This window comes from Pseudomonas sp. TE3911, assembly GCF_054062775.1.
Map to the genome: position 1 here is coordinate 2,179,866 of NZ_JBSSFP010000001.1, position 115,343 is coordinate 2,295,208.

General features: G+C 56.9%; 94 protein-coding genes and 4 pseudogenes (2 of these 98 cut by a window edge). 49 read left to right on the forward strand and 49 right to left on the reverse strand.

The window, feature by feature from the left end; all coding sequences use genetic code 11:
- Window positions 1-489: the 3' portion of an ABC transporter substrate-binding protein gene (locus tag ACVWXD_RS09940; protein WP_457370941.1), read on the forward strand. 1,167 nt of this gene lie to the left of the window's left edge; 489 of the gene's 1,656 nt are visible here — the last part of the coding sequence; its start codon lies off the left edge, out of view; it ends in the stop codon at window positions 487-489.
- Window positions 490-856: 367 nt separating this feature from the next.
- Here the strand turns inward: ACVWXD_RS09940 and ACVWXD_RS09945 are convergent.
- Window positions 857-2,288: pseudogene (locus tag ACVWXD_RS09945) on the reverse strand (IS1182 family transposase).
- 101 nt (window positions 2,289-2,389) lie between these two features.
- Here ACVWXD_RS09945 and ACVWXD_RS09950 point away from each other — a divergent pair.
- Window positions 2,390-2,677, forward strand: coding sequence for a barstar family protein (locus tag ACVWXD_RS09950; protein WP_024075769.1), 288 nt, complete (start codon window positions 2,390-2,392; stop codon window positions 2,675-2,677).
- A gap of 222 nt (window positions 2,678-2,899) precedes the next feature.
- On the opposite strand, the gene ACVWXD_RS09955 is transcribed toward ACVWXD_RS09950, so the two are convergent.
- Window positions 2,900-3,508: a hypothetical protein gene (locus ACVWXD_RS09955; RefSeq protein WP_169954328.1), complete on the reverse strand. Its 609-nt coding sequence runs from the start codon at window positions 3,506-3,508 to the stop codon at window positions 2,900-2,902.
- Between the two features lie 440 nt (window positions 3,509-3,948).
- Between ACVWXD_RS09955 and ACVWXD_RS09960 the strand changes: the two genes are divergently transcribed.
- Window positions 3,949-5,181: a hypothetical protein gene (locus tag ACVWXD_RS09960; protein ID WP_457370942.1), complete on the forward strand. Its 1,233-nt coding sequence runs from the start codon at window positions 3,949-3,951 to the stop codon at window positions 5,179-5,181.
- Between the two features lie 348 nt (window positions 5,182-5,529).
- The gene (locus ACVWXD_RS09965; protein WP_457370943.1) at window positions 5,530-6,324 is read left to right on the forward strand and encodes a hypothetical protein; all 795 of its coding nucleotides are present in this window, start codon (window positions 5,530-5,532) and stop codon (window positions 6,322-6,324) included.
- Between the two features lie 115 nt (window positions 6,325-6,439).
- Here ACVWXD_RS09965 and ACVWXD_RS09970 read toward each other — a convergent pair whose 3' ends face one another.
- Window positions 6,440-7,426 (reverse strand): hypothetical protein, encoded by a 987-nt coding sequence (locus ACVWXD_RS09970; RefSeq protein ID WP_457370944.1) that lies wholly within the window; start codon window positions 7,424-7,426, stop codon window positions 6,440-6,442.
- Between the two features lie 601 nt (window positions 7,427-8,027).
- Between ACVWXD_RS09970 and ACVWXD_RS09975 the strand changes: the two genes are divergently transcribed.
- The 10 genes from ACVWXD_RS09975 to ACVWXD_RS10020 all read left to right on the forward strand — a co-directional run bounded on the left by ACVWXD_RS09975 (window position 8,028) and on the right by ACVWXD_RS10020 (window position 16,947).
- Window positions 8,028-8,366 (forward strand): hypothetical protein, encoded by a 339-nt coding sequence (locus ACVWXD_RS09975; protein WP_457370945.1) that lies wholly within the window; start codon window positions 8,028-8,030, stop codon window positions 8,364-8,366.
- Window positions 8,367-8,850: 484 nt separating this feature from the next.
- Complete coding sequence (locus ACVWXD_RS09980) at window positions 8,851-9,165, forward strand: hypothetical protein (RefSeq protein WP_029293943.1); 315 nt, start codon at window positions 8,851-8,853, stop codon at window positions 9,163-9,165.
- A gap of 513 nt (window positions 9,166-9,678) precedes the next feature.
- Window positions 9,679-10,668 carry an aldo/keto reductase gene (locus ACVWXD_RS09985; protein ID WP_457370946.1) on the forward strand — a complete coding sequence of 330 codons (990 nt, stop codon included), beginning with the start codon at window positions 9,679-9,681 and terminating at the stop codon, window positions 10,666-10,668.
- Complete coding sequence (locus tag ACVWXD_RS09990; protein ID WP_457370947.1) at window positions 10,665-11,255, forward strand: flavodoxin; 591 nt, start codon at window positions 10,665-10,667, stop codon at window positions 11,253-11,255. The genes ACVWXD_RS09985 and ACVWXD_RS09990 overlap by 4 nt, the downstream gene beginning before the upstream one ends.
- A 24-nt stretch (window positions 11,256-11,279) precedes the next feature.
- Window positions 11,280-12,272: an aldo/keto reductase gene (locus tag ACVWXD_RS09995; protein WP_457370948.1), complete on the forward strand. Its 993-nt coding sequence runs from the start codon at window positions 11,280-11,282 to the stop codon at window positions 12,270-12,272.
- A gap of 62 nt (window positions 12,273-12,334) precedes the next feature.
- Window positions 12,335-12,802, forward strand: coding sequence for a (R)-mandelonitrile lyase (locus ACVWXD_RS10000; protein ID WP_457370949.1), 468 nt, complete (start codon window positions 12,335-12,337; stop codon window positions 12,800-12,802).
- A 228-nt stretch (window positions 12,803-13,030) separates the two neighbouring features.
- Window positions 13,031-13,804 (forward strand): carboxymuconolactone decarboxylase family protein, encoded by a 774-nt coding sequence (locus ACVWXD_RS10005; protein ID WP_457370950.1) that lies wholly within the window; start codon window positions 13,031-13,033, stop codon window positions 13,802-13,804.
- 121 nt (window positions 13,805-13,925) lie between these two features.
- Window positions 13,926-14,870, forward strand: coding sequence for an alpha/beta hydrolase (locus ACVWXD_RS10010; RefSeq protein WP_457371582.1), 945 nt, complete (start codon window positions 13,926-13,928; stop codon window positions 14,868-14,870).
- Window positions 14,871-14,919: 49 nt separating this feature from the next.
- On the forward strand, window positions 14,920-15,972 hold the full coding sequence (locus ACVWXD_RS10015) for an alpha/beta hydrolase (protein ID WP_457370951.1): 1,053 nt from the start codon (window positions 14,920-14,922) through the stop codon (window positions 15,970-15,972).
- Window positions 15,973-16,053: 81 nt separating this feature from the next.
- Window positions 16,054-16,947, forward strand: coding sequence for a LysR family transcriptional regulator (locus ACVWXD_RS10020; protein WP_457370952.1), 894 nt, complete (start codon window positions 16,054-16,056; stop codon window positions 16,945-16,947).
- 167 nt (window positions 16,948-17,114) lie between these two features.
- Here the strand turns inward: ACVWXD_RS10020 and ACVWXD_RS10025 are convergent.
- A pseudogene (locus ACVWXD_RS10025) lies at window positions 17,115-17,990 on the reverse strand (DNA-binding protein).
- A gap of 78 nt (window positions 17,991-18,068) precedes the next feature.
- Here ACVWXD_RS10025 and ACVWXD_RS10030 point away from each other — a divergent pair.
- Window positions 18,069-19,265, forward strand: coding sequence for a site-specific integrase (locus ACVWXD_RS10030; protein WP_457370953.1), 1,197 nt, complete (start codon window positions 18,069-18,071; stop codon window positions 19,263-19,265).
- Window positions 19,266-19,534: 269 nt separating this feature from the next.
- On the opposite strand, the gene ACVWXD_RS10035 is transcribed toward ACVWXD_RS10030, so the two are convergent.
- From ACVWXD_RS10035 to ACVWXD_RS10050, 4 genes are read right to left on the reverse strand one after another with little or no spacing between them, the layout of a single operon-like run.
- The gene (locus tag ACVWXD_RS10035) at window positions 19,535-20,032 is read right to left on the reverse strand and encodes a Mov34/MPN/PAD-1 family protein (RefSeq protein ID WP_457370954.1); all 498 of its coding nucleotides are present in this window, start codon (window positions 20,030-20,032) and stop codon (window positions 19,535-19,537) included.
- A complete protein-coding gene (locus ACVWXD_RS10040; protein ID WP_457370955.1) occupies window positions 20,029-21,822 on the reverse strand; it encodes a HesA/MoeB/ThiF family protein in 1,794 nt (597 codons plus the stop codon). The genes ACVWXD_RS10035 and ACVWXD_RS10040 overlap by 4 nt, the downstream gene beginning before the upstream one ends.
- On the reverse strand, window positions 21,819-22,961 hold the full coding sequence (locus ACVWXD_RS10045) for an SMODS domain-containing nucleotidyltransferase (RefSeq protein WP_457370956.1): 1,143 nt from the start codon (window positions 22,959-22,961) through the stop codon (window positions 21,819-21,821). The genes ACVWXD_RS10040 and ACVWXD_RS10045 overlap by 4 nt, the downstream gene beginning before the upstream one ends.
- 4 nt (window positions 22,962-22,965) lie before the next feature.
- Window positions 22,966-24,465: an SAVED domain-containing protein gene (locus ACVWXD_RS10050; protein WP_457370957.1), complete on the reverse strand. Its 1,500-nt coding sequence runs from the start codon at window positions 24,463-24,465 to the stop codon at window positions 22,966-22,968.
- Between the two features lie 408 nt (window positions 24,466-24,873).
- Between ACVWXD_RS10050 and ACVWXD_RS10055 the strand changes: the two genes are divergently transcribed.
- Together ACVWXD_RS10055 and ACVWXD_RS10060 are read left to right on the forward strand one after the other, a co-directional pair.
- The gene (locus tag ACVWXD_RS10055; RefSeq protein WP_421560483.1) at window positions 24,874-25,092 is read left to right on the forward strand and encodes a hypothetical protein; all 219 of its coding nucleotides are present in this window, start codon (window positions 24,874-24,876) and stop codon (window positions 25,090-25,092) included.
- Between the two features lie 107 nt (window positions 25,093-25,199).
- A pseudogene (locus ACVWXD_RS10060) lies at window positions 25,200-25,442 on the forward strand (IS3 family transposase); the annotation flags it as partial.
- Window positions 25,443-25,515: 73 nt separating this feature from the next.
- On the opposite strand, the gene ACVWXD_RS10065 reads toward ACVWXD_RS10060, so the two are convergent.
- The 4 genes from ACVWXD_RS10065 to ACVWXD_RS10080 all read right to left on the reverse strand — a co-directional run bounded on the left by ACVWXD_RS10065 (window position 25,516) and on the right by ACVWXD_RS10080 (window position 30,619).
- Window positions 25,516-26,922, reverse strand: coding sequence for a hypothetical protein (locus tag ACVWXD_RS10065; protein WP_457370958.1), 1,407 nt, complete (start codon window positions 26,920-26,922; stop codon window positions 25,516-25,518).
- Window positions 26,919-27,905: an ATP-binding protein gene (locus ACVWXD_RS10070; protein WP_421560481.1), complete on the reverse strand. Its 987-nt coding sequence runs from the start codon at window positions 27,903-27,905 to the stop codon at window positions 26,919-26,921. Before ACVWXD_RS10070 ends, ACVWXD_RS10065 begins: the two co-directional genes overlap by 4 nt.
- A gap of 4 nt (window positions 27,906-27,909) precedes the next feature.
- Complete coding sequence (locus ACVWXD_RS10075; RefSeq protein WP_457370959.1) at window positions 27,910-29,598, reverse strand: hypothetical protein; 1,689 nt, start codon at window positions 29,596-29,598, stop codon at window positions 27,910-27,912.
- Window positions 29,599-29,944: 346 nt separating this feature from the next.
- The gene (locus ACVWXD_RS10080) at window positions 29,945-30,619 is read right to left on the reverse strand and encodes a hypothetical protein (RefSeq protein ID WP_457370960.1); all 675 of its coding nucleotides are present in this window, start codon (window positions 30,617-30,619) and stop codon (window positions 29,945-29,947) included.
- A 636-nt stretch (window positions 30,620-31,255) separates the two neighbouring features.
- On the opposite strand from ACVWXD_RS10080, the gene ACVWXD_RS10085 reads away from it, so the two are divergent.
- The 8 genes from ACVWXD_RS10085 to ACVWXD_RS10120 all read left to right on the forward strand — a co-directional run bounded on the left by ACVWXD_RS10085 (window position 31,256) and on the right by ACVWXD_RS10120 (window position 38,430).
- On the forward strand, window positions 31,256-32,338 hold the full coding sequence (locus ACVWXD_RS10085) for a hypothetical protein (RefSeq protein WP_457370961.1): 1,083 nt from the start codon (window positions 31,256-31,258) through the stop codon (window positions 32,336-32,338).
- A 1,055-nt stretch (window positions 32,339-33,393) separates the two neighbouring features.
- The gene (locus ACVWXD_RS10090) at window positions 33,394-34,209 is read left to right on the forward strand and encodes a DUF1206 domain-containing protein (RefSeq protein WP_032887308.1); all 816 of its coding nucleotides are present in this window, start codon (window positions 33,394-33,396) and stop codon (window positions 34,207-34,209) included.
- A 108-nt stretch (window positions 34,210-34,317) separates the two neighbouring features.
- Window positions 34,318-34,449, forward strand: a complete 132-nt coding sequence (locus ACVWXD_RS10095) for a DUF2256 domain-containing protein (RefSeq protein ID WP_081797726.1) — start codon at window positions 34,318-34,320, stop codon at window positions 34,447-34,449.
- Window positions 34,450-34,692: 243 nt separating this feature from the next.
- Window positions 34,693-35,157 carry a thiol-disulfide oxidoreductase DCC family protein gene (locus ACVWXD_RS10100; RefSeq protein ID WP_260366878.1) on the forward strand — a complete coding sequence of 155 codons (465 nt, stop codon included), beginning with the start codon at window positions 34,693-34,695 and terminating at the stop codon, window positions 35,155-35,157.
- 154 nt (window positions 35,158-35,311) lie between these two features.
- Window positions 35,312-35,872, forward strand: a complete 561-nt coding sequence (folE, locus tag ACVWXD_RS10105) for a GTP cyclohydrolase I FolE (RefSeq protein ID WP_032887313.1) — start codon at window positions 35,312-35,314, stop codon at window positions 35,870-35,872.
- A 36-nt stretch (window positions 35,873-35,908) separates the two neighbouring features.
- Complete coding sequence (locus ACVWXD_RS10110) at window positions 35,909-36,619, forward strand: SDR family NAD(P)-dependent oxidoreductase (protein ID WP_095184766.1); 711 nt, start codon at window positions 35,909-35,911, stop codon at window positions 36,617-36,619.
- A 469-nt stretch (window positions 36,620-37,088) separates the two neighbouring features.
- Window positions 37,089-37,607 carry an isochorismatase family protein gene (locus ACVWXD_RS10115; protein ID WP_260366880.1) on the forward strand — a complete coding sequence of 173 codons (519 nt, stop codon included), beginning with the start codon at window positions 37,089-37,091 and terminating at the stop codon, window positions 37,605-37,607.
- Window positions 37,608-37,707: 100 nt separating this feature from the next.
- Window positions 37,708-38,430: a hypothetical protein gene (locus ACVWXD_RS10120; RefSeq protein ID WP_457370962.1), complete on the forward strand. Its 723-nt coding sequence runs from the start codon at window positions 37,708-37,710 to the stop codon at window positions 38,428-38,430.
- A gap of 100 nt (window positions 38,431-38,530) precedes the next feature.
- On the opposite strand, the gene ACVWXD_RS10125 is transcribed toward ACVWXD_RS10120, so the two are convergent.
- Window positions 38,531-39,073 (reverse strand): cytochrome b, encoded by a 543-nt coding sequence (locus tag ACVWXD_RS10125; RefSeq protein WP_457370963.1) that lies wholly within the window; start codon window positions 39,071-39,073, stop codon window positions 38,531-38,533.
- A 201-nt stretch (window positions 39,074-39,274) separates the two neighbouring features.
- On the opposite strand from ACVWXD_RS10125, the gene ACVWXD_RS10130 reads away from it, so the two are divergent.
- The 7 genes from ACVWXD_RS10130 to ACVWXD_RS10160 are packed head-to-tail and all read left to right on the forward strand — an operon-like array spanning window position 39,275 to window position 45,569.
- Window positions 39,275-39,952: a thermostable hemolysin gene (locus ACVWXD_RS10130; RefSeq protein ID WP_032887326.1), complete on the forward strand. Its 678-nt coding sequence runs from the start codon at window positions 39,275-39,277 to the stop codon at window positions 39,950-39,952.
- A complete protein-coding gene (locus tag ACVWXD_RS10135; RefSeq protein WP_457370964.1) occupies window positions 39,942-41,423 on the forward strand; it encodes an AMP-binding protein in 1,482 nt (493 codons plus the stop codon). The genes ACVWXD_RS10130 and ACVWXD_RS10135 overlap by 11 nt, the downstream gene beginning before the upstream one ends.
- Window positions 41,420-42,094 carry a TenA family transcriptional regulator gene (locus ACVWXD_RS10140; RefSeq protein WP_260366883.1) on the forward strand — a complete coding sequence of 225 codons (675 nt, stop codon included), beginning with the start codon at window positions 41,420-41,422 and terminating at the stop codon, window positions 42,092-42,094. Before ACVWXD_RS10135 ends, ACVWXD_RS10140 begins: the two co-directional genes overlap by 4 nt.
- Window positions 42,081-42,890, forward strand: a complete 810-nt coding sequence (locus tag ACVWXD_RS10145) for an SDR family oxidoreductase (protein ID WP_032887333.1) — start codon at window positions 42,081-42,083, stop codon at window positions 42,888-42,890. Before ACVWXD_RS10140 ends, ACVWXD_RS10145 begins: the two co-directional genes overlap by 14 nt.
- Window positions 42,887-43,531 carry a tetratricopeptide repeat protein gene (locus ACVWXD_RS10150; RefSeq protein WP_095184773.1) on the forward strand — a complete coding sequence of 215 codons (645 nt, stop codon included), beginning with the start codon at window positions 42,887-42,889 and terminating at the stop codon, window positions 43,529-43,531. The genes ACVWXD_RS10145 and ACVWXD_RS10150 overlap by 4 nt, the downstream gene beginning before the upstream one ends.
- An 11-nt stretch (window positions 43,532-43,542) precedes the next feature.
- Complete coding sequence (locus ACVWXD_RS10155; protein WP_032887337.1) at window positions 43,543-44,205, forward strand: response regulator; 663 nt, start codon at window positions 43,543-43,545, stop codon at window positions 44,203-44,205.
- A complete protein-coding gene (locus ACVWXD_RS10160) occupies window positions 44,202-45,569 on the forward strand; it encodes an ATP-binding protein (protein ID WP_181643443.1) in 1,368 nt (455 codons plus the stop codon). The genes ACVWXD_RS10155 and ACVWXD_RS10160 overlap by 4 nt, the downstream gene beginning before the upstream one ends.
- A gap of 104 nt (window positions 45,570-45,673) precedes the next feature.
- Here ACVWXD_RS10160 and ACVWXD_RS10165 read toward each other — a convergent pair whose 3' ends face one another.
- The 3 genes from ACVWXD_RS10165 to ACVWXD_RS10175 are packed head-to-tail and all read right to left on the reverse strand — an operon-like array spanning window position 45,674 to window position 48,682.
- Complete coding sequence (locus tag ACVWXD_RS10165; protein ID WP_260366885.1) at window positions 45,674-46,312, reverse strand: dTMP kinase; 639 nt, start codon at window positions 46,310-46,312, stop codon at window positions 45,674-45,676.
- A 10-nt stretch (window positions 46,313-46,322) separates the two neighbouring features.
- Window positions 46,323-47,702 (reverse strand): LLM class flavin-dependent oxidoreductase, encoded by a 1,380-nt coding sequence (locus tag ACVWXD_RS10170; RefSeq protein ID WP_122681008.1) that lies wholly within the window; start codon window positions 47,700-47,702, stop codon window positions 46,323-46,325.
- Between the two features lie 23 nt (window positions 47,703-47,725).
- Window positions 47,726-48,682 carry an ABC transporter substrate-binding protein gene (locus tag ACVWXD_RS10175; RefSeq protein WP_457370965.1) on the reverse strand — a complete coding sequence of 319 codons (957 nt, stop codon included), beginning with the start codon at window positions 48,680-48,682 and terminating at the stop codon, window positions 47,726-47,728.
- Window positions 48,683-48,981: 299 nt separating this feature from the next.
- Here ACVWXD_RS10175 and ACVWXD_RS10180 point away from each other — a divergent pair, with 299 nt between their 5' ends.
- On the forward strand, window positions 48,982-49,851 hold the full coding sequence (locus ACVWXD_RS10180) for an isocitrate lyase/PEP mutase family protein (RefSeq protein WP_032887345.1): 870 nt from the start codon (window positions 48,982-48,984) through the stop codon (window positions 49,849-49,851).
- A 10-nt stretch (window positions 49,852-49,861) separates the two neighbouring features.
- Here ACVWXD_RS10180 and ACVWXD_RS10185 read toward each other — a convergent pair whose 3' ends face one another.
- Window positions 49,862-50,965: an aryl-sulfate sulfotransferase gene (locus ACVWXD_RS10185; RefSeq protein WP_122681010.1), complete on the reverse strand. Its 1,104-nt coding sequence runs from the start codon at window positions 50,963-50,965 to the stop codon at window positions 49,862-49,864.
- A gap of 63 nt (window positions 50,966-51,028) precedes the next feature.
- Window positions 51,029-52,003 (reverse strand): ABC transporter substrate-binding protein, encoded by a 975-nt coding sequence (locus ACVWXD_RS10190; protein ID WP_181643438.1) that lies wholly within the window; start codon window positions 52,001-52,003, stop codon window positions 51,029-51,031.
- A 32-nt stretch (window positions 52,004-52,035) separates the two neighbouring features.
- On the opposite strand from ACVWXD_RS10190, the gene ACVWXD_RS10195 reads away from it, so the two are divergent.
- Window positions 52,036-53,145, forward strand: a complete 1,110-nt coding sequence (locus tag ACVWXD_RS10195) for a GlxA family transcriptional regulator (RefSeq protein WP_122765139.1) — start codon at window positions 52,036-52,038, stop codon at window positions 53,143-53,145.
- Between the two features lie 183 nt (window positions 53,146-53,328).
- Here the strand turns inward: ACVWXD_RS10195 and ACVWXD_RS10200 are convergent, their stop codons facing one another.
- Window positions 53,329-54,684 carry a methyl-accepting chemotaxis protein gene (locus ACVWXD_RS10200; protein ID WP_095184780.1) on the reverse strand — a complete coding sequence of 452 codons (1,356 nt, stop codon included), beginning with the start codon at window positions 54,682-54,684 and terminating at the stop codon, window positions 53,329-53,331.
- A gap of 179 nt (window positions 54,685-54,863) precedes the next feature.
- On the opposite strand from ACVWXD_RS10200, the gene ACVWXD_RS10205 reads away from it, so the two are divergent.
- Both ACVWXD_RS10205 and ACVWXD_RS10210 read left to right on the forward strand, forming a co-directional pair.
- Complete coding sequence (locus ACVWXD_RS10205; protein ID WP_032887358.1) at window positions 54,864-55,244, forward strand: RidA family protein; 381 nt, start codon at window positions 54,864-54,866, stop codon at window positions 55,242-55,244.
- 70 nt (window positions 55,245-55,314) lie between these two features.
- Window positions 55,315-57,294 (forward strand): peptidase U32 family protein, encoded by a 1,980-nt coding sequence (locus tag ACVWXD_RS10210; RefSeq protein WP_032887361.1) that lies wholly within the window; start codon window positions 55,315-55,317, stop codon window positions 57,292-57,294.
- Here ACVWXD_RS10210 and ACVWXD_RS10215 read toward each other — a convergent pair.
- Window positions 57,272-58,177, reverse strand: coding sequence for a DMT family transporter (locus ACVWXD_RS10215; protein WP_095184782.1), 906 nt, complete (start codon window positions 58,175-58,177; stop codon window positions 57,272-57,274). The two genes, ACVWXD_RS10210 and ACVWXD_RS10215, sit on opposite strands and share 23 nt — an antisense overlap.
- A gap of 109 nt (window positions 58,178-58,286) precedes the next feature.
- On the opposite strand from ACVWXD_RS10215, the gene ACVWXD_RS10220 reads away from it, so the two are divergent.
- The gene (locus tag ACVWXD_RS10220) at window positions 58,287-58,721 is read left to right on the forward strand and encodes an Lrp/AsnC family transcriptional regulator (protein WP_122753321.1); all 435 of its coding nucleotides are present in this window, start codon (window positions 58,287-58,289) and stop codon (window positions 58,719-58,721) included.
- On the opposite strand, the gene ACVWXD_RS10225 is transcribed toward ACVWXD_RS10220, so the two are convergent.
- From ACVWXD_RS10225 to ACVWXD_RS10250, 6 genes are all read right to left on the reverse strand, one after another.
- The gene (locus ACVWXD_RS10225) at window positions 58,718-62,809 is read right to left on the reverse strand and encodes a hypothetical protein (protein WP_457370966.1); all 4,092 of its coding nucleotides are present in this window, start codon (window positions 62,807-62,809) and stop codon (window positions 58,718-58,720) included. The genes ACVWXD_RS10220 and ACVWXD_RS10225 overlap by 4 nt on opposite strands.
- Before the next feature lie 652 nt (window positions 62,810-63,461).
- Window positions 63,462-64,922 (reverse strand): xylulokinase, encoded by a 1,461-nt coding sequence (gene xylB / locus ACVWXD_RS10230; protein WP_179178987.1) that lies wholly within the window; start codon window positions 64,920-64,922, stop codon window positions 63,462-63,464.
- A gap of 16 nt (window positions 64,923-64,938) precedes the next feature.
- On the reverse strand, window positions 64,939-65,931 hold the full coding sequence (locus ACVWXD_RS10235; RefSeq protein ID WP_457370967.1) for a LacI family DNA-binding transcriptional regulator: 993 nt from the start codon (window positions 65,929-65,931) through the stop codon (window positions 64,939-64,941).
- A gap of 21 nt (window positions 65,932-65,952) precedes the next feature.
- Window positions 65,953-66,885, reverse strand: a complete 933-nt coding sequence (locus ACVWXD_RS10240; RefSeq protein WP_032887376.1) for an ABC transporter substrate-binding protein — start codon at window positions 66,883-66,885, stop codon at window positions 65,953-65,955.
- 34 nt (window positions 66,886-66,919) lie between these two features.
- The gene (locus ACVWXD_RS10245) at window positions 66,920-67,897 is read right to left on the reverse strand and encodes an ABC transporter permease subunit (protein ID WP_032887379.1); all 978 of its coding nucleotides are present in this window, start codon (window positions 67,895-67,897) and stop codon (window positions 66,920-66,922) included.
- Window positions 67,890-69,422, reverse strand: a complete 1,533-nt coding sequence (locus ACVWXD_RS10250; protein ID WP_181643433.1) for a sugar ABC transporter ATP-binding protein — start codon at window positions 69,420-69,422, stop codon at window positions 67,890-67,892. The genes ACVWXD_RS10245 and ACVWXD_RS10250 overlap by 8 nt, the downstream gene beginning before the upstream one ends.
- 248 nt (window positions 69,423-69,670) lie before the next feature.
- Here ACVWXD_RS10250 and ACVWXD_RS10255 point away from each other — a divergent pair, with 248 nt between their 5' ends.
- From ACVWXD_RS10255 to ACVWXD_RS10270, 4 genes are all read left to right on the forward strand, one after another.
- Window positions 69,671-70,279, forward strand: coding sequence for a hypothetical protein (locus ACVWXD_RS10255; protein WP_241150156.1), 609 nt, complete (start codon window positions 69,671-69,673; stop codon window positions 70,277-70,279).
- Window positions 70,280-70,528: 249 nt separating this feature from the next.
- Entirely contained in the window at window positions 70,529-71,887 is a 1,359-nt protein-coding gene (locus ACVWXD_RS10260) for a sensor histidine kinase (protein WP_457370968.1), read from the forward strand.
- Window positions 71,872-72,255, forward strand: a complete 384-nt coding sequence (locus ACVWXD_RS10265; RefSeq protein WP_032887385.1) for a response regulator — start codon at window positions 71,872-71,874, stop codon at window positions 72,253-72,255. The genes ACVWXD_RS10260 and ACVWXD_RS10265 overlap by 16 nt, the downstream gene beginning before the upstream one ends.
- Window positions 72,256-72,264: 9 nt before the next feature.
- Entirely contained in the window at window positions 72,265-73,512 is a 1,248-nt protein-coding gene (locus ACVWXD_RS10270) for an EAL domain-containing response regulator (RefSeq protein WP_032887387.1), read from the forward strand.
- Window positions 73,513-73,517: 5 nt separating this feature from the next.
- On the opposite strand, the gene ACVWXD_RS10275 is transcribed toward ACVWXD_RS10270, so the two are convergent.
- The 3 genes from ACVWXD_RS10275 to ACVWXD_RS10285 all read right to left on the reverse strand — a co-directional run bounded on the left by ACVWXD_RS10275 (window position 73,518) and on the right by ACVWXD_RS10285 (window position 74,490).
- A complete protein-coding gene (locus ACVWXD_RS10275) occupies window positions 73,518-73,652 on the reverse strand; it encodes a hypothetical protein (protein ID WP_260366890.1) in 135 nt (44 codons plus the stop codon).
- 11 nt (window positions 73,653-73,663) lie between these two features.
- Window positions 73,664-73,876, reverse strand: a complete 213-nt coding sequence (locus tag ACVWXD_RS10280) for a hypothetical protein (RefSeq protein WP_095184792.1) — start codon at window positions 73,874-73,876, stop codon at window positions 73,664-73,666.
- A gap of 68 nt (window positions 73,877-73,944) precedes the next feature.
- A complete protein-coding gene (locus ACVWXD_RS10285; RefSeq protein WP_032887390.1) occupies window positions 73,945-74,490 on the reverse strand; it encodes a hypothetical protein in 546 nt (181 codons plus the stop codon).
- 432 nt (window positions 74,491-74,922) lie between these two features.
- On the opposite strand from ACVWXD_RS10285, the gene ACVWXD_RS10290 reads away from it, so the two are divergent.
- Window positions 74,923-76,332: a circularly permuted type 2 ATP-grasp protein gene (locus ACVWXD_RS10290; protein WP_032887392.1), complete on the forward strand. Its 1,410-nt coding sequence runs from the start codon at window positions 74,923-74,925 to the stop codon at window positions 76,330-76,332.
- 3 nt (window positions 76,333-76,335) lie between these two features.
- A complete protein-coding gene (locus ACVWXD_RS10295; RefSeq protein WP_032887395.1) occupies window positions 76,336-77,286 on the forward strand; it encodes an alpha-E domain-containing protein in 951 nt (316 codons plus the stop codon).
- A gap of 386 nt (window positions 77,287-77,672) precedes the next feature.
- On the opposite strand, the gene ACVWXD_RS10300 is transcribed toward ACVWXD_RS10295, so the two are convergent.
- Both ACVWXD_RS10300 and ACVWXD_RS10305 read right to left on the reverse strand, forming a co-directional pair.
- The gene (locus tag ACVWXD_RS10300) at window positions 77,673-78,101 is read right to left on the reverse strand and encodes a hypothetical protein (RefSeq protein WP_181643432.1); all 429 of its coding nucleotides are present in this window, start codon (window positions 78,099-78,101) and stop codon (window positions 77,673-77,675) included.
- A gap of 107 nt (window positions 78,102-78,208) precedes the next feature.
- The gene (locus ACVWXD_RS10305) at window positions 78,209-82,558 is read right to left on the reverse strand and encodes a hypothetical protein (protein ID WP_457370969.1); all 4,350 of its coding nucleotides are present in this window, start codon (window positions 82,556-82,558) and stop codon (window positions 78,209-78,211) included.
- Between the two features lie 300 nt (window positions 82,559-82,858).
- On the opposite strand from ACVWXD_RS10305, the gene ACVWXD_RS10310 reads away from it, so the two are divergent.
- Window positions 82,859-84,412 (forward strand): hypothetical protein, encoded by a 1,554-nt coding sequence (locus ACVWXD_RS10310; protein ID WP_457370970.1) that lies wholly within the window; start codon window positions 82,859-82,861, stop codon window positions 84,410-84,412.
- A gap of 29 nt (window positions 84,413-84,441) precedes the next feature.
- Window positions 84,442-85,072: pseudogene (locus ACVWXD_RS10315) on the forward strand (alpha-E domain-containing protein); the annotation flags it as partial.
- Between the two features lie 267 nt (window positions 85,073-85,339).
- Here ACVWXD_RS10315 and ACVWXD_RS10320 read toward each other — a convergent pair.
- The 3 genes from ACVWXD_RS10320 to ACVWXD_RS10330 form a co-directional block, all read right to left on the reverse strand.
- Window positions 85,340-88,471, reverse strand: a complete 3,132-nt coding sequence (locus ACVWXD_RS10320; protein WP_457370971.1) for an Ig-like domain-containing protein — start codon at window positions 88,469-88,471, stop codon at window positions 85,340-85,342.
- 218 nt (window positions 88,472-88,689) lie between these two features.
- Window positions 88,690-90,945 carry an ATP-dependent DNA helicase gene (locus ACVWXD_RS10325; RefSeq protein ID WP_401379500.1) on the reverse strand — a complete coding sequence of 752 codons (2,256 nt, stop codon included), beginning with the start codon at window positions 90,943-90,945 and terminating at the stop codon, window positions 88,690-88,692.
- Window positions 90,942-92,591: a VRR-NUC domain-containing protein gene (locus ACVWXD_RS10330; RefSeq protein WP_260366893.1), complete on the reverse strand. Its 1,650-nt coding sequence runs from the start codon at window positions 92,589-92,591 to the stop codon at window positions 90,942-90,944. The genes ACVWXD_RS10325 and ACVWXD_RS10330 overlap by 4 nt, the downstream gene beginning before the upstream one ends.
- A 187-nt stretch (window positions 92,592-92,778) precedes the next feature.
- Here ACVWXD_RS10330 and ACVWXD_RS10335 point away from each other — a divergent pair, with 187 nt between their 5' ends.
- Window positions 92,779-93,003: a YgdI/YgdR family lipoprotein gene (locus ACVWXD_RS10335; RefSeq protein WP_122681023.1), complete on the forward strand. Its 225-nt coding sequence runs from the start codon at window positions 92,779-92,781 to the stop codon at window positions 93,001-93,003.
- A 609-nt stretch (window positions 93,004-93,612) separates the two neighbouring features.
- Here the strand turns inward: ACVWXD_RS10335 and ACVWXD_RS10340 are convergent.
- The 8 genes from ACVWXD_RS10340 to ACVWXD_RS10375 form a co-directional block, all read right to left on the reverse strand.
- Window positions 93,613-95,037, reverse strand: a complete 1,425-nt coding sequence (locus tag ACVWXD_RS10340) for a polyurethane esterase (protein ID WP_457370972.1) — start codon at window positions 95,035-95,037, stop codon at window positions 93,613-93,615.
- Window positions 95,038-95,077: 40 nt separating this feature from the next.
- Window positions 95,078-96,415, reverse strand: coding sequence for a TolC family outer membrane protein (locus tag ACVWXD_RS10345; RefSeq protein WP_099602462.1), 1,338 nt, complete (start codon window positions 96,413-96,415; stop codon window positions 95,078-95,080).
- Window positions 96,416-96,417: 2 nt separating this feature from the next.
- The gene (locus tag ACVWXD_RS10350) at window positions 96,418-97,719 is read right to left on the reverse strand and encodes an HlyD family type I secretion periplasmic adaptor subunit (RefSeq protein ID WP_286817745.1); all 1,302 of its coding nucleotides are present in this window, start codon (window positions 97,717-97,719) and stop codon (window positions 96,418-96,420) included.
- Entirely contained in the window at window positions 97,716-99,467 is a 1,752-nt protein-coding gene (locus ACVWXD_RS10355) for a type I secretion system permease/ATPase (RefSeq protein ID WP_181643885.1), read from the reverse strand. Before ACVWXD_RS10355 ends, ACVWXD_RS10350 begins: the two co-directional genes overlap by 4 nt.
- A 101-nt stretch (window positions 99,468-99,568) precedes the next feature.
- A complete protein-coding gene (locus ACVWXD_RS10360) occupies window positions 99,569-99,937 on the reverse strand; it encodes an AprI/Inh family metalloprotease inhibitor (RefSeq protein WP_095184802.1) in 369 nt (122 codons plus the stop codon).
- Window positions 99,938-99,986: 49 nt separating this feature from the next.
- On the reverse strand, window positions 99,987-101,420 hold the full coding sequence (locus ACVWXD_RS10365) for a serralysin family metalloprotease (protein ID WP_032891484.1): 1,434 nt from the start codon (window positions 101,418-101,420) through the stop codon (window positions 99,987-99,989).
- A 367-nt stretch (window positions 101,421-101,787) separates the two neighbouring features.
- A complete protein-coding gene (locus tag ACVWXD_RS10370) occupies window positions 101,788-102,891 on the reverse strand; it encodes a DmpA family aminopeptidase (protein ID WP_179178994.1) in 1,104 nt (367 codons plus the stop codon).
- A 9-nt stretch (window positions 102,892-102,900) separates the two neighbouring features.
- Window positions 102,901-104,265, reverse strand: coding sequence for an APC family permease (locus ACVWXD_RS10375; RefSeq protein ID WP_032891482.1), 1,365 nt, complete (start codon window positions 104,263-104,265; stop codon window positions 102,901-102,903).
- Between the two features lie 198 nt (window positions 104,266-104,463).
- Between ACVWXD_RS10375 and ACVWXD_RS10380 the strand changes: the two genes are divergently transcribed.
- Window positions 104,464-105,249 carry a helix-turn-helix transcriptional regulator gene (locus ACVWXD_RS10380; protein ID WP_122753306.1) on the forward strand — a complete coding sequence of 262 codons (786 nt, stop codon included), beginning with the start codon at window positions 104,464-104,466 and terminating at the stop codon, window positions 105,247-105,249.
- 63 nt (window positions 105,250-105,312) lie between these two features.
- Here the strand turns inward: ACVWXD_RS10380 and ACVWXD_RS10385 are convergent, their stop codons facing one another.
- From ACVWXD_RS10385 to ACVWXD_RS10405, 5 genes are all read right to left on the reverse strand, one after another.
- Window positions 105,313-105,777, reverse strand: coding sequence for a M10 family metallopeptidase C-terminal domain-containing protein (locus ACVWXD_RS10385; protein ID WP_181643887.1), 465 nt, complete (start codon window positions 105,775-105,777; stop codon window positions 105,313-105,315).
- A gap of 222 nt (window positions 105,778-105,999) precedes the next feature.
- The gene (locus ACVWXD_RS10390) at window positions 106,000-107,079 is read right to left on the reverse strand and encodes a polyamine ABC transporter substrate-binding protein (protein WP_181640013.1); all 1,080 of its coding nucleotides are present in this window, start codon (window positions 107,077-107,079) and stop codon (window positions 106,000-106,002) included.
- A gap of 60 nt (window positions 107,080-107,139) precedes the next feature.
- A complete protein-coding gene (locus ACVWXD_RS10395) occupies window positions 107,140-107,481 on the reverse strand; it encodes a cupin domain-containing protein (protein WP_032891477.1) in 342 nt (113 codons plus the stop codon).
- Between the two features lie 27 nt (window positions 107,482-107,508).
- Window positions 107,509-108,915 carry an NAD(P)/FAD-dependent oxidoreductase gene (locus ACVWXD_RS10400; RefSeq protein ID WP_181643888.1) on the reverse strand — a complete coding sequence of 469 codons (1,407 nt, stop codon included), beginning with the start codon at window positions 108,913-108,915 and terminating at the stop codon, window positions 107,509-107,511.
- A 49-nt stretch (window positions 108,916-108,964) separates the two neighbouring features.
- Window positions 108,965-109,774 (reverse strand): helix-turn-helix transcriptional regulator, encoded by an 810-nt coding sequence (locus ACVWXD_RS10405; RefSeq protein WP_099602456.1) that lies wholly within the window; start codon window positions 109,772-109,774, stop codon window positions 108,965-108,967.
- Window positions 109,775-110,030: 256 nt separating this feature from the next.
- Here ACVWXD_RS10405 and ACVWXD_RS10410 point away from each other — a divergent pair, with 256 nt between their 5' ends.
- Window positions 110,031-110,303: a DUF1652 domain-containing protein gene (locus ACVWXD_RS10410; RefSeq protein ID WP_032891472.1), complete on the forward strand. Its 273-nt coding sequence runs from the start codon at window positions 110,031-110,033 to the stop codon at window positions 110,301-110,303.
- Between the two features lie 11 nt (window positions 110,304-110,314).
- On the opposite strand, the gene ACVWXD_RS10415 is transcribed toward ACVWXD_RS10410, so the two are convergent.
- Complete coding sequence (locus tag ACVWXD_RS10415; protein ID WP_457370973.1) at window positions 110,315-112,762, reverse strand: UvrD-helicase domain-containing protein; 2,448 nt, start codon at window positions 112,760-112,762, stop codon at window positions 110,315-110,317.
- A gap of 219 nt (window positions 112,763-112,981) precedes the next feature.
- Between ACVWXD_RS10415 and ACVWXD_RS10420 the strand changes: the two genes are divergently transcribed.
- Window positions 112,982-113,677, forward strand: a complete 696-nt coding sequence (locus tag ACVWXD_RS10420; RefSeq protein ID WP_095184810.1) for a pirin family protein — start codon at window positions 112,982-112,984, stop codon at window positions 113,675-113,677.
- 62 nt (window positions 113,678-113,739) lie between these two features.
- Here the strand turns inward: ACVWXD_RS10420 and pgm are convergent, their stop codons facing one another.
- Window positions 113,740-115,343, reverse strand: the 3' portion of a protein-coding gene (gene pgm, locus ACVWXD_RS10425; RefSeq protein WP_032891469.1) for a phosphoglucomutase (alpha-D-glucose-1,6-bisphosphate-dependent). It continues 40 nt past the right edge of the window; the window shows 1,604 of its 1,644 coding nt (coding positions 41-1,644); its start codon lies beyond the right edge, outside the window; the stop codon is at window positions 113,740-113,742.

Sequence of the window (115,343 nt, forward strand, 5' to 3'; positions counted from 1 at the left end):
CATAAGCTGGCCTTCTATGACAGCCTGACTGGCTTACCCAATCGCAATAGTTTTATTCCCTTTGCTAGTCAGAAGCTGCTGGCCGCAAAGAGCCGTGGAGAACATCTGGCCCTGTGCTATATCGACTTGAATCACTTCAAGCAGATCAATGATCGTTTTGGCCACCAGGCTGGCGATGCCATCCTGATCCACGTAGGCACGGCCATCAAATCCAATGTTCGCGAGTTCGAAATAGCCGCGCGCATGGGCGGTGACGAATTCGTAGTGCTGCTCGACGGCGCGCATCACAGAGGCAATATCAAGCGCATCACCCATGAAATCTGCAAGGCCGTCGACCTGCCCATTCCATGGAAAAACAGCCAGATCAAGGTCAGCGCCAGCCTAGGGCTGGCGTGGTATCCGGAAGATGGCGAAGGTCTGGACGATCTGATTTTCAAGGCCGACACCGCCATGTTCGAAAGCAAAGCCAGTATCGCTGCGCAGGCTTGAAACTGCTTGCGTGGTGCCCCTGCGAAAAGACTTGATAGTTAGAAACCAGTGCGTCACTGCGGTTTGCGTGTGCGTCGTCCTTCGCATGACGTCTCTAGTCAGTGCCGTGACTGACCCGGATTGTAGAAGCTGAATGATCTAGAGCCGCCTACGGTAATCCTCCGTCCGCTTCTGGCCGTTTTATGCCTCTTGCCAGGGGCAGCGATCGGCCCAGAGTGTGTAAAAACGGGCCAGTGCAATGTCGGCACGTAGCCCCGACGGTTTTTGCTATGTAGTCGCTCGGGGTAAGCCCTGCGGGTCGTCACTAGGGTCTTGGAGGCTTCAATAAAGCCCCTACGATGCCAGGTGGGCAACAAAGCCAACCATTTCAGGCTGACAACGCCTTCATTAAGCTGCTGGTGCCAAGGATTTTCATAACGCGCTTCATGTTGTAGGCGAGCACGTTCAAGCTCATTTCTACACTGACGCCTTCCAGCCTTCGCGTCAAAAAATGCGTGGCGCCCATCCACTGTTTGAGCGTCCCGAAGGGATGCTCAACTGTGCGCTTTCGGACTCGCATCATGTCCGGCGCGTTGCTCAGCCGGACCTGCATCTCTTCCAATATCGCCTCATGCTCCCAGCGCCGAACACGGCGTTGCTTGCTCGGTGTGCACTGTGTTTTCAAGGCGCAGCCTTGACACTTTGAACTCCAATAACGATGCAGCTTCATGCCTTTCTCGACGCTGGAGAAACGCCATATCAGCGTTTCTCCAGCTGGACATACATAGTGATTTTTCGCCGCGTCATAGATAAAGGCATCGTTGTTAAAACGCCCATCAGCTTTGGCTCCAGAGGTCATTGGCTTGGGCACATACGCGGTGATATCAGCGTTGTGACAAGCCAGGATTTCCTCACCTTTGAAATAGCCTCGGTCGGCCACCACCGAAAGCGAATCTGATGCCATGGCCTCGCGCGCCTGCTTGGCCATTGAGCTGAGCTGATCACGGTCGGAACCGACATTGGTCACCTCATGAGCAACGATCAAATGGTGCTGAGCATCGACTGCTGTTTGCACGTTGTAGCCAACGATTCCTGTACCACGCGTCATCATTGAACGCGCGTCTGGATCGGTCAGTGAGACCTGTTTATCCGGTGAGTCGTTGAGCCGTATTTCAATCGCCTGAAGCTCCTTCATTTGCACTTTGAGCTTGGCGATTTTCTCTTCCAGCCGCACCGTCTTGGCTTCAGAGGATGTGGGCTCTTGCCGATCCGCAGTATCAAGTGCCGTTAAGTAACGGTTGATGCTCGATTCGATTTCTTCCATGCGCCGCTTCAGTTTGGCACTGGTGAAATTTCGGTCGCGGTTGTTGACGGCTTTAAACTTGCTGCCATCAATGGCAACCAGATTTTTCACCGAATAATCCCAACTGCTGACATAGCACTACGAACTGGCGACAGACGCCTCGGATAGCCTTGCTGTTGTCTTTTCGAAAATTCGCGATGGTCTTGAAATCGGGCATCAAACGCCCTGTCAGCCACATCAACTCCACGTTGCGTTGAGCTTCTCGTTCAAGACGCCGGCTCGATTGAATGCGGTTGAGATAGCCGTAGATGTAGATTTTCAGCAAGATTGCGGGGTGGTAAGCAGGTCGGCCGGTATCGGCTGGAATGACGCCTTCAAAACTTAGATTGACTAGGTCGAGTTCGTCGACGAAAACGTCGACTACTCGCACCGGATTTGTGTTGCTGACGTAGTCGTCAAGGCTTTCGGGAAGCAAAGTGCTTTGTCCGCGATGCTCACCTTGAATAAAGCGCTTCATTACCGACCCCCGAATGGATCACGCCAAAAATGATAGTAAAAGCATTCTGATTCAGCCACTGGCATGCGTTCGCTGGTTAACAGTTTTTTGAGGTAATGACGATGAGCCGATTGCACATGGTAAATATTGACCTGAGTGGGGTGTCAAGCTCTGAGGAACTCCATTGTGTCTTGAAGGATGCGCTCGGTTTTCCTGGGTGGTATGGCTGTAATTGGGATGCTTTCTGGGACGCGATAACGGGTCTAGTGGAAATGCCCGAGCACCTGAAAATTTCAGGGTGGAACATGCTATCCAAGCGCTTACCTGAGGATGCGAGGCTCATGCATGAATGCCTTACCGAAATGAAGGTTGAGTACCCAGCGCTCGCATCAGATGTAGATTTCGGCTAAACGATCCCAAGCTGACATTTCACCAGTTCCACCTAGAAACACAAGCGTCGCGCGGAGGTACTTTCCAAATCATTCAGCGGGATGCCTGTCTCCCCTGACGCCGGCTGAACATCTGTTTTTACACACTCTGGGCCAATAGCTGACACTCCGTTTGTCTACAAATCTAGGAGCGCTTCACTGCGTAGCCGATGAAACGACTAATTTTTAAAAACTGCTAATCTTTCACTTCCGTTGATTAAAAGATCGCTTAAAACTCTGATTGATTGACATACTAAAAATGGCTCGGTCAACTGTGAAATCTAATGTGTCGGATACGGCGATTAGTGACCTTAATTCTTCAGGGAAGTCTTCGATGCTAGCGCATACCGTTGGAATCAAATATCGAAAGTAGTCTCCAATTTCCGCGTCTCCCTCATAACCAATCGGATTATCTTCGCTGGACACGTAATCTTCTAGCGCGTGATAAACATAGAAGCCTTTTATTGATGGAAGTGAATACTCCGTGAGCTCTTGATAAAAGTTCGAACTCTCTAAGACTATGCGTTCCATTTCGTCGCGCGACGAGGGTTTGAGGTGCCTGCGAAACCTATATATATCTAAAAGAGTTCGACCTTCCTTGTTTTTTGGATAACTTTGAAACTCACGCGACTCTTCCCACATAAACTCATTTATACTGTCGAGTTTTTCCTCTAGCTCCGGAATAGCCAACAAGCTCGAAGGGATAGGGCCGAAACAGTTATTCACCATTACAGCTATACGCCCATGTCGATCCATGGCGAACCACGTGAAGATAGTCCCAAAACTTGGCTGCCAATCTTTATCTAACGGCATTACTTCACCTCTGGTAAAACGCGTATATCGCCTGAGATTATTATCGCCAGTGCTGGATTGGCCCTGTTACAGAAACTTTACTGATCCAGGATCCTACCCCCTGAACTATTACCAGCGCTAGATATTTACTGACGGGATGGGGCAGTGGCATAGGCCTCTGGGTCAACTCGACGTCAGTGTCAAAAGGCTCGTGCCTAACGTCCACTTTTTTCCTGCTTTTGCACGGTATGATCAACGTCAGCTTGCGGCCAAAAGCCGCCAGTCGCGACTGACCGCGGCCGGCCATTCGATGCGAACCGCATTTGGCTCTCGTAGGCTATTGTTTTTTTTTGATGCATGCTGACCTAATGGCGAATTGACATAGGGGATATGGAATGCACGAATCGTAAACAACTATTCAAACCCAGCTAGAAGCCGTGATTGCACAGATAAAGACCACAGTGCCTAACGACGAGCCCTTCGGGATCGCACATGGCAACTGGTCGTTCCCTGGACTTACGAGATCGGAATTAATCGAAGAAGCACAATCAATCATTGAGTTGATTGATGACAACGATACTGATGAACTGGGGAGTTCGGAAAGCCGGATTAAGGATTACGCTCGGCGCATAGCGTACTTGCATGCGGCTACCGTTCCGAATATTTGGGGTAGCGCAGCTACTGCCATTCCCACATATATGTTAACGCTTGAGGGACTGCGCAAAGCTCTTGAGCCCGTCTTGAAGGCAGACGAACGCGCCGAGGCGCAAGCAAAAATCCGAAGGCTGACTGTGCAGCTACGGGCTATGGAAGCGCGATTCAAGGGTTTAGAACCGCGCACTACTGACCTAAGTTCAATGGTTGAGAGGATTGAACAGGCCTACACCGCGGCTGATCAGCTTCCAGCCGACTTGGAGCAGTTGTCAGAGGCGAAAAAGACGATTGACGACCTTGCTCAAGCAGCAACAAAAGACCAAGCCCGTATCTTGACGCTTCGAGAGCACGCCGACGAACTTGATGCTCTGCTGAAAATAAGTGCGGAGGAAGCGGAAGCGGTGCTAAAACGCTGCGAGACAGCTTACTCAGCAGCGACAAGCGTTGGATTGGCGGCCGCATTCAGCGAGCGCTCTATCGCCCTATCCAAGTCGATGTGGTTCTGGGTTGCTGGACTTGCCGTGGCTCTTGTGGGAGGGAGCTATTTCGGCTCCAATCAGCTTCACACGCTTTCAGAGCTTTTCCAAATTCCAAATATATCGACATCGGTAGTGACACTGAATTTGCTACTGTCGCTGTTATCGGTTGGCGCTCCTGTTTGGTTTTCATGGTTGGCTACAAAGCAGATAGGACAACGATTCAGGCTTGCTGAAGATTATGCCTTTAAGGCATCCATTTCACGCGCGTATGAGGGTTTCCGTCGAGAAGCTGCTGGGTTTGATAAAGAAATGGAAGCGAAACTACTTTCATCTGCGCTTGCTCGGTTCGATGAGCTTCCTCTCCGCCTCGTAGAACCTGATAGCCATGGAAGTCCTTGGCATGAACTTGCTTCGTCGGACGTTGTTAAACAAGCATTCAAAGCCGTGCCAGGTTTTACTGAGCAAATAAAGGACCTCGCGGGCAAAGCTGTTGATGCTATGACCCCTTCAAAAGCGAAACCAACGTCAACGCCGACACCATTATCAGCACCGACCGAGTAATCGCAACTAGCCTATGCAGCGCTTACACACCGCGTGGGAGGCCTAATCCTACTAGGCTGGGTATGCTGCCACGTGGTTGTAGGCAACCAACTCAAGTTATTTATTCGTGGGATCGATGGTGTGGACATGCCTATACTTTTGGCTTTACTCGTGCGGTAGTGCCTGGTGATCACTGATGTGGGTAAACTGAACGGTGTCCTAGCGAACATTGACGATAATATCGGTGCCGCGCGACCGAGAGTTTCAGATCTGACCTCCGCAAGCGTCGAGCTGCAGCCCGTTCCATCCCGTTGTTTAAACGATGACCTGTAGAGATTAGGGGGTAAGATGGTATCTGGTGAAGTGCAGATGCAAGCGATACCTGATCGCATGCCTAACAAGCAATGTTGGATGCTGTTCAAGGTGGCTAATCTAGATCGACTACAGGCGCTGCAGCGTGGCCTGCTTTACATGAATAGCGTCGACTATTTCGCGAAGCTTGAAGGTGAAGCCGGCGCTGCACTTCGAAGGGACGAGCTTGAAAATGTGTACCTTAAGCTCAGCTCTGGCATGAGGGATGGAGTGGTCAGCGAGCTCGCACTTCAGGTTGAAGGTCACGACGAAATCGTATTGAACCCTGAGACAATAATGACCCTGAATTTACCTCGACCTGAAACCGTCATGGTGTACTGCCTTGCTTCTGTGTCAGCCGGACTTGATGGCCAGATTTGGGGGCTCGACAACGGGATGCTGCAATTCAGTGAACGTTTCCGAGAATTTGGTACCCATGTCCTTCGTATTACGAACCATGCAGAGTTTTCTAAAAGGCTTTCACAAGCCATCGCGACCCACCCTCTTCTTTATAATTCTCCCTTCTTTGAAGGTGGCTACGGCCAGGTGGATTACGTAGATTTCAGCGACTATAGCGGCCCGATAGGATTGTTTCGCAAACCCATTGAGTATGCTTGGCAACGAGAGTACAGACTATGCTTTGGCGCTGAACCTGAGGCTCTAAATGATCGAGGTGCGTTAGAGCTAAATATTGGAGACCTATCGGACATCACTCAGATCACAACGGTAGAGAGTTTCACGTCTAACCCGATGAAAATCATTGAAAGGAGCTACAGGATAGTCGACGGTAAGCCTGTGCAAGTTCCTAGCTAAACTTACGTTTCAGGCCGGCTTCGTGTATATAAAGAGCGTAAATAGGCCACATAAAAAAAGCGGAGCTAATCTAATGGTTCCGCTTTTTTGTCCATGGTTCTGAAAAAGCTGTGGTTCAGAACGGTATATCATCGTCGAAGGTGGCTGTAACTTTCTGTAGAGGCAAAGCGCTCTTTGGTAATGGCAGATTCGTAACAATGAAAAGATTGAGTATGTCGTCTCTGTCCATAAACATGATCTGAGAGCGCTTCGTGGCATCGAGCTTGTTGCCTATCCAGTTTCTTGCCTGTTTTGTTATCTCGCCGCCCGCGACGATGAATGCGTGGTCAACTAAGACTCGTCGGTTCAGTTCCGAATCGAAAATCTCGTGGCCAAGCATCATGTTCACCTGATTGTGAATCTCGGCGACATTCGATGACCCAGGTTTTCCTACGCCCGCTGAATCTAGCTTGCCCTTTTTTGCTTGGATACCGAAGTAGAGGACATGGAGAGTCGGCAGGGTATATTTCATCCACACGTCCTTGCCGTATTCCAACGCCTTGTCTTTGTGACCCGTTACAGTTACGCGATGGAACCCGAGCTGACGGAATAACGGTAGCAGCACCTCCTCGATCAACTCATCTTCAGAGCACTTGTCAAGGTATGTGGTGAGTAGCTCTCGGCGTTCCATCTCCGCTGGTGTCAGCGGGCGATGCGGGTTCGCCATCTGCGCAATGGTGTTAGTGGCATTGTGGCGCAATTGGCAGAGGCCGTGCTCGTCGAAGAACGCTTCCCAACCTTCGCGCACTAGCACAGCGTTAAGCGCGGCAAGCGCTTTGCTCCTGTCCGGATCGCCCTCCTGCGCGTCGCCCTTGTCGAGAGTTGCACGGATGATCCGAATGAAAGCATCAGGTGGAACCGAAGGACTGGCATGCGGGAGAGCCAACACCTCCTCCAGTCTGCTTGCAACCCATGCCCAGCGGGTTGAACCATCGTGGGTGTAATCTAAGTCACAATCTTGAAAGAACTCAGTGATGTAACTGCTTGAACGATACCGAAAGTGCTCAGAGTCGCCACAAACAATGTGGGCGAGTTCTCTGATATTCCTGCTCTTCCATTTCATTTGAGTTCCTTAGATTAGGCGGAGTGAGGCTGAAGCACAGCAGACATAAGACAGTCAGCAGATAATGATCGCCAGATGTGGGTAGATAGCTGCCGCCGACAATATAGGGTCGTCAGCTTTTTCAGTTATCGATTGAGCATAGCTTCCCATCGGCCCCCTCGCTTCGCTGGCACGAAAGGCTTCCAAGCCTGGCCGTTATCGCAATTTCTAAGGCGACACACCATTTAGTGTAGTGCTTCTATCAACCTTCTCCGTGCTGACTCAGACCAGACCCCGTTCAGGATTCTGGACCACCCGCAAACTGGGGACCCGATGCGATTCAGTCGTTTTGTGACTGACCGCTTTTGGCCGATTACTGCCTTTCGAGAGGGGCAGCGATGGGTCGAATGCGTTCGTAGGGGAGCCAACTCAATGATAGGGATTCGAACCCCTTCTAACGAGTCTATAGGCCGCTTCTGCCCTGCAAATACAATGTTTCAGCTCCTTTCCAGTGGCCTCAAACGGTCTATGACGGCCCTGGATTTTCCCTAGTTTTGCCCTAAGCTTTAATCCTTAGGTATATCGTCATGCCTCATAAGGAGCATGACCCGAGGAGGGCTCAATGAGCGAAGAGATAGATGTATTGAAACAGCTGCTTGACAAAGGCCATTTGGATAACGAAGACGCAAAGGTTAGCGGAATAGCCAAGCTTGCCGTGGACAAAGGGTTCGCCCAGTTGAGTGCCCTTCAAAAGGCAGTCATTACGCCCCATCTCCAGAGGGCATGTGAAGGCGTGACGGACCCAGGCGGCTACCATAACGATTGCCAGGTAGTCCTAGAAGGTAAAGAGCTAGCAACAGCGCTGGAACAAGAGGCGTACTACGGGGCCGCTCTCTGCGAAAACTGCATCAACGAGACCGAGCAGTACTCGAACGAGTGGGACCGCATCCAAAAGGAATAAACCGCTCAGTGCAGCACACCCCGATTGTGTAGGGGTATGGAAAGAATTTTGGGAGATAGGCCCGTGGCTGCTGGCTGTAATGCGTGCATGCATTCGGTTACATAAACGTATATTTGGCATTGGATGGCATTGATTGGCGTATGGTTTGCCCCATTTTTGCCCAACGCTCGGCGCTCAATGCTCTACAGAGTCGATCCGTCCGATGATGGATTGGAACTACTAAACCAAAGAGCCTTTAAAAAAAAGGCCTACAGCTAACCCAGCTTTAGCTCGTACCACTTATGTACCAGTGGACTCCTTTCGATCCATACCTCCGCCCTGACTAGCCGCCTTAGGCATCAGGCAGATAACGGTGGCAACGGGCAAAAAACATCTAGCAGGAGTCACTGGACACATATGCCGTCGGTCGTTAGCCTCGACGTCGCCGACATTCCGGTGTCTCACAAAGCCTTCATGCAGCTAAAAGTCAGGAGCTGGCACAACTTTGGCATACGAAATTCACATTGTCAGATCGACGGAAATAGCTCTTGAAGAATGGCGATTACTTTGCGCCAGTGACCCATCATTGAAGCTAGAAAACGAGTTAACTCGCAGGAATCCTGTCACGGGTGAGACCATTGTTTTCAGCGGGAAGAATTCAGCAACTTGGACCTCTCCACTAACACAGCAGCAGTATTTCTTTGACTATCGCAGGGGGATGATTTCCTTCGTCTACAGTGATGCAGCGATCTTAAAGGCCAAGGAAATTGCGAAAGCACTTGCAGCCAGTGTTGAAGGCGATGAAGGCGAGGCATATTGAAAAATATGCTTGATGTCGGATGTGCTCTCGCCTCCTATCAGTGAACTTCACCTGCTAGCTGCTGAGAGGCAGCTATGGGTCGATTGCTGCCAGTCAGGCGCAAAATCACCAGCTTTATCGGTGATGGATTGGACGCAGTACTCCCCAAACCTCCCACAAGCCCTGCATGCAAAGCACTGTGCACCAGCTCCCGTAGCAATCCCTAAGCAATCACCTCTTGATCAGCGCGCCTCTAAGCCCAGAGTTTACGGTCCCGTTAAGCAAGCCAAACGATGCTCAATGTAAGCTTGTACGACAGACTGCTTTCGGCCAAAAGCGGACGATCAAGAGAGTGTCAGATTTTTTGTGTACGGGCGGTGATGGCCTACCGTGAGGCAGGCCTTCATTCGACAGTCGCCACCTAGCCTTTTCTGGAACTGATGAGCAAACCTCATGAAGCCTTGCCGATTTACCCGTCTAGTCCTCAGTCGTTAGCGCGCTTACTGTTCTCCCCACGCCCAACGGGAGATCAACATGCACAAACGCACACTCGGCAACAGTTCACTCGAAGTATCCGCCCTCGGCCTTGGCTGCATGGGTCTGAGCCATGGCTATGGCCCAGCCACGGATACCGAACAAGCCATCGCACTGATCCGCTCAGCCGTTGAACGAGGCGTCACGTTCTTCGATACCGCCGAATTCTACGGCCCCTATATCAATGAGCAAGTAGTCGGCGAGGCGCTGGCGCCAGTTCGCGACCAGGTCGTGATCGCTACAAAATTCGGCTTCGCCGTCGGCGCCGACAATACAAAGCAGACTCTGGACAGCCGTCCCGAACGTATTCGAATAGCCGTCGAGGGTTCGTTGCGCCGACTGAAAACCGATTACATCGATTTGCTCTACCAGCACCGCGTCGACCCGGACGTGCCGATCGAGGACGTCGCCGGTGCGGTGAAAGATCTGATTGGCGAAGGCAAGGTCAAGCACTTCGGTCTTTCGGAGGCCGGAGCGCAAACCATTCGCCGAGCGCATGCAGTGCAACCAGTCACGGCGCTGCAGAGCGAATACTCGCTGTGGTGGCGCGAGCCCGAGCAGGAAATCCTACCCACCCTTTGGGAACTGGGCATCGGCTTCGTGCCGTTCAGCCCATTGGGCAAAGGTTTTCTCACCGGCACAGTGTCGGCCGAGGCCACTTACGGCAGCGATGACTTCCGCAGCATCGTCCCGCGTTTCAGCCAGTCCGCGCTGCAAGCCAATCAGGGACTCGTCGTGTTGATTCGTCAGATCGCCGCGCAGAAACAAGCCACACCGGCGCAGATCGCTTTGGCCTGGCTACTCGCGCAGGCACCGTGGATCGTACCGATTCCGGGGACGACCAAACTGCATCGCCTGGAAGAAAACCTCGGCGGCGCGGACATCACGCTCGACGCCGTCGAACTCAAGGCCATTGATACGGCGCTGGCGCAGATTCGCATCGAAGGCGAGCGTTATCCCGAGGCACTCAAGGCGCGCGTCGGCCGATGAGCCACGATCACGATCCGCTGCGGCGCACCGTTATCGCGGCACTGGCCAGCGCCCCAATGCTGTCGCTCGCCGACACGCAAAGCGCCAGTGAAACACCGCGCTCAGGCTCGCGGATTCTGGTCGCGTACTTCTCGCGCTCGGGCAATACCCGCGTGGTCGCCGGGCTGATCCAGCGTGGACTGGGTGCCGATCTGTTCGAGATTCGCCCGGCCCACGCCTACCCCGAGGACTATCTGCAAACCGTGGAGCAGGCACGCCAGGAGCGCGACACCGGCTTCGAACCCGAGCTGCAAAACAGGGTTCACGCCCTCAGCGACTACGACACGATCTATCTGGGTTTTCCGATCTGGGGCGAAACCGCGCCACCGATCGTGCGCGCATTCCTCAGCGCCCACGACCTGACCGGCAAGACCCTCATCCCCTTCAACACCCATGGTGGATATGGCCTGGGCAACAGCCGCAGTGTGCTGGTCAAGCATGCGCCGAAGGCCAAAGTGCTGGAGGGTTTTGTGATGGAGGGCGAGCAGGAACGCAAAACCATGGAGCGCGTGAACGGCTGGCTGAACGATCACCCTCTCACGCATTAATCGAATTTTGTACGGAGTAACTTCATGAAAATCCGCACGTTGGGCAATGGCCTGGAAGTGTCCGCATTGGGTCTTGGCTGCATGAGCATGACGTCGGCCTACGGGCCGGCAGCCGACCACGCCAGCATGATCAAGCTGATTCGCTCGGCCCACGAGCAAGGCGTCACCTTGTTCGACACCGCCGAAGCGTACGGCCCGTTCGCCAATGAAGAGCTGCTTGGCGAGGCCTTGCAGCCGATCCGCGAGCAGGTCGTCATCGCCACCAAGTTCGGCTTCGATATCGACCTGATCACCGGCGCACGTGGCGGCGGCACCAACAGCCGCCCGGAGCATATACGCGCCGTGGCCGAAGCGTCGTTGAAGCGTCTGCGTACCGATTGCATCGACCTGTTTTATCAGCACCGCGTTGATCCCCAGGTACCCATCGAAGACGTGGCCGGCACCGTCAAGGATCTGATCGCCGAGGGCAAGGTCAAGCATTTCGGCCTTTCTGAAGCGGGTGTGGAAACCATTCGCCGGGCCCACGCGGTGCAACCGGTCACGGCGGTGCAGAGCGAATATTCGCTGTTCTGGCGTGGCCCGGAACTGGAACTGCTAACCGTGCTGGAAGAACTGGGAATCGGCTTCGTACCGTTCAGCCCGCTGGGCGCCGGTTTCCTCACCGGTCAGATCGACGAGCACACGCAGTTCGAAGCGAGCGATTTCCGCAATTTCGTCCCGCGCTTTTCCCCTGAAGCGCGCAGGGCCAATCTGGCGTTGGTCGATGTGGTGAAAGCCGTCGCGCAACGCAAACACGCCACGCCGGCGCAAGTGGCGCTGGCCTGGTTGCTCGCACAGAAACCGTGGATTGTGCCGATCCCGGGCACGACCAAACAGCATCGCCTGGAAGAAAACCTGGGCGCGGTCGAGCTGCAATTGACCGGCGACGATCTGCGCGTGATCAACGAGCAGATGGCGCAGATTCAAGTGCACGGTGAACGTCTGCCGGAGTCGGCACTGAAAATGACCGGACTCTGAGTCTGCCCAACGCGGCGCCATGTGCGGCGTCGCTTTCCCTGTCTGACCGGAGAACCAATCCAATGAACCGATTGATTGCGCCACTCGTTGCTTTTTCACTGATGGCGGCAGAGTCCCAGGCCGCTGGCGAAATCCGAATCACGCCAAACGGCTCGCAGCCCTCGGTCAAGGGCGCGGCGCAAAATTTTACCGGCACGGTGCGCGTTGATGGCCTGTTCAAGGGCGAACCGCCGGCGCGCATCGGCGGCGGCACAGTGACCTTCGATCCGGGCGCACGCACGGCGTGGCATACCCATCCACTGGGCCAAACGCTGATCGTCACCGCTGGTGTCGGCTATGTGCAGCAAGAAGGTGGCCCGCGTCAGGAGATTCGCCCGGGCGACATTGTCTGGATCCCGCCGCACACCCGCCATTGGCATGGTGCCTCCGCCAGCAACGGCATGACCCACATCGCCATCGCGGAAGCCGAGGACGGCAAGACTGTCACTTGGGCAGAACAGGTTTCAGAAGCGCAATACGCTGACCAATGAAGTTACGGAATGTGTCGAGACTTCCCGCCGGCACTTTCGCAAAAAATCGGCTAACGACGTCAAGGCCCCACACCAGCGGGGCCGCGTCAGGATTTCAGCGTTTAGCGCCGAGCTGATTCATGAGTTCTGCTCAGGACTCCATGCGCATTTTCGGGGTTAATCGCCCCAACCATCCTCCGTACGATCCAGCGACACCGCAGTGACCTGCAATGGACGGAGCCTTTCACGATGACCACTGACCCACGCAACCGCACTGCACTCCCCGCACTCATGGCGCTCTGCCTGAGCTTCGGGGCGATGTTCAGCATTACCACTCAAGCAGCCGAGGCATCGCAAACCATGAGCAGCACGCCAGTCAGCGCAGCAACCCTGTCGAGTAAACAACAAACCATTCCACTGATCGCCGCGTTCATGGCGACCAGCGACATGCCCAAGCTCAACGCAGCGCTCAACCAAGGACTCGATGCTGGGCTGAGCATCAGCGAAACCCGGGAAATTCTCGTGCAGCTTTACGCCTACGTCGGTTTCCCGCGCAGCCTCAACGCCTTGAACGAGCTGATGACCGTGGTGCAGGCGCGCAAACAACGCGGCATCGAAGATGCGCCGGGGCGTGAGCCGAGCCGGGCGATTCCCACCGGTGATGAGCTGCTGGCCGCCGGCACCGCGAATCAAACGAAGATCTCGGGCGCTCCGGTCAAAGGCCCGGTGTTCGAGTTCGCGCCGGTGGCCAACCAGTTTCTGCAAACCCACCTGTTCGGCGATATCTTCGAGCGCGACAACCTCGACTGGCAAAGCCGCGAACTGGCGACCGTCGGCGCGCTGGCAGCGACGCCGGGCGTGGAATCGCAATTGCGCTCGCACATGGCGGCGAGCCTGCGCGTCGGGCTCAGCGCGGCACAGTTGCGCGAGGTCACTGAACTGCTGAAAAAACACGACGATGCGCAGACAGCTGAGCGGGCCAACGCCGCGCTGACACAGGCCCTCGCTGCCTCGGGGAAATAACATGAAAACTGCAAAGCATTGGCTGAGCGTCACGTTGTTGAGCCTGTTGGCGGCGTGCGCAAACCAACCCGATGGCCCGTTACTGATTCAGAAGCAAGGCAGCTTCGCCGCCGGCGGAACGATGACCACGGCACCGGGCACCTTCAACCCCCGCCAACCGATGACGCCCAATGGCCAGACTTACCATGGCGACCACGCCTACGCCTTCTACCAGATCCCGGTGGACGCGCGAAAACTGCCCATCGTCATGTGGCACGGTGCGGGTCAGTTTTCCAAGACTTGGGAAACCACCGCCGATGGCCGCGAAGGTTTTCAGAACATTTTTCTGCGTCGCCATTACGGCGTTTATCTGATCGATCAACCACGGCGTGGCGACGCCGGGCGCAGCATGGTCGAGACCACAATCAAACCGGTGCCGGACGAACAACTGTGGTTCAACCAGTTCCGCATCGGCCTGTGGCCCCGCTACTTCAACGGCGTGCAAGTGGCACAGGACGCCCAGACCCGCGAGCAGTTTTTCCGCGCGATGACGCCGAACACCGGACCGTTCGACATGGGCGTGGTCTCTGATGGCGTGTCGGCGCTGTTCGACAAAATCGGCCCGGGGATTTTGTTCACCCATTCGCAAGGTGGCGGGCCGGGCTGGTTGACGGCGATCAAGAACGACAAGGTCAAGGCTATCGTGGCGTTCGAACCGGGCAGCAGCTTCGTGTTTGCCGAAGGTGAAGTGCCGGCGCCGATCCCCAGCGCGTTCGACACCGTGCAAGGCGCAGCGGTGCCGATGCCGCAATTCATGGCGCTGACGCGCATTCCGATTCTGATCCTCTACGGCGACAACATCCCTGAACAGGCCGTCGACCTGCCCGCGCAGGACAGTTGGCGCGCGCGCCTGAAGATGGCCCGCCTGTGGCGTGATGCGGTCAATCGCCACGGCGGCGATGTGCGCCTGATCCATCTGCCGGAGATTCGCATCCACGGCAACACCCACTTCCCCATGTCGGATCTGAACAACGTGCAGATCGCTGACCTGGTGGCGGAATTCCTCAAAGAAAAACAGCTGGACTGACCCGCCCTTCGTTTGAACTGCCGCCCTTTTTATTGCTCAGGAGCTTCACGTGAAAAACACCCTCAAAGCCACGTTCATGTCGGCACTGGTCGGCCTCTCGGGCGACGAAGCCTTGGCCGCCGACTACAAAAAGAACCCGTTCACCCTCGCCTACGACGGCGCGATCAGCAAGAACGAAGCGGGCAAGGTCAACATCCACCCGGTCAGCTACACGCTGAATGGTCTGAACATCGCCGCCAACGTTTACACCCCGGCCAATTACGATGCGAAAAAGACCTACCCGACCGTGGTGGTTGCGCATCCAAATGGTGGCGTGAAAGAGCAAGTCGCCGGTCTGTATGCACAGCGCCTGGCCGAACAGGGCTACATCACCATCACGGCCGATTCGGAGTATCAGGGCGCCAGCGGTGGTCAGCCGCGCAGCATCGATAAACCGGCGTATCGCATCGAAGACATCCACGGCATGGCCGACTTTATCAGTCAGTTTACCGGCGTCGATAACAAGCGTCTGGGCCTGCTCGGCATCTGTGGCGGCGGTGGTTATTCGTTGGCGGCGGCGCAAACCGACAAACGCTTCAAATCGCTGGCGACGGTGAGCATGTTCAACTCGGGTCGGGTTCGCCGCAAGGGCTACAACGACTCGCAGATGGACAGTATTGGGCAACGTCTGCAACAGGCTTCGGCGGCCCGTGCACAGGAAGCGGCCGGTGGCGCGGTGTTGTATTCCGGAGATGCCAACCTGACGGATGAGCAAATCGCCAAGTTGCCGTTCGAACTCTATCGCCAAGGTTACGAGTATTACTGGAAGACCCACGCGCACCCCAACTCGACCTTCAAATACACCACCAGCAGCCTCCTCGACCTGATGCGTTTTGACGCCACCGACCATATCGAGCTGATCAATCAACCGTTGCTGATGATCGCCGGCAGCAAGGCCGACAGCCTGTACATGACTCAGGATGCGTTCCCCAAAGCCACCGGCACCACCGACAAGGAAGTGTTCATCCTTGACGGCGCCACGCATATCGAAACCTATTGGGTGCCGCGTTATGTCGATGCGGCGATCGGCAAACTGACGGATTTTTACGCACGCACCCTGTGATCAGCGCGCCGAGGGTCGCGCATACGTGCGCGACCTGCTTTCATGGAATAATCACGCGCTCCTCATGAGAGGTTCTCATCAATGTCCCGCCCCAATCTCAACGACCTGCAAGCCTTCGTGGTCATCACCCGCGAAGGCAGTTTTACCCGTGCTGCTGCGCAACTGGGCGTTTCGCAGTCAGCGCTGAGCCACACTTTGCGGGCACTGGAAACCCGGCTGGGCGTGCGCTTGCTGACGCGGACTACGCGCAGTGTTTCACCAACGGAGGCGGGCCAACGCCTGTATCAAGCGATGGCGCCGCGCTTTGAAGAAATTGAACTGGAACTGGCGGCAGTCAGCGAGTTTCGCGACACCCCGGCCGGCAATGTGCGGATTCAGGCGTCCGAGCATGCAGCGAACAATATTCTCTGGCCGAAGCTGCTAAAGGTGCTGCCCGACTACCCGGACATCAAGGTCGAAATCACCGTCGATTACGCCCTCGCCGACATCGTCGCGCAGCGCTATAACGCTGGTGTCCGACTGGGCGATCAGGTGGCCAAGGACATGATCGCCGTGCCGATCGGACCATCGCTACGCATCGCCGTTGTCGGCTCACCGCAGTATTTCCAGCATCGGCCTTACCCGATGGAACCGGGAGATTTGGCGGAGCACAACTGCATCAACTTGCGCCTGCCGACTCACGGCAGCCTGATGCAATGGGATTTCGAAAAGGATGGCCACGAACTCAAGGCCCGCGTCGAAGGCCAATGGACATTCAACAGCAGCGTGCCAATTTTGCGTGCGGCCGTAGCGGGATGTGGCTTGGGTTTCCTGCCGGAGGACATGGTGGCCAAGGAGCTTGCCGACGGTAGCCTTGTACGGGTGTTGGAAGATTGGTGTCAACCCTTTGCAGGTTACCATCTCTACTACCCCAATCGCCGTGAACATTCGTCAGCGTTTGGCGTTGTAGTTGAGGCGCTACTCTACAAGAGCTGAGTCATCGACTTTCAAGGCGTCTGAATTTTCCCCGCCCCCTCAAACCGTGAATGAGCAGATGATTTTGATCGACTGCGTCGGGCGCGACCGGCTGCAATGGGTGGCTTACTGTTGATTATGAATGGCAGCTATTGGCTGTTACCTGCCATCTGTGAACAGAAGCGCTTTTAGACTTTGGCGTCGGTTGACGCCAAGTTTTTTCGGGCTCTTGGCTTACCCTTTGTATCAGGCACCTTGCGTATCAGAATCAACTGCTGCTCCAGCGTTTCTGACCGCGCCAACTGAGCCGCGGTGCGCTGCTGAGCTTGGCTGAGCTCGCTCTGGGACGACTCCAGCTTTCGTTGCAACTCATCGTTGTTTCGGCTGGCTGCCTTTAACTGGATTACCGCGGTTTTGACCTCCTCCCAGGCGCGATCAATCTCGCGTTAGGTCCGATCCTCAACTGAACGCAGATAGGTTTCCTGAGCGGTTCGATCCTTTTCATGTTTCTGTCGCAACGCCTGAAGATCCTGCTGAAGCGCGTGGTTTTGCTGTTGGATATCATGCCCATCACGCAACAGTACATTACGCTGCCGCTGCAATTCCTCAGCCTGTTTCGTGCGCTCTTCAAGAAGCAGCTCCAGATCCGCTAAGCGAGTCTCGCTAACTTGCTGTGCCGTCTGCGCGGCCATCGTATGTTGCCGAGCGAGCGCGGCGTCTTGACGCACCTGATCCTCGACGGAGGCGACGCGCTCGCGTTCGGCAGCCATGACCTGACGTTGTTCGGACAGTGCCTGCTCAGCAACGCTTTTTGCCAGATGGAGCGCCTGTTGCCACACGGCAACAAAGGCCTGTGACACTTCACCGGGTAATGTCGGCAAGCGATTCTCACCGCTCAGCCGTTCGGCCAGGCGTGCCCACCATTGATCGAGTAGTCCGCCAACCCGGGCCGGGCTCCCGCGCCCCAGATGCAGGCGTACGCGTTCGACCGTCGGCCGCTCACCGCGCGCCAACACCGCGTCCGCGGCCGCAAACACATCATTTTCCGGCACGCCTACCGCCATGGTTCACCTCGGGCTATATTAGGTCTGATAATAGAATGTTATCCGACCTTATCTTTCAAAATATGGATTTAAAATACGTTGAACGTACTAAATATTACGAACGAGATTTCGCAGGTCGACGAAACGCCGTTGGACCTGCATTTTCTGACGCTCAACGCACAGGAAGCAGCTGCAGCTTTCATTGCCGCCGGCACGGCGGATAACACTGTGCGTAGCTATCGCAGCGCCCTCGCCTATTGGTCGGCGTGGTTACAACTGCGCTACGGACACGCGCTAAGCGATGCGCCATTGCCCGCCGCAGTGGCGGTCCAGTTTGTGGTTGATCACCTCGCCCGTCCGACGGACGACGGCAGATGGGTGCATTTATTGCCAGCATCCATTGATGCTGCGCTTATCCGCGCAAAGGTCAAAGCCAAGCCGGGTGTGCTGGCCTACAACACCGTCAGTCATCGACTTTCGGTACTGGGCAAATGGCATCGACTGAATAGCTGGGATAGCCCCACCGATGCACCGGCGCTCAAGAGCTTGCTACGCGAGGCACGCAAGGCGCAGTCACGTCAGGGGCTATCGGTGCGTAAGAAGACCGCCATCGTACTTGAGCCTCTACACGCACTGCTGGCCACCTGCACCGATGGTCTTCGCGGTCAGCGAGACCGAGCCCTCCTCCTGCTGGCTTGGAGCGGCGGTGGCCGACGGCGTTCCGAGGTGGTGAATTTACAAATTAGCGATGTACGCCAGCTGGATACCGACACCTGGCTATATGCACTGGGTGTGACCAAAACCGATACCGGCGGGATTCGTCGGGAAAAACCACTCCGCGGACCTGCGGCCGAGGCGCTAACGGATTGGCTAAAGGCTGCGCCCGCAGAGTCAGGGCCCTTGTTTCGGCGCATGCATAAAGGTGATAAGGTCGGAGCAAGAGGTTTGTCGGCCGACCAGGTAGCGCGGATTGTTAAGCGTCGTGCAGTGCTGGCGGGCTTGAATGGGGATTGGGCGGCACACAGCTTGCGTTCAGGGTTTGTGACCGAGGCCGGCCGTCAGGGAGTGCCTCTGGGTGAAGTGATGGCGATGACTGAACATCGAAGTGTGAGTAGCGTAATGGGCTACTTCCAAGCCGGTGCACTACTCGAAAGTCGAGCCACGACCTTACTCAAATCGTCACCAATTGATGATCACGGGACCCCGGAGGGCCTACACGTTGGTGCAAACGAGGATACCGAAAATTCTATGTTATCCGGAGTGCGTATGGGCTCTCCTTCCGTGCAACCTAGCTAGTCACAAACTTCCGTGCTCCGTTGGCTGCGGACTTTCATCCCTCGTATTCTAAATGTGGACGGATGCAACCGCTCCGCCCTTCTCATCTTATTAAAATCTAGACCTACCAGCGACTGTTTTTGGCCATTTTATTGCCTGGCGCCGCCGACCACTATGGGTCGTTCTCTGCCGGTCATGGTCACGATTTGTGTAAATCAAATCCGATGCAAATGACCGGTCAGGTCTAATGCCAAGTGGGTGGGGAAGCCTGCGCAATCACTCACCTACGTTTAAGGATGCGTTGGATTTAATCTGACGCTTGGATCCTTACTCGGGAAAACGGTGACACTTAGCGTGACTTTTTCTGGTGGCTGCCCTCCTAGAATGATTAGGATCGGCTCACGGCATGAGTAATTTGAATTGGCAGCAATGGATCGCATAGCACGTATGTCGGGGCCACTCGGTTCCGGTGAACCTCCCGGATGGAAGTGCCATTCACCTACGTAATGAAATCCTTCTTTCCAACGGGAGGCGAGTATCTCTTTCAGTCCAACAGCTCCGCGTTGGAAGGTTGTAGTGCTGAAAATCGAGTCCTTAGGACACGATGTAATCTCTGTGATTAGAGCGAGAGATTGGTCACTCGTGTACCGACCGATCAAGATGCCGCCTGTTTCGTTTGTACCTGCCTTGATGCAGTCATTTACCATAGTGCTCCAGGCCGCGAGCTCAAGGTTCACAGCGTACTGAGTATCAGGACATGTGAAGTAGAGCGGAGTGGACGTCTTCATTTTCTGCGCTCGACTGTACCATCTGACATCTGTTGAAAATATTCGTAGCGTCGTCCCGGATTCAGAATCGCCCTACGTATGAATTTGGTACCAATCGCCCCCCAAAGATGCACATCGTCGGCGGTCGCTGGAAAGACGGCATGCCAGCATCCAATGCCTTCAATCTGTGCATCTGCCTCGTTGAGCGCCGGGCTTGGCGAGTCGGCGAATTGAGCTTTGGCATCTACGGCCGGAAAGCTCGTTTCGGAAGCCGCATAGGCAAACAGCCCCTCCGCTCGCCAAGTCATGGCCAGGCTCACAAACAGCTTTTCACTCTGCCAATTGAACAAAGCAAGTGCATCCAATACTTCGTCGTCTCCCGTGCAGTCAATGATCACGTCATAGCTTTTGACCGCTTGCTTGAGTTGTTCGTTTCGCGGAGGAAATACGGTATCGAACGGTCTCACTTTAGCGTCTGGCATACATTGATTTAGGTGATCTGCCAAGGCGGTGGCTTTCTTGTGGCCTACACTTGGCATGGAGAGCGTATGGCGGCTGAGATTGCCCATCATCAGCCAGTCGAAATCCAAAATGCCCATTTCGCAAACGCCCATGCGAAGGAGGTTTTCTGCAACTGCGCTCCCGAGTGAGCCTGCCCCAATCAGCAGAATCCGGCGCTTGCAGATTTCGTTCTCCGCAGCGCCTCGCGTTCGTAGTTGGTCCGGTGCCCAGTTGGCTGTTCGAAGCCAAGCCAAGGGCTGCATGGATGTTGCAATCTCGGCGTCCCACTGGCGGTGGTTGCGCTCGCATGCCCTAAAACCATTTCTCAACGTCGTTTTGCTGGCGAGATCGGGGCAGTTAACAGAGAGCCAATGTAATCGGGATGGAGCAACTCCGAATCGCTCGGCGATCGGGAACCCCAGGAGCAGAATCCGGGGTGGATCTGTACGAGGGCTCTTTCTAGCGGCCGCACCAATTTCAACAAGTATCTGTTTCAGATTGACTTGGTCCGCTGCCAGTCGCTGGCTCAGCTCCGACCAGGTCGAAGGCACTTGCCAGGGATGTAGGATCGGAATCTCAGGCAGGACGATCCATACGGCATCCGATACACGTCCTTTGGTTCGCATTGAGGATGACCATTCCAAGGACCTGATGATTTCACCATCGCTTTGGTCGAAACTCTTTATGAACCGTGTGTTGCTGGTTCCTTGAAGGCGAGCAGTGCTTGCATAGCCCCAAGTCGCTTGACGACTTAACCAATGTGGCAGCTCGGCAGCGAGTTCACGAAATGCCAATAGAGGAAATAGCGATTGTTTAGGCAGGACTGGCAGCTCAAGTGGGTCTCCTGCTACGAGGAGTGCGTCAGTAGCCGCCGCGTCAATCCAGACTAGTAATCGCTGCAGCAACCAGAGTAAGCGTTCAGCTAAGTCTCGGGGTTCGTCCGACCAGTTGCTACGATTGAAAACGTCAACGGGCTTTTCTAGACACGGTTTTCCGAGTCTCCAAGCACGTGCGGGGGCTACTTCACCGTTGCAATCCTGATGTGGAAAAGTAGCGCTGATGCCATGGGTAGCGTCAGGATAAACGTGTGCAACCTCCCCATTCAAAGTTGCCCAGACCACTAGGTGCCAAACCGACTCGAGAGGCATAAAGTCGGTCTCAGGTACCGAAAGACATGCAGTGAACCTGAGCGACCATTCTTCTTCTGAATGCTGAACCCAACTGCTGTCAGTGTAGGTGCGTGCATCGTTGTTGATGGCATCGACAACGGACAGCAAAACTTGGGGCGTCACCGATTGAAGAGCCGTCAAGCGAATCGCTCAGTTTTTTCAGGCTTGGCAGGCTGAGTTGGGGCCGTGAATCCGCCACTCGATCTGTCACCACCCTGAGGCCCAGGCAACGGGAATTTGCTTCCCAGCAGATTCCGCCAGAGTTGTCCGCTCTCCTTAGCGTCTGTGCTATCCAATGCTTCCCGTGCAACCTTGGCTGCTTCACACACCGCCTTATAGAAAGCCTTGAAATCCTCAACCGGCAGACGTGCTAGAACGTTATGTTCGGGGACGCCATGGTCCGCAAGCGTAGGTACTACGTTGAGTAGGTCATAGGTGTACCAGGTATCTCTGAAACGCTCCAATGCTTGGACCAAGCCTGTTGCCATGGAGCTGGTTCCTTCGGCCAGGACATGCCCGATCATGTGCTCCAGTGGGTAGCCCTTCGGGTACTTAGGAAGCCTGTCTGCGTTATCCTGACGCCACCACTTGACCGTTCGAACCAAATTTACGTAGTGACCGTTACACGCTCGATTTTTTGCAGCTGTCCATTGAATCTGAGCCAGGGGGTGAGTGCGCCCCCATTCTCCGGCATCACGGTCAGGAAGAAACAGCGGATGGGGCTTCCATTCGTCAATTGGGGCGTCTTGAAGTGGTGCTGCATTCCCGAGCAATCCGCTTGGCGGTGCCCAACTGCGGTTCAATCGCCAACTACCCTCTTCTTCAAGCGAGTTGGTAGTCAGTACCGCTTGTGAACGATACAGCTGCTCCATAAGACGGTGGCCGGAGCCATCAATTGGGAGGGCTGTTATTACTAGGTCTAGATCCACATACGAAAGCTCGATTCCGAAAGAGCGTCCTTGCGGTCGCCATTTGCCCTTGTAGTAACGTTCCAAGAACGGCTCGAAAAGGTCCATGGCCTCTTTCGGCGTGAGGCGGTTGTAGTCGAGGTTAGTCACAACGACGATGTCGACGTCCGGCCGTTTCTCACCCAAAGGACGGATGGCGGTCGACCTGCGGACGCTGCCCTGTAGAAAGGTGGCAACTACGATATCCTTGAGATCCACATCGGCCTCGAGGCGGCTCCGCAAGGTCTTCGATCCTACCTTCCAATCTTCCTGCTGTGAGGCCGTTGGCCGGATGCTGGTGAGAAACTCCGCAAACTGAGGTTTGAGTTCCATGTCCTTAGACCTTGAAGGTGGGGTGATAGGAGCCGTCGATGCGTCGGTTGAAATCAAATTCGTAGAAGATGCAGAAACCCATGGATTCAGCATGTTGACCCACGAAAAAATTTACAGCATTCGGGGCCGCGCTGAAGACATGCACATTGGCTCCAAACGGAATTCGGGCTTTCGCCACTGCATTGGCCACGTCATCCGCAAGGCGGGCAGCATGGGCTCCACCAGCCACAGAGCCTTGGCCGGCGCCGCCCGGGGGGGTAATGTTTAAAATCCTTCCGATGCTTGTTTGCTTGGTAATCACATAATCCCGCACATCATCCATGGCATCTCTTGAAAAGCTCAATACGAGCGCGATGTCTGGGCCATCATGCAGTTGTTCAACAGTCACATTGGCTGTGCCCTTGTCTTTTCCATCATCTGCTCGCCAAACGGTCGTCCCTGAGCGCCCCTTTTGGACAAGCTCAACGTTCAGACCTGACTTCAACCCGAGGCATCGGCCTGCCAGAAATGCGATAGAGGTATGAACATCCAAGAATAGTCGAATGCGTCGGTCAGACTGCTTTACTCGCGCTAAGAAGGACTCGACTAATGGCTGGACAGCCGAGGTCCAGTCTGCCCCGGGCTTAAGGTGGCGACCGTCGAAGTGCTGCAGAAGCGAGAGAGTATTTTCCGGGAGAGCATCTATTCGGTCCGTTGGCCCATCGGTGAATGAGCGCAGGGCCACGTTGAGGAAGTCTTCAGGTGGATCGGCGCGTAGCCAGCCTTCAACTTTACAAAGCGTGTCGAATTGCTCACGGGTAAACTGGTAAAGACCTTTGCTCTTTAGTGCACGAGCCGCAGCATCGAAGCGAAACTCTGAGGTGTCATAGCAACCGATCAGACCAACGACGCGGAAGCGAAGGTTTACCTCCTGCCGTAACTGTTCCAAAGAGCGCTGCGCTGTAGCGATGTGGAGGCCCATCAATATTTTCTTTAACTCGTCGTCCGACGAGAGCTTGAGATGTTCGCGCCATAGCTTTCGTACTTTGCCCATTCTGCTGCGGTCGGTTTTACCCTCCCAGAGTTTATCCAGTCGTAGGGAGTGGTCTACAGCCGAAATAATCTCACTCAGAGGATCGTCGTCTTTGACGCTATCAATCGTGACGAGGTGGAATGCCGAACGATCAGGAGCGTTCTCTTTGGCTTGCTTCAATCGTTCTAATAGGGATACGGATTCGGCGCCGATAAAGGCGGGGTCTATGAGATCGGAATAGCCGAAACGACCGGCGCCCGTGACATGGAATTTGATCTGATGATAGTCCACTGAAATGCGCGTGGGCCCGCTGCTGACTCGAGGAGGGTCATAGCGGATGATTACGTCGTCGAACGCTTTGGGACCGTCCGCCTCATACGAAACCTCGATCACGTGTGACTGATCCGGATCCCTTAAGGCGGATGCGTGTACCCAGAAGAAGCGCGCTTGGTAGTCATGTCCGTGCCATCCAGCCGATACCGAGTTGGCCATGCTCAATTCCCTAAGTGGCGTACCGGCAAAACGCTATCGCTTCTACGTTTTATAATCAAGCCGGATTGCACGTTCTCGATCGCTAATTGCTTTGTTAGGTAATTGCATAGACTTGCCCATGCATTTGCGTTCGATCTGACCAACCATCTTCATCGGATTTGACCAGCAAGCTACGTGGCCATGACAGTCAGAGAACGACCCGTTGCATTTGGTCGTAACCGGCAGAAGTTGACCGATGGCTGGCGGTCATAGTTGCCAAGGGCGGATTCATACGTTGCGAATGGCTGGTAGACTGCAAATAGGCCGTCAATTCATTTTAATATCATTATGTTAGCGAATCTGGACACATGGCTCCAGCCAGCGGAGAAGTCAGCTAGTCTTCCCACACCAGTCACTCAGGACGATCCCATGCCAAATAACTCTGAAGCGAACATAGCCACAGCGGACGCTCTCACACTGTTACTGCACAACCAGCACGCGTTAGCGGCGGCCCTCGAAGAAGTGACCAAATGGATCTCAGAGAACGGAGTTGAAAGTGTCGCCGCTAACGCAGTCGGGGCCATGGACACGCTGGATAAGAATGCACGAGCCATCACAAATGCAATTATGCGCCTACGCCAATTATAGACCTCACCTAACCCCCGGCGCCCCTTGCAGCTACCGAAATGATTCTGCAAAATCCACCCTCAATCTATCACTCGAGTCGCTGGATCTGATCATTTGAGATGTAAGGACGGCTATTTCGCCAGCGGTTGTGGCGATACCATATGCGCCAGAGCATGAGTCAACGAGGAAACTGAGGCGATAACGCACCAATAGAGCGGGTACTCCGCAGCTAGAAAACAGAATGGATACCGACCTTGGGCTATCGATCTGCGCAGGAAGCACTGCGCGATGTCAGCCGCTTCTTGAGGCATCGTTACAACTGGATTTGGCCTCACCAATTCAACTATGGGTGGGCGGTGGCGCGGGCCTAGGAAAACTTAACTTCGTATTATTAATTAGTTGATCACTACATACGGGGCAGCGCTCATGCTAGAATAAGAATTTTCAGATATAGACCGTTTCAGACTTTGACCGGCCGACAGCACTGGTAAAGTAAAGAAATAAAAACTCTTCCCGCCTGAGATTCGCGTAGCCTATATCATTTGGCGCGCCGCTATGGATCATTTCTTTAGTTCCTCGAAAACAGCACCGTTTTTTACTTCGGGCCGCCAACGACACGTGTGATATATAATAACCATCTTCGATATCGGAATCAGGTTTCCGCAGGAAGAAAGAATAGGGAGGCCTGAAAAATTCCGCCCCCCGCTCAATTCGGATATGCACCCTAATACTATTAGCGCCCGAGAAATTGTCGGTACAAAATTCCACGGCGGACCACGCCGCATGAAACGATATCCATCCGCGTAACAAAAACGTACGGAGGTCCAGCCCCACTGTATTCCTGTAGAACTCCCGCCCCGGGGAATAAGGATTGATTTTAGGACTATTTAAGTCAGCCATCGTGTATAAATTCAAAAAAGTTACGAGCCAAGTGTAGTAACCAAGAACGCAACTACAACGCCGCTCGCCAACAAGTGACGAGCAACTACTGACACCGAACCGCTTTATCAGGTTATGACATCGCTTGTGCTTTTTGACGTACAGATTAAAGACATGACGTCTGAGGGACTTCGCACAAGCGACTAAATTTTCGGAACTATCTGCGTCGTTTAACATATGCAGCATACGAACCCTCGCTACTGCCACCTTCGGAAAACCTATATCAATCGACGATTCTCCTACCAAGTTCTCAAGGTATCTCCAATAGATAAATAACGGCCTAGATGACCAATGAGCCGCCGAGTTACGTGCAATCTCCAGTAAATGAAGTCCAGAAACTTGCATGACTTTATTGATCCAAGATGTAATTTTCTGATTCCACTGATCCCACCGCAGCGCTGACACATGATCGAGTTTGGGTTGCGGGAATTTCTCGCCTCGGTACAGTTTCAAATGCTCGCAAAAGTACTCGTCCGACTGAAGTCTAGCGACGCCTGTGGGGGTCAACGCATTACTGCATGACTTGCAGGGTTGCAGCGTCAGGCTATGAATTGGACACTTCTCAAGCCAAGGAAAAAAAAACCAAGTCGAGTGAAATAACTGTTCGATGCACATAGAGCAGTGTCGAACTTCACTGAGCGCATGATTTTTTGGTGAACCAAAAGCAAGATCGACGAAAGCCGTACTGGCTGCCTTTTCAGAAATACCTAGAGCATAGCTAAATGAAGCTAGGTTAAACTGTTTGCTGCAAAACCAATTTACTCGATGCAAGGATGTTCCTGAAGCAGTCGATCCGACCAGTCTGTAATACTGCACAAGATTAATGTCGTTAATGAGCAGAAGTCGGACTTGCATCCCCCACGCTGATTCGTAGAGGTAGACGTGACGTGGAAAAGTCAGGACATATTTCATTTGCTTGCCCCTGGCCTTGAGGAAGATTGCACAAATTCCGCCATCATTGAGCGATCAATGGCCTCTTTGATATCCTCAATCCGAATTTTGAAATTAGTGCTGTCATTAGCTGACGCTCTGATCAGTAGGTTCTGGAGGGCGCGAAAGAGATGTTCAGTTGGAATGGGCACTCGCGCGGCGGCGGCATCAGTCACCGCTTGCCGGACAGCTGCATAAATGGAACTAGCGTAGTTACTTAGTCGAAAACCGCTAGCAAATGCCAAAGGTACGAAAAAGTTAGTATAAGAGCATCCCGACTCCGGCGGATAGATCAAGGTGGTATCATAATCCTGAAGAAGTTCGTTGAGCCATGTAGCACTATCGCAACCCTGAAACCTGACCCGCTGACTAAGAAATCTCGCAACAATCGCATCTTCCCCTGCGAGCCGAAATGCGCTTATCCGATTGGCGATATCAGGTTGTGCAAATCCGACTGAGGTGAGCGTTATTTCCGATAACTTAAAATGGTTTTGAATCATCTGGAGCACCTTAAACTGCGAAAGTGTAAGGCTTTGCAATTCATCTAAAATGAGCACAAAATGCGCTCCGCCACGGGCCAAGATTTCACATTCTAAGTGCTTTATCAGTCTATTACGTAGTTTGGATTGGCTCTCCCTATACTTTGGGAGTAGCCCAGTTGCATTAACCAATGTATTAACAATCGTATCGTCCTCGCTCATATCGCACGAAATATGGATCGCATATTTTTTAGGAAACTCCTGCTCGAGTAAAAATCTTACCATGGATGCAGATGCCGTCTTCCCCATGCGGGGTGGTCCGTCGAAACAAATGCTCGGATGTCCTAACCAAACACTTTCACGCACCCTTGCGTAAACACCTTGTATGGTGTTTGTAATCGCCTTAACTTTAGCCTCAACGACCGGATGCCCGTCAATCATGGAATTACGCTGATCGATGTTGGCGGGATCAAAAAAAATCATCATTGAACTACCCCTTGCTCAGAAGCTTTCTGAAATCCGGCATTTCTTTTTTCATCAGGGACTTGATTGGATCGCTGGTTGACGAAGCAACGGGCTGGGGCTCTGAGATATCTTCTGTCGCTATTTTTTCGTCATCTAATGCCCCCGCTCCCACCGCGAAGCTAAGATGCAAGTCATCCTTAATCTCATGCTTCAAACGATTGAACTCGCAACTGGTTTTCTTGCTATCTCGCTTATCTGCTCCAGCCTCCGGCGCTAACAACTGTTTATTAAGATAATTCAAATAATACTCAACCGGATCTTGCATTTCCTGGATGGTTGCGATTTTGTCAGCCAGCAACGAATTGATCTGTTGCCGAGTCTTGCGGCTATGTTTTGTCTTGGCCCACTTACCAGCCGCCATGAGGTGCCCTAGCGACTCACCATTTGGCAAATATGCCTCTACGACTCGCATATCTTCTTCATCTAGGAGGACGGTCAGGGTCTCTTTTGCGAGCCAGCTGGACTCTCTCAACAATGCGTTTGAATACCGCACCCGGTCGATGGTGATGTATGGCCTCATTCCTTTTTTTGGGTAGTAAATAACTTTGCAGGCTATTTTTACCTTGTAAGTCATTTTATCCTCCATCTTATCAGCCAGTAGTCGGCGGACAAGAAAGTTACCATTATCCATTCTAAGCTTTTGCTGGATAAATTCTAAAGGCGTTAAAAAACCTAATCCCTCGTTAGGCGTGGCGTTATATTGAGCGAAGTGATGGTAAGCCAGTTCCTCCACGATGTCGGATTCGATTTTATATGTTTTTGCGACTTTTTCTGCATCCCGTGCACGTCCTTTGGTTGGACTAGAGCCAGTAGTGCTAGGAAATCGTTGGAAGATTGCCTGCGTAACCCCTTCAAATGTTCGCTCTATATTTGGTCTGCTTTCAAAGTGACCTGGAGGACCATAGTTAAGTGCGAAGCCCGATTCCCGCCGCAGCACGGTAGATACTTTAGCTGATAAGTTACACAGCGCGTTGTCTGCCATCAGCACCGCGGGAAGAGCATGTGTCAACTCAGCGAACCGCTCGCTTGGATAACCAGCCTCACCTTGGATGAACATATTCAACTTATTGCTCGTTGGCGCTGGAAGCGTAGCGCCTAGGCTTCGCGTAATCAGCCTCACAACATCACTCGCAGTCACCTCAGGGCCATATACAATCAAAAACCATATAGCAGCTTTTGAACCTCTATCGACTAACGCGAGCAGATTTATTCTTTTTACCGTGAAGTAAGACAGCAAACTGTCTGCATTGCGTACTCCGACCACAAACTGCGCATCAATCTTATGGCTGTCAATTTCCCAAGCGTCGTATACCTCATCGAACCTGAGAGACGCCTCTCTGCCAGTGCCAACTGACAAATGCGCACGCGCAGCACTGTCGCCGTATACCCTCACCTGCTGGTCTGCATTCAGGTGGATGATTTCCTTCATGAAGGCTGAAATACTGCGTTGTCCTTGGTATCTCGTATTGAATGGCCACTCGGCGTCGGTTGCTCCTAGCTCCCTCAAACTGTCCCTGAATATTTTGCCGAGCTTCTTCGGAGCAATCTTGTACTCAAATACAGTTCCGGGGGGCTGATCTTTAGCTCTCGTCTTCAGTATCTTATTGACCAGTTTATCGTAAAGATCTGGATACTTTGAAAGGGTCTGATTCAAAACTCCAGCATAGCCAGACCTAGTGCCAGGGATGGGTTTTTTTTAGCACCGACGTGCGCTCATAAGCCTTTATCCTGAAACCTGGAATGAGAGCCCTGAACCCCCAGACAGTACCATCTGACGCAGTACCCCCACATCTGGCTATGAGCCGGGTAAGCTCTGAAGGCCTGATCCTTGTGAGATCGGCAATAATCTCAACCGGATCTCCGTTCAGATACAAGTCAATCGCCGCCATTCGCCTATTAAACAAATCACGCTGTTCAGCAGTCATGTTACTGGTGTGAACCGGTACCCACGGCCGAGTTTCAAGGATCGAAATTTGTATCTCTCGCCTGCTACGCACGGATCAATCACCTCTTAATGTCCACCTAGTATTTCTGCCGAAGACGTTCGACACGAACTCCAATTCAATATCCCCCATAAGAGCCGCCCGAGCGAAAACGCCGAGAATTTTCATTTGATCGTACACCATAGAACTCATAATTAATTGCTGTACGTCGCCAGCTCTGTTGGTCCGTAAGAACAAATTAACCCAATTTGTTTCGACCAAGCATAATTCATCGCGAATTTGAGCAGCGAAAGATATAACTTTTAGCCAATTACCTGAGCGCCTTGCTGCGCCGGCTACGTTTTTAGTATCAAAAAAATTAATAGGCACTTCGCCGGCACTGATACCGCCCTCAAAAACAGTGACCATTTCTCTCCGCTCGCCCGTCATCCCTGAAATGAGCTGATGAAACTCAGCAGTCCCGGTGTGAGTTTCGGTAAGAATGACTTCTCGTTTACGTGCAGTCTCTTCCCAGGGGTACTGGATTACGACCTCCACCCCAAAAAGGAAGTCCTTAATATATGGATTCGGCTCTAGCTCCGAGGCCCAATAAATGCATTCGTTATTACTCACCAACGTAATATCTCCACTTTTTTTTAAGCTGTAAGAAAGCCAGATATGGTTTTTTGAGTTCTTTCGCTCACCATGTGACTTCAACAGTTTTCCGCGCAGCTTAGACTTCAGTGAAGACATTCTTTAACTCCTGCCGCATACTCAGCTGACCACATTTAATTACAAGAAAGTTTTACTGATCGCTTTGGCTTTTCAGGCAGATGACTAAGCTCGTGGATTGTTCATAACTCACAACAGCATCTGAAGCCACTCTAAATGGAAACAAGCGACCAGTTTAGTTGGCAAGCACGACTGGATTGCCAAAAATTGCAAGTTGAAACAAAAATCACGGCAGCAAGAACACTTACTTATAGCAGCATTGACAAATGCACCAGAGTACAACCCCAGGAATTGTATTTATTACTTATCCTGGTTTGATTGTATTTATTTTCTACTATTTAGAAATTACGTCAGCTACACCGCTGCGGCGCGATCCCAAGGGCCTCACCCCGAGCAAAATTCAAACCCAACTCTTCGTTTTGTTAATTCGAATAACGGAACCTCAAGAGTTTCCTACTAGCAGCCTGCCTAAGTGACCTAGGGTGGGGGTATACCGAGATTTCACCACTGATTCTTGGTCCTTATAACGACGCCGTACTTTTCGTAATACTGCGATTGATTCTTTTCGCCAGCGCTTCAGTTTTGGTAAGTTTCATCATGTTACGATTCATACCGGGATGTCACGCAAGAAAACCATAGCCGCGAGGGTGTGTCAAAGTGGAAGAAAACAAAATTTTTTACCCCCCCTTTGAAAATCAACCTATTGATAGCAATAGTGTTTTATGTACTGAAATTGATTTTCCAATAGCATTGCGAAATTTGTCGAAGGCCTCTATTTGCACAACGTTTACCCCTATGCGGAAACTCAGCATTCTGTGTTGGTACGGATATCTGGGGCGTTCCATCGGTACCATGAAGGCGGGCAGCCTCGAGCGATATTTTGAACCTAGTGCGATATCTATCGGACCCGACGGATGCACGAAGCAGAAAAAAAATAAATGGCGTAACTATCGCGACGGCCTTCATAAACCACATGTAAAGCTGGTGCGTGATGTTGATAGCCGAGCACGAGGGTCTGCGCGTATTTTGGAACACCCTCTATGGAAAGTCTGTGACCCCAATAATCAAACTGTGGCAGAAGATTCCGAATTCATTAGGCAGTTGAACCCAAAAATTCAGCAAATTATCTGCCCTAACGAGGCGCACAACCAGTATTTTCAATCTGAACTAGACCTGTCCCGTAACCACCGACGATCTCTTTGTAAAACCCCAAGTTTGGACTCTCTAGCGGCCGTTACTTGGATCATCAGGTCTTCCCGGAGACTGACAGTCACCGAACCTTCTCAGGCGTTCTATGCGGCCCATGATATATTGATGAACCTCTCGTCAGAGCTACACCAGCTTGGAATCGCGTCACACTTGCTAAATCATTATATAAAATGGATCCTACCCTTGGCCCTGCCGAAGGGCCTTATAGTTGACCTTGCCCCCTCAGACTACATACTGATATCACTATTTACTACCACCTTTATGAAAGCAGGAATTCTCTCCAAAGGCATAATGCACTCGAATGAAAAGATTTATAAGGAGGTGTTCCTGGCGCAGGATCTGAAAAAAGACTTCAATATTTTTTTTGCTCTTTCCGCTCGTTTCGCTTATATCAGTGACATTGACGAAAGCAGTCGCATTTATGACTTCGATACTCATAATAAAATCAGGCATAAAGCTATAACCAGCTTTATGGGTCCTTCATGGGTCGGCCATCTCACCAGTGGGGCATTTAAAACTCTAGCAACCTGAACAACGGCGATTTATCGTAGTGCACATTATTGTGCACCCTGCCGGATGTAATAACTCTAACCTGAACATCGTTATAGTTCAGTGCCTACGAACATCCGCAGCGTCACTCACTGCCAGTTCATTACTAGTTTACCTGTAGAGTGGTCATACGGTCCCCATTGACCTGAAGTGCGCCCGGCCCACCGTCTCTGCCACCGACTCGCTTGCTACTGCCAAACTCTCCTCCTCCCCCCAAAAAAATACGAGTTCATAATATTACTTCCATCCCCATTTATTCACATCAGGATAACTCCTCAAAAAAACCCGCAAAATCACACCACTTCCGATAATTGCTTCCATCGAACGCACCATTTGATAATTACTTCCAAAAACATGTAAGAAATTCTGTGGTGAATTCTAATGTCCCAGATCAAATATTCGGCCTACCTGTCTGATCTGACGAAGCTTTTACTATTGCCGTGACATCCATATGATTTCTTCCGAGTACTGCTAGAATCTTGAGCAAAGCTTCTGGGGCTTGCTACGTCGAAACCACACACCTCGGGCGCCTTCTAAACTCACCAGAGTATTCGGCGCTCTGAACTGGGCATACGCACGAGTAACCAGAAAGTCAGGGCTGTCGGCCAACAGTTGATCAAAGCGCCGTAAGTGCTCGGTTTTTTCATTCTGCAGCTGACGCTTGGGCTCTTGTATCAATGGGGCAACGCCCATGCGATTAAGAAGAATCCCGGACATGCGCAACAAGGTAGCCTGGCCGATGGACGCTGCCGCCAATGGCGTGAAGGAAAACCGATCGAAGCACCCTTCCCATCCCTTGCCCCAGCTTTCGTTGAGGGATGCACATTGCCCGAAGTCAACAGCAAGTGCCGGACGTATGTATTCCTTAAAGTGAGTGACTCTCAAAACTGTAGGCCCAAAAGACCCGCTTGGGCGAGGCAATCTCGACTGCGGTCGGCGTTGGGGATTTTTAAATCACTTCACCCTTCGACTTGGTATATAGAACCCCACCCAGCGATAGGGGTCTGCTCTTGTATCAGATCTCAGGAATACATCGAATGTCCGCGCAACATAGCCTGGTAATACTCGCTCGGGGAGGCTACGCCGCTCGGGGATTGCTTTATTTGATCATCGGTATCTTCGCACTGCTGGCAGCACAAGATTCGACGAAACCGAAGGACAGCCATAAAAGCCTGGAAGCACTGCTAAGCCAACCCTTTGGCTATTTTCTAGTTGGCCTTGTGGTGGCTGGCCTCCTCGCATTTGCGGCGTGGCGCATCCTGCAAGCTACACGCGATGTCGACCATCATGGCAAGAAATTCAAAGGGTTGGTGATTCGCGCTGGTCTGTTCGCGGGAGGTATGTTCAACGGCGCTCTAGCGTTTTTTGCGTTGGGCCTACTCATTAGCGGTATTAAAAGCTCGGGCGATTCTGGAGGGCAAACCAAAGACTGGTTAGCGCATCTCTTGTCATGGGATCACTCGAATGTGTTGGTATACCTGATCGCACTCGTTCCGCTTGGGGTTGGTATTGCTCACATCATCAAGGGATGGAAAGCGTCATTCGAGAGATATTTTGAGGCCGATGAAGACGTCATGCGATACGTCCGCCCGGTATCACGATTCGGACTAATCGCCCGTGGAGTCGTATTTTTAGAAATTGCGTTGTTACTGGCCATCAGTGGTTCCACTTATCAAGCCATGGATCCACCTGGTATGAAGGAATCGCTGGATGCGCTCCAAAATCTACCTGCTGGTTGGTTAATTTTGATGGTGATGGCCTTGGGGCTGATTGCCTTCTCGGTGTACAGCTTCTCTGAAGCCTTTTGGCGCAAGATCAACATGGATGTGCCGGGAGTACCGAGCAAGGATTGATGAGAAACGGAAGTCTCACGGCCATGGGGAGCCTTACTCGCACCAGGGCCACGATCTTGGCGGGTTATCCACGAGATCTATTGATCGCACCAGCCGGTAGTAATATCCGTGAAAAAGAGTGAGCTTCCCGTAAAAACCTGCGTGATCTGTGGTCTTCCCTTCACTTGGAGGAAGAAATGGGCGCGCTGCTGGGACGAAGTCCGTTATTGCTCGGAGCGCTGCCGGCGCAGCAAACGTTGACCAAAAAAGGGCCGTCACAGGCCCTCTTGTACTCAAGCTACATGAAACAATTTACGCCTGCCCCCTCCTCCCTTCTGCGCAACGACACTTAGCCGTGGCCCTCCCTCTGGAAGCTTGATGCCGAAGGGGCGGACGATCCCTTCACAACACTGGGCGTGCCCATCACGCAGCTACAGCACAGTGCCCATTGTCAGTCCGTTTCTTTCAGCCTATCTTGTACAAACCTATACAAGGCCCATTACGATGTACAAGAAAATGAAGTGGCCGTTGACGCTGTATTTTGACGGTGAATGCCCTCTGTGTGCGCGAGAAATCAAGTTCCTGCGAGGACGCGCCGTAACGGATCGACTGCTTTTTGTGGACATCAGCAGCGGTGCATTCGATGCCGAGGCACTCGGGTTGACGTTCGAGCACATGCAGTCCTCGCTGCACGCTCGTTTCGCTGATGGCCGCTGGGTTACCGGCCTGGATGCCACTCTGTGGAGTTGGCGAGCGGCTGGCTTAGGTTTTTGGGCCACGCCACTGACGTGGAGTGCATTGCGCCCGCTGTTTGAATTCGGTTATCGCCTTTTCTGCCGTTTACGTCCCCATTTGGCGTGGTTGCCTCATCCAGAGGGTGGCCGCCGCTGTGTCGATCAGCAGTGCGCGGTGCCGGCGTCAAAACCCGCATCAGACAAGCAGGCCATTTTGAAAAAAAAGCAGACCTAGAACGCTTTGCGTTGTCATGGTCCCGACGAAGAAGGTGGGGCATGGCTGATCTGGCGACCCCCGTGCCATCTGCGTCAGATCGTGCGCAGCAGATATGTTCCTACCGCCATGGATTGCCGACACTTAAACCGCAGCATGGCTGCGAGGAATCAAGATGAGCCCATCATTAGCCGAACACTACCGTGAAATTCTCGTCGGCGTAGGCGAGAACCCTGAGCGTGAAGGACTGCTGGACACCCCCAAGCGCGCAGCCAAAGCAATGCAGTACCTGTGCAATGGCTACACAATGAGCCTGGAAGAAGTGATCAATGGCGCATTGTTCGAATCGCAAAACGATGAAATGGTCATCGTGCGCGACATTGAACTGTATTCATTGTGTGAGCATCACATGCTGCCCTTCATCGGCAAGGCTCATGTGGCATACATCCCTACTGGAAGGGTATTGGGCCTGTCGAAGGTGGCCCGAGTGGTCGATATGTTCGCCCGCCGCTTACAGATCCAGGAAAACCTCACAAAACAAATTGCTGACGCCATTCAGCACATCACCGATGCGGCCGGCGTGGCAGTGGTCATTGAGGCTAAGCACATGTGCATGATGATGCGAGGCGTGGAGAAGCAAAACTCGGTGATGACATCTTCGGTGATGCTGGGAGCCTTTCGCGAGTCGTCCGCGTCGCGTCAGGAGTTTCTGCAGCTGATTGGACGAATGGGTTAACACCAACAAATAGAACCAGACCGCAGGAGCGCCTAGATGAACAGTCCCTTCAAGATGAACTCGCTTGGTGAGGGCTATCGTGCCCTCGTGATAGGTGCCAGTGGAGCGATCGGCTCGGCTTTTTGTGAGTTGCTCAATCAGGATCCAAGTTGCGCGTATGTGCGTGAGCTGGGGCGCAACAGTGTTCCATGCCTCGATCTGGAAGAGGCCGACAGTATTGCCAGCGCGGCCTCCGAATTAGCTCAAGAAGCCCCCTACCAATTAATTTTGCATGCTGCCGGTTTGCTCCATCGCGACGAAATCAAACCTGAAAAGAGCTACTCCGCTATTGAAGCGGATACGCTCCAGGCGATATTCCAAGTCAACACCATCGGGCCTGCGCTGGTTTTGCGTCACTTTTTGCCCTTGCTTGACCCACGAGGCGCGATGGCGATGCTCTCTGCCAAGGTGGGTAGCATCGGTGATAACCGTTTGGGCGGCTGGTACGCCTATCGCGCTTCCAAGGCGGCACTGAACATGATGATTAAAACGGCCGCCATCGAGCTGGCACGAACCCGGCCTCAGACGCGCTTGTTAAGTCTTCATCCCGGCACGGTTATTTCAGGCCTGTCACACCCCTTTCGAGGTGCCTCTGAAGCCAGGCCGGCAAACATTGCTGCACATGAGCTGTTATCTCTGATTGACCGCTTAGGGCCTGCTGACAGCGGTAATTTCTTTGCCTATAACGGAGAACGCCTTCCTTGGTAGACAGGAAGTGAACCCTGAATCTCCAGGGGCCGACCGACAGGGCCGCGCACAGGGACGTATGCAAATCAGAGCAGTTGCTGCAATTTCGCGTTCCTTTAATGGCAGATGACTGCCCTCCTCCTTAGCGCCAATTTCCGCCTTGAACTGAACCGTGCTTCCTGCACGTGGTTGTCGGCCTGTGGGTAACGACCATGGCACGTCAGGCATCAGATGGCCGCAGACTTGCAGTGTCTAGTTGGCCAAACGCACTCAGCCTGGGATCCTGGCTTGTCAGCTCGCCGCGAGATTGTTAGTGTCGATCCATGACTCACTATTGCCTCACCTCGACTACCACCACCACGACCGCTGTATGCGGAGCGTGCGAGGTGTCGTGAGCCAATAGACTACGAACTTCAAAGGCCCGCCAGCGATGGACAGGGCCTTTTTTTATGCCCTTGTGTCGCTGGTTCAAACGCAAGGAGATGCACCCATGTACGCCCTATTGATACTCGATATCCAAGTCGGGCTTGTTCACGGCCCGGAAAAACCATGGCGCTGCGAAGCGTTATTGGAAACAGTGAATAGCCTGATGGACAACGCCCGCAGCGCTGGCGCTCCGATTTTTCTCGCGCGCCACGTCGGGCCCGCTGGATCGCCCATCGGCCCCGACAGTCCGTTGACGATACTTGCGCAGGAACTCAACCTGGTGGGTACAGAGGTGGTATTCGAAAAGCGGCGGCCCAACGCTTTTGAAATGACTGAGCTGGCAGACAATTTGCGGTCTCGCGGAGCTACTGGTGTGGTCATCACCGGCATGAAAACTCAATACTGCGTCGACAGCACCTGCCGTGCTGCTCGTGATCTTGGCTTCGATGCGGTACTCGTTGCCGAAGGTCATACCTGTTCAGACACGCCAGTGATGAGCGCTAAGGACATCGTTGCTCATCACAATGCAACCCTAGATGGGCCGTTCTGCCGGCTGGTTCGGGCCGAAGAGTGGCGCTTCTAGCAGAGCCTCAATAACGGGAATGTGCGTGACTTGCGAGAATGATTTCTTCTTGTCACGCTCTGCTACATTCATCGGAGGCCACAATCAGGGATAGAAACAAGTGACCATTCGCCTAAACGTTCGCCTTCTTTTATTCGTGCGATTCGCGAGCATCGCAATCGCGCTCACTGCAGCGACTGATGCCCACTCTGAGCAATACACAGTGGGCGGCAGATCGATTGAGCTGCCTTCGCCTCAAGGCTACTGCAAGATTGGCGAAACGCGCGGAGAGCAAAAGTTCGTTGAACTGACAGCCAAGGCCACTGGGCCGTCGAGCCGCATTTTGGCGTTGTTTTTGAGGTGCGAAGAGGTGGCAGAGTGGAGAAAAAACGCACCGTCCGAGTTAGTGAGCTCTTCCGACTGGGTGGTGTTGGGCGTCATCCTGGACCGTGATGGTCAACTGCGGCCCATGGACGGCGTGAGCCGTAAGGAGTTTGTCCGCACACTTGGAAGTGCAATGTCTAAAGATCCAACCCTCTTCTCGCGCACGAATGCTGACGCCCAGATTCGACTCAATAGCTTAGTAACCGGAGCGGACTTCAGGATGATGGGCACCCAGGTTCTAAAGGCGGACGACGAAGCCATCTATTTCATTCTGGGAAGTGAAATACTCGCCGACAATGGTGAGCACCGCCGCGTAATTGCTGTATCAGCGATCACCCTACTTAAGGGCGTGCGCATCGTTTATGGCAACTATCGTCAAGTGAACCCATCACAGAATGGCAACGCGCTCTTTGGCAAGACGAACGCGCTGGTTCATGCCGCTGTGCAAGCCAATCCCTGAAACGGACCTCAGCGCCCACGACGGAAATTAAAGACTGACTCAACCCTTTATTGAGTAGTGCGGCAACCGTTAAGTCGATAAGCGCTCAAGCCCCAGAACACTAACGTTTCGGTAGCATCCGCGTCAGGGTGTTGTCCCGCACCCAGTAGTGATGAAACAGCCCTGCAGCCGCATGCAAACCGATCAGCCAATAGCCGCTGCTACCGAGCAGCTCATGCCAATGTTTGAACTGCCTGGCCAAGTCTGGATCGGGCTGGACCAGCGCGGGTAAAAAGAACCCGAAGTAAGGCATCGGTTTACCTGCTGCAGACAACATTAACCAGGCAAGCACGGGCGTAGCGATCATCAGGCCATACAGGGCCAGATGCATCAGGTGCGATACCCCAGTCTGCCACGCCGGTAAGTGTGGCGTTATCGGTGGCCGAGGTGTCAGGCGACCCAGCAGGCGTATCCAGACCAGAGCAAAAATGCTCAATCCGAAGACCCCATGCAACCCAAGGAACATCGCTTTCCACGGATTACCCCGTGGCAAAAGCCCTTTGATTTCGATAGAGGCATACACGCCGACAAACAGTCCCAGCATCAACCAGTGCAAGGTGATCGACAGTTTTCCGTAACGATGGTCAGTTGAGTCTGGGGTCATGATGCGCCTCTTGAATAATTAACGCGGGCAAGTCATTCGCCCGGCCACGATCCGACGTGTCACCTAATCGAATGCCAGCACAGTGCCCATCAAGCCTTAAGGTAATCTGAAGGTGCGTTTGCATCGGCTTTTGCCACATTCAGACTTCGTTAAGAAATGCCCTCGATACTCTTCCCAAACCTACCGGGGAGACGTTGTCCAATGGCCGATTTCGACTGGCACATCGCATTACCACTCCACTTCGGCCAAGCCGGCTCTCCACCGCTGAGTATGGCTCGGGCCCTGCCCAGCGATGCGGCAAGGCCTCACTTCGAAACCTTTGTGCAGCAACGCTTTCGTCAGGCACACGGTGCTGACATTCGTCATTTCATGCCGCAACTGTTTGGCATGAGCGATGCGGCCGGAGAATTGTGCGCGGTCGCTGGCGTACGCCTGGCCAGCGAAGAACCCCTCTTTCTCGAACGCTATCTAGACGATTCGATTGATCCACTGATCGCCGCCGCTGCCGGCCGGCCGGTTGACCGCGCCTGCATCGTCGAGGTGGGCAACCTGGCTGCCAGTGACAACGGCAGCGCGCGTCTGAGCATCATCACCCTCACTTACATGCTGGCCCTGGGGGGGCTTGAGTGGGTGGCGTTCACGGGGAATATCGGGTTGGTCAACAGCTTCCATCGCCTCGGTTTAAAACCCGTGACGCTGTGCGCCGCCGACCCGGCGCGGCTCGGCGATGACCGCCACAGCTGGGGCAGTTATTACGAAAGCAAGCCCTGGGTGCATGTCGGCAATATCCGCGCGGGCTTTATCCATTTGCGCAACATCGGGTTATTCAATCGCCTGGGCTTGCCCACGTCACTCCTGGAGGCCACTCATGTCGCCTGAAGTCGAGCATTTCAAGAGAACCCTGCGCAGCCATGCTGAGCGCAACACAAACACCATTTCTTTATGGGGCGATGAGCTGAAGCTGGACTACGCCACGTTGTATGCCGAGATCGTGTATCGCCAGGAACGCCTGCGTGACGAGAGCGTCAAGGTGGTCGCGCTGGCTTTGGATAACGGCGTCGAGGCGCTGATATGGGATCTGGCCGCGCTGTTCGAAGGGCTGACGTGCCTAACGCTGCCACCGTTCTTCACGCCCTCCCAGCGCAAGCATTGCCTGGACCAAAGCCAAGCAGAACTGTTAATCGCAGAAGTCGAGTTGGAGTCTGAACTGCAAACAGCGGGTTTCGAGAAAACCGGCGAATTCTGGCGTAAGGCTGTTCACGGCCCATCGCTGATGCCTGAGGGCACCGCGAAACTGACGTTTACGTCGGGCACTACCGGCACCCCCAAAGGCGTGTGCCTCAGCGCCGAGAGCATTGTGTGCGTCGCGCGTGAGTTGTATGAGGCGAGCCGGCCCAACGATCCGCAGCACCACCTTGCTGTTCTGCCCCTTGCGATCCTGTTGGAAAACATCGGCTGTTATGCCGCGCTGTATGCGGGCGCAACCCTTAGCCTGCCCAGTCAGGCAACCTTGGGTATTCAGGGCGCCAGCGGCGTTGATGTACCGCGACTGCTCGGCTGCCTGGCCTCTCGCGCCCCCGACAGCCTGATTCTCGTGCCACAGCTGCTGTTACTGCTGGTGACTGCTGCCGAACAGAACGCCTTCAATCCAAAGACGCTGCATTTTGCAGCCGTGGGCGGCGCGCGCGTTTCACACGAACTTCTGGACCGTGCGCAACGCGTTGGCATGCCGGTTTACGAAGGTTACGGGCTGTCGGAATGCGCATCGGTGGTGTGCCTCAATAGCCCAGGGGCGCGCCGCGCAGGCAGTGTCGGAAAACCGCTGCCGCACGTTGAGGTGCGTCTGGCCGAGGACGGCGAAGTACTGATTAAGGGCGCTACTTTGCTGGGTTATCTGGGCGAGCCGCCTCACGCCCATGAATGGTGGTCCAGTGGCGACATCGGCGAATTTGACGATGAAGGTTTCCTCTACCTGAAGGGGCGCAAGAAACATCAATTCGTGACCAGTTTCGGGCGCAACGTGAACCCTGAATGGGTTGAGGCCGAACTGACACAGCGCCGCCACATCGCCCAAGCATTCGTGTATGGCGAAGCCATGCCAAGCAACCATGCATTGTTGTGGCCTCATCGACCCGATTGCACCGATGAGGCGTTGGCGGCGGCAGTTGCCGAGGCCAACGAGGCGTTGCCCTATTACGCCCAAGTCCATCACTGGACCCGCCTGCCCCACCCATTCACGCCCGCCAATGGCCTGCTGACCGCCAACGGCAGACCCCGCCGCGACGCCATTGTCGAGCTTTACCAGACACAACTGACTGCTCCCCTACGCACCGAGGAATCTGAATCATGAGTTTTTTTGACACGCTGCAACTGGCCACGCAAAAAGAACGGACCGAATTGTTCAACCTTCCGGTCATTCGTGATGCCCTTGAGGGAAGGGTCAGCCTGGAAAGCTATCGGGCCTTTCTGACTCAGGCTTACTACCACGTACGCCACACCGTGCCGTTGATGATGGCCTGTGGTGCACGCCTCCCGTCGCGCCTGGAGTGGCTGCGCAAAGCGGTCTGCGAATACATCGAAGACGAATACGGCCATGAACAATGGGTACTCAACGACATCCATGCCTGCGGCGGCGACAAGGACGCAGTGCGTGACGGGCGTCCGTCCTTGCCCATTGAGCTGATGATCAGCTTCCTCTATGACCTCATCGCCCGGGATAACCCAGTAGGCCTGTTCGGCATGGTCAACGTGCTTGAAGGTACCAGCATCGCCTTGGCGACCCATGCTGCAGGCGCTATTCGCGAACGCCTTGAGTTACCGGAAACGGCGTTCAGCTACCTCAGTTCCCATGGCTCGCTCGATATTGAACATATGCAAACTTATCGCCGATTGATGGACACACTGGACGACCCGAGCGATCAGGCTGCGGTCATACACGCCTCCAAGGTCGTCTACACCCTCTACACCGACATGTTTCGTGGCTTGCCGCGTGACGGGGAGCGTTTGCATGCGCCTGTCTGAGGCCCGTGCGGTATTGACCGGCGCCAGCGGCGGTATCGGTCTGGCGATCGCTCATGCCCTGTGCGCCAGCGGCGCCTCTGTGTTGGTGGTATCGAGGAACCGAGAGTCATTGGTGCCGTTGCTTGATCAGTATCCGAACCAGGTGTTGTGGGTGGGGGCCGACCTCACGTTTCTGGCAGATCGTCGTAAGGTGCTGGCGGCGGCCGAGGCCATGGGCGGGGTCAACTTGCTGATAAACGCAGCCGGGATCAACCACTTCGCCATGCTTGAGCAACTGGCGGACAGCGACATCAATGCAATGCTGGCGGTAAACATCAGCGCGCCGATCTGCCTGACCAAAATCCTGCTGCCGCTGCTCAAGCAAGCCCCAAGCGCGATGGTCGTCAACGTTGGCTCCACGTACGGCTCTATCGGCTATCCCGGATATGCCAGCTATTGCGCGAGCAAGTTTGCGTTGCGCGGATTTTCCGAAGCCTTGCGCCGAGAACTGGCAGACACCCGTGTTGGCGTTTTATACGTCGCGCCCCGGGCCACCCGCACCCCCATGAATAGTCCGGCTGCGCAGGCGTTGAATGATGCCCTCAAATCGAATGTCGACGACCCGGAAACCGTCGCATCCGCAGTGATCCGCGCAATTGCCGGCGACCACCGCGACTTGTACCTCGGATGGCAAGAGCGATTTTTTGTGCGCCTCAACAGCCTGCTGCCCAACTTGGTGGACCGAGGCTTGCGCAAACAGTTACCTCTGGTCCGTCGCCTCAGTGAAAAAAACGACAGTGAGCACCCTAAACCATGAAAAAAATTCTCTGTGGCCTGTTGCTCGGCGCTATGAGCCATAACGTCTGGGCCCTTGATGCTGCTGACCAGCAGCGCCTCGCTAATATTCAGCAAAGTTGGGCACATATCCAATACGAACTGCCCGCAGACCAGCGTACTGCTGCGTTTGAACAGCTCGCCACGCAGGCCGACGCCTTTACTCAAGAGCGCCAGTCAGTCGCCGAGGCATGGATATGGTCCGGCATTGTCACCAGCAGTTGGGCCGGCGCCCAGGGTGGGCTCGGTGCCCTGAGCAAGGTCAAGCTGGCAAAGGCCGATCTTGAAAAAGCCATCGCCCTGGACCCCAAAGCCTTGCAAGGCTCGGCTTATACCAGTCTCGCTGCGTTGTACGATCGCGTGCCGGGCTGGCCCATTGGGTTCGGCGACTCGGACAAAGCAGAGGTGTTACTCAAGCAAGCCTTGCAACTGAACCCGAACGGCATCGATAGTCTGTACTTCTGGGGTGATCACCTCTACCGTCAAAAGCGCTATACCGACGCCCACGCGGCACTGCAAAAAGCACTGCTGGCCGCCCCAAGGCCAGGCCGCGAAACCGCTGACGCTGGACGGCGCAAGGAAATCGAAGCGTTGCTGCAGGATATAACCAAGAAACTCGGCTGACAGGAGTCCGTGTGCGCATATTATTGATCGAGGATGACGTCGCTCTGGGCGAGGGTATTCACCAGGCGCTGGTACGAGAAAGCTATACCGTCGACTGGTTACAGGATGGCAGTAGCGCCTTGCATGCTCTGCTCAGTGAAACGTTTGATCTGGCCGTACTCGACCTTGGCTTGCCGCGCATGGATGGACTCGAAGTGCTGCGCCGCTTGCGTGACAGTGGCTCCAATCTGCCGGTGTTGATCCTGACCGCTCGGGACGCCACAGAGGACCGCATCGCAGGGCTCGACGCCGGTGCCGACGACTATTTGATCAAACCGTTCGACCTGGCAGAACTCAAGGCACGCCTCAGGGCGTTGCTGCGACGCAGTGCGGGCCGCGCCCAGGTGTTGATTGAGCACGCAGGCATCAGCCTGAACCCGGGAACTCAACAAGTCAGCTATCAGGGCGAAGCGGTCGCCCTGACACCCAAGGAGTATCAGTTACTCCATGAGTTGCTTTCCCCGCCGGGTCGGGTGATGACGCGCGACCAACTGATGCAGTTACTTTACGGCTGGAACGAAGAGGCAGAAAGCAACACGCTGGAGGTGCATATCCATCACTTGCGCAAGAAGTTTTCGAGCCAGCTGATCCGCACGATCCGTGGGGTCGGTTACCTGGTGGAAGAGCGCCCATGACGTCTATTCGGCGACGTACGCTCAGGTTGATTCTGGGTCTGTTGTTCCTCGGGCTGTTGCTCATGACCGTTGTCAATCTCCACGACAGCAATCATGAAATCGACGAGGTATACGACGCTCAGCTGGCGCAGAACGCACGTCTGCTGCAGGGCGTGATGCGCATGCCAATGGCGAGCAACGAGCACGCAAAGCTGTATGAGGCGTTCAACCAGGCATTGGGGCTCGCCGCGCCCAGAGTGGATGGCCACCCGTATGAAAGCAAAATCGCTTTTCAGGTGTGGAACGCGGATGGCACGTTGCTGGTGCACACCTCCAGTGCGCCGTCCTTTGGTTCGCCTCCGGTCAAACCGGGTTTCAGTGACATCACGGATATCAACAACCGAACCTGGCGCGCATTTGTCTTGGATGATGCCCAATACAATCTGAAAATTTGGGTGGGAGAGCGTGACGATGTGCGTGCCGACCTGGTGGATCGCATCGTTCGCCATACGGTTTTACCTAACTTGATAGGTAGCCTGCTGCTTGCCGCAGTGATCTGGTTGGCCATTGGCTGGGGGCTCAAACCGTTGAGCAATATGGCTGAAACCTTGCGAGCGAGGCATTCAGGTTCTCTCGAACCCTTGCAGTTGAATCCGCTGCCTACTGAGCTGGAGCCCATGCAGGCCGCCCTGAATCGTGTGCTGGCACAGATCCAGGAGGTGATGGGCCGTGAGCGACGCTTTATCGCGGATGCCGCCCATGAAATGCGCACACCGCTCGCCGTGCTCAAGGTCCACGCAGAAAACCTCGTGGAGGCCGTCAGTGAGGAAGATCGGCGCGAATCCCTCAATTACCTGATCGTAGGTGTGGACCGCACTACGCGCCTGGTCAATCAACTCCTGACCATGGCCCGTATCGAACCGCAACCCCAAACCCATGAGGCGCAGAGCATCGATCTAGTGGCGACGATTCGGGGCGGTCTGGTGCAAATGACACCCTGGCTGCTGAGCAAGGGGCTTGAACTCGTGTTCGAACCCATGGAAGAGGTCTGCCTTGTTAAGGTCGATGCAGCCGTCATACATATTGCCTTGAACAACTTGGTCACCAATGCCGCCAACTTTTCCCCTCCCCAGGGAGTGATTACCGTGCGGTTGATGAAAAACCAGGATCACTACGAATTATGTGTTGAGGACGAGGGGCCAGGCATCGATGAAGCAGAATGTGATCGACTTTTTGAGCGGTTCTACAGTCGTGGAAATGATCAAGGCGCTGGGCTGGGGCTGACCATCGTCCGGTCCATCGCAAGTCGTTTGGGAGGGAGCGTGCGTTTAGAAAACCGTGAATGCGGAGGATTGCGCGCAACATTCGAGATCTTGAGGTTCTAAAAATCCATGGCATTCGAAGTAGCCGGACAGCGCATTTTTTAAAGGCTGTTGCTGGATGCCTGAGGGAATCGTCACTGTCTGGCTGATATCCGATAGCGAGTGCCTTAACCCTGATTGGTTAGAGGCGAAACATCACGAAGGACTCTTTGGATATGAGCAACCACCTGCATGGTTGCCTCTTCGATCGTTCCTTCATTGCGGCAGAGCACCCAGTCATAATCGGCAGCCGCCTGCTCAAACGCCTCGGTGCTAGCAACATGTTCTTCCAGCGCATGCATGACCGTACTGCTCAACCCGCGCGTTCGTGCTGCCGCTCGCGCCCATGAAATCTCAGGCGCGGTGACAACCCCAACGTGCAGGTCTGGCACTTGCACGTTGCGGTCACGGTTCAGCTGGAGAATCTCTACAAACGGCACCAGCCGGCGAAACGCCGCTTCTGACGGGTACCAGCGATCCATCAGGATGATGCTGCCCGGTGGCTGTTCCGGCAGCACCTGTTGGGAAATCCACCGGCGGCTATCAGCAAAGCGCTCGCACACCGTCAGCTCCAACTCCCTGCTGGGGTTTCTGACGAATTGATTAACCAGGGCCATGGTTTCAGCCCTGTAGGGATCGCTTTTTTTCTCGCTCAGCCGGATCACTGTGTGGTGGTCGACCCTCAGGGCTTTCGTCACGGCCTCCAACAATGTGGTCTTGCCGACGCCCTTGGGACCATCCAGAGAAACAAACAACGCACGCTTCATTTTTCACATATCAACGGGTAACGGATGACCACTCTAACCCGGTTGCTGGGTCCACCGTAAACGTCGACCCGCGACGCTCAAACCGGGGGATCTCCAATCCCAGGCTTTCACGCAAGGTTGTCCCTTCATACGCGGTGCGGTAGACACCACGCGCCTGCAACAACGGTATGACTTCCTGGGTGAAACGATGGAATTGCTCGGGGTGCCCGATGTAGATATTGAACCCATCCACGGCTCTCGCCTCGAACCATTCGGCCATTTTCTGCGCGACGGTTTCAGCCGTACCCACGAATGCACCGGGACGCAGTTGTCGGCCGAACTCTACGGCCTGGCGCAGCGTGAAGCCTTTCTCGCGCGCTTGGTCTGCAATGCGTTTGGCAGCGGTAAAGAAGCTGCTGCGTGCAGCCTCCAGGCTTTGCTGGGGAAACGGTGCATCGAGGTCGTACTGGCTGAAATCATGCCAGCCGAAATTGCGCCCGAACTCCTTCAGGGCGAGCTCAAAGCTGTGATCGGTCTGATGATAGTGTTGCTCGATTTCCCGAGCGTGCTCGTCAGTGTCGCCAACATAAATTTCAGCGCCCGGCATGACCAGCAATTGCTCCGGGTCGCGCCCCTGTTGCGCCGCCCTACCCTTTATATCCTGATAAAAAGCCTGGCCCTGCTCGATACTGGCGGCATGGGTGAAGATCACATCCGCCGTCGCAGCCCCAAGGTCGCGCCCCTGCTGCGAATCACCAGCCTGGAAGATCACCGGTTGGCCTTGCGCTGAACGTTGGATATTCAACGGGCCGACCACCGAAAAGTGTTCGCCCTGGTGATTCAGGCTATGCAGTTTGCTCGGATCGAGAAACTGACCGGTCGCCCGGTCGCGCACGAATGCATCGTCCTCGTAGGAGTTCCACAACCCCTGCACCACCTGGACGTGTTCCGCGGCGCGGCCGTAGCGTGTGTCGTAGTCGTAATGTTCGTCGCGGCTGTAATTGCCCGCCGTGCCGGCGTCGCCGCTGGTGACCACATTCCAACCCGCACGGCCTTTGCTGATCAGGTCCAGTGACGCCAGGCGCCGCGCGACGTTATACGGCGAGTTATAAGAGGTAGTGAGCGTGCCCACCAGGCCAATGTGTCGAGTGCTCACGGCGAGCGCCGATAACAGCGTCAGCGGTTCCAGTCGATTCAGGTAATGGGACGGTGAGCCCGGCGTAATGAACTGGCTGTCGACGATAAATATCAAGTCAAACAGCGCCGCCTCGGCTTGGCGCGCAATGTCGATATACCAGTCGACGTTGACGCTCGCATCGACCGGCAATTGAGGGTCGAGCCACAGGTTGTGTCGGCCTGGACCGCCGCTGCCCATGGTCAAGGCACCCAGTTTGAGCTGTCGTTTGGTCATTTGCAGAGGATTCCTTGAGGCGTTCACGGCTGTTTAGTAGCGACGGCGGGCTGTAAAGACGCCGCGAACGAATCGTCAAACAAGCTGGCGGCGGGGAAAGACTTGACCAGTCCCTGGCCGGCAAAAAAGTCCACGGTCTTTTGCGCTTCGACGGGAGATTGGGCCGTTACGGGCTCGACGGTGGTGCGCGCGCGGGCAAACCAGGCACGGGCGATTTCAGCATCCGCGCGGGTGCGTTTGGCCCACGCGTCGGCGTAGGCGTCTGTGTTGGCCGACGCTTGGCGAGCCCAGTCGCGTGCTTTCTTCAGGCGCTGGAGAAAATCACTGATGGGCGCCCGTTTGGCGTCCACAGCACTGGCGTTGGCGGCAATGAAACTCTGGGCTGGAATCAGCCCTTGCGCCGTGGCCAGCACCCGCGCGCCTTGGCGTTCCTGCTGTGTCACATAGGGTTCCCAGGTCGCGATGACGTCAACCGAGCCGCCTTCCAGCGCGTGGGAGGCATCCAACGCGCTCAGGTAACGCAACTCCAGGGCGTCCCGCTGCACGCCGGCTTTGTCCAGCGCCGTCAGCAACAACTGCTGGCTCCAGGAGCCTTTCCAGATGGCGGCGCGCTTGCCTGCAAGGTCCGCGAGACTCTTGATCGGCGAATCCTTCGCAACCAGAATCGCCACGCCATCGAGATTTTGCCGACTGACGGCAATCACCTTGATCGGCGCGCCCAATGCGCCCAGGAACAGCACAGGCGCATCCCCCAGCAGGCCGATGTCGAGGCTGCCGACGTTGAGCGCTTCGGCAACTGGCGAGCCGGCGGTGAATTGCTTCCATTCAAGGGTATAGGGAAGATCGTCCAGCACCCCCGCCGCTTCCATGACGGCTTGGGCGTTGTAGCTTTGGTCGCCGACCACCAGCGTTTGCGCGTTCGCGGTCAGGCTCAGCAGTGCGGCGGCTAACCCGGCCGCCAGTTTTGAAAGGTAACGCACGTTCGTCTCCAGATGCCTTGTCAGGCAGATCAAGTCGATCCGCGCGTGCGGTCTCGGTAGTGTTCACAGGAATAATCTGCCTCATACGATGAGGCCCATCCAGCCACCTGTAAAATACTGATAACGCATAACGTAATTCTATAATAATGCCACCTACGCATTTTAACGCCAGCGTGCAACATCTGTTTGGCGCATACCCCATGCTCAAACGTCATAATCCCCGGCCTGCCTGCATGGTAATCTCGCGCGACCACGAATAGACATATGTCGTCACATGACGATCAGAGCCAGGAAAGAACATGCCCAAAAAATCTCACTCGACGCTGCGCCGTGACTTCCGCGAATTGCTTGCCAAGCCGAGCTGCGTTGAAACTGCTTCCGTATTTGACCCCATGTCCGCCCGTATCGCGGCGGACCTGGGGTTTGAGGTGGGTATCCTGGGAGGGTCAGTCGCGTCGTTGCAGGTATTGGCGGCGCCCGATTTTGCGTTGATCACGCTGAGTGAGTTCGTTGAGCAGGCCACGCGCATTGGGCGTGTCGCTCAACTGCCGTTTATCGCCGACGCCGACCACGGTTACGGCAATGCCCTCAACGTGATGCGCACCGTCGAAGAGCTTGAGCGCGCCGGCGTGGCCGCATTAACGATTGAAGACACCCTGCTGCCGGCGCAATTCGGGCGCAAATCCACCGACCTGATTTCCATCGAGGAAGGCATTGGCAAAGTCCGCGCCGCCCTGGAAGCCCGTGTCGATCCTGAACTCTCAATCATCGCTCGGACCAATGCGGGTGTGTTGCCCACCGAAGCGGTGATCGAGCGCACCCTGGCCTATCAAAAAGCCGGTGCGGATGGGATCTGCATGGTGGGCGTGAGTGACTTCGAGCATCTGGAAAAAATCGCAGAAAACCTCACCGTTCCACTGATGCTGGTGACCTACGGCAATCCCAAGCTCAACGACGCCCAGCGCCTTGCAAGCCTGGGCGTGCGCGTGGTGGTTGCCGGGCATGGCGCCTATTTCGCAGCGATCAAAGCCACTTACGATAGTTTGCGTGCCCAGCGCCAATTAACCCATAGCACCTCTAATCTCAGCGCGACCGAACTGACGCACACTTACACGCTCCCGGAAAACTACGTGGCGTGGGCTGAAGAGTTCATGGACGTCAAAGAGTAATCCTCCCCCCTCACAGCCAGGCAATGTCCTCGCGCTGGTAACGGTGCGCACGGAAGATCGCGTTGTTTTCTCCCGGCAGGTAACGCCGGGAGGCTGCATCGGGATAGGCGGCGAAGTGCGGATTGATGTACTCCCACACCACTTCGCCGGCTGGCGTGACTTCGAACAGACGGCCAAAGTTGGCTTCGGTCACCAGCGTGTTGCCATTGTGCAGACGCTGGGCGCCGCCCATGAATGGCGTGAAGAAGGCATAACCCGGCGTGTCCGCGTACTGCCATTCGATACGCTGCGTGTGCGGGTCGATCTCCAGGATGCGCGAGTGCGGCATGCTCACATGTGGGCGTGAAATGCCGTTGTCGAACACCAGCACATTGCCGTTTTCCAGCTCAGTCGGACAATGCTGTTGCGCGACCAGATCGTGGCCCAGGCGCCACAACACTTCGCCACTGCCACGCTGGATAGCAATCACCGAAGAGACACTGCGCAAACTGAGAATGACCTTACCGTCACTGCCCGGCGAGACCGCGTTGGTCATCGGCCAGTGGTAACGCTCGAATGTGTCGTGCAGCGGGTAATCCTCGGGCCGCAAATGCTCCCAACTGCGCCACTCCCAGACCACCTGCCCTTGGCGGTCAACCTCCTTGACCACGTCCGCATAAATCACGCCACCCGCCGCCTCGCTGCCGGGAATGCCGCCGACCACGCGGCTGGCCAACTCCGCACTCAAGGGTTCCACCGTGGTGTACAGCAGGTGGCCGTTGTCCAGCCATTGAGCGTCGTGATGGTGCAGCAAATCGGTGTATTCCCACACCACCTCGCCTTGGGGGGTGACCTCGCTGAAGGCACCGCCGTGCCACACCGACCAACCGGGAAACAGCTCCGGGGAATCCGGGTGATTGCCGTTGTAGCCCAGGTTGCCGTTGCCCAGGATCACAGCGTCGCGACCGGGGCGCTGAGGGAGCTTCCAGCGGTGCACGACCTCGCCGTCGATGTCGATCAGGAACACATTGCCCTCGGCGGTTTGCGGTGCGAACAAGGTGTAGCCACCCGCGCTGCGGGCGTGGTCGACGGTGATAAGGCCGGTCTTCTGGCGTTTGAGGGTGGTGCTGTGCATGAGATTTCTCCGGGTGCAGGAATCCCTGCCGAGACTACGTCGGCAAGGTCAGAAATAAGCGAATCAGTGGGGGGTCGGTAAAAGGCTGTTGAAGCGCGGGTCGAAAATTTGCCCGACGTCCAGCGCACGGGGGATCACCCGCTCAGCGGCGAACAGGTCCGCCAGACGCTGTTGCAAGGCGATGACGGCAGGATCAATCGGCACGTACTGCAAGGTTTGATGGGCGAGCATGTCGCGCACCAGAGCGATTGGCAGCCGCGTGGTCTGGGCAAATACCTCGGCCCAGGCATCCGGATGCGCCGTGGCCCAGGCTTGGGCGCGGGCGAGCCTGGCCAGCAAGTCACCGGCCTGCGCCGTACGCTCAGGGTCGGCCAGAGCCTTGAGGCTCGCCACCGTAAAATTCTGCCCGGTTTCCGGCCATTCGCTGCCGTCCAGTAGTACCCGCGCGCCTCGCGAAGTGGCTTGGCCAACAAAGGGATACCACACTGCCCAGGCATCGAGCCGGCCACTGGCAAAGGCGTTTTGTGCATCGACGGGGCTGGCATAGATCATGTTCAGGTCCCGCGTTGTGAGCCCGGCCTGATGCAGCGCTGCCAGGAACAGGTAGTGCCCGCTGGTGCCCTTGGCGACGGCGACCCGTTTGCCCTTGAGATCGGCGACTCGCTGGACAGTGGTCCCCTCAGGTAACAACAGCGCGTTATTGTTCTGCGCCCCGCTCGCCACGCCAATGATGCGGATATCAAAACCGCCAGCCTGGGCAAAAACCGGCGGCGCGTTGCCGACCACACCCAGGTCGATGGCTCCAGCGCTCAGGGCTTCCAGCAGCGTGGTACCTGCGGTGAATGGATGCCACACCAACGTTCCCGACAGCCCCGCATCCTCCCCCGCCGCGTGCAGCATGGCTTGGGTCAAACCGCTTTGGTCACCCACATGCAGCGCAGCCGACACCGGTTGCACGATCAACAACGCAGCCCAGTACACCAGCCCGGCCAAGCGTTGTCGTACAGCGTACTTGGCAGCACCCGGTTTTAACGTCATTGTCTTTCCCTCATTTTTGCGTTGAATCCAGTATGTCGAGGCTCGCCGTGCCGCTCCATGCCAAACACCCCTCCTTTACTGCCACGTCGGACATCGCTGTGCGCACGGTGGTGGTGCTAGCGTTCGATGACTTGCTGCTGCTCAACGCCGCTGGACCGCTGGAGGTGTTTGCCGCGATTCCACGCCTGCTGGGCGGCGCGTTTGCCACACAGGCGCCGTATCGGTTGCTGCTTGCTTCACCGTTTGGAGGCCAGGTCAGCTCGGTGTCGGGGATCAGCGCCAGCACCCAGTCACTGGAACAAATCGATCAACAAGCACCCGACATTGATACGCTGATCGTCGCGGGCGGCCCCGGCATGGACGCCCTGGAAGCCAACGAGCATGCCTGCGCCTGGCTGCGCGGCCGCGCCCCGGCGATCCGTCGCCTCTGTTCAATCGGCACCGGCGCCTTCGCATTGGCCGCCGCCGGTTTGCTCGATGGGCGCAACGTAGTGACCCACTGGAAGTTCGCCGAAGCATTGCAGGCACGTTACCCCAAGGTCATCTGCCAGACCGACGCGTTGTACCTGCATGACCGCAACTTGTGGACGTGCGGCGGAGCCACCGCAGGCATCGACTTGGCGTTGGGACTGGTCGAGCAGGATCTGGGGGCCGACGCGGCGCTGTCATTGGCGCGCTATTTCACCGTGTTCCTGTGGCGCTCGGCCGAGCAACCGCAGTTGAGCGCTTCGCTCAAAGCCCAGTCCACCGCTCTGCGCACTGATCCCGATGTACGCCTGGCGCGCTTGCATGCGTGGATTGCGGGCAACTTGAACGGTGATCTACGCGTGGAGCGCTTGGCCGAGCAATTCGGCATGAGCCCGCGTCACTTTGCGCGAGCCTATGTCGCCGCCACGGGCGATACGCCCGCACAGGCGGTGGAGAGTTTGCGCTTGGAAGCCGCCTGCCGGGTGTTGGCCACCACGAGTGAACCCATCAAGCGGATCGCGCAAACGGTTGGTTTCGGCCGTGAAGAGCGCATGCGGCGCGCTTTCCAAAAACAACTGGGCACCAGCCCGCTGGGTTATCGCAACCAAATGAAGGCAGCAACCCACCAGGCACCGTTTCCGATGGGGATCGCGCTGCAGGGTTTGGCGCATTGAGTTCAGCTAAGCCCAGCGCTCAAGGACGCCCCCACAAAAAAATCCGCCGTAAAACGTGAGCGCTGGCTTGCCCGCGACAGCGGCCGTTCGGTGTACCTATCCACTATCTAGGTAACGGCGGCTCACTTTTGGAAAAGAGCCCCAAAAGCAAGCCTGAGACCAACATCAACAGCGAGCCAGCGATTAGCCAACCCAGCCTATGGCAGTCTTGGGAATCACCTCCGACTCATCCAGCTTCGACGCAAACATACTCACCGCCTGCACCGCATCGCTGGTGCTGGTGCGAATCTGCAAGATCACCGAACCCGCCTGGTCCGCCAACTGGACGCCGCGTTGTGCGCCTTCCTGGGTGGCGTTCATGCTGGTCACTGCGTCGCGGGTTTCCGAAAGGATCATGCCGATCATCTCGGCGATTTCCGCTGTGGAGCGACTGGTACGCCCGGCCAGTTGCCTGACCTCATCGGCCACCACCGCAAAGCCACGGCCTTGGTCGCCGGCCCTTGCGGCCTCGATGGCGGCGTTGAGCGCCAGCAGGTTGGTCTGGTCGGCGATGCCGCGAATGGTGTTGACGATGGCGGTAATTTGCTCGGAACGATCGCCCAACTGCCCGACCAGGCGCGCGGATGAGCCGATGTTTTCGGCAATCCGGCGCATCTCCGTGGCGGTTTCCTGGATAACCTGGGTGCCGTGCTCGGCAAACCGTTCGGTCTCGGACGAGATGTGGTAAGCACGGGAGGCGCCACGGGAGTCTTCTTCGAACTTCTCTACACGTTCGGTGATGTCGCTGGCGAACTTGACGATCTTGATCAGCTTGCCGTCGCCGTCGTAGACCGGGTTGTAACTCGCTTCGAGCCACACGACCCGGCCATGTTTGCCAAGGCGCTTGAATTGCCCGGTGAAGAATTCGCCATTGTTCAAGCGCCGCCAAAAGTCCGCGTACTCATGGCTGTTGATCAGGGCCGGTTCGCAAAACAGGCGGTGGTGTTTGCCTTTGAGCTCGGCCAGCGAATACCCCATGACGTTCTGGAAGTTGTCGTTGGCGTCCAGTACCTGCCCGTTCAAATCGAATTCGATAACGGCCATCGCCCGGTCCAACGCCGTCAGTTTGCTGCGCGTAGCGGCTTCCTGTTCAACCTTGGCAGTGACGTCCAACGCGTACTTGACCACTTTCAACACCTGGCCACGCTCATCCAGCACCGGGTTGTAGCTGGCCTCAAGCCAGATAGTCCTGCCTTGGGAGTCCACCCGCTTAAACGTACCCGACACGAACTTTCCGGCCTTGAGGTCAGCCCAGAACTGGCCATAGGCCGAGCTGCTGGTCAGCGCTGGCAAGCAGAAATCACGATGGGATTTGCCGAGCAGTTGCTCACGGCTGTAACCCAGCGTCCTCAGGAAGTTGTCGTTAGCACTCAACACCTTGCCATTGAGGTCAAATTCGACCACGGCCATGGAGCGTTCGAGTGCAGTAAACAGTCCTTTGTATTCGGTGACTTCGGCCGTCCTGGCCGCCAGTTCTGTTTTAACTGCTTTATTGAACATGACGTACCCTCAACCGTGCGAAGAAGCTGTCTGTAACTGGCTATCGGCGGCTGAATACGCGACTTTACGCGGTTTTAATGTTTATTTTCTGGCGTCAAAAAGCCGCGCATTGCGGTTTGCCCGCGCGGCTGTTTTCGGGGACCATGGGCGCCTTTGCAATCTGCCAACGAGAGGCGCCCATGGCCAACCACGACCTGTCCTACACCCCCGATCCTGATGCTGACTCCATCTCATCCGACGTAATTGGCTTCAACGGTATCCTGGTCTCCACCCAGATCCCGACCCGCGCCGACGGCAGCCTGGAGCTGGGCGATATCTCCCTGCAATGCGAATGCACCCTGCAAGCGCTGAAAGTCGCGCTGGAAAAGGCCGGCAGCTCCATGGATCGGGTAATGCACCTGACCATTTATCTGACGGATATGGCCGATCGTGCGGCCTTTAATGAAGTCTACAAACGCTTCTTTGCCAAGCCCTGGCCCGTGCGTGCGGCGGTTGGCGTTGCTGCATTGGCGGTAGAAGGCATGCGCGTGGAAGTGACCGCGATGGCCGCCCAGGCCTGAGTTGATGCCGGTCAGGCATTTCACAGCTACAATGCGCGCCTCAACCGTGACAAGCCTGACTAAAAAAACTATGTCCATGCCCAAGCATCACCTGGAATTGCTCAGCCCTGCCCGCGATGTCGCCATCGCGCGGGAGGCGATCCTGCATGGCGCCGACGCCATCTACATCGGCGGCCCAAGTTTCGGCGCCCGTCATAACGCGTGTAATGACGTGAGCGATATCGCTCAGTTGGTAGAGTTCGCCCACCGTTACCATGCGCGCGTCTTCACCACGATCAACACGATCTTGCATGACAACGAACTGGAACCCGCGCGCAAGCTGATCCATCAGCTCTACGACGCCGGTGTTGACGCGTTGATCGTGCAAGACCTGGGTGTGATGGAGCTGGATATTCCGCCCATCGAGCTGCACGCCAGCACCCAAACCGATATCCGCACCCTGGCCCGCGCGAAGTTTCTCGACCAGGCCGGTTTCTCGCAGTTGGTCTTGGCCCGTGAGCTGAACCTGCAGGAAATCCGCGCCATCGCCGACGAGACTGATGCCGCCATCGAGTTCTTTATCCACGGCGCCCTGTGCGTGGCGTTCTCCGGGCAGTGCAACATCTCCCACGCGCAAAATGGCCGCAGCGCCAACCGTGGCGATTGCTCCCAGGCTTGCCGCCTGCCGTACACCTTGAAAGACGATCAGGGCCGCGTCGTGGCCTTTGAAAAGCACCTGCTGTCGATGAAAGACAACAACCAGAGCGCCAACATCCGCGCCCTCGTCGAAGCCGGTGTGCGTTCGTTCAAGATCGAAGGCCGCTACAAGGACATGGGCTATGTGAAGAACATCACCGCCTATTACCGCCAGCGCCTCGACGACGTGCTTGAAGACCGCACAGACCTGGCCCGCGCTTCCAGCGGCCGCACCGTGCACTTTTTCCTGCCTGACCCGGAAAAAACCTTCCACCGTGGCAGCACCGACTATTTCGTCAGCGACCGCAAGATCGACATCGGCGCCTTCGACACGCCGACCTTCACCGGCCTGCCGGTCGGTACGGTGGAAAAAGCCGGCAAGCGCGATCTGCAAGTGGTCACCCATGAGCCGTTGTCCAACGGTGACGGTTTGAACGTGCTGGTCAAACGCGAAGTGGTGGGTTTTCGCGCCAACATCGCCGAACCCAAGGGCGAGTTCGAGGAAGACGGCCAGAAGCGCTATCGCTACCGCGTCGAGCCGAACGAAATGCCGGCCGGTCTGCACCAGTTGCGCCCGCACCATCCGCTGAACCGCAACCTGGACCATAACTGGCAACAAGCGCTGCTCAAGACCTCGGCGGAGCGCCGTATCGGCCTGTCGTGGGTCGCGCGCCTGCGTGAAGACCAGCTGGAAATCACAGCTACCAGTGAAGAAGGCATCAGCGCCAGCGTCACCCTGCCCGGCCCGTTCGGCGCGGCCAACAAGCCGGAGCAGGCGCTGGATACCCTGCGCGACCTGCTTGGCCAACTCGGGACTACCGAGTATCACGCGACGAATATCGAGCTGGACGCGCCACAGGCGTTCTTCGTCCCCAACTCGCAGCTCAAGGCATTGCGCCGCGAAGTGATCGAAACGCTGACTGCGGCCCGTGTCGCGGCTCACCCCCGTGGTGGACGCAAGGCCGAGACCACGCCGCCGCCGGTTTACCCGGAAGCGCACCTGTCGTTCCTGGCTAACGTCTACAACCAGAAGGCCCGCGACTTCTATCATCGTCACGGCGTCCAGATGATCGACGCTGCCTTTGAAGCCCATGAAGAAACCGGCGAAGTACCGGTGATGATCACCAAGCACTGCCTGCGCTTCTCGTTCAACCTCTGCCCTAAACAGGCCAAGGGTGTGACGGGCGTGAAAACCAAGGTCGCGCCGATGCAATTGATCCATGGCGACGAAGTGCTGACGCTGAAGTTCGACTGCAAGCCGTGCGAGATGCATGTGGTGGGCAAGATCAAGGGGCATATCCTTGGCTTGCCGCAGCCGGGCAGCGTGGTGGAGCATTTCAACCCGGATAAGATCATCTTTCAGGGCACGCACTAACCCTGCGGGAGCGGGGCCACCACCAGCCCCGCTGCAACCCGGCAGCCGCCAGCAGAATAGCCGCCACCCCCAGCCATTGCAGCCAGCCCAGGCGGTGGCCAAAGGCAATCCAATCGACGACGATCGCCGCTATCGGGTAGATAAACGACAGCGCGCCGGTGATGGCCGTCGGCAGTTTCTGGATCGCCCCGTACAGCAACACATACATCAACCCGGTATGCACAACGCCCAGGGCCACCAATGCCGACCAGGCATTACTCGCCTGCGGCAGGCTATTCCAAGGCACCAGCGGCGCCAGTAGTAGCGCACCGGTAATCACTTGGATCAACGCCATCAAATGCGGCGGTACGTCCTTCAAGCGCTTGATGATCAATGCCGCTACGGCATACAAAAACGCTGCGCCCAACGCCAGGACGATTCCCGTCAAATAGTCCCCGCCACCGCTCTGCTGCTCGCCATGGGCAGTGACAATCGCCAGCATCCCCATAAACGCCACACTCAGCCAGGCCAGTTTCTGTAAGGTGATTTTTTCACCGAGAAACAGCGCCGCCAGCATGACCAACAGGAACGGCTGAACGTTGTACACCGCCGTACTGATGGCGATGGATGCGCGGGAATAGGATTCAAATAACAGTAACCAATTACCGACGATGGCCACGCCGCTGAGCATCGCCAGCCCGAGCCGGGCCCAACTGAGCAGGTCCAGGCGCAGATAACCCAGCACCGCGCAGACCAGCAGTAACGTGAGCCCACCGATCACACAGCGCCAGAACACCACCTCAATCACCGACACGCCCGACACCAGCACAAACCAGCCAATGGTGCCCGAGATGAGCATGGCGGCAACCATTTCCCAAGAACCGCGACGGATCGATGTATCCATGATTGGAGCTCCTCAAGTGAGGCTCAATTATGGCAATCTGCGCGTGATCGGCTCCAGCGACTAAAAAAGGCAAACACCGGAAATCACCTTTTCTTATTAGGCGAACACCATGATTGACACCATCGACCAGCAACTGATCGCCGCCTTGATGGACGACTCGCGTTTGTCGCTCAAGGCCCTGGCGGGTATTACCGGGCTGTCCTCGCCCAGCGTTGGCGAACGCTTGCGTCGCCTGGAAGAACGCGGCGTGCTGACCCACTACACCGTGGACATTGACCCCAAGCATTTTGGCTATTTGCTGCAAGCCATCGTGCGCATCCGTCCTCTGCCCGGTCAGTTGCAGGAAGTGGAACGCCAGATCCAGGCGATCCCCGAGTTCACCGAGTGCGACAAGGTGACGGGCGAAGACTGCTTTATCGCCCGTCTGCATGTACGCACCATGGACCATCTCGACAGCCTGCTTGACCGCCTCAACGTCTATGCCGAAACCAACACGGCCATCGTCAAGAAAACCCCGGTAAAGCGGCGTTTACCGCCCCTCTAGGGTGCGCAGGGCGCCAGCCGTCGCCAAGGTTTGGCGCTGCCTGTGATGACCCAGTTCAAATCCGGCCGTTGGTTTTGCGTCCAGTGCGCCACCTCATAGTTGTAGCGGTCATACGAGACTTTCTCGTTGTTGACCGAATAGGCTTTGCTCGCCACCCACGGCGGCGCGCAATCGCCGGCTTGCTCCGGTGGGCTGATAATCACCGAATGACTGGCGCTGGCCGTGCGATTGGCGGCGTCGGTGACAGTCAGCCCGATGCTTCGCGCGCCCGCAGTGGTGGGCGCGGTGAACGTTGGGCTGACTGTCACCGAAGCGGCCGGGGTAAAGCCCTCTGCCTGCCATGCGTAGCGTAACGAGAGCCCACTTGAGCCGGTCGCCGACAACGCCAGGGATTTGCCCGCTTCGACCGTGGTAGGCCCACTGATCTGGGCGACGGGCCTGGCGGACGGTACGACGCTCACCGTCTTGCGCAGGTTCAGGCTGGCGTTCTTGCTGTCTGTGACGGTCAATGACACCGTGGCCGGGGTCACCATGCTGACCTGGGCCGCACGCAGTGTCAGCGACGGGCCATCGACCAGCGTACCCTCCAGTGGCGGCGAAATGGACCACGCGTACTTCAGTTCGCCGCCCGGCGGGTTCGAGGCTGCGTCGGTAGTTAACAGGATGGATGCACCGGTTTCTACGTCGTCCGCGCTGATGATTTTACCCACTGGCGGTAGCGGATCAGGCTCTGGATCAGGCTCAGAGCCGCTGGCCTTGACCAACACCGCGACGGCTTTTTTGACACTGTTGCGGGCCGCGTCAGAAACCGTCACCGCCACGGTGACCACTTGATCGGTGGTCACTTGCGGCGCGGTCCAGGTCTGATCGGCGCTGTTGGGCGTGGCGCCGATCAATGAGCCTTTGACCCACGCGTAGTTCAAGGGATTGCCAACGGGCGAGGTAAACGCGGCCTGGTAACGAATGCTTTGGCCACTTACGACTTCCAGAGGGCCGTTCAGTTGACCTTGGGGTGGATTGGCGCCGGACGGTTCTCCAACAACCACGCGTGGCTCGTTGTAAATCACCGTTCGTGGGCCGCCGTCGCTGACCGTGGCCTGAACCACCAACCCACCGTTATTACTCGACTTGACCGCCTTCACTCGGGCTGTGGGCTGCTTGGGGTCGGCATCCAACAATTCGAAGCTGGCGGTGTTCACCCACCAGCGATAGCTCAGATCCCGGTCTTCAGGGTTATCAATGATCACCCGGGGCTCAAAGATGTCCCCCACGTTGACATGGTTAGGCAAGATCATGCGGCCGATCAAAGGAGGATATTCATACGCCTTGATCTGGATGGTTTTGTTCGGCAGCGATGCGAAGCCCACACCATCTCGGACCAACACCCTGACGTAACCATTCTTGTTAGCCATCAACTTAGGCGCCTTGAGGGTGATCTCCCGCTGATCGCTAGGGCCTATTACCGTCAAGGCGCCTTCGGGCGGCGATGTTACGGTCCATACGTAGGTCAGTTCACGATTGTGCGGGTTGCCGATTTCGACGTGCTGGGTGAAGGCCTGATCGCTCGGAACTTGCGTTTCGCCGACGATGGTTCCCCCGACCAACTGGGTATCTTTTTTGACGATTACGTTTTTGTGCAAATTCAGCGTTGCGCCGTTGCTGTCGCGTACGTCCAGGGCCAACTCAAGCGTCGTGTCAGCCGCGACCGGCGGTGCCGTGAGGGTCACGCTCGCGGTATTGCCCACCTGGCCCGTAAACCCAGGTGGGATCCGCCAGTCATACATCAAGGGCAAGTTGCCGGGGGAGTTGACCAAGGCCGTAAAGGTCGCGGTGGTTTTTTCCACCACCTCCGCCGGAGCGTTCAGCTCGCCTTCGGGCCCGCCTTGTCCCTGGCTGCGCACCACGACCACATGCTCTTCACGGGCCTGGACCTGCCCGTCATCGACCCGAAGGGCCAAGGTGTACGGCGTCGGCGTGGTCACCGGCGGCGCGTTGAATTGCAGCCGCGCACCGTCGGTGTGTGCGCCGAGTTCGGGCGGTGCTTCCCACGTGTAAATCAGCGGGTTGGCGCCTGGGTTGATGGAACTCGAACCCGCGCCGTCCAGTTGCACGCTGTCACCACTGCTGGCCTCGGTGGGCCCGCTGATTACAATCATCGGCGGCATGGGCGGTGCGGTACCGGGCTGCCCTTCACTGTCCATCACGTGGCCGACCACTTTCAAGGTGTCCGCGCCCGCATGGGCCAGCAGCAAACTGGCGTCCTGGGCAACGTTGCCGAAGCGGGTGTAAGTGACGGAGTTGGTCGGGATTTTTGTTTTGGTGATCAGACTCCCCCCCACGTTGGCCAGGAAATTACCGTAATCCACCGACGGGTTTACGGTGAAGTCGCTTGCAAGGGACAGCCCCACGGCCCCTTGGTAGTCAATGAACCCTTCCTTGAGACGGACCCAGGGCGTGCTGTCGTCGGCACAGGCTTGCAACGTCACTGGCTGATCATTGCCGTTGTTGCGCACACACAGCTCCGGGGTATCCATGGCGTGCAGGCGTCCACTGCCATCGAGCAACCAGCGCGCCGCATTGGGCTCATGACAAGCCTCCTGCGCCACCAACCTGAGGGGGTTGGTCGCGTCCTTGACCACGCAGTTTTTGGATTCGAACTCGATCGGACGTAAGCGCCCTGACGCCGCTGGCACGGGCCAGTCCATGCGTAGTTGCGCCAGCAAATTGTGCAGCTGTTGCTGCAAGCCAACAGTCACCGGCGCGTCGCGGTTGACCCTTGCCCAGTGGTCCACCGCCGCCAGACGCTGCTGCAAAGTCCTTGCGTCGTCACAGGTCTTGATCAGCCGCCAGTTCATCGGCGCCACCAATCCGCTCCAGACGGCCGGTGCACGTCGCGCAGAACTACCGCTCGCAGGCACGATGAGACGGTACAGATTGCCTTGGTAACTCACCGGCTGGCCGGGCACGGAATACACCTGCGCGGGGTCCCATGGCGCCACGTTTTCGCAAGCGTCCCCGAGGGTGCGCGGATACACCCGCACGCTGGCAACGGTGGTGTCCACGGCCCCCGTGGCATTCCTGACGGTGAGGCGAAAGCGATAGTCGGTGGGCACCTGGACTTCAGGGAAATGTGCGACGGCCATGTCCGACTGGCTGTTGTCGATCACAGCAGCCGGGGCACCTTCAAGCTGCGACCATTCGAATTGCAGCGCGTCCACGCCAGGGTTGCGTGACGCCTTGGCATTGAGCGTGGCGCGCTCACCGGAAAACGGCAGGTCTTTTTGCCCCAACTCCACGAAGCCACTGGCGATGGGCGCCCCTGTTGGATCGGGAGGTGGGAAAAAGCTGGCGATTACCGAATGCCAGTTGTTGATGGAACGTACATTGTCATTCACGCCCTCCACCCCGGTGGGTAATCCCTGGTACGTCAATTGCGGATTGGAATAGACACCAATACGTACCGAGGACGGTGTGGCACCGCCGCAATACCCCATGAGGGTGTGCCAGTAAGGCAAGACGCTACGCTGGCAATAACCACGGGAATACGGATAGGGCGTCCCGGCATCTTCATGGTGTGCGCCCAATAAATGACCGACTTCATGGGCGTAGGTCTGGGCGCTGTGCATGGTCGCGTAGGCATGGCTTTGTCTCAGCGATGTGGGCCCTGCGGTGGACGCGAGGCCGCCATCGGTATCCAGCATTGCGATGACCACATGGGCCTTTAGTTGGGTGCGAATATCACTGCTTAACGTCCCGACCGGGCTCAGCAACCGATTCATGCAGGGCAAATCGCCCAGGCATTGCTTGGATGGCTGGTTGTAGTCTATGTGCGCCACCCCTGCATTTTCAAACACCCCGGTCACCCCGCTGAGCTGGGCCACCGTCTTGAAATACTCGAAGTGCTTGATGCCTTGTGCGACGGGATCAACCAACGCATCGCGAACATCGTTGCTATAGACCGTCAGGACACGTATCGGCTGCTGCACCGTGTCGCCGTTGCGCGCAACTGCCTGCACATCGCGTGCGTTCAGGGTGTCGACAAGTGGGGGGGTCAGGAAGGTCAGCGTCTTGCCTGCGCGAGACGGCAACCTGGCCATTCTCCATGGGTAAAATTTCGTAACTGACCCCGTCCACGATAACGGTGCCGGTGACACGCTCATCATGGGCGATCAGGATCGCCAGGTTCTTGGGGTCTATGGCCAGGTCATGGGACAGGTCAGTACCGGGAGAGATGTAACGACGCCCGGATGCGGAAGGTTGCACCTCACCCACCCACACCGTGGCCCCGGACTGCTGGGAAACTCGAAGTTTCTTGACCCTGACCGTCACGCTCCGGTCCAACGGAATGTCCAGCCACTGCTGTGTATCAAGCAACAATTTTGCGTTACCACGGCCCAGGCTGGCGGGCTGGCCTAGCACGGTTCTCGGGGCACCACTGTCAAGGATGATCAGGGAGGGAGCATCGTCAGCCCGGGCGGTGCCCGTCGCAACAGTCACCCACACAAAGGCAATTAATACCAAGGCAGGTAATGCAAGGCGAAGCGCCCCTTTCTGCCACGTTGCAAGGGTGGAAGGATTTTTTTCGGAGCGCATCGTGCTTCTCCCTGAGTAGTCAATTACCCAGTTGCAGCAGCTGATTCCACTCGCTCCGAGACTGCGCCGGCGAAATGCCCGTGGCACAGTAAACTCGCAACTGACGCCAGATTTAACTGTAGTTCAATATGCGCGACAGGCAGCCCTTCAATCACGCAACGCCTTTGCGGCGGGCAATAACTGCTTGAATTTGGCATAGCGCATTTCCAGTAACCCATGCTGAGCCAAATCAGGCTGATAACGCGCCTTCACCGGCATACCCGCCTGCAACAACTCCGCGCCCTGCCCCATCGCCAGAAACCCCAGCTTCGCCGCCCCAATACACGCACTCAGTTCGCTGCCGTGCAGGGTATGGACTTCCCGCTGGAGGATGTTGGCCAGCAGTTGGGCCCAGTACTCGCTGCGCGCACCACCGCCCACCAGCGCACAGGCGCCGACACTGGCACCAGCGGATTGCACGGCGCGCAACGCATCCAGCAGGCCAAAGCCCACGCCCTCCATCACTGCATAACCGAGCATGGCGGGATTGCAGTCGTGACCGAGGTTCATAAACCCACCCCGCAACAATGGATCGTTATGGGGCGTACGCTCACCGGCCAGGTAAGGCAGAAACAGCGGCGTATCCAACGGCACCGGCTGTCCGATCGGGAATTGCGCCTGCACCTGATTCAACAGCGTTTGCTCATCCGCCGTCCCGGTGAGCCGAGTGACCCAGCGCAGGCAACTGGCGCCGGCGAGCATGGCGCCCATGGTGTACCAGCGGTTGGGCAGCGCATGGCAGAAACTGTGCACAGCGCTGGCCGGGTTACCGGCAGCGTGATCGGTGATCGCGACCAGGGCCGCGCTGGTACCAAGGGTGATAAACGCATCACCGGCATTGATCGCCCCCATACCCACTGCGGCCACCGGGTTATCGCCGCCACCACCGGCGATCACCACGTTTGTCGGCAAGCCCAGGCCACTGAGCGTCACGCACGCACTCGCGGCGCCACCTTCCACCAACCGGGGCATCTGCGCAGGCGTGAGGCCCGTTGCATGCAGCATCGGGGCGAACCACTCACGTTGCGCCACGTCCAGCCACAGCGTACCCGCCGCATCGGACATCTCGCTGATCCGCTCGCCACTGAGCCGCAAACGCAGGTAGTCCTTGGGCGACAGCACACAGTCAATCGCCTTGAATACCTCAGGTTCGTGCTGTTGCAGCCACAGCAACTTGGGTGCAGTCAGCCCGGCCATGGGCAAACTGCCCGTGACCTCGGCAAAGGTCGGCCCCAACTGTTCGGCTTCGGCCACGGCGCGGGAGTCGTCCCACAGGATCGCCGGGTACAGCACGCGGTCGTCCTCCCCGAGTAAAACCGCACCGTGCATCTGCCCGGACAGCCCGATACAGGCCACTCGGGCAAACGCTTCATGCTGGCGCAATTGGTCCAAGGCCTGCAGGCACGCCTGCCACCAATCTTCCGGAGCCTGCTCGGACCAACCGCTGTGGCGCCGTGACACGCTCAAGCGCACGCCGGCGTGGGCCAGTACAGCACCGCCGGTGTCCATGAGGATGGCCTTGAGTTCCGAAGTGCCGAGGTCGATTCCGAGGGAAACAGGACTGTTCATACGTGCGTTATTCCAATCAATCACAGCCGCAGGAGTTACGTAATTGCAGGGTGGGTGCCAGTCGTACGCTCTGGGGTGGCGCGCCGGGCGCAGCCATGCGCTGCAGCAGCAACTCGACCGCGCGTGCGCCGAGGGCCTTGACCGGTTGCGCGATCAGGCTCAGACGCGGCACAAACAAATCCGCCCAATCGAAATCATCGAACCCCACCAGGGCCATTTGCCCCGGCACCTCGATCTGCGCCTCCCGCAGTGCCTGCATGGCACCGAGGGTCATCAGGTTATTGCCGGCCATGATCGCCGTGGGCGGCGCAGCCAAAGCCAGCAACTGAACGGTGGCCTGGCGTGCCGGCTCAGTGTTGGAGCCGCCGTCGACCAGCAGTTGCGGATCAAACACCAACCCCGCCGCTTGCAAAGCGGCTTTGTACCCCGCCACTCGCTCATCCGTGGTGCTGAAGCCGGCACGTCCGGCGATGAAACCGATACGGCGATGCCCATGGGCAATCAGGTGTTCAATCAGGGCCTGGGTCGGTTGGGCATTCTCCACCCCGACTTGATCGAAGTGCTCACTCATCATGCGATCCACCAACACCGCTGGAATCTCGTTGGCCTGCAAATACGCCAGGGCCATCGAGCCGTTGGACGGCGCCAGGACAATCCCATCGACCCGTCGATGATGCAGCGCCGTGACCACCCCCAATTCCTGCTCCGGGTCATCATGGGTATCGACAAACAGCATCATGTAGCCGTGTTTGGCGCACTCGGTTTCAATCGCGTGCACGGTTTCGCTGAAGTAATGGTTGGACAACGCCGAGATCGCCACGCCAAGGGTGTTGGTACTGGAGCGGGCCAGCGAGCGCGCCAGGGTATTAGGGATATACCCCAACGCCTGGATCGCCCGCTGCACCGCCTGCACCGTGGCCGGGCTGACTTTGCGGGTGCCGTTCAACACGTGGGACACGGTCGACGTCGACACCCCCGCCCTGCTTGCCACGTCATCCATGGTGACCACGGCGCCGTTCCTCTCAATAGATCAATGTTTACTGGACCAACCGCTGTACGTACCGACGTTGTCGCGGGTGATCAGTTTGGGGGTCAGCAGGGTAACCGCTTCGGCCGGGGCTTTGTCATTGAGAATGTCATTGCCCACGTTCACGGCAGTCTGGGCCATGGCCCATGGGTCCTGGCTGGCGGACGCCTGGATCTGGGTGTCGGTCTTCAGGGCGTTCTCGATATCCGGCGCGCCGTCCACTGAGGTAATGATGATGCCGCTGCGCTTGAGCTGTTTGGCCGCCAGGTCGCTGCCGATGGCTTGCGGGTCGTTGATTGCGAACAGGCCGTCAATTTTGGCGAAGCGTGTCAGATAACCCTGCATCACGTTCAAGCCGCCCTCGCGGGAGCCTTTGCCGTCCTGGTCGTCGGAGAGCACCTTGATCTCTGGCGCCCCGGCCAGTGCAGCCTTACAGCCTTTGACGCGATCGGTCACAGCGGTCACTTGCGGGCCGTTCTGGATAATCACATTGCCTTTGCCCGAGAGCTTGTCCACCAGGTACTGGCAAGCGAGCTTGCCGGCTTCGACGTTGTCGGTCTGCACGGTGGCATTCACTCCTTTGGCGTCCACATCCACCGCGACCACGACGATACCGGCGTCGCGGGCTTTCTTGATCGCCGAGGCCATTGCGGACGGGTCGACGGCGTTGATCAGGATGAGGTCGACCTTGGACGAAATAAAGTTATCGATCTGCGAAAACTGCTTGCTCAGGTCATAGTCGGCCGACACCGAGGTGACCTTGACGTTGGGATTCAACTCCTTGGCGCGGGCGGTTGCGCCGTCGGCCAGGGTCACGAAATACGGGTTACCCAAAGAGCCCATGCTGATGCCGAGGGCTTTGAGCTCCCGGGCCTCCACGGCTTGCGACATCAGGGCGGCCAAGGCAATGACAGGAAACAGGTGTTTAAGCTTCATGGGAGTCTCTCTTGTGATTGTTGTATGAGTGAAATCAGGTCCGCGCACCGGACTGGCGATAACGATCCAGCGCCACGGCGCCAATGATCACGATGCCCTTGATGATGTACTGCCAGATATCCGATACGCCCAGCAGCACCAGGCCATTGGTGAGCACCGCGATAATCAGCGCACCGATCAGCGTGCCTCCAATGGTGCCCACGCCGCCGGTAAAACTGGTGCCGCCGAGGATCACCGCCGCAATCGCATCCAGCTCATAGGATTGCCCGAGTTGCAGGCCATTGGCGGCAAACAGGCGTGAGGCGCTCATCACCGCGCCCAGCCCGGCCAACGCACCGGACATGGCGTAGACAAACAGCAGCACTTTCCACACCTTGATCCCGGACAGCCGCGCGGCTTCTGGGTTGCCGCCCACCGAGTAGATCTGCACGCCCATCACGGTGCGACGCAGGATGAACCACGACAACGCCACCACTGCCACGGCGATCACCACCAGCCACGGCACGCCAAGAATCGAATCGTTGCCGATAAACGCAAAGGGCAGGTCGGGGTTGAACACGGTTTTGTCATCCGCCAGCAACCGTGCGAGGCCGCGCATCGCGGTGAGTGCACCGAGTGTGACGATAAACGGCGGCAGGCGCATAAAGGCGATCAGCCCGCCGTTGACCAGGCCCAGCAACAGGCCAAAGCCAATCCCGGCGGCAATCCCGAACATACCGAACTGCGGCGACATTGACGCCTGCAATGCCACCACGGCGGACGCCGCTAGAATCGCCCCCACCGACAGGTCGATGCCCGCCGTGAGGATCACGAAGGTCATACCCGCCGCGAGCACCACGTTGACCGAGGCCTGCTGGGTGATGATCGACAGGTTTTGCACCGTCAGGAAGTTCTCGCTGGCCAGGGCGAAGCCCACCAGCAGCAAGATCAGCACCGGCAACATGCCGACCGTGCGCATCAGTTCGCGCACGCGCTCTGCCTTGCCTGTTGTTGCAATCATCGAATCAGCCATGGGCAACCACCTGATCGCCACCGGTGGCGAGGTCAATAATACGTTCCTGGGAAATAGCGTGGCCGGAAGCCCCGCCGACTTCGGCCACCAACTGGCCTTCGCGCATGATCAGCACCCGGTCGCAGGTGCCGATGATTTCCGGCAGTTCGCTGGAAATCACCACAATGCCCACGCCGGCCTGGGCCAGTTGATTGATGATGCGGTAAATCTCGGACTTGGAGCCGATGTCTACGCCCCGCGTCGGTTCGTCGAGGATGAGCACATGGGGCTTGACCTCCAACAGCCGCGCCAGCAACACCTTTTGCTGGTTGCCGCCGGACAGCGCGCCGACATTGACCTTGCCCGACGCGACGCGAATCGACAGGGACTTGATAGCGTCATTCGAGCGCTGCGCCGCAAGACCGCGATCCAGCAAGCCGCCGGCATGGGCATCCGGCACGCAGGCGCAGACGTTGATGTTGTCGGCCACGCTCATATCCAGGAACAGGCCCTGGGCCTTGCGGTCTTCGGTGAGGTACACCACGCCGGCGCGAATCGCGTCCGCCGGGGTGCGCAGTTGGGTGACGGTCTTGCCCACCACTTCCAGGGTGCCGCTGGTGCGAGGGTCGGCAGCGAAGATCAGCCGCGCCAGCTCGGTGCGCCCTGCCCCCACCAGTCCGGCGATGCCCAGCACTTCACCGGCGTGTAAATCGAAACTGCAGTTGCGCACGCGTTTGCCATCGGCCATGTCGCGCACGCGCATCACCACGTTGCCGGGGTTGTAGGCGGCGTGTTCTTTCTTATAGAAGCCGGACAAGTCACGGCCCACCATCATCTTCACCAGCACCTCGGCCGACAGCGCATCGCGGGTGAGTTCGCCGATGTACTGGCCATCGCGCAACACCGAGACGCGGTCCGACAATTCATAGATTTCGGCCATACGGTGGCTGATATAGATGATCGCCAACCCTTGGCTGCGCAGTTGCTTGATCAGCGCGAACAGCCGGTCGGTCTCGCGGGACGAGAGTGGCGTAGTGGGTTCGTCCATCACCAGGATTTTGGCGTGGGCGTGCAAGGCGCGGGCGATTTCCACCAGTTGGCGCTCGGCAATCGACAGGCTGCTGACCTGAGTTGACGGCGTAAACTCAGCTCCCAGGCGTTGCAGCACTTCGACGCAGCCGGCCTGCATGCCTTTGCGGTCGATGGTCCAGCCTCGGCGCAGCTCACGGCCCAGGTAGATGTTCTCGGCCACGCTCAGGTTCGGGCACAGGCTCAGCTCTTGATAGATCACGGCGATGCCGAGGGCTTTGGCGGTGGCGGGGTTGTAAGTGGCGATGGCTTGGCCGCTGATGCGAATTTCGCCGCCGGGGTCGGCCTGGTAGGCGCCGGAGAGGATTTTCATCAGCGTCGATTTGCCGGCGCCGTTCTCCCCCATCAAGGCGTGGATTTCGCCGGGGTAGACCTTCAGGCCGACACTTTTGAGCACGCGCAAACCGCTGAAGGTTTTACTGATGCCCTGCATCTCAAGCAAGGGTTCAAGGCTCATGGCTGAGCTCCTGGTTTTATTATTTTTGTGGTTAAGCGAGGCCGACTCTAATCCAGATACATTTTCGTACGCAAGCGCTTGCTTAGGCATTTTTGTCATTGAAGAAACGTTTCACCAAGCTGTTTGGTGAAATTTTGCGGGCAGCAGGATGGATTTGGTTACAACCCTATGCCCGTAGGGTAAGGGGCAAAGACAGATGACCTGACTAGAATGCGCGCCCCTCATTCACGCGGAAAAAATCGAAGACCATGCCCCTTTCCAGCGCCGTCGTTTATATCTGGTTTCCCGTATTTGCTAAGCAAGAGACAAACGTCGGCCACGCCGCCCTGTACATCGGCGACCCACATATCGGAAAAAATATAGAGCGCAATTACTACGCGTATGCAAATAGAGAGGCACGGCATGTCGACAGGGGGGCGATCGAGCATGTCAATACCAACTACGTGAGTTGGTGGCCGGAAAGTGACGCGCAGTGGTTAGGCAAGCAGCCGCAAGGACGCAACCTGTTCTTGGAGTCGGACATAAGCGCCGAAGGCAGCCCTCCCCATCTGGTCTATACAATTTCCGGGCTGGACGTGGCGAACATGCGGGCCGAGTGGTTCAAAATACGCAACAAAACCAACGCCCATTACGATTTGTTCCGCAAAAACTGCTCCACCATCGTTTTGCGGATACTCACGGCGGGCGGAGCCCTGAAGAACTTACCCACTGCCAAGCACCTGTGGTTTTCCAACAACCTTTACGTCACGCCGAAAAACATCGCGCAGATTTGCAACGAACTGCGCAATCTCAACATGGCCGTTAAGGCCAGAAGCAGCAATTGCCCACAAAGAGAATTCATGTTCGGTCTGCGCTGAGGTAAACCAGCGCTGGCGCAGGTCGTTTATCCATGAGTGAAACGATTCATTAGCGACAAGCCTCAAAGGCACTCATATGAGTGCCTTCCAATCCGAAGAGATAGACCAAGACATCAAATCGCCATAATGTCTGCTATTGTCCAAGGACCTCATCTCCTCCTCGTCGCTTCATCGCGATCTTCTGTGAGCATGCTCTGCGCCCTCGCCCACTGACGATGGCGGGCCTTACGTTCACGGAACCCCACCACGATGGATAAAAGCTCAACCGACCACCCCAGCGAACCGCAGTCACGCGCTGAAAAAATCGTCGAATTCAAACGCCAGAAAACCCTGCTCAAGACCGGCGCCCTGCAAGACGCCATCTTCAATAGCGCTTATTTCTCCAGCATCGCTACCGATGAAAAAGGCGTGATCCAGATCTTCAATGTCGGCGCCGAACGCATGCTCGGTTATGCCGCTGTCGATGTGGTCAACCGCATCACCCCCGCTGACATTTCCGACCCTGCCGAGCTGATCACCCGCGCGGCGGCCCTCAGCGAGGAACTGGATACGCCGATCACCCCAGGGTTCGAAGCGCTGGTGTTCAAGGCCTCGCGCGGCATCGAGGACATCTACGAGCTGACCTATATCCGCAAGGACGGCAGTCGGCTATCGGCGATGGTCTCGGTGACGGCGTTGCGCAATCGCAATGACACGATCATCGGCTACCTGCTGATCGGTACCGACAACACTGCGCGCAAACAGGAAGAAGCCGAGCGCAAAGGCTTTGAGCGCGCCCTGGAAGAAAAGAACCTGGAGCTGGAACACGCCAACCACATGAAGTCCGAGTTCCTCGCGACCATGTCCCACGAATTGCGTACGCCGCTGAACGCGGTGATCGGCTTTTCCGAGGCGCTGAAGGACGGGCTGGTGGGCGACATGACTGATGTCCAGCGCGAGTACATCGGTGACATTTTCACCAGTGGGCAGCACTTGCTCTCGCTGATCAACGACATCCTTGACCTGTCCAAGGTCGAGGCCGGGATGATGGACCTGGAACTGGAGCCGGTGGAGCTGGCCGGTTTATTGGCCAACAGCCTGTTGATCGTGCGCGAAAAAGCCGCCCTGCAGCGTATCCAACTCAAACTCGACAGCCAGGACGACCTGGGCACGCTGATCCTGGACCTGCGCAAGACCAAGCAAATCGTCTACAACCTGCTGGCCAATGCGGTGAAGTTCAGCGCCCACGGCAGCGACGTGACCCTGGCGGTGCGTGAGGCCAGCCGCGATGAGGTGGGGCTGGTCGCCGGCGATTGGCCGGTGCATGGCTTTGCCCTGCAACCCAGCGCGCACCGCCGCTTTCTTGAGTTGAGCGTCAGCGACAGCGGTATCGGGATTGCCCCGGATGACATGGGCAAGCTGTTCAAGGCGTTCAGCCAGATCGACAGCAGCCTGGCACGCAAATTCGAAGGCACCGGCCTGGGCCTGGCGATGGTCAAGCAGCTCACCGATCTACAGGGCGGCAGCGTTGCCGTGGCCAGCCGCGAAGGCCTGGGCGCACGCTTTGTGGTGTGGCTGCCGCTGCACCGCGCCGCCGCTACTGTGGAGGCCACATGGCCAACATCCTGATTGTCGAAGACAACGAAGCCAACATGCGTCTTGCGCGCTTACTGCTGGTCAACGCCGGCCACATTGTGCTGTGGGCCGCCGACGCCGAGAGCGGCCTGACCATGGCCCGCGAACACCAGCCGGCTCTGATTTTGATGGACATTCAATTGCCAGGCATGGATGGCCTGGCAGCCACTCGCCTGCTCAAGCAAGACCCTCACACGGCTCACATCCCGGTGATCGCCCTCACCGCCATGGCGATGAAGGAAGACCGGGAAAAAGCCCGACTCGCCGGATGCGACGCCTACGTGAGCAAACCCCTGCGCTACAAGGAGCTGTACCAGGAGATCGACACCCTGCTGAACCCAACCCTCACACCTCCTGAATGAGTCCTCTCCATGGCCAGCTCACCCGCAACGCTGTTGATCGTTGACGACGAACCCCAGGTTCGCAAGCTATTGGAAACCCTGCTGCAACACGAGGGCTACCTGACCCTGAGCGCCTGCAGCGGTGAAGAAGCGTTGCAGTTGGTGGCGCAGCAACCACCGGATCTGATCCTGTTGGACATCATGATGCCGGGCATGGACGGCTATGAAGTCGCCACCCAGCTCAAGGGCAACCCGGCCACGGCGAACATCCCGATCATCATGCTTTCGGCCTTGAGCGACATCAGCGCTCGGGTCAGCGGTCTGGAAACAGGCGCCGAAGAGTTCCTCAGTAAGCCAGTGGAGCACTTGGAACTCTGGCTGCGGGTACGCAACCTGCTGCGGCTCAAGGCCCATGGTGACCAGTTCAAACAACGCAGCGAGCAGTTGGAGCAACGGTTGCACCAGCACACCGTGCATACCACCCAGGGCAATGTGCATGATCTGGTCCGCGTAGACATGGAGAAGGCCTTGCGTGAGGCCATTGAGCGGGGCGAATTCGCCCTGCACTACCAGCCCAAGGTCGAGTTGGCCAACGGCAATATCTGCGCACTGGAAGCCTTGCTTCGCTGGGACCGGCCCGATTATGGCGCGGTGTCCCCGGCGGTCTTCGTGCCGATCCTGGAAAGCCTGGGCTTGATCGTCCCGGTGGGTCGTTGGGTGATCGAGCAGGTGTGCCAGCAGATTGCCGAGTGGCAACGCAGTGACATCGGCGCGGTAGAAGTGTCGGTCAACGTGTCCGGCCATCAGTTAATCGAGGGCGACCTGATTGCCGATATCGCCCATAGCCTGGAGAGCACCGGGGTTGAGGCGCACTGGCTGGAAGTGGAACTGACTGAAGGCTCGCTGATGGAAAACACCCAGCACACCATCGCCAGCCTGCAACGCTTGCGCGCCATGGGCGTGAAGATCTCCATTGATGACTTCGGCACCGGCTATTCAAGCCTGGCGTACCTGCGCAGGTTTCCCATCGATACGCTGAAAATCGACATCGCGTTCATCCGCGAGGTCACTACCAACCCGCAGGATGCGGCGATCACCCGCACCATCATTGAACTGGCGCACAGTCTGAAATTGCGCGTAGTGGCCGAGGGCGTGGAAACCCAGGCGCAACTGGCGTTTTTGAAGGAGGCCGGCTGTGATCAGATTCAAGGGTATCTGTTCAGCCGGCCGTTGCCGGTGGTAACGCTGGAGCGGCTATTGCTGGAGCGTCTTAAGTAACGGGCTCAGTCCTGAGCTTCGGTGTTGCCCAGATCGGCTGCTTCATCCAGATCATTAAGCGGGACTTCGGCATCATCCATTAGTGACCCGGGATCTTCATTGCCTGGGTCGTTAAGTTCTTCGTCGAGTTCTTTAGACATGACCTTCTCCTCTAACCGCCTTGGGTGTCGATATCTGCATCCGTTTCAGGCTTGGGCTCGCGCTCGGGCTTGAAATCAGGGCTGTAGTCGTTGTCCTTCGCCTTGGGATCGCTCTTGGCCTTGGGGTCCTTGGGGGCGTCAGCGCTGGTGCCGGGGGCCGGTTCGCCGCCGTCAATCGCCGGATCGTTACGGTTACTGACTTGTGGATCGTTGGATGTGCTCATGGGTCACCTCTCACTGGGATCTGTAAGGTTAAGGCGCCGCGCTGCGCGTTGAAGTTCCGTCCAATTGCCTAGCGGATCGGATTGTCGACCTGGATATAAAACGCATAGATGCCCAGCAGCAACCAGAACACCATGAACAGCCACGGAGCGCGCATGGAGAACAGCAGCGACTTGCGGTAGCCCTTATGGGAAGACTCCATCTCGGAAAACAACGGTGATTCGTCATAGGCCATGCCCATTATCGGTTCGCTGCGCAGCAACTCACTCTGCTTGAAGTGCCAGTGATCGATGATGTCATACGCAGCGCGGATGCCCGGCCAGGCGTTCAAGGAACTGAGAATCCCGAGCGCAGCGAGGAAAACCGGCACCACCAGGGTAAACAACTTGCCCCACTCGGGGTTGAGGTTGCCCATGCCGGAGACAAAGGCAATCACCAGAAACGACTGCGCGGTGAGATAGGCGTCGGTACGGTTGGCCAGGATTGAGGTTTCGTACTGAATTTCTCGACGGTAAAAGTCCAGGCGGTCCTTGGGCGAGCCGAAAATCTTGGCGGTGTGCTCGCTGTGATCGTCCAGGCTCGATTCGGGTGTGTCGGGTGAAATGATTCTGGGCACGGGCGTGCTCCACAAGGATTCGAGTTTCGTTAGAAGAACCGGGCGCGAATGAAGTTCAAGTTTGTTCATGCACCACACCAGGGCGCCCATTGCCTCTTTATGGTGAATGGGCTCCGTCAGGAAGGGCTCGCTGCTGGGAGGGGATGACTCGGCCAGCAGGCTTTATGGCGTTTGGGCGCGCTGTGGCGAGCAGGTTTGCCCCCTCGCCACAGCAAACCCAGTCACCTCAAGGGCATTCCGGCACACGCATTGCTTAACCCATTCATCTGCCCGGATACAGGAGCAATCGTTACCGCCCGACCCAGAGCCGACCCCATAAGAAAGTAAGGACCAGGCCTGCTGGCACTCTGCGCCACAGGCTCATAAAAACATGCGTTTTTTGAAGCGGCAGTGCCACCCCCACGCAACCCTGGGCACTGACAAGGTACTGGAATGGCTCTATCTTTCTTTGACGAAATGAATGACGCAAATGGCGTATGCCGTGCGCACTATCAGGATTTCTCCCGCTGGCTGGCCAACACGCCGCCGGAACTGCTGGCCCAGCGTCGCCGCGAAGCCGACCTGCTGTTTCACCGCGCCGGGATCACCTTTACCCTCTATGGTGACGAGCAGGACACCGAGCGCCTGATTCCCTTCGACATCATCCCCCGCAGCATCCCCGCCAGTGAGTGGAGCGTGATCGAACGCGGCTGTATCCAGCGGGTCAATGCGCTGAACATGTTCCTTGCCGATATCTACCACGACCAACGCATCATCAAGGCCGGGATCATTCCCGCCGACCAGGTGCTGGGCAACGAGGGTTATCAGAAGGCCATGGTTGGGCTGGACCTGCACCGCGACATTTACTCGCATATTTCCGGCGTCGACCTGGTGCGCGACGGCGACGGCACTTACTACGTGCTCGAAGACAACCTGCGTACCCCCAGCGGCGTGAGCTACATGCTCGAAGACCGCAAGATGATGATGCGCCTGTTCCCCGAGGTGTTCGCCAAGCAGCGAATCGCACCGGTGGACCACTACCCCAACCTGTTGCTCAAAACCCTCAAAAGCTCAAGCCGCCTGGACAACCCCAATGTGGTGGTGCTGACCCCCGGCCGCTTCAACAGCGCATTCTTCGAACATGCCTTCCTCGCCCGGGAAATGGGCGTGGAACTGGTGGAAGGCGCCGACCTGTTCGTGCACGACCTCAAGGTCTTCATGCGCACCACCGACGGCCCGAAAGCCGTGGACGTGATCTACCGGCGCATTGACGACGCCTTCCTCGATCCACAGGCCTTCAATCCAGACTCGATGCTCGGCGTGCCCGGCCTGGTGGCCGCCTATTGCGCCGGCAACGTGGTGCTGGCCAATGCGATCGGCACCGGCGTAGCGGACGATAAGTCGATCTACCCTTACGTGCCGGAAATGATCCGTTTCTACCTGGACGAGGAACCGATCCTGCAGAACGTACCGACCTTCCAGTGCCGCAAACCCGATGAGTTGTCCCACGTGCTGGCCCACCTGCCGGAACTGGTGGTCAAGGAAACCCAAGGCTCCGGCGGCTACGGCATGCTGGTCGGCCCCGCCTCTACCGCCGCCGAGATCGAGGATTTCCGTCAACGCATCAAAGCGCGGCCCCATGCCTACATCGCCCAACCGACCCTGAGCCTGTCCACCTGCCCGACCTTTGTCGAAAACGGCATTGCCCCTCGTCATATCGACCTGCGGCCGTTCGTGCTCTCGGGTAAGGAAACCCGCCTGGTGCCCGGTGGCCTCACGCGGGTGGCACTGCGTGAAGGCTCGTTGATCGTCAACTCGTCGCAAGGCGGCGGAACCAAGGACACCTGGGTGGTGGAGGGCTGAATCATGTTGAGTAGAACCGCCGCAGATCTGTACTGGATGTCCCGCTACCTGGAGCGCGCCGAGAACCTGGCGCGCATGCTGGAAGTCAGTTATTCGCTGTCGTTGATGCCCCAGGCCGGACGCAGCGATGGCCTCGACGAACTGGCCATGTCGCTGCTCAGCAGCGGCACGCTGGAGAGTTATCTGGAGCGCCATAAGCAACTGGACGCCGAGCGCATGCTGCACTTCTTCGCCCTCGACGAAGAAAACCCCGCCAGTATCTACAACTGCCTGCGCGCCGCCCGGGGCAACGCCCACGCCGTGCGCGGACGCATCACCGCCGACATGTGGGAAAACCTCAACGCCACCTGGCTGGAAATGCGCAGCATCGCCGCCGGCGGCCTGGCGCGGCACGGCATCAGCCACTTCTGTGACTGGGTCAAGCAGCGTTCGCACCTGTTCCGCGGCGCGACCTCCGGCACCATCATGCGCAACGACGCCTATCGGTTCATCCGCCTCGGCACCTTCATCGAGCGCGCGGACAACACCCTGCGCCTGCTGGATGCGCGCTACGAAATGTTCGGCGAAGAGTCCGAAGAAGTCAGCGACCTCTCGGCACGCGGCTATTACCAGTGGAGCGCCCTGCTCCGCGCGTTGTCGTCATTCGAGGCGTACACCGAGCTGTACCCGAATGCGCTGAATGCTCGGTCGGTGTCGGAGTTACTGCTGTTGCGTAGCGATGTGCCGCGTTCACTGCATGCGTGTATCGAGGAGTTGAGTCATATCCTCGCGGACTTGCCCGGTAGTTATGGGCGTACGGCGCAACGCCTGGCCGCCGAGTTTGAAGCGCGGCTGAGGTATACGGGGATTGATGAGATTCTGGAGGATGGGCTGCATAGTCGGTTGACGGAGTTTATTGAGACGGTGAGGGAGTTGGCGGGGGCGGTTCATAGTTCTTATTTGGAAGTTGTTTGAGTGAGTTTCGGCCAGTTGCCTGTTTATTCGGGTGATTGGCCCGCTTGGGTTCCGCTTTTGTGTTGGGGAGAAGCGAGGTCTTACCTGCATTAATAAATAGATGCAGTCTATGCTCGAACTGCCCCTCCTCTGCCACTGCCCACACCTTACAGAGCTGGCCAATCATGCTGGTAGAGCGCGACCAATACGCACTTACCGAGCGTCGGGTGTGCCGATCATGGCGATGATCCGCCATGAGAGGACGTGATACTTAAGGCATTCTGTATGATCGCCTAACAGATATAGCGGTTGTATTTTTTGGGCGTGTGTCGGGGCAGAATCTTCATATATGAATCGTTAATAGTGCGCACTCTTCGAGTGCGCACCATCTTCTTCAACGCAAGGATTCACAGCTTGATTATTATTATATTATCGAGAGAGAAAGATGTGTCACCTCCAGCGTTGAAGTTTATAATTGTAATCTGTAGGCGGAGATTGCTTGAATTTACTCTTGGGCTGAAATCAAAAGAATGAGTACTCCAAGAATTCGATCCAATAAAAGTAGTTCTTTGAGCGCCTGCGACCCCTTCAGTCTCAACTAAAACAAAGCACCCCAAGTTAGAAGTGACCGTGAAATCGATAGTGATTCTATATGGATCCCCGGCAACCAAATAACCATAGTCAAAAAACTTAACTATGCCGCATGGAAACTGCCCGCTTCCGTTACCCTGCCAGTACCTTCGGGGATCACTACCAACAATCGAACCGGAGTTGGAGAAATTTTCCCAACCATTCATGCCTTCATTCTCAAAGTCAGTGCTTTCAACAATATGCATATCTTTATCTCACATATAGACATGTTGGGGTAATGGACAGAATGTCCGGGTTTACTACTGCGCATTCTTCGACTGATTGAACACACATAATTTTTCAGTGAAAATATTTACAGCTTGATTATCTTTATATTATCAAGCACAAAAAGCGTACTACCGCCAGCATTGAAGTTTATAATTGTAATTATTAGGCGACGATTGCTTGAATTTTCTCGTGGGACGAAATCGAAAGAGTGAGTACTCCAAGAGCTCGACCCAACTAAAGTAGTTCTTTGAGCGCCTGCAACCCCTTCAGTTTCAACTAAAACAAAGCACCCCAAGTTAGAGCTGACAGCGAAGTCGATAGTAATTCTATATGGATACCCAGCAGCCAAATAACCATAGTTAAAAAATTTAACTATGCCGCACGGAAACTGTCCACTTCCGTTACCCTGCCAGTATCTTCCGGAACCACTGCCAACAATTGAACCGGAGCTGGAGTAATTAATCCAGTTATTCATGCTTCCATTATTAAAATCAGTACTATCAACAACATTTACGCTTTTGACTGTATAAACCGTCCTTGGAAAACTAACCGCACCTGCTTCAACCGCATTCGGATCATATGCCACCTTGAAATCAACCCATATTTGATTTCCATTCGGGCAACTTTTGAGCCAGCTTAACAATACAAAGTGATCGATACCTGAAGCAGATGGGTGTGCATATCCCGTCCATACATTATAGGGGTTAGGATTTGCGCCCCCACAGTGGAAAGTCAGCCAAACCTTCTTGCCAGCGACCTGCAATGGCCAAGGTGTAATAGCAAGAGAAGCATTTGCTGTCATCGCGGCGATATCCAGCGTTCCGTTATGGGCGACACCATTGATCAAAGGTCTGGGCAAGTTAGCGTCGGGTATCGGCGTCACAGTCACTGTAACCACTTGCGATGAACGCACCACTCCGGCACGCGTTACATCGTATTTAAGCGTGAACGTCTTATTGGTATTGCCAATATTCGCGGCAATCGCAGCTGCAGGAATAGCAAATGTCACCACCCCACTGGTCAATCCGGACTTGGCTGCGATAACTGGCGAACCCGCACCGGCAGTCCCCACCATCATGACCTTGATGCTGTCAGTGGTATACATCGGCGCATATCTCACCTCCACCGTGCCGCCATTTAATACATTCAATGGCGCCAGAGATACAGATGCGCCCGTACCGGTAGCCTGGGTTAACTTAGGCACTGGGAACTGAGCCGGCAGTGTATTGACGTTGTATTCCACCACTGGAAATACAATAGCGTCAGCCTCCGTTAGGCCAGTGCCTAACGCCGCTTTGAAATGCAGCGTCAATTTGGTGTTGTGCCCTAACTCTTTCAAGTACGACGCATAGGTTATTCCACTTTGCCACCACCCCTGGCTGAACCAAGTAGAATTGACATTTGAAGCACCACCATTCCAGTGAGTGCGGTTGTGCGCCTCTCCTCCATTCTTGAAACCTCTGAACTCAATCCAAACCGGAGAACTAGTCGCAATGAAGGGCCAGTTGCCGACCCGGAGCGTTCTATTAGCCGTACCGCTTGACAGGTCTAATACCTTGGTAGTTTGGTTCGCCTCAATCATTTGGATCACGGTTTTTGCCAACTCGGCTTGAGGAATGGGCGTCACCGTCACTGTCACCACCTGCGATGAACGCACCACTCCCGCACGCGTCACTTCATATTTAAGCGTGAACATCTTATTGATATTGCCAATGTTCGCGGCAATCGCAGTTGCAGGAATAGCAAATGTCACCACGCCACTGGTCAACCCGGGCTTGGCTGCAATAACTGGCGAACCCGCACCGGCAGTCCCCACCATCGTGACCTTGATGCTGTCGGTCGTGTACATCGGCGTGTATTCCACCGAGACTGTGCCGCCGCTTTGTGCATTCAAGGGCGCCAGGGTCAACACCGCCCCCGTACCGGTTGCCTGGGTTAATTTTGGGACAGGAAATTCGGCTGGCAAGGTGTTGACCCGGTACTCCATTATCGGAAAAGTCAGAGCCTCAGCTTCGGCCTTACTGCTACTCACCGCCGCTTTGAACTCCATCTTAAGCACAGTGCCATGACCCAACCCTTGCAGGTAGGACCGCGGCAAATTGGGTTCTATTTTCCCATTAGCGATCCAGGTCGAGTTAACCGCCGAAGCCCCGGCCCCGTTGTACACCAAACGATCATGGTGAACGTTGCTGGCTGTTTTGCCCAGCAACCTCAACCACACGGGGTAAGATGCCGTGATAAATGGCCAGATGCCGACCGTGCCTCTGGCGTCTCCAGTAAAGGCGCTCAGGTCCAGTACTTGGGTGTCGGCATTGGCCTGGTTGATTTGCAAAACTGTCTTTACCAACTCGGCGAGCGGTATCGCCTTGACCGTCACCGTCAATATGTCTGAATGAACCGTTGCACCTGCGCGCGTCACCCCGTATTGGAATGTCACGGTGGTGTCCTGGTTACGAATGTTGGCGTGAATCGCCGCTTTGGTGATATCGAACTCCACCTTCTGCAGCGCTTCATTACCGGGTTTGGCCGGAATGGTCGGCGAGCCACCATTGCCTGCACCGATCATGGTGACCTGAATGGAGTCGGTACCCCGCATACCAAGGTAGGTCACCACCAGTTTGGTGCCGTTCTGTACCTTGAGCGGTTCCAGCGTGGCGGTCCCTGGGCCGGTCACCTGTGCTTCCAGCAAGGTCGGCGACGGCAGCTCGCCCACACCCTGGCTTACCAGGACCTCGGTAATTTGTGAGTAACGCGGAACTTCATCGCCGCGCTTGAGCGTGTAGAACACCGTCACCGTTTCATTCAGGTTGCTGGTGACGTAGTAGCTTTCGATGTAATGCTCGGTGGTGGCACCGTCTACGGGCACCTGCACCGGCACCTCGATACGCGCCTTCGGCCCGACCCAGTGCATCCTGATCCAGTCATCGCGTTTTGTTTCTGCAAATGGTGCAAATACTTTGGCATAGGCGCCAATATCATCCGGATTCAACTGACCACTGATTGCCTTATCGATAATCGGCGCGGGCATCGTGCGTTGAAGCTGGCCCACAACAACTTGCAACCGCAAGGATTCCTGCGGCCGACTGCCAGGACGTGTGTGGGCGTAGAACACTTCCACCAGGTGTCCGTCAAAACGCGAAAGCTCGTCAGGGTATACGATGAACTCCATGTCCCCGTCGGGATTGGCTGGAATATCGTCGACTTCGCGCCCCACCCGATGCTCGATGGTGATATCGGGGCTGCTGACCCGGAAAATCACTTCCAGATAGCCGTTTGCCGGCCAAATGGGTTGCAAGGGGAAATACACGGTTGCAGCGAAATCAGGCTCGATGTGGCCGCCCAGGTCCTCCTTGATCTGCGGCGCCGGCCATCTGACGATTTCGCCGACTACATCCAGGTAAAGCTTTTTAGAGGGCTGCTCAATCGTCCCTTGTTGAAACACGATATGCACGCTGACGGAGCCGTCGGCGATGGCAGCCACCAGCGCATTAGGCACATTGAATGTGTAGAGCCCTGCCGAATTCAGCGACCTGGTTTCTGTATAAGGAATTGAGTTCCCTTCGCGGTCCACACCCGCCCAGATCAGCGTCAGTATTGAATAGGCGGCGACCTCTGCGCTGGTGATCCAAGCTTGGATTTGTGCATCCAAACTGCCCAGTTCGGCCAGGTCAATCTCCGTGTCGGTGCCGGTGCCTGGAAATGCCAGCCACGGCGCTTCCGGGCGGATCTGATTCAGGTGCACATCAATCAGCGTTGTCGCCGACCAACGTGCCCATTCATCCGGCTGGTTACCCCCGGCGTCGCGGACCTGATAACCCACTCTTGTGTCCCGGCTGTTGCCTGCGGCACTGATAGTGGCGTAGTCAACGGTCAGCGTAATATCACGGCCTACTTCATTAGGCTGCACACGATGGAGTACCCGCTGAGACCCCCAGACCAGAATGATCAGGTCGTAGGCATGCATGTGAATCCAATGGCGGATGATGATATTGACCCCTGCCAATGCATCGACTTCGCTGACGCCATTCAACAATATGGAGGGTGGAACCACATACACCAGCCCCTGGTGGCCGGGCAATATGCTATTGGGGTCACGGTCCCCAGGACGCGTCAGGCTAACCCGGTACTTGCGCTCTTCGGTAAACGACTCATTGCCACTGGCACGTCTTAATTTGCCGAATACCGGGTTGGCCCAATATTGGACGACTTTATGGGCAGGGACGGTCAAAGGGATACGGTCCAGGTGTTCCTCACCCTCGCGAATCTGGGTAGACGCTACGGGAACATTGCGGTTGCCCCAATAGAGATACGCAACGCTACCGGGGTTGACCCCGTCTTTGGGGTTTCTGAGGTAAACAATGAAATCAACCTCCGTATGCCGAAGGCCGATACCACCGTGGGCGCCGTCAGGATCGCCTTCGAAGGGAGGCTCCAAAAGCGACACTTCAATGGCGGGTAAGAGGGCTTTAGGGGGTTTTTTTCCGGGTCATGGCAAAAGTACTCGCAGGGCGCCGTGAGGGAGGCTTACCTGCATCAAACTCTTCAAACCCTGGGTTGCCTACTGTCAGAACTAACAGGTGGCGACGGGTGGTAATGACCCGATGATTTAACAGTGCGCTCGCTATTGGCACCTGTTAATTCTGACAGTAGCCGCCCATTGGATTCAGGTGTTTGATGGCGCAAACGACACGGGCGCCCAGAAGGCACGTGCGATGCTTCGATCAGGAGAGCGATCATGCCAGCCAAAAAAACTCCAGCAGCAGCCGCTGTTCAACCCGCGACATCCAAACCAGCGGCCAAGAAAGTGACTGCGAAGAAGCCCAAAACTCGGGCCTCACAAACAGGCACGATAACGCTTGAAAATAACAAAGCGCCGAAGAATCTGGATCGACTGTACATCCCTGGAATGAGTGAGAACGTCGCAGGTTATGACGCAGGCATTCCAAAATGGCTGTTTGAGTCAGGCATGACCATGCAGGTATATAAAAACTGGGCTGCTAAGCCTGGGGATAGCATCTCGGTAGGCAAGCTGCTCGATAATGGCTCTATGGAGGTATGGATCACCAAGGTACTTACGGCCGGCGAAGAACAGCACAACTACTACTTGTTTTCCATCAGTCAAAAGCACCTCCCCGATGGGCTGTATGCGCTGGTCTATTCGGTTACGTATAACGACGGCTCGGGCCGAGATCGGTCATACCCTTTGCTGACTGCGGTTAAAACCGACATCCCCGCCGGCGACGATAAGGATCAAATGGAGCCAGGGCATTCAGAGCTGAGGTTCAGTGTGTCCGAGCGCGAGATAGTCCCTGGCAATGCCAGCAGGGGGTGTACCGTAACGCTTGAGCCCTACCCAAATATGAGCCCGACCGACCAAGTCATCCTTCACTGGGGATCGGTGATCATTACCCAAGACGTCCCAGGTGTCGGCAAGCCTACGGTGATCACCGTGACGTATCAGCACATTGTCGAAGCAGGAGACAGTCAGGGCTTAAGGGTGTGGCTTGAGGTCATCGACCTGGTCGGGAATATCTCGACTCCTGGATCGGCGCATATAACCGTGTCGGTCAACCTGGACATGACCAGACCTGACGGCCCGGTCATTGTCAATGGTGGCCCCCCTGGCTACATCGACCTGGAAGTGCTGAATGAACAACCGCTGGAGCTGCAGTTCTTCACGCCAGCGCATATTGGCCTAGCAGGTGACCTATACGATGTGATGTTGCGCTGTTACCCACCCAAGGGGGGCGTGAAGGTAATTCACAAGTTTGTCCCCCTTACCCAACCCGGCAGGCCACATAAGGCGTTTTTCGATTACCTTGACATCCGGGCTGCCGCTGAGGGCAGTATCGAGGCCAGCTTCGTCCTGAGAAAGTCGGCTGAGCCCTTCGAGATCTATTCAAAGAAAACCACCGCAGAGGTCAAAGGGTCCATTTTTCGTCTGGAAGCGCCCCATATTGAAGGCTACGCCGACGACCACATTGCTGACGACCCCGAACACGTCATAGTGAACATTCCTTATTATGCGTGGCGCCGACCATCCGACAGGATTGCGTTGATTTTGCGCTATGTGAAAACGCTGAATGAAGTCATTGTTCATATCGAGACAAACGAGGTCGGGTTGTCCTGGCCGGAAGGTTCGCCGGTCAAACGCTTGATCTACCGAGCACAACTGGAACAGTTCAAGGGCTATCGTCCCGAGCTGTATTACGTGATCTCGACAGGCTTCACACGGGCGCGCGCAGTGGACTTGAACGAATCCTTACGCCGGGTAATCACCATCAGTTGATTGCCCACGTTTCTGGCAACCAGATCGAGGCCATGCCGCTGCTCAGCAGCGGCATGTTGGGAAAGCTATCTGGAACGCTATAAATAACTGAATGCCGTGCGCATGCTGCACTTCTCCGCCCTTGACCAAGAAAATCCGGCCAGCATCCAAAACTGCCTGCGCGCCGCGCGACCTCGGGCACCATCATGCGCAACACCCTCCTATCGGTTTGTCCGCCTTGGCACCTTCCTCAAGCGTACCGACGACACCCAGCGTCTGCTGGATGCGCGCTACGGGATGTCTAGTAGGAAGAAATCAGCGACCTCTCGGCACGCGGCTATTACCAGTGGAGCGCCCTGCTCCGCGCATTGTCGTCATTCGAGGCGTACACCGAGCTGTACCCGAATGCGCTGAATGCTCGGTCGGTGTCGGAGTTGCTGTTGCTACGCAGCGATGTGCCGCGTTGCGTGTATCGAGGAGTTGAGTCATATCCTCGCAGACTTGCCCGGTAGTTATGGGTGTACGGCGCAACGCCTGGCCGCGGAGTTTGAAGCGCGGCTGAGGTATACGGGGATTGATGAGATTCTGGAGGGTGATCTGCATAGTCGGTTGACGGAGTTTATTGAGACGGTGAGGGCGTTGGCGGGGGCGGTTCATAGTTATTATTTGGAGGTGGTTTGATCTTGCTCTGCTCATTGAATTTATCGCGGCAATTCACACTGTGTGATATCGCTCTTGTACTGCGGAAGCAAAATAACCTCGACATTAAAAACGGGCGCCAGTCAAACACAATCTGATGCTCGACAATTTAAATAGCCGGACTTAACCAGATAATAACCCCGGCGACCTTAAACGATAAGTTGGGGAGGTGCCCCCTCCCCAACACGTATAAAACTCTCAAATCGCCTCACATGACTTTCAGGTATGTGCTCATACAACCAATCTTCTTTAAGTTGGAACCAAGGTAAAAGCTGGCCCCTCGAATCCTACTATGGCACTTGGAACATAAGCAACAGCTCCTAATTCTCCATTTTCTCTTATGTAATGCCCCGCAACGAGATTATCCTTTGTCGGCGCTTGCCATACGGTTTTATAACGCGGATCCATACCTGCGCTTATTTGCCGAAAAAACTGATGATAATTGGAAAAATTCTCTGTAAAGGCATTCGTTACTGGCGTGGAATCACCGGCGCCTGGCAATTGAATACCACCCTGCGCATGCGCCCACTGGCTCAGTTGCTGAAACGACAGTTTATCAGTGATAGGCGTCAAAATAAGAGTAAATACGTTAGACACTCTAACTGGGTACGAAACTGTTGAGCCCGCTCCGTCCCTAACAGTAATTACTACTGACCCGTTCCGAAGACCGACGACTTTCCCTGAAGCATCTACACTCGCAATCAACGGATTTGAAGACGTATAAGATCTACCTGGGGAGCCACCAGTTGCAGTACGAATATCTGTATTTTTAGGAACTTCCTTTGTAGATAACCCATACGACTGGAGTAACTTAACACCATTCAAATCCATCGTCGCTTGATCAATCGACAATGGAGGTGCGTTGACCCGGTACTCCATTATCGGAAAAGTCAGGGCCTCAGCTTCAACCTTACTAGTACTTACCGCCGCCTTGAGTTCCATCTTAAGCAAAGAGCCATTACCCAACCCATCCAGGTAGGACCGCAGGATACTGGATTCGACTTTCCCATCAGCGATCCAGGTCGCGTCAACCGCCGAACTTTCTGCCCCGTTGTACACCAAGCAATCATGGTCAACGTTGCCGGCTGTTTTACCCAGCAACCTCAACCACACGGGGTAAAGTGTCGTAATAAATGGCCAGATGCCGACAGCGACGCTGGCATCTCCTGAAAAGCTGCTCAGGTCCAGTACCTGGGTGCCAGCATTGGCTTCGTTGATTTTAAGTACCGTTTTGGCCAGTTCGGCCAGCGGTACCGGCCTGACCGTTACCGTCAAGGTGTCTGATGGATACGCCGCGCCCAGGCGCGTCACCACGTACTTGAATGTGACAGTAGTGTCTTGGTCACGAAGATTGGCGTGTATTGCCGCTTTGGTGATATCGAACTCCACCTTCTGCAGCGCTTCATTACCGGGTTTGGCCGGAATGGTCGGCGAGCCAGCATTGCCTGCACCGATCATGGTGACCTGGATGGAGTCGGTGCCCCGCATGCCAAGATAGGTCACCACCAGTTTGGTGCCGTTCTGTACCTTGAGCGGTTCCAGCGTAGCGGTCCCTGGGCCGGTCACCTGTGCTTCCAGCAAGGTCGGCGACGGCAGCTCGCCCACACCCTGGCTCACCAGAACCTCGGTAGTTTGTGAGTAACGCGGAACTTCATCGCCGCGCTTGAGCGTGTAGAACACCGTCACCGTTTCATTCAGGTTGCTGGTGACGTAGTAGCTTTCGATGTAATGCTCGGTGGTGGCACCGTCTACGGGCACCTGCACCGGCACCTCGATACGCGCCTTCGGCCCGACCCAGTGCATCCTGATCCAGTCATCGCGTTTTGTTTCTGCAAATGGTGCAAACACTTTGGCATAGGCGCCAATATCATCCGGATTCAACTGACCACTGATCGCCTTCTCAATGATAGGTGCAGGCATCGTGCGTTGAAGCTGGCCCACAACAACTTGCAACCGCAAGGATTCCTGCGGGCGACTGCCAGGACGTGTGTGGGCGTAGAACACTTCCACCAGGTGTCCGTCAAAACGCGAAAGCTCGTCAGGGTATACGATGAACTCCATGTCCCCGTCGGGATTGGGTGGAATATCGTCGACTTCGCGACCCACCCGATGCTCGATGGTGATATCGGGGCTGCTGACCCGGAAAATCACTTCCAGATAGCCGTTTGCCGGCCAAATGGGTTGCAAGGGGAAATACACGGTTGCAGCGAAATCAGGCTCGATGTGGCCGCCCAGGTCCTCCTTGATCTGCGGCGCCGGCCATCTGACGATTTCGCCGACCACATCCAGGTAAAGCTTTTGAGAGGGCTGCTCAATCGTCCCTTGTTGAAACACGATATGCACGCTGACGGAGCCGTCGGCAATGGCAGCCACCAGCGCATTAGGCACATTGAATGTGTAGAGCCCTGCCGAATTCAGCGACCTGGTTTCTGTATAAGGAATTGAGTTCCCTTCGCGGTCCACACCCGCCCAGATCAGCATCAGTATTGAATAGGCGACGACCTCTGCACTGGTGATCCACGCTTGGATTTGTGCATCCCAACTGCCCAGTTCGGCCAGGTCAATCACTGTGTCGGTGCCGGTGCCTGGAAATGCCAGCCACGGCGCTTCCGGGCGGATCTGATTCAGGTGCACATCAATCAACGTTGTCGCCGACCAACGTGCCCATTCATCCGGCTGGTTACCCCCGGCGTCGCGGACCTGATACCCCACTCTTGTGTCCCGGCTGTTGCCTGCGGCACTGATAGTGGCGTAGTCAACGGTCAGCGTAATATCACGGCCTACTTCGTTAGGCTGCACACGATGGAGTACCCGCTGAGACCCCCAGACCAGAATGATCAGGTCGTAGGCATGCATGTGAATCCAATGGCGGATGATGATATTGACCCCTGCCAATGCATCGACTTCGCTGACGCCATTCAACAATATGGAGGGTGGAACCACATACACCAGCCCCTGGTGGCCGGGCAATATGCTATTGGGGTCACGGTCCCCGGGGCGCGTCAGGCTAACCCGGTACTTGCGCTCTTCGGTAAACGACTCATTGCCACTGGCACGTCTTAATTTGCCGAATACCGGGTTGGCCCAATATTGGACGACTTTGTGGCCAGGGACGGTCAAAGGGATACGGTCCAGGTGTTCCTCACCCTCGCGAATCTGGGTAGACGCTACGGGAACATTGCGGTTGCCCCAATAGAGATACGCAACGCTACCGGGGTTGACCCCGTCTTTGGGGTTTCTGAGGTAAACAATGAAATCAACCTCCGTATGCCGAAGGCCGATACCACCGTGGGCGCCGTCAGGATCGCCTTCGAAGGGAGGCTCCAAAAGCGACACTTCAATGGGGGGTAAGAGGGCTTTAGGTTTTTTTTTCCGGGTCATGGCAAAAGTACTCGCAGGGCGCCGTGAGGGAGGCTTACCTGCATCAAACGCTTCAAACCCTGGGTTGCCTACTGTCAGAACTAACAGGTGGCGACGAGTGGTAATGACCCGATGATTGAACGGTGCGCTCGCTATCAGCACCTGTTAATTCTGAATGAGCACGTAGTTGTGAGCGCTCCTTACTATGCTTGGCGCCAACCATACGCCGGGTCTAACCATCAGCCGACTACCCACCATTTCGGCAACAACTGACGCACCCGCCCTTCCCCAAACCGATCATCCATCAACATCACCACTCCCCGATCGTGCTGGCTGCGGATCACCCTGCCCGCCGCCTGCACCACCTTTTGAATACCGGGATACAGGTACGTGTAGTCGTACCCCGCGCCAAAAATCGCGGCCATCCGCAGCTTCATCTGCTCGTTCACCGGGTTGAGTTGCGGCAGCCCCAGGGTGGCGATAAACGCGCCGATCAAGCGTGCGCCGGGCAAGTCGATGCCTTCTCCAAACGCACCACCGAGTACGGCAAAGCCGATCCCCTGGCTGTGTTCGGTGAACTGGTCGAGAAACGCCTGTCGCTCGGTTTCGGCCATACCCCGCGATTGCTGCCACAGGGTGATGTGCGGGTGTCGTTCGGCGAGCAGTTGAGCCACCTGCTGCAGGTAATCGAAGCTTGAAAAAAACGCCAGGTAGTTACCCGGTTGCTGTCCGAACTGGCGGGCTATCAGCTCGACAATGGGGGCCAGCGAGGCCTCGCGATGCACGTAGCGGGTAGAAATTTCATCGATAATCCGCACCTGCAATTGCTCGGCCTTGAACGGTGATTCCACATCGATCCAGGCAGTGTCCGTCGGCAGGCCGAGCAGGTCGGCGTAATAGTGCCTAGGGCTAAGGGTCGCCGAAAACAGCACGCTGCTGCGGGCGGCGGTGAGCCGGGGGCGGATGAATTCGGCGGGCACCACGTTGCGCAGGCACAGGGTGGAACTGCTGCGTTTGCCGCTGAGCTGACGCTTGTGGATGTCGAAGATGAAGTGTTCATTGAACAGCTCGGCGACTTTGGCAAATTGCAGCGCTTCAAAGTAGAAAGCCTGCAGGTCACCGCTGAGTGCTTCGGGGTGGTCGTTGAAGTAATCGCCCAAGGCGCTGGTGCACAGACTCAAGGCCTGGAGCAGCTTTTCCGGGCGCGCGGCGTAGGCCTGGTACGGCGCGAGCTGGTCTTTGTGAAGGGCATTCCAATCGCGATTGAGGCGCTGCAAGGGTTTCTTCAGGGGCTCGGGCGCAGTGTCGCGCAGGCCCTTGAGGCTGTACTGGTCGAGGCTTGCGCTGTACATGGAGCGTGCGCGTTCTACCAGGTTATGGGCTTCGTCCACCAGCACCGCGACGCGCCATTGGTTGAGTTGGGCCAGGCCGAAGAGCATGGCGCCGAAGTCGAAATAGTAGTTGTAGTCGGCGACGATCAAGTCGGCCCAGCGTGCCATTTCCTGGCTGAGGTAATAAGGGCATACGTCATGGGCCAGGGCGACCGCGCGCAGGTTGCGCTGGTCGAGCAGGCTTACCTTGGAGGCGGCAATGCGCGCGGCGGGCAAACGGTCGTAGAAACCCTTGGCCAAAGGACAGGAATCACCATGGCAGGCTTTGTCCAGGTGTTCGCAGGCTTTGTCCCGCGCCACCAATTCGAGCACACGCAGTTGCAAGCCGGGGCTGCTGGTGAACAGCACCTGCGATGCGTCGAGGGCAAGTTTGCGGCCCGGGGTCTTGGCGGTGAGGAAGTACACCTTGTCCAGTTGCTGCGGCGCAAAGGCCTTGAGCAGCGGGAAGATCGTGCCGATGGTCTTGCCGATGCCAGTGGGCGCCTGGGCCATCAGGCAGCGTCCGGTGCTGGCGGCTTTGTATACCGTCTCGGCTAACGTGCGTTGGCCGGGGCGAAAGTCGGCATGGGGGAAACTCAAGGCTTGCGCGGCGGTGTTACGCGCTTCGCGGTGCTGCATTTCCTGTTGAGCCCAGCCGAGGAACAGCGTGCATTGCTGGTTGAAGAACCTCTCCAGATCAGGCGCGTGGAAGCGTTGATTGAGCAGGGTCTCGCCTTCGCCGACGATATCGAAGTACACCAGCGCCAGGTCGATTTCCGTCAACCCTAGCTTCTGGCACATCAGCCAGCCGTACACCTTGACCTGGGCCCAGTGCAATTGCCGGTGGTTGGCGGGCTGGGCATCAAGGTCGCCGCGGTAGGTTTTGACTTCTTCCAGGCGATTGGCATCGGGGTCGTAGCCATCTGCCCTGCCCCGTACCTTGAGTTGTTGGTACTCGCCTTCCAGTGCTACTTCGTTTTGGTAGTGCGCACTGCGGCGCGACGCGACTGTGCGGTGGCCCACGATACCTTCCTGGGCGCTGGGCGACGGGGTAAAGCGCAAGTCCAGGTCGCCGACCTTGGCCGTGAACTCACACAATGCGCGCACGGCCACGTTGTAGCTCAAGCCGGTTGCTCCGCCCAGCGCACGTAGCAGACGGTGACCGGCATCTGGTTCTCGCCACAGAACTCCAGCCAGCGCAGTTGGTTGTCCTGCAGACGGTCGCCCGGACCTTTGACTTCGATCATGCGGTAGGACTTTTGCGCAGGCCAGAACTGGATCAGGTCCGGCATGCCCGCGCGGTTGGCGCGGATGTCCAGGAGCAGGCGTTCAAACCAGTAGCGCAGGTGTTCGGCGGGCAAGCATTCCAGGGCCTGCTCTAACAAGTCTTCACTGAGCAGATTCCAGAATACGAAGGGCGATTGAATGCCCCACTTGGCGGCGTAGCGCTGGCGAATGAGGGCCTTGTACCGATCATCCTGCAGTTGCTCGAAACACGCGGCGAACAGTGGGGCGCGGCGCTGGTGGAAGTCTTCGCTGTGCAAGTCGGCCGGGCCACGCTGGAACGGGTGGAAAAACGCTCCCGGCAGCGGTGCGAAGATCGCGTCCCAGCACAGCAACCCGAACAGCGAATTGATCAGGCCGTTTTCCACGTAATGCACCGGCGCATCGGGCGCGCTCAAATGAGCCTGGACGCAGTACTCCACCGACATCAAGGGTTCCGGCAGTGCCAGTTCCAGGTCCAGGCGCATGACTTCCCGTGGTCTGAGCCTGGGCAACTTGGGCTCACCCAGCTTGCGACGCAGGCGCGGCATGACGCGCAGCAGGTGTTGCTGTTCGGCGGCACTTTCCGGCGCCTGTTGCGCGGTACTCGCCAGAACCAAGGCCTGGGCGTAGTCCTCCTGGCGCTCCAGCACGCGGATCAATCGCGCACGGGCGCCAGGGTAGGCGCAGGTACGATAGATTTGCTCGGCCAAGGCCAACTCGGCGCTGCGCTCACAATACTGCCCCATCTGGAACAGCAGCTTGGCCCGGCGTTTTTCCAGCCAGGGGTTGTCGGTCGTCAGCGTGGCCACCTGCGCCAGCACGTCGTGCAGCGCGGTGCCGGTTTCAAACGCGTGCTGGCATTGGTGCAGGAACAGCACGCCGTGCACGTCATCACGGCTGCGCAAACCCCGGGATTCAGCGCAGAACGCCACTTTTTCGTAGGTGTAGATGCCGAGGTCTGCCAGCACGAATTCCGACCAGTCCTGGTGCAGATTGCCGAAGAACATCAAGCGCAGCCGGTCACACAGGTCCATCACGGTGAGGCTGTACAGCGGTTCGGCAAGCTGCGGGCACCACTGGGCAAAGCTGCGGGTTTCGCTGAACTGCGCTGCCAGCCCCTCAAGCCAGTCGGCCTTCTTGCCTTTGGGTTGGTCGATCCACGGCTTGAACGTGCTGAGGATTTCGCCTTTTTGCAGCAAGGCGAACACCTCTTCAAAGGCCAACAGGCATTGATCGTCAACCCAACCCAATTGCCGCAATGGCGTTGCAGCCGCGTGGGTACAACCGACCTCCTGATAGCTGAGTTTCCCCGCGCGAAAGTGCACGCCCTTGCGCATTACCATGCGCACTAACAACGCCTGGGACGGCTGCGGCAAGCTGTCGAATTGCTGAATGAAATGCTGTTCGTCAGGGTCCAGCAGATCGGCATAGCGCTGCCCCAGCCATTGCAGGACCTGGCGGAAGTTGTGCAGGTAATAGAGCGGGTCGTCGAGGGGGTTGGTCATGGCGCAAGCGAGTCAAATACTGGTTATGCATACAGAGTGCCGGTCCCGATGCTCTGTTGCAATCGGTAATAGATAAATGGCTCACGCAACTTTTTGTATAAAAGTGATCAGATGGTGGAGTCGATGGCGTAACATTTGCGGCCCGCAGCCGCACGCTGCGGGACTTTTCAGGGTTAAGGTAAGGGTTATGAACATGAAGAATTTGGGTCTGCCACTGGTTGCACTCACATTTCTGGTATTGGCCGGTTGCGCGACGCAAACCGTAGTGACACTTCAAAATGGCACGCAGTATTTGACCAAAGACACCCCAAACGCCAAGACCGCCGATGGTTTTTATGAGTTCACCGACATCGCCGGCAAACGCATCCGTGTCAAAGCTGACGATGTGGCGACGGTGCGCAAGGAAAAGTGAAGTGGTTCTTCAGTCGATATCTTTATTGACTGAGCCACCGCCATCGGGGGCAAGCCCCCTCCCACAGGGTTGACCGCGTTCCAATTTGACCAATAGCGTCCGCTGCCCACTGATGCGCAAGGAAGACTGATTCTCCGCTGCCAACACTGCCCAAATGTGGGAGGGGGCTTGCTCCCGATGGCGATCTTCCAGTCAACATCTCCATTGACTGAACCAACGCCATCGGGGCAAGCAAGCCCCCTCCCACAGGGTTGACCGCGTTCCAATTTGGCCAATAGCGTCCGCTGCCCACTGATGCGCAAGGAAGACGGATTCTCCGCTGCCAACACTGCCCAAATGTGGGAGGGGGCTTGCCCCCGATGGCGGGCTTCCAGTCAACATCTCCATTGACTGAGCCACCGCCATCGGGGGAAAGCTCCCTCCCACAGGGTTGACCGCGTTCCAATTTGACCAATAGCGTCCGCTGCCCACTGATGCGCAAGGAAGACTGATTCTCCGCTGCCAACACTGCCCAAATGTGGGAGGGGGCTTGCTCCCGATGGCGATCTTCCAGTCAACATCTCCATTGACTGAACCACCGCTATCGGGAGCAAACCCCCTCCCACCGTTTTAACTGATGACAATCCCCTCCCCCGACAACCCAACCACTCCCACCAGCGTCACTGAATCCCCGCCAAAACTGATCACGGTATCCCCGCCCACCACCTTGGCGTGATCACGATAATCGCCACTGCTCTGCACGTCCGTAAACACCAATTTGTCCGTTGGCTGATAACCAATAATCCGGTCCTGGCCAAACTGCCCGCTGAATAAAAACGTGTTGTGCCCGCTGCTGTCACGGATCGTGTCGTTACCCTTGCCGGCCTCGATAAAGTCCGCGCCCTTGCCGCCCTGGATCAAATCATTGCCAGCGCTGCCAATGATGAAGGTGTCGCCTTTGTGGGGCTCGGCGTTGCGATTGAGGTCCTGCACCCACGTGTTGGCCCGCGCAGGGTCCGACAGGTTGGCGACAATAATCGTCGAGTCGCGAGTCATCACCTCATAGAACCCGGATGCCAGAACACGCGTCATGCCGTCGCCATAACCGGTGGGCAAATGGGAGATCCAGGTCGGCAGATTGGTGATGGAAAACGGCAGCACATTCCACAGCGTCGAGGCGTAATGGTCGTTGAAGCTGACGATATTGTCGGTGGTCGATTCATGGGGCTTGTCATGCACGCCCAACGACGACCAGTTGACGGATGAGCCGTCCAGCGCACGGAAAACCGGATCGTTTTCATAGCCGACATTGAGCACCTTGTCGCCGCTGCTCTGGGTCGGCGAGGCGTAGGCCACATAGTTGGCGTCCTTGAAGAAGCCCGCCCATTTACCGTTGCTCAAGTCCGCCATGCTGTTCACCGCAAGGCCACCCAGGCTGTGGCCGCTGACTACCACGTCGTGGCCGCTGAGGCCGTGGGCACTGGCGTAGTCGGCGATGTTCTTGAGCAAACCGCCGAAGGCTTCGCCGGCGTAGTTTTTCGCGTAATCCTTGGGCCCCAGGGCCGCGAGCAGATCGCTGACCAGATCGCCGATGGAGTCGCTGATCAGGCTTTCCCGTGGGCCTGAAGTACCACGAAAACCGATGCCGATTTCCAGCAGTTTGCCGGCGTCATCGTACTTGCCGAGCACTTCGACCTGGGCCGTGGTGTAGCCCGGTTTTTCGCCAAAGAAGGTGCCCCTGGCGTCGACCTTGCCGGTATAGCCCAGGGCGCTGGCGCTGATAGGTGTCCAGCCGGCTTGTTGCACGGCCTCCAGGGCGGCTTTTTCCGAGTCGGGGTTCCAGGGAATGCCGGGGATCACGCCCTGGGAATCACTGCTGCCCAACAGCGCGCCGACCAGGGTGGCCGGCAAGCCAAGGCCCAGACCGTTGTGCTGATAACCCACGGCAAAGCCGTTATCCAGGTTGTGGTAGGTGTACAGCGTGATCGCCATGGCATCGGCGAACAACGCTTTGGAGCCTTCGGCGCCCAGGTTTTTATAGTCGAATACACCCATGGTACTGCCTCTCTTTTGTTGGAGTTGTCGAGAAAGCTGGTTAACGCTGTGCGGGCCCGAACGCTTCGTCCACCTTGGCCAGATCGGTGTCGCGCAAGTTGCCGGCGTAGTAATGCAATTTGGTCCAGGCCATCAAATAGTCGTAGCGAGCCTGGGCGAGGTCGCGTCGGGTGCTGTACAGCTGCTGTTCGGCATTCAATGCATCGAGATTGACCCGTTCACCGCCGAGGATGCTCTGCTTGGTCGACACCACCAGCGCCTCGGCCGACGCCAGCGCCTTTTGGTACGCACGCAGCTTGCTCACGCCCGACAAACAGGCACTGAACTGCCGACGCAGTTCGATCAGGGTTTCCCGAGTCTTGCCCTCCAACTCGTACTCTGCCTGCTCCATGGCGCGACTGGCCTGGCGAGTAGAGGCCGATATGCCGCCACCCGCGTACAGCGGCAGGCTGACTTCCACGCCAATGGTGTTGGTGTCATAGCGCTGGTTGTAGGTGTTGCCGCTATCGGACTCCTGCTGGCGTGAACTCGCGTAGGCCGTGACCTTGGGCAAATGCCCGGCGCGATTGCGCTCCACTTCGTAGCGCGCCACCTCCAGGGCCTGGCGTTGAGACGCGAGGGTGGGGTTATTACTGATTGCCAGTTCATGCCAAGTGTCGTAATTGGCCGGGCTCAGGGCGAATGCGGCGAAATCCTGGTTCAGCGGCGCCAAGTCGTGGATGTTGACGCTCTGCACGCCGATCAAGGCGCCCAATTCCCTTAACGACGCGTCTTGTTCGTCCAGCGCTTCGATCTCTTCGGCGGTGGCCAGCTCGTAGCGCGACTCGGCTTCGAGAATGTCGGTACGGGTGCCCTCACCCTGCTGGAATAGATGCTGGTTCTGCTGAAACTGCTGCTCGAAGGCCTTTTTCTTGGCTCGGGCGATGTCGATCTGGTCCTGGGCGAACAGCGCTTGGGTGTAGTAGGTCAACACCCGCACCAGCAGCGCCTGGCTCTTGTCACGAAAACTTTCGTCGGCAAACAACGCCTGGGCCACGCCTTTGCGGTAGTTGGCATAAGCCTCGTAGTCAAACAGCGGTTGTTGCAGGCTGAAGGTGGAACCGTAGCTGTTGTAGTTGCGGTCGTCGTGATAATTGCCGCCGCGCCCGTCGGGCAAGGTGGCCTGGGAGTTGTTGCGGCCCTTGTTGTAGTTGTACGACAGCTTGGGCAGCAAGCCAGCACGGCCGATGGTGCGGTTTTCCAGGCCGGCGTCGCGCTCCTTGATCGCGCCAAGAAACACTGGGTCGTTGCGCAAGGCTTGCTCATAGACATCAAACGGGCCCATGGCAGCCTGGGCACTGGCGCAGCAGAACAATAAGGCGATAAACACAGGTTTCATGTTCATTCCTCGGTCAACGCTGAGCCGGCGCGATCCAGCAGCGGTTTGAACAGGTAATTGAGCAGCGAGCGCTCGCCCGTACGCACGAACATCTCGGCGGGCATCCCCGGCTTGATCACCAGACCCTGGAGTTTTTCCAACGCTGCCTCGCTCACCGTGGTACGCAGCACGTAATAGGGCGCACCGGTTTTCTCATCAAGCATTTGGTCAGCAGAAATCAGGCTGACCTCCCCCGGCACGCGCGGCGTACGGCTCTGGTTGAACGCGGTGAAGAGAATATCCACCGGCAAGTGCGTGCCGACCTTGTCCACCAGATGCACCGGTAGATGCCCTTCCACCTCCAGGCGTGTGCCTTGGGGCACGATCTCCAGCAGGGTTTCACCGGCACGCACCACAGCGCCTTCGGTGTGCACGCCGAGGTTGACCGCGATGCCGTCGGCCGGCGCGTTGATTTCGCTGTGTTGCAGGTCGAACCCGGCAGAGGTCAGTTGTTGCTCAAGGGTCAGGCTGCGCAGTTGCGCGTCGGCCAATTGGCTGCGCACTTCCTTCTGATACTCCTCGCTGTGCTGCTGCAACTTGAGACGCGACTCGACGATGCCCTGCTCTACCCGGCCGCTTTCCCCGGTGTTTTGCGCCAGGTCTTGTTGCACTTGGGACAATTGGCGCTGGTACTCCATCAGCCGATTGCGCGGGATGTAGCCGTTGTCGGCCAAGGGTTGCAGGTTACTCAGTTGATCACGCAGGGATTGGGCCTGGGCGGTCAAGTCGCTGCGGGCACGACGCATGCCGCCGAGTTGCGCGGTGGCGCCGTCGATATTCGCGCGAATGCCGGCTTGCTCGCGGGCGAAGGCCTCGCGGCGGCTGCTGAACAGCTGACGCTGGCCTTCGAGCACCAAGGCCAAGGCAGGCTCGGGATTTCTGCTCAGCTCGGCGGGAAAGGTGATGGAGGATTGATTGTCGCGCTCGCTCTGCCAACGCGCCACACTGGCCCAGGCCATACGGTACTGGGCTTGCAGCGATTGCACGTCGGCCTGGTTCTGGGTCTGGTCGAGACGAAACAGCGGCTGGCCCTGTTTCACCAACTCGCCTTCACGCACCAGAATACGGCTGACCACGCCGGGGCTGAGGGTTTGCACAGCCTTGCGCTTGCCGGACACCACCACCGTGCCTTGCACGGGAATCCCTTGATCCAGCGGCGCGAGGCTGGCCCACAGGAAGAAACCACCGGCACCGACCACTGTCAGCAGCCAGCCCATGCGGGCGAAAAAACCCGCGTCGCGTTGTTCGAAAGTGATGCTGCTCATGCGCCTGGATTCCTTCCGGCTTGATACTGACGACTGAAACTCACACCCGGTTTGTCCTTCGGCGCCTCCTGCTGGCCGGACAACGCCCTAAGCACGTCCTGGCTTGGCCCGAACGCCTGCAAACGGCCTTCGTTGAGCACCAGCAACTTGTCGGCCTGGGCCAACGCAGAAGACCTGTGAGTGACCAGCACCACGCTGCTGCCCTGGGCTTTCATCTGCACAATGGCAGTGGCCAAGGCCGCTTCGCCCACGGTGTCGAGATTGGAGTTGGGTTCATCCAGCACAATCAACCGTGGCCCGCCATACAGCGCACGGGCCAGGGCCACGCGCTGCTTCTGGCCGCCGGACAGGCCGCCGCCGTTATCCCCCAGCACCGTGTCGTAGCCTTGGGGCAGGCGCAGGATCAGTTCATGCACGCCGGCTTGTTGTGCGGCCTTGACGACAAGCTCAGGGTCCGCCTCGCGAAAGCGCGCAATGTTGTCGGCGATGCTGCCGCTGAACAGTTCGATGTCCTGGGGCAGATAGCCAATGTGCGGGCCGAGGTCGTCGCGGTCCCAGCGGTGTATGTCCGCGCCATCCAGGCGCACGGTGCCGGCCAGGGTCGGCCACACGCCCACCAGCACACGGGCCAGGGTGGATTTTCCGGAGCCCGAGGCACCGAGCACGCCAAGCACTTCGCCCGCTCCCAAGGTAAAGCTGACTTGATGCAACGTCGCAACGCGCTTACCCGGCGGGCCGGCACTGACCTGCTCGAAGCTGACTTGGCCCTTGGGTGCGGGCAGTTTCATCTGCTCCACTTCCGGAGGGAACTCGCGCAGTAATTCGTCCAGCCGCTGGTAGGCCAGCTTGGCCGAACTCCATTGCTTCCACACCGCAATCAACTGGTCGATGGGGCTGAGCACACGGCCCATCAGGATCGAACCGGCGATCATCATGCCTGCCGTCATATCGCCCCGGATCACCAGCAATGCGCCCAGGCCGAGTACCAGTGACTGCAGGCATAGCCGCAAGGATTTGCTCAACGAGGTGATCACCGAACCGGTGTCACTGGCCTTGTTCTGCAGGCCGAGGAACTGCGCATGCACCGCAAACCAGCGCTTGCGCAGCGCGCCGAGCATGCCCATGGCCTGGATGGTTTCGGCGTTGTGCAAATGGCTGGTGGCCAGTTGCGTCGACTGTTGGGAGAAACCACTGGCCTCACCCAATGGCTTCTTCGTCAGGTATTCGTTGAGGCACGCGAGGCCGATCAACAGCACAGCACCGGCGGTGGCCAGCACTCCAAGCCAGACGTTGAACAGGAAAATCACAAACAGGTAGATCGGAAACCACGGCGCATCAAAAAACGCGAACAGCGCCGGCCCCGTGATGAATTGGCGGATATGGGTCAGGTCGCCCAGGGATTGCCCGGCATGCCCCTGGCCGCGTTGCAGATTGCGTTCGAATGCGGCCTTGTACACGCTTAAGTTGAAACGCCGTTCCAACTGACTGCCGATACGGATCACGATGAAACTACGGATCACTTCCAGGGTGCCAATAAACGCAAAGAAGCCCACGACCATCAGCGTCAACATCACCAGGGTAGTTTCGTTCTGGGAGGACAGCACGCGGTCGTACACTTGCAACATGTAAATCGACGGCACCAGCATCAGCAGGTTAATTAATGCCGTAAAGCAGCCAACGCTGATCAAGATGCTCTTGTATTCACCCAGCGCCTTGAATAAGGGCGCCACCGCAAAGGGCTTGGCCATATGTTCTGATCTTCCTTGAGCCAAATTTCGCGCATAAGTTGCCCGAACCCTGATAAAGGCCGGCCAACTAATAAAATCGAGTTATAAAGTTATAGCGATAACTAAGGCATTCGTTTTAATTCAACCACGACGCCCGCCTGGGTCCGGGCTTGATACTCCCCTTCTTTCTGGCGATTCAAATGAGTGATGCCGCTGCCTTCGGCATTGAATAGCCAGATACCGTCCGGAGTGGGCGACCAGGTCAGAGGGGTGTCGCCCAGCCATTGGGCGGCACAGGCCACATCACCGCTCAGCGCGTTGGCCTGTTCGAGCAGGTCGAGGGCGCACACCTGATCCTGTTGGTGCAGTTGCCAATGCCCGGCCAATTGAGCGCTGGAAGGTAAAACAAGACTGCTCGCCATTGCGTGGGCTCCTGCCGACACGAACATCACCTGCAATACGCAGGCGATAAAGTTGAAAAAACGCTGCATCTTCACGCTCCATCCTGGAGGCGCGACGCCGAAACGCCGCGCCTTTGTATCACGCCACGATGTCGCTGACGGCTGCCTGGCCTACGGTGGTGACGAGGAAATCCGCCACGCCGTGCCCGGAGAAGTCGACGGCCAACGTACCCAGATTGGTACCGGCTGCGTAGGTCAATACCGCGTCGCCGGCATGCCCGGTGAACGCGTTGACGAAGGTCAGGCCAGCACCTTTGGTGATGCCGCTGAGGTCGATCTTGTCCGAACCCGAGGTGAAGTCAAAGATCTTGTCCGCCGCCCCAGGCTTGGAGTCGGAACTGGCACCGAACACAAAGGTGTCATTGCCGGCGCCGCCCCACAGTTGGTCCGCACCGCCAGCACCGTAGATCAGGTCGTTGCCGGCCCCACCCTTGATAATGTTGGCGGCGTTGTTGCCGATGATCAGGTCATTACCCGCACCCCCGAAGGCGTTTTCGACCGTCACGCCCTTGGCGATGGACACGTTGCCCACCAGGCCGCCCACGTCGGAGAACGAGGCTTCATTGAGGTTGATCTTCTGGTTCTGAGTGAAACCGGAGAAGTCCAGGGTGTCGTTGCCGCCACCGTCCCACACCGAGAACACCAGCTTGTCGGCGTTGGAGGTAGCGCTGAGGAAATCACGCCCGGTGTTGGAATTGAAGCCGTAGGTGGTGTCGCCGGCGCGTGTGTTGTAGTTGGCGCCGTATAGCTTCTGGATTGCTGCGATGTCGTCGATCAGCGGGCCGGAAGCGTAGGCCTCGACGCCGCCTTTGCTGAAGTTCTGGTTGGTGTTGCTCTCGCTCCAGTAACTCATGAGGCTGTAGCCGCGCGTGTCCTGTCCATAGGTCGCGTCTTTGTAAGTCGGCGCGCCTTCGCCGGCGTTGTAGTCGCCAGGGTGAGCCAGGCCGAGGGTGTGGCCGATTTCGTGGGTCAGGGTCTGCCGGCCGTAGTTGTTCAGGTCCGGAGTCTTGTTGGGCGTGTAGCTGTTGTTGGTCAGGTACCACGAGGTGCCGTCGTAGCCTGCACCGGTGCCGGGCAGGTAGGCGAACGCCGCTGCGCCATCCTGGCCGCTGCTGTAGTTGCCGAATGTCATGTGGCCGTCACCGCCGGTGGCTTTCTCGGTGAAGGTGACGTTGGCCACGTCCGACCAGGATTGCATGGCCAGTGCGGCCTGTGCTTTCTGCTGGGCGTTGAACTGGCTGAAGCCCGAGATGCCATGTTTGTTCATGGTGCTCGACGACGCCGAGGTCAGGAAGGTGTAGGTAAGGTCGATCTTGCCGTTGCCGTCAAAGTCCCGGTACGCGGCGCCGTCGCGCAGCAGCTGGGTGGCGGCCTGGTCGACGGTGTAGGATGGTTTGCCGTTGATCGTGAGGTTGCCGCCACGGTCATACAGATGGCTGAAGCTATCGATTTGCGAGTAAGCGGTGCTGGCTTGCGCCGCCGACACGATAGCCTTGTCTTTTACTTTGGACATAAACGTACTTCCTTGTTTGCAAGTGCATCAGTCTTTGATCGATAGGAACCCCGCGGGCGAGATCGTCCTATCACTCGCCTCTTTTGAAGGCGTAAGAAAACTGACACAACTTGAAATCTTTCGTCTACATCTATTTCCGCCGTAAAAAAGTAGCAAACTGCCAACTAGTGAAACTTTTGTGCCGGGTTTATTGGGGCAACTTGGTTTTGTCCGACAAAAAGCAGCGGGCACGTATTTAAATATTAAATAGCACCAATGCCGCCCAAGTTGAGCGGCACAGTTAATAATTGGATCCACTATATTGCCACGGTGTCATTGGCAACATTAAACAGCCATTACTTCAACTAATAATAGGCGTTGTCCCCCATTACCGGGACACACTCCACCCCGTATCGTGTAATGCCTGTAACAGCGTCTCACCCATCAAACCCGGGACTTGCACGCCATCGTCGGTGTTCATGGTTTCACCCGCCAGAATGGCGTTGATGATTGCCTCTTCAACCGCCTCTGCTGCGGCGCTGAACAGCGGCGAAATGTGGTCGTTATTGACCATCTGCAACGCACTGCTGAACGGCAGGCCCTTGCGGCCGTAATCCGCGGCAGGCAGGTCCTGGTTCCCGGTGGCGAAAGCCAGGAACAGATCGCCACTGGAATCTTCGGTGCCGCCGCCGGTACGGGCGATGCCGATGGAGGCGCGTTGCGCCAGACGCTGGCATTGATGCGGCAGCAACGGCGCGTCGGTGGCCAGGATCACCACAATGGAGCCCATGCCCGGCGTACCGCGCTCGGTGAAGGGCGATGGGATGTCCATCAACCGGCGTCCCACCGGATAGCCATCCACCCGCAGCTCCTGGCGCTTGCCATGGTTGGCCTGGACCAGCACGCCGACGGTCCAACCGCCCTGCTCCGCCGGCAAACGCCGCGACGCCGTGCCGATACCGCCCTTGAATTCATGGCAGATCATTCCGGTGCCGCCACCCACCGCGCCCTCTTGTACCGGACCGGCTTCGGCGTTGACGACGGCTTCGCGCACATGTTCGGGTTTCACATGTTGGCCCCAGATATCGTTGAGCAGGCCGTCATAGGTCTCCATCACCACCGGCATGCACCAGTACACCGCCGGGTCCGCGAGGCGCTCGCGCTCCAGGGCGATCAACGTGTCGCGCACAATGCCGATGCTGTGGGTGTTGGTGATGGCCAGCGGTGTGGTCAGCAGCCCTGCTTCACTGATCCACTCCAGGCCCGTGGCATCGCCATTGCCATTGAGCACGTGGTAGCCGGCGAAGCAGGGTTGCTGGCGCGCTTCCCCGGCGCGCGGTTGGATCACCGTCACACCGGTGCGCACTTGCTTGCCGTCGATACGGGTGTTGAGGGTACTGTGGCCCACCCGCACACCCGGTACATCGGTGATGGCATTCAACTCACCGGGTGTGCCCAGCCCCAAAGTGATGCCCAATTGACGTGCGCGCATAACCGCTCCTTACAATTTCTGGAAGACCGGACTCGACCGGCCGCTGATGCAATAGAAAATCACCGACAAGGCCAGCAAGCCGAGGATGATCATGATGTCGCGCACAGACGCCGCATAGATCAAGGTCACCAGCAAGTAACCTGCACCGATGACAGCCAACAGAGCCGGCAACGGCCACAGCGGCATGCGATACGGGTGTTCGCGGTCGCGCAGCAACACGCGGCTCATCAACGCGCTCAACGCCACTACCAGGTACACCAGCATGATCAGCAACACGCTGAATGAGGTGAGGTCCGCCAGGTTGGAACTGAAGCTGAGCAGCGCCGACGGGATCGCCAGGAACAGCGTCGCCAACCAGGGCGAATCCCAGCGCGGGTGAATGCGGGTGAATAGTGTGTTGATGGTCGGCGTCCACAGCGCATCGCGCCCGCTGCTGAATACCACGCGGCCGATCTGAATCACGATGGCGACAATCGCGTTGAATACAGAGAGGAAGATCCCGGCACTGACCAAGCGCGACAAGGTTTCATTGCCGTGGCTGGTGAGCAAGTAGCCGATGGGGTCTGGGCTGCTGATCATTGCGCTCAGGGACGGCGCGCCGATCAGCAGTGCGGTGATCGGTACCAGTTCGATCACCACCACCAAGCCCAGGGACCACAACACGGCCTTGTGCACGCCTTTGCCGCCGCACTTCATGTCTTCGGCCAGCAGCACTGCGGGGCCGTAGCCATTGTAGGAAAACAAACCTATGCCCACCGCACCGATCACCAAGGCCCACGGCGCGAGATGCAGCACGCCGTTTTCGACGATCTGGGGCTGGAACAACACACTCGCCGGCTGCACCGGGTTACCAAACCCGATAAATACGATCACCAGTAGCGCCGCCACTTCCAGCAGCAAACAGGTGCCGGTAATCCAGGCATTGAGCTTGATATTGAGAATGCCCAGGGCGTAGCTGCACACCACAATCACCAGGGCGACGGTTTGCGAGTCGAACGTCGTGCCCAAAGCATTGTTGAGATAGGTCGCGGCCCCGGTGGCCAATACCGGCGGGATGAATAGCAACATCACCAGCACCGTGAGAAAGGTCGCATAGCCAGCCATGCCACCGAACACACGCTTGGCGTACACATATTCACCACCGGCACTGTTGTGGGCGCGACCCAGTTCGGCATAACAAAACGCGAACATCAGCGCGAGCAGGCCGGCCATCACAAACGCCAGGAACACACCACTGCCCGCCTGCTGGATGGCAAAGGGCGCGATCACAAACACGGAACTGGCCGGCGTCACTGCGGAAACGGTGATGGCCACTACATCGAAAACGCTAAGGGTAGGTTTCAACACGCCGTCAGGCGTGGGGGAAGTGCTCATATCGTTATCCTCTGTCGTTGTTCTTGGTGTGAGGCAGAAACGAAAAATGATGTTTTTCGGGATATGTTTCCCGTTGGATGATGAAGACGTTATCGCCCAGGAGCTTGTCAGCCAATTCCCCTATTGGCGTACTCCCCTTGACGGTTCCCGGCAAAAGCCGAACCCTTGAGCGATCTTTTGCTGGCGGGAGCCTGTGATATGAGCCTGTTCCGTGAGGTCGGCATGCACGCTGGCTTGGGCCGTACCGTCGCGCACATCGGTACCCAGGGTTTCTGGAAACAGTTGGTGCTGTTGTTGCACCAATGCCTGCCCTTCGATAACGCGTTGGCGATTTTCTACCCGTTGGAGGGCGCGCCCCAAGCCCTTGAAGAATACGACGCCCAGCCCACCAGCAAACCGGCGTCGATGTTGACGTACCTCAATGGCCTGTATTTGCTCGATCCGTTTTTCCAGGCGTGTCGCGAAGGGTACTCCAGCGGTGTATACCGCCTGGAAGAAGTGGCGCCGGACCATTTCCGACAGAGTGAATACTTCCTCAATTACTTCCATGACAACGTGCTGGAAGACGAGGTGCAATTGATCCTGCAACTGCCGGGGATGGGGACATTGTCACTGTCGTTGGGGATGCAGCGGCGGTTCAGTGCAGAAGACACTGGGCTGATGACGATGATGGCGGCCTGGGTACTGCCGCTGATGCAGCAGCATTGGCAGCAAAGCACCCAGCGCGCCCCGGCCATGGACAGCCAGATCAGGGATGCCTTAAGCCAGTTCGGCTGTGGCGTGCTGTCGGACCGAGAGCTGGAAATCGCCCGCCTGGTGCTGCGCGGGTTTTCCTCCAAGGCCATGGCTGAACGCCTGAATATCTCGCCGGACACGGTGAAAGTGCACCGTCGGCATTTGTACGCAAAGCTGGATATTTCATCGCAGCCGGAGCTGTTTTCGTTATTTATCCAGTCGCTGGGGCATGATCTGGAAAATCCGTAGAGCGATATCGACGTAAAACGGCCGGGCAGCACACGCTGCCTGACCATTTTGCGGTGAGTGGATTTAACTAAAGAATTTAACGTGATCGGCCAACAACTTTACATTATCAATACGGATGGAGAAGTTAGGCCCCTGCGCATTGACTTTCATATCCAGCGTACTCCAACCAAAAGGGCTGTGCTTTAACTGTACATCGCCTACTTCAGCGGGTGCGCGAGGCCGAATATGAATTATCTTTATCTTGTTATTCTTTACCATGTCAGACAAATCAACTTTATCCTCCCTTGGATTGAAGTTGAAAATAGTATCCGGATCATTGCTCGTAGAGTCTGTTAAGTGTTCGTACTTGAAGGTATTCGCACCTCGCGCGCCCACCAACTGGTCACTGCCACCGCCACCGACAAGCACCGAAGCCTCGTCGGGCCTGGCGTTCAGGCGTTCACGGGCGTCTGTGCCACGCAATACAGGAAGGCTGTTTTCGGGACGAGTCCACGTTCCGCTATTTGGCAAACTTTGTACTGAAGACATATGAGGTACCTTTTCATGTAATGATCAATAAAGAAGCTTCGTGAATTGCGGACGAGAACTTCTCACACTGATACCTCCCTTCCAACTCGAACTGTTTTTCCTGTCGTTTCCGGAAAACAGCAAAACATCCCTTAGTCTAATAATTCAACTGAACGTTGCTGGCCACGCTTCGTAGACCAGCAACACTTTCAAATATATTTTGCAGTACTCGACAGCGTTTGATCAGCGGCCCATACGAATCGTATTCCACACCCGCGTGCGAATCCGGTCGATATTCAGCGGCATTGATTCCAGCGCGAATAACTTGCCCATCATGGCTTCGCTTGGGTAGATCTTGGTGTCTGCCTTGATCTCAGGATCGACCAGGTTGTCCGCCGCGCTGTTGCCATTGGCGTAATGCACGGAGTTAGTAATGTCCGCCATCACTTGGGGCTCAAGCAGGTAGTTCATGAACGCGTAGCCGGCCTTTTCATCGGGGGCATCCGCAGGCATGGCCACCATGTCGAACCAGATAGCGGCGCCTTCCTTGGGGATCTGGTAACCGATTTTCACGCCGTTCTTGGCTTCCTTGGCGCGACTCTCGGCTTGCAGCACATCGCCGGAGAAGCCGACGGCCACGCAGATGTCGCCGTTGGCCAGGTCGCCGGTGTATTTCGAGGAATGGAAATACGCCACGTAAGGCCGCACTTTCATCAGCAAGGCCTCGGCCTTTTTGTAGTCTTCGGGCTCCTTGCTGTGGGGCGGCAAACCCAGGTAATTGAGGGCGATAGGCAACAGCTCCGGGCCATTGTCGAGGATGGCTACGCCGCACTTGCTGAGTTTTTCCATGTATTCGGGCTTGAAGATCAGGTCCCAGGAGTCCACCGGGGCGTTATCCCCCAGCACGGCCTTGACCTTGTCGATGTTGTAGCCGATGCCGGTGCTGCCCCACAGGTACGGGAAGCCATGGGCATTACCCGGATCGTTGTTTTCCAGAGTTTTGAGCAGCACCGGGTTGAGGTTTTTCCAGTTGGGCAACTGGCTCTTGTCGAGCTTTTTGAGGGCGCCGCCCTGGATCTGCCGGGCCATGAAATGGTTGGACGGAAACACCACGTCGTAACCCGAGTTGCCGGTCATGAGCTTGCCGTCGAGGGTTTCGTTGCTGTCGTACACGTCGTAGCTGAAACCGATCCCGGTCTGCTTCTGGAAGTTCTTCGTGGTGTCTGGCGCAATGTAGCTGGACCAGTTGTATATTTTCACCGTCTCGGCGGCCTGGCTGATAGAGGCCACCAACATCAAGGGCAACAGGGCAATGGCTTTCATGGTTCGATTTCCTGGCGGTTTTAGGGCTGTTTTTATGGCAGGCGATCAAGGATCAAAGCGTTACAGAATCAGTACGTAGGTCTTGCGCACGGTTTCCTGGATATCCCAGATTCCGGTGCTGTTGGCCGGCAACATCAGTGCGTCGCCGGCTTGTATGTGGACGATTTCACCGTTGTCGGGGGTGAAGGTGCAGCGGCCCTGGATAAAGTGACAAAACTCCTGGGATTTGATCTGGCGACGCCAACGACCCGGCGTGCATGCCCAGATGCCGGTTTCGACGCCGTCGCTGCGCTCTACGCTCAAGGTCGAGGCCACCGCAATCGGCTCGCCCAGGGGCACGGCCACGGGTGACGAGTCCGGCAGGTGGGCATTCAGCGTGTCTTTGAAGTGCGTGATGCTCATGGGTTTTTCCCGTGTAAGTGAAACGACTCAGTGCATGAACCCTTCCATGAATCCGGCCAAGCCGGTCGCCAGCTTGCGGCGCCAAGGGGCGGTGTTGGGGTTGGCCAGCACTTGGTCTTCATGGACAAAACTGCGAATGATCGCGTTGTAACCCAGCCAACGGCAGGGTTCCGGTTCCCAGGCCTTGAGCGCATCAAGGCCGCGCTCGCGGATCACCCAAGGTTGATAGGTCAGTGGCGTGTCGCGACGGAGGATCAAATCCGCCAGAGTGCGGCCACCCAGGTTGGTGGCTCCAACGCCCTCCCCGCCATAACCGCCGGACAGCGCGATGCCGGTGGTGTGATCACAGAGCATGTGCGGTCGAAAATGGCGCGACATACCAAGGTTGCCGCCCCACGAATGGGTAATCCGTACGTTCTTGAGCTGTGGGAAGAGTTCGCCGAACAGATAGCGACGTAGCTCCACTTCGCTATCGGTCAAATCGAAGTTGTGGCGAAGTTTGCCGGCGAACTGGTAACCGCCGCGGGCCCCGAACACCAGTCGGTTGTCTGCCGTGCGCTGACCATAAGTGACCTGGCGGCTACTTTCGCCAAATGCCTGGCCGTGACGCAGGCCAATCTCGTCCCAGGTGCTGGCGGGCAGCGGCTCGGTGGCGACGATCAGGCTTTGCACCGGCAACTGGTAGCGGCCCAACGGCGGCAAGGTGTTCGCGTATCCCTCGACGGCGGGCACTACCCAAGCGGCGCGGACACTGGCCTTATCAGTGCACAGGCTGCCGGACTGCCACTGGGTGACCGGACTTTTTTCGTAAATCGTAACGCCCATGCGCTCCACTGCCCGCGCCAGGCCGCGCACTAGCTTGGCCGGGTGGATCGTGGCGACGTGAGGTGCATAGATACCGCCATAGGGTTTGGCAATGCGGATCTGTTCGGCCAACTGCTGTGGGGTCAGCCAGCGATAATCGGCTTCGGTGAGGCCTTGGGCGTAGAGCTTGTCCAGGTAGGCACGCAGGCTGCTCTCCTGCTCGGGGTAACGGGCCGCGCAGTACAGCGCGCCGCCCTTGCGGTAGTCGCAGTCGATGCCTTCGCTGGCCAACACGTGGGCGACTTCATCCGGAATGCTGTGCAGCAGGTCGAATGAGGCCCGGCGTTGTTCAGGTGCCAGGCCGGCCAGCAGGCGATCTTCGCCCAGCAGGTTGCCCATCAGCCAGCCGCCGTTGCGGCCCGATGCACCGAAACCGGCGGTTTGAGCCTCGATAATCGCAATCTTCAGCTCAGGCGCCTGGCGTTTGAGGTAGTAGGCGGTCCAAAGCCCGGTGTAGCCAGCGCCGATAATCGCCACATCGACGTCCAAGTCGTGTTCCAGGGTCGGCCGCGCCACCAGCGGGTCGTCCAGTTGGTCCATCCATAAACTGATGTTGCGCCATGCCGGCATGCCAAGCTCCCCAACCACGTTTCGATGGGGCTGATCCTAGGGCCGGCGGTTATTCGTTGTCTTGCGCGCGTGCACGCAGGGAAATTTGTTTGACGTAGGCCTTGGGCGACTGGCCGGTGTGCTGGCGGAAGGCACTGTAGAACGCCGACAGCGAATTGAAACCGGCGGCAAAGGCCAGGTCGTCTACCTTGATCGGCGGGCGCGCGTTATCCAGCGCGGCGAGCAAATGCTGCAGGCGCGCCTGGTTGACGTAGCGATAGAAGCTTTGACCCAGCACTTGGTTGAGCAGGTAGGAAATCTGATTGCGGCTGTAACCGCACTCCTTGGCGACTCGCTGCAGGTCCAGTTCCGGGTCCAGATAAGGCTGCTTACGTTCGAAATACTGCTGCAGGTCATTGGCCATATGCCCCAATTGCTGGGGCGACAGGCCCAGGCGGCTGACGCTGGGGCGTTGGGCCTGGGACGGTTGTTCGTGCACCAGTGACGCGTATTCATTGACGCGCCAGATCAACCCATCGCGCACGGTGATGGCCTCGCTGGTACGGAATGACACCAGCCCATGGCCACCACGCAGAGTGATGCGGTACTGGATAAAGGCGGTATCTCCGTCGGCGCGGATGCGGTCGGTGTGTTCAATCGCTTCGTCAGCTTCGCGTGGCATGCTGGCTTGCAGGTAATCGCGCAGCTCGGCGTAACCGACTACGCGGTTCTGGAAAAAGTCGTGGTACTGGATGTCCGGGTGGTAGTAGGACATCACCCCGTCCAGATCGCGATGGCGCCAGCACAGGTGATGGCGTAATACCAGGTCGCCCGTGGCTTGGGTATGCAGGCAATCATCGTCGGGAGCGATGTCAGGCATGGTGAGCTCTGCAGCGGGAAAACCGTGGAGATTGCCGAAATTCGGTGGTGCGTTCAATGGCCAGGTGCAACTTCGGACTAATGGCCACTTGCCCATTTCTGAGCAGGACATGACCCACATCAACCGTTAGGAAAACAACCGCCGAACGGGATGAAAAAAGTCACCTCCGGTTAAGAGCGAATGCTATTTTTAAGCTCTACAACGCCAAGACCAGTGACGGTCATGGCCCCCTGCCGCGAGCTAAAGGAAGCGCTCAATGAACAAGGTGGGCAACATGAATAAAGTGACGTTCCCCAACGCCTGCCAGCTGATGCGCTGGCATTTTCATCCAATGGGCTTCGAGGGCAGCATGGACGCGCCCGGCAGCATGATCGCCCGCCTGTTTGACCGCGTCAGCGGCGAAACCCTGATTGCCATCGCCGGCATCCCTTGTGCCACGGTCATGAATGCCGCTGACGTAGAGCGGATTATCGAGGCGGTGGAGGATGAACTGGCGTCGTTTGTGCCACCGCTGTCACTGCGGGCCTGAGCGATCAGCCATCAGCCGCGCTGATCGTCAAAAAACGCTTTCTTTCCATCTACATGCTCCGAGGCCTTCGGCATATTCACGGCCTGGCCTTCGGGCTTCTCCACATACCAATAGCAATGGCTGACCGCCCGGGTAATGCCGACGTAAGCCAGGCGCAGCGCTTCGTCTTTTTGTGCCGTGTCATAGGGTTCGCTGTCGCCAGACTTGCCCAGACCGGCCATGCGATAGACCTGGTTTTTGTAGGGGGAATGGGTGAGGTGTTGGCAATCCCCAAGCAGGAACACGGCGTCCGCCTGTAAGCCTTTGGCACTGTGATAGGTCAGCTGTTTCAGCCTGCGAGCTTGAATCGGCAAATTAGAATCCACATTAACTACAGACTGAATACGCTCTTGAATCAGTAACTTATCGCTACTTTTTCGATACAGCATTAACACCGATTCGCCCTTCTGATAATGCTCCAGCAACTGACGGCCCAGCGCCGCGTCGTCACGCTCCAGCACCTTGACCGGCTGCAACGCCTTGGGCACGCCGCTGGCTTTTGCCTTCTTTCCGGGGATCGCCGGCGCGGTGCGCACGATGTGCTCGGCAGCATCGATAATGTGTTGGTGGCTGCGGTAATTCTCGCCCAGCATCACCCGCGTGGTGCTCGGCGACGGGAATTCCTGATTGAACTCCATGAAATACTTGGGTGAACTGCCCCGCCAGCCATAGATCGATTGCCAGTCATCGCCCACACACAACAGCGAAGAATGCTGGGCACCACGGCCCACGTGCATCGCGGGGCCACGGCTACGGATTTCTCGCAGGCTGGCGCGGATCCACGAGACAATCTGCGGCGACACGTCCTGGAACTCATCGATCATCAGATGCGACAGCGGCCGTAACAGCGGGTCGCTAAGCAGCTTGAGGTTTTCGGGAGTGTTTTCACCGAACAGCGAGAACATGCGGTTGTAGGTCATGATCGGCGGTGACTGGTCAAGCAGATGGTCTTCCAGGGCCTTCCAGAAAATGCTCAGCGCCTCGAAGAAGAAGCGGTCCGGATCGTCCTTGGCGAAAGTCATCTGACCCACGGCGGTCGGAACGTCCAACCCAAGGTTTTCGATAAAGCCGGCCGCCATGACAAAACTGTCGAGCAACGGGGCACCAGCCAGTTCACCTTTAACCTTGTAATCAAACCCGGGGCCGGAGGACGCATCCCCAGCCAAGCTGCTTAAAAGGCGCTTGGATGATTCATAATTATCCAACCAAATTAGAGGCTTACGACAGAAAGCTTGAAACAAGGTTCGCTTCACTGCCCACTCCGCACGCAGTGACAGCTTGGCGTTGGGCCGACTGAGCTGGGCGTTTTCCCGCGAATCGAAACCCAGCACTACCCACGCGTCCAGCTCAGGGATATAGCCATGGCAATGGAACTGCGCGCCATTGATCTCAATGGTCTTGCGACTAGGCTCAATGCCTTTGATCGGCCAGGCACCTGCGCGAAACCATAGATCTTCGATTGCATCGCACAGCTCTTCATCTCGTTTAGCAGCCAGTTCGGTCACCGCCACGCGCTTTTGCACATCCGGGTGGTCACGTTCCAGCTCCTTGAGCTGCAAGCCATGCCGAGCCAGGGGCGCGATCAACGCTTGAAAGCGCGGGTGCTGCCCGTAAAGTCGGTGGTAGCAGGCATTCATTTGTTGGCGCTGGGCGTCGTTGATGCGCAGGTCGAACGGATTACTGTCGGCATCCTCGAAACCTGAACTCAGGTTCTCAAACGCTTGCAGGCGCTCAAAACCCGGCAGGCTGCGGACCATCGGCAGGATGCGCGAGTGAAAGGTGCGCACTACCGCCTGGGCTTCTTTCATGCCAAGCGGTCGACCCCACAAGCTGAGAATATCCATAAGCTTGTTGATGAAATCCTTGCGCGACTCGCGGGTGAAGGTCACCACGGTCATCGAACTCAATTCAAAGCCCAGGTAATGGGTAAGCAACAATATGCGCAGGACCAGCGAGGTGGACTTACCCGCACCGGCCCCGGCGATCACTGAGGTGGACGGCGTGTCACTGAAGATCATCTTCCATTGCGCCGCACTGGGCTGGGCATGGGCCGGCAGCAAGCGAGCCACGTCGGCCTTGATGCGTTTCTTCACGTCCGCCGTCAAGGGCAATCGCCAATCATCGAACAAACTGTCATCGACACCGGGCGCACGATGCTCTTCGGGACGAAAGTCGCGTATCAACAGGACTTGTCGACCTTCCTCGATACCATCGGCCTTGCCCTCACGATAGCCATACTCCACACCCGCTTCGTGACCGCTGCGAAAACCATCGGCCTGACCGTGCAACCAGGAAAACCGGTGCTGTGCGCGCAAACGGGTCAAGCCATGGCCAAACAGGCGTGCAGCCAGGCGTTTCAACAGAGGCATTTGCGCCAATGGGAGCAGTTCGGGGGGCAGATCAGGCTTTTGTTGCGGCACGCGGACTCCTGCGGTGAGCTGGTTTGTGACAAGTGCGCCATGGTCGCCGGAATCGGCGCTCAGTTCCAGGCAATTGCTTTGCTGTCATGCAGTTAGCCGATGAAGTGAAAGTCAAAACACCGCTAACCAATCGCTTTACCTGATAGGAATCAGGCATTTTTTACGCTTTTTATCGATCATGGCCTACGGGATCATAAGCGCCATCAACAGGAGACGATCATGCTTGAACTTCGACCTTTCAACTCCCTGGGCGGCGCCCACCATGGCTGGCTTGATGCCCATCACCACTTCTCGTTCGCCGAATACCACGACCCCAAGCGCATGCACTGGGGCAACCTTCGCGTGTGGAACGACGACATTATCGCGCCAGGTACGGGCTTTCCACAGCATCCGCACCGTGACATGGAAATCATCACCTATGTGCGCGAAGGCGCCATCAGTCACGCCGACAACCTGGGCAATAAGGGCCGGACTGAAGCCGGCGACGTGCAGGTTATGAGCGCAGGCACTGGGATCGCCCATAGCGAATACAACCTGGAAGCGACGCCGACAAAGATTTTTCAAATCTGGATCATCCCGAACGAGGCTGGTTTGCCGCCCTCCTGGGGCGCAAAGCCATTTCCGAAAGGTGACCGCGAAGGGTTTGTCACCCTGGCCAGTGGCAAAGCCGGTGACAGCGAAAGCCTGCGCATTCGGGCTGATGCGCGCTTGGTGGCAGCCAACCTGAAAGCCGGGGAAACGGCAGAGTATCGCTTGGACAGTGGCCGCCGTGCCTATCTGGTGCCAGCCACGGGAGTGATTGAAGTCAATGGCTTGCGTGCGCAAGCGCGGGACGGTGTTGCGATTGAAGATGAGCGGGTGTTGCGGGTCACGGCGATTGAAGACAGCGAGATCGTACTGGTCGATCTGGCCTGAGCTGAGTCTTCATCCCGATAAATGTGGGAGGTGGAATGTCCCCTCCCACATGGTTTTCGGTGTTACTGGGAAATGGCGCCGTCTACCAGTACCTGGGCCTCTTCTACCAGCTGTTTGAGGTGATCTTCGCCGATGAAGCTCTCTGCGTAGATCTTGTAGATGTCTTCGGTACCCGATGGCCGTGCAGCGAACCAGCCGTTTTCGGTCATTACTTTCAGACCGCCAATGGCTTGATCGTTGCCCGGCGCGTGGCTGAGGATCTGCTGGATGCTTTCCCCAGCCAGTTCGGTGGAGGTCACCTGCTGTGGGGACAGCTTGCCCAGCAAAGCCTTCTGCGCCGGGGTGGCCTTGGCGTCGACGCGAATGGCGAACGGCTCGCCAAGGGCGTCAGTCAAACCACGGTAGATCTGGCTCGGGTCCTGGCCTTTGCGCGAGGTCATTTCCGCAGCCAGTAGCGCTGGGATCAGACCGTCTTTGTCGGTGCTCCACACCGTACCGTCTTTGCGCAGGAACGACGCGCCGGCGCTTTCTTCGCCGCCAAAACCCAGCGACCCTTCAAACAAGCCATCGGCAAACCACTTGAAGCCTACCGGCACTTCATACAGCCGACGGCCAATGCGCGCGGCCACACGATCAATCAGGCCGCTGCTGACCACGGTCTTGCCCACGGCTGCATCCGCGCGCCAGTCGGGACGGTTCTGGAACAGATAATCGATGGACACGGCCAGGTAGTTATTCGGCGCCAACAGGCCGCCGGACGGGGTAACAATACCGTGGCGGTCGTGGTCCGGGTCGCAGGCGAAAGCGACGTCGAAACGTTCCTTGAGCCCGATCAAACCCTGCATGGCGTAGCTGGAGGACGGATCCATGCGGATCTGGCCGTCCCAGTCGACGCTCATAAAGCGGAAGGTGGAATCGACTTCAGTGTTCACCACGTCCAGGTTCAGGCGGTAGTGCTCGGCAATCGCCGACCAATAGCGCACTCCTGCTCCGCCCAATGGGTCCACGCCCAGGCGCAGATCAGCGCTGCGGATGGCGTCCATGTCGATCACATTGACCAAGTCGGCCACGTAGCTGTTGAGGTAGTCGTGACGATGGGTGGTGTCAGCCTTGAGTGCCTGGGCGTGTGTGATGCGTTTGACCCCGGCCAGCTTATTGGCCAGCAACTCGTTGGCTTTGGCTTCGATCCACTTGGTGACGTGGGTATCAGCCGGGCCACCATTGGGCGGGTTGTACTTGTAACCACCACTTTGCGGCGGGTTGTGGGACGGCGTAATGACGATGCCGTCCGCCAGCCCGCTGGTACGGCCACGGTTATAGCAGATGATGGCGTGGGAAATCGCCGGGGTCGGCGTGTATTCATCACCCTCCGCCAGCATTACATGGACGCCGTTGGCCGCCAGGACTTCCAAAGCGCTCGCGCCGGCAGGGGTCGACAGCGCATGGGTGTCGAGCCCGACAAACAGCGGACCGTTGATGCCTTGGGCTTCGCGGTACAGGCAGATGGCCTGACTGATGGCGAGTACGTGCCATTCGTTAAAGCTCAGCTCGAAGGAGCTACCACGGTGCCCCGAAGTACCGAAGGCCACACGTTGGGTGGAGATCGCTGCATCAGGCTGGCCGGTGTAATAGGCCGTAACCAGTCGCGGGATATCCACCAGCAACT

Bases quoted from the DNA above. Each gene is read 5' to 3' on its own strand.
- ACVWXD_RS10130 (WP_032887326.1), top strand. From the start codon at position 39,275: ATGGCCGATTTCGACTGGCACATCGCATTACCACTCCACTTCGGCCAA.
- ACVWXD_RS10360 (WP_095184802.1), bottom strand. From the start codon at position 99,937: ATGCAGCGTTTTTTCAACTTTATCGCCTGCGTATTGCAGGTGATGTTC.
- ACVWXD_RS10055 (WP_421560483.1), top strand. From the start codon at position 24,874: ATGCCAAATAACTCTGAAGCGAACATAGCCACAGCGGACGCTCTCACA.
- ACVWXD_RS09955 (WP_169954328.1), bottom strand. From the start codon at position 3,508: ATGCCGTTAGATAAAGATTGGCAGCCAAGTTTTGGGACTATCTTCACG.
- ACVWXD_RS10005 (WP_457370950.1), top strand. From the start codon at position 13,031: ATGACCACTGACCCACGCAACCGCACTGCACTCCCCGCACTCATGGCG.
- ACVWXD_RS10405 (WP_099602456.1), bottom strand. From the start codon at position 109,774: ATGCCTGACATCGCTCCCGACGATGATTGCCTGCATACCCAAGCCACG.
- ACVWXD_RS10270 (WP_032887387.1), top strand. From the start codon at position 72,265: ATGGCCAGCTCACCCGCAACGCTGTTGATCGTTGACGACGAACCCCAG.
- ACVWXD_RS10135 (WP_457370964.1), top strand. From the start codon at position 39,942: ATGTCGCCTGAAGTCGAGCATTTCAAGAGAACCCTGCGCAGCCATGCT.
- ACVWXD_RS10420 (WP_095184810.1), top strand. From the start codon at position 112,982: ATGCTTGAACTTCGACCTTTCAACTCCCTGGGCGGCGCCCACCATGGC.
- ACVWXD_RS09970 (WP_457370944.1), bottom strand. From the start codon at position 7,426: ATGAAATGGAAGAGCAGGAATATCAGAGAACTCGCCCACATTGTTTGT.
- ACVWXD_RS10065 (WP_457370958.1), bottom strand. From the start codon at position 26,922: ATGAAATATGTCCTGACTTTTCCACGTCACGTCTACCTCTACGAATCA.
- ACVWXD_RS10375 (WP_032891482.1), bottom strand. From the start codon at position 104,265: ATGAGCACTTCCCCCACGCCTGACGGCGTGTTGAAACCTACCCTTAGC.
- ACVWXD_RS10260 (WP_457370968.1), top strand. From the start codon at position 70,529: ATGGATAAAAGCTCAACCGACCACCCCAGCGAACCGCAGTCACGCGCT.
- ACVWXD_RS10150 (WP_095184773.1), top strand. From the start codon at position 42,887: ATGAAAAAAATTCTCTGTGGCCTGTTGCTCGGCGCTATGAGCCATAAC.
- ACVWXD_RS10320 (WP_457370971.1), bottom strand. From the start codon at position 88,471: ATGACCCGGAAAAAAAAACCTAAAGCCCTCTTACCCCCCATTGAAGTG.
- ACVWXD_RS10050 (WP_457370957.1), bottom strand. From the start codon at position 24,465: ATGGCCAACTCGGTATCGGCTGGATGGCACGGACATGACTACCAAGCG.
- ACVWXD_RS10255 (WP_241150156.1), top strand. From the start codon at position 69,671: ATGCCCCTTTCCAGCGCCGTCGTTTATATCTGGTTTCCCGTATTTGCT.
- ACVWXD_RS10140 (WP_260366883.1), top strand. From the start codon at position 41,420: ATGAGTTTTTTTGACACGCTGCAACTGGCCACGCAAAAAGAACGGACC.
- ACVWXD_RS10275 (WP_260366890.1), bottom strand. From the start codon at position 73,652: ATGTCTAAAGAACTCGACGAAGAACTTAACGACCCAGGCAATGAAGAT.
- ACVWXD_RS10220 (WP_122753321.1), top strand. From the start codon at position 58,287: ATGATTGACACCATCGACCAGCAACTGATCGCCGCCTTGATGGACGAC.
- ACVWXD_RS10215 (WP_095184782.1), bottom strand. From the start codon at position 58,177: ATGGATACATCGATCCGTCGCGGTTCTTGGGAAATGGTTGCCGCCATG.
- ACVWXD_RS10170 (WP_122681008.1), bottom strand. From the start codon at position 47,702: ATGACCAAACGACAGCTCAAACTGGGTGCCTTGACCATGGGCAGCGGC.
- folE (WP_032887313.1), top strand. From the start codon at position 35,312: ATGAGCCCATCATTAGCCGAACACTACCGTGAAATTCTCGTCGGCGTA.
- ACVWXD_RS10365 (WP_032891484.1), bottom strand. From the start codon at position 101,420: ATGTCCAAAGTAAAAGACAAGGCTATCGTGTCGGCGGCGCAAGCCAGC.
- ACVWXD_RS10165 (WP_260366885.1), bottom strand. From the start codon at position 46,312: ATGAAGCGTGCGTTGTTTGTTTCTCTGGATGGTCCCAAGGGCGTCGGC.
- ACVWXD_RS10345 (WP_099602462.1), bottom strand. From the start codon at position 96,415: ATGAAACCTGTGTTTATCGCCTTATTGTTCTGCTGCGCCAGTGCCCAG.
- ACVWXD_RS09965 (WP_457370943.1), top strand. From the start codon at position 5,530: ATGCAAGCGATACCTGATCGCATGCCTAACAAGCAATGTTGGATGCTG.
- ACVWXD_RS10395 (WP_032891477.1), bottom strand. From the start codon at position 107,481: ATGAGCATCACGCACTTCAAAGACACGCTGAATGCCCACCTGCCGGAC.
- ACVWXD_RS10335 (WP_122681023.1), top strand. From the start codon at position 92,779: ATGAACATGAAGAATTTGGGTCTGCCACTGGTTGCACTCACATTTCTG.
- ACVWXD_RS10080 (WP_457370960.1), bottom strand. From the start codon at position 30,619: ATGTCTTCACTGAAGTCTAAGCTGCGCGGAAAACTGTTGAAGTCACAT.
- ACVWXD_RS10020 (WP_457370952.1), top strand. From the start codon at position 16,054: ATGTCCCGCCCCAATCTCAACGACCTGCAAGCCTTCGTGGTCATCACC.
- ACVWXD_RS10195 (WP_122765139.1), top strand. From the start codon at position 52,036: ATGTCGAGGCTCGCCGTGCCGCTCCATGCCAAACACCCCTCCTTTACT.
- ACVWXD_RS09990 (WP_457370947.1), top strand. From the start codon at position 10,665: ATGAGCCACGATCACGATCCGCTGCGGCGCACCGTTATCGCGGCACTG.
- ACVWXD_RS10190 (WP_181643438.1), bottom strand. From the start codon at position 52,003: ATGACGTTAAAACCGGGTGCTGCCAAGTACGCTGTACGACAACGCTTG.
- ACVWXD_RS10090 (WP_032887308.1), top strand. From the start codon at position 33,394: ATGTCCGCGCAACATAGCCTGGTAATACTCGCTCGGGGAGGCTACGCC.
- ACVWXD_RS10290 (WP_032887392.1), top strand. From the start codon at position 74,923: ATGGCTCTATCTTTCTTTGACGAAATGAATGACGCAAATGGCGTATGC.
- ACVWXD_RS10100 (WP_260366878.1), top strand. From the start codon at position 34,693: ATGTACAAGAAAATGAAGTGGCCGTTGACGCTGTATTTTGACGGTGAA.
- xylB (WP_179178987.1), bottom strand. From the start codon at position 64,922: ATGAACAGTCCTGTTTCCCTCGGAATCGACCTCGGCACTTCGGAACTC.
- ACVWXD_RS10310 (WP_457370970.1), top strand. From the start codon at position 82,859: ATGCCAGCCAAAAAAACTCCAGCAGCAGCCGCTGTTCAACCCGCGACA.
- ACVWXD_RS10410 (WP_032891472.1), top strand. From the start codon at position 110,031: ATGAACAAGGTGGGCAACATGAATAAAGTGACGTTCCCCAACGCCTGC.
- ACVWXD_RS10295 (WP_032887395.1), top strand. From the start codon at position 76,336: ATGTTGAGTAGAACCGCCGCAGATCTGTACTGGATGTCCCGCTACCTG.
- ACVWXD_RS10000 (WP_457370949.1), top strand. From the start codon at position 12,335: ATGAACCGATTGATTGCGCCACTCGTTGCTTTTTCACTGATGGCGGCA.
- ACVWXD_RS10340 (WP_457370972.1), bottom strand. From the start codon at position 95,037: ATGGGTGTATTCGACTATAAAAACCTGGGCGCCGAAGGCTCCAAAGCG.
- ACVWXD_RS10115 (WP_260366880.1), top strand. From the start codon at position 37,089: ATGTACGCCCTATTGATACTCGATATCCAAGTCGGGCTTGTTCACGGC.
- ACVWXD_RS10350 (WP_286817745.1), bottom strand. From the start codon at position 97,719: ATGAGCAGCATCACTTTCGAACAACGCGACGCGGGTTTTTTCGCCCGC.
- ACVWXD_RS10355 (WP_181643885.1), bottom strand. From the start codon at position 99,467: ATGGCCAAGCCCTTTGCGGTGGCGCCCTTATTCAAGGCGCTGGGTGAA.
- ACVWXD_RS09950 (WP_024075769.1), top strand. From the start codon at position 2,390: ATGAGCCGATTGCACATGGTAAATATTGACCTGAGTGGGGTGTCAAGC.
- ACVWXD_RS09975 (WP_457370945.1), top strand. From the start codon at position 8,028: ATGAGCGAAGAGATAGATGTATTGAAACAGCTGCTTGACAAAGGCCAT.
- ACVWXD_RS10010 (WP_457371582.1), top strand. From the start codon at position 13,926: ATGACCACGGCACCGGGCACCTTCAACCCCCGCCAACCGATGACGCCC.
- ACVWXD_RS10330 (WP_260366893.1), bottom strand. From the start codon at position 92,591: ATGACCAACCCCCTCGACGACCCGCTCTATTACCTGCACAACTTCCGC.
- ACVWXD_RS10205 (WP_032887358.1), top strand. From the start codon at position 54,864: ATGGCCAACCACGACCTGTCCTACACCCCCGATCCTGATGCTGACTCC.
- ACVWXD_RS09985 (WP_457370946.1), top strand. From the start codon at position 9,679: ATGCACAAACGCACACTCGGCAACAGTTCACTCGAAGTATCCGCCCTC.
- ACVWXD_RS10370 (WP_179178994.1), bottom strand. From the start codon at position 102,891: ATGCGCGCACGTCAATTGGGCATCACTTTGGGGCTGGGCACACCCGGT.
- ACVWXD_RS10240 (WP_032887376.1), bottom strand. From the start codon at position 66,885: ATGAAGCTTAAACACCTGTTTCCTGTCATTGCCTTGGCCGCCCTGATG.
- ACVWXD_RS10145 (WP_032887333.1), top strand. From the start codon at position 42,081: ATGCGCCTGTCTGAGGCCCGTGCGGTATTGACCGGCGCCAGCGGCGGT.
- ACVWXD_RS10185 (WP_122681010.1), bottom strand. From the start codon at position 50,965: ATGCACAGCACCACCCTCAAACGCCAGAAGACCGGCCTTATCACCGTC.
- ACVWXD_RS10210 (WP_032887361.1), top strand. From the start codon at position 55,315: ATGTCCATGCCCAAGCATCACCTGGAATTGCTCAGCCCTGCCCGCGAT.
- ACVWXD_RS10125 (WP_457370963.1), bottom strand. From the start codon at position 39,073: ATGACCCCAGACTCAACTGACCATCGTTACGGAAAACTGTCGATCACC.
- ACVWXD_RS10070 (WP_421560481.1), bottom strand. From the start codon at position 27,905: ATGATGATTTTTTTTGATCCCGCCAACATCGATCAGCGTAATTCCATG.
- ACVWXD_RS10160 (WP_181643443.1), top strand. From the start codon at position 44,202: ATGACGTCTATTCGGCGACGTACGCTCAGGTTGATTCTGGGTCTGTTG.
- ACVWXD_RS10265 (WP_032887385.1), top strand. From the start codon at position 71,872: ATGGCCAACATCCTGATTGTCGAAGACAACGAAGCCAACATGCGTCTT.
- ACVWXD_RS10180 (WP_032887345.1), top strand. From the start codon at position 48,982: ATGCCCAAAAAATCTCACTCGACGCTGCGCCGTGACTTCCGCGAATTG.
- ACVWXD_RS10035 (WP_457370954.1), bottom strand. From the start codon at position 20,032: ATGAAGACGTCCACTCCGCTCTACTTCACATGTCCTGATACTCAGTAC.
- ACVWXD_RS10280 (WP_095184792.1), bottom strand. From the start codon at position 73,876: ATGAGCACATCCAACGATCCACAAGTCAGTAACCGTAACGATCCGGCG.
- ACVWXD_RS10380 (WP_122753306.1), top strand. From the start codon at position 104,464: ATGAGCCTGTTCCGTGAGGTCGGCATGCACGCTGGCTTGGGCCGTACC.
- ACVWXD_RS10045 (WP_457370956.1), bottom strand. From the start codon at position 22,961: ATGGAACTCAAACCTCAGTTTGCGGAGTTTCTCACCAGCATCCGGCCA.
- ACVWXD_RS09995 (WP_457370948.1), top strand. From the start codon at position 11,280: ATGAAAATCCGCACGTTGGGCAATGGCCTGGAAGTGTCCGCATTGGGT.
- ACVWXD_RS10110 (WP_095184766.1), top strand. From the start codon at position 35,909: ATGAACAGTCCCTTCAAGATGAACTCGCTTGGTGAGGGCTATCGTGCC.
- ACVWXD_RS10250 (WP_181643433.1), bottom strand. From the start codon at position 69,422: ATGAGCCTTGAACCCTTGCTTGAGATGCAGGGCATCAGTAAAACCTTC.
- ACVWXD_RS10390 (WP_181640013.1), bottom strand. From the start codon at position 107,079: ATGAAAGCCATTGCCCTGTTGCCCTTGATGTTGGTGGCCTCTATCAGC.
- ACVWXD_RS10200 (WP_095184780.1), bottom strand. From the start codon at position 54,684: ATGTTCAATAAAGCAGTTAAAACAGAACTGGCGGCCAGGACGGCCGAA.
- ACVWXD_RS10400 (WP_181643888.1), bottom strand. From the start codon at position 108,915: ATGCCGGCATGGCGCAACATCAGTTTATGGATGGACCAACTGGACGAC.
- ACVWXD_RS10300 (WP_181643432.1), bottom strand. From the start codon at position 78,101: ATGCATATTGTTGAAAGCACTGACTTTGAGAATGAAGGCATGAATGGT.
- ACVWXD_RS10245 (WP_032887379.1), bottom strand. From the start codon at position 67,897: ATGGCTGATTCGATGATTGCAACAACAGGCAAGGCAGAGCGCGTGCGC.
- ACVWXD_RS10385 (WP_181643887.1), bottom strand. From the start codon at position 105,777: ATGTCTTCAGTACAAAGTTTGCCAAATAGCGGAACGTGGACTCGTCCC.